At 42.2% G+C, this 115,343-nt stretch carries 96 protein-coding genes, 1 tRNA gene and 1 pseudogene (2 of these 98 only partly in view); 68 read left to right on the forward strand and 30 right to left on the reverse strand.

The annotated features are described in order from the left end of the window. The 14 genes from ruvA to L4D20_RS10510 all read left to right on the forward strand — a co-directional run. Window positions 1-470, forward strand: the 3' portion of a protein-coding gene (gene ruvA, locus L4D20_RS10445) for a Holliday junction branch migration protein RuvA (protein WP_428801510.1). It extends 148 nt beyond the left edge of the window; only the last 470 of its 618 coding nucleotides appear in the window; its start codon lies beyond the left edge, outside the window; the stop codon is at window positions 468-470. A 44-nt stretch (window positions 471-514) separates the two neighbouring features. Continuing rightward, the gene (gene ruvB, locus L4D20_RS10450) at window positions 515-1,522 is read left to right on the forward strand and encodes a Holliday junction branch migration DNA helicase RuvB (RefSeq protein ID WP_428801511.1); all 1,008 of its coding nucleotides are present in this window, start codon (window positions 515-517) and stop codon (window positions 1,520-1,522) included. A gap of 416 nt (window positions 1,523-1,938) precedes the next feature. After that, window positions 1,939-3,531, forward strand: coding sequence for a cytochrome ubiquinol oxidase subunit I (locus L4D20_RS10455; protein ID WP_428801512.1), 1,593 nt, complete (start codon window positions 1,939-1,941; stop codon window positions 3,529-3,531). Window positions 3,532-3,545: 14 nt separating this feature from the next. Beyond that, window positions 3,546-4,682: a cytochrome d ubiquinol oxidase subunit II gene (gene cydB, locus L4D20_RS10460; protein WP_428801513.1), complete on the forward strand. Its 1,137-nt coding sequence runs from the start codon at window positions 3,546-3,548 to the stop codon at window positions 4,680-4,682. An 11-nt stretch (window positions 4,683-4,693) separates the two neighbouring features. Beyond that, window positions 4,694-4,801 (forward strand): cytochrome bd-I oxidase subunit CydX, encoded by a 108-nt coding sequence (gene cydX / locus L4D20_RS10465; protein ID WP_000270284.1) that lies wholly within the window; start codon window positions 4,694-4,696, stop codon window positions 4,799-4,801. A gap of 201 nt (window positions 4,802-5,002) precedes the next feature. Then, window positions 5,003-5,434: a tol-pal system-associated acyl-CoA thioesterase gene (gene ybgC, locus L4D20_RS10470; protein WP_428801514.1), complete on the forward strand. Its 432-nt coding sequence runs from the start codon at window positions 5,003-5,005 to the stop codon at window positions 5,432-5,434. After that, entirely contained in the window at window positions 5,424-6,107 is a 684-nt protein-coding gene (tolQ, locus tag L4D20_RS10475) for a protein TolQ (RefSeq protein ID WP_428801515.1), read from the forward strand. Before ybgC ends, tolQ begins: the two co-directional genes overlap by 11 nt. A gap of 2 nt (window positions 6,108-6,109) precedes the next feature. Next, the gene (locus L4D20_RS10480; RefSeq protein WP_428801516.1) at window positions 6,110-6,553 is read left to right on the forward strand and encodes an ExbD/TolR family protein; all 444 of its coding nucleotides are present in this window, start codon (window positions 6,110-6,112) and stop codon (window positions 6,551-6,553) included. 14 nt (window positions 6,554-6,567) lie between these two features. Beyond that, complete coding sequence (gene tolA, locus L4D20_RS10485; RefSeq protein ID WP_428801517.1) at window positions 6,568-7,614, forward strand: cell envelope integrity protein TolA; 1,047 nt, start codon at window positions 6,568-6,570, stop codon at window positions 7,612-7,614. A gap of 19 nt (window positions 7,615-7,633) precedes the next feature. Further along, window positions 7,634-8,986 (forward strand): Tol-Pal system beta propeller repeat protein TolB, encoded by a 1,353-nt coding sequence (gene tolB, locus L4D20_RS10490; RefSeq protein WP_428801518.1) that lies wholly within the window; start codon window positions 7,634-7,636, stop codon window positions 8,984-8,986. A gap of 34 nt (window positions 8,987-9,020) precedes the next feature. Then, window positions 9,021-9,560, forward strand: coding sequence for a peptidoglycan-associated lipoprotein Pal (gene pal, locus L4D20_RS10495; protein ID WP_428801519.1), 540 nt, complete (start codon window positions 9,021-9,023; stop codon window positions 9,558-9,560). A gap of 32 nt (window positions 9,561-9,592) precedes the next feature. Continuing rightward, on the forward strand, window positions 9,593-10,378 hold the full coding sequence (gene ybgF, locus L4D20_RS10500) for a tol-pal system protein YbgF (protein ID WP_428801520.1): 786 nt from the start codon (window positions 9,593-9,595) through the stop codon (window positions 10,376-10,378). Between the two features lie 164 nt (window positions 10,379-10,542). Next, window positions 10,543-11,604, forward strand: coding sequence for a quinolinate synthase NadA (nadA, locus tag L4D20_RS10505; RefSeq protein ID WP_428801521.1), 1,062 nt, complete (start codon window positions 10,543-10,545; stop codon window positions 11,602-11,604). Window positions 11,605-11,713: 109 nt separating this feature from the next. Then, window positions 11,714-12,751 carry a potassium channel family protein gene (locus L4D20_RS10510; RefSeq protein ID WP_428801739.1) on the forward strand — a complete coding sequence of 346 codons (1,038 nt, stop codon included), beginning with the start codon at window positions 11,714-11,716 and terminating at the stop codon, window positions 12,749-12,751. A gap of 124 nt (window positions 12,752-12,875) precedes the next feature. On the opposite strand, the gene L4D20_RS10515 is transcribed toward L4D20_RS10510, so the two are convergent. Further along, a complete protein-coding gene (locus L4D20_RS10515) occupies window positions 12,876-13,445 on the reverse strand; it encodes a UPF0149 family protein (protein WP_428801522.1) in 570 nt (189 codons plus the stop codon). A 127-nt stretch (window positions 13,446-13,572) separates the two neighbouring features. On the opposite strand from L4D20_RS10515, the gene L4D20_RS10520 reads away from it, so the two are divergent. The 10 genes from L4D20_RS10520 to L4D20_RS10565 all read left to right on the forward strand — a co-directional run bounded on the left by L4D20_RS10520 (window position 13,573) and on the right by L4D20_RS10565 (window position 27,174). Continuing rightward, the gene (locus L4D20_RS10520; RefSeq protein WP_428801523.1) at window positions 13,573-15,996 is read left to right on the forward strand and encodes a hybrid sensor histidine kinase/response regulator; all 2,424 of its coding nucleotides are present in this window, start codon (window positions 13,573-13,575) and stop codon (window positions 15,994-15,996) included. Window positions 15,997-16,232: 236 nt separating this feature from the next. After that, a complete protein-coding gene (locus tag L4D20_RS10525) occupies window positions 16,233-16,682 on the forward strand; it encodes an L-alanine exporter AlaE (protein WP_428801524.1) in 450 nt (149 codons plus the stop codon). Between the two features lie 143 nt (window positions 16,683-16,825). Then, window positions 16,826-16,913: transfer RNA gene (locus tag L4D20_RS10530), tRNA-Ser, on the forward strand. Between the two features lie 338 nt (window positions 16,914-17,251). Next, window positions 17,252-18,478, forward strand: a complete 1,227-nt coding sequence (locus L4D20_RS10535) for a tyrosine-type recombinase/integrase (RefSeq protein WP_428801525.1) — start codon at window positions 17,252-17,254, stop codon at window positions 18,476-18,478. Between the two features lie 149 nt (window positions 18,479-18,627). Then, window positions 18,628-18,816 (forward strand): AlpA family transcriptional regulator, encoded by a 189-nt coding sequence (locus L4D20_RS10540; RefSeq protein ID WP_428801526.1) that lies wholly within the window; start codon window positions 18,628-18,630, stop codon window positions 18,814-18,816. A 94-nt stretch (window positions 18,817-18,910) separates the two neighbouring features. Beyond that, window positions 18,911-19,459 carry a hypothetical protein gene (locus tag L4D20_RS10545; protein ID WP_428801527.1) on the forward strand — a complete coding sequence of 183 codons (549 nt, stop codon included), beginning with the start codon at window positions 18,911-18,913 and terminating at the stop codon, window positions 19,457-19,459. Window positions 19,460-20,257: 798 nt separating this feature from the next. Then, window positions 20,258-20,845, forward strand: a complete 588-nt coding sequence (locus tag L4D20_RS10550) for a hypothetical protein (RefSeq protein ID WP_428801528.1) — start codon at window positions 20,258-20,260, stop codon at window positions 20,843-20,845. Between the two features lie 1,256 nt (window positions 20,846-22,101). Beyond that, complete coding sequence (locus L4D20_RS10555; RefSeq protein WP_428801529.1) at window positions 22,102-23,586, forward strand: glycerophosphodiester phosphodiesterase; 1,485 nt, start codon at window positions 22,102-22,104, stop codon at window positions 23,584-23,586. Then, window positions 23,586-26,000, forward strand: coding sequence for a hypothetical protein (locus L4D20_RS10560; protein ID WP_428801530.1), 2,415 nt, complete (start codon window positions 23,586-23,588; stop codon window positions 25,998-26,000). The genes L4D20_RS10555 and L4D20_RS10560 overlap by 1 nt, the downstream gene beginning before the upstream one ends. Before the next feature lie 328 nt (window positions 26,001-26,328). Further along, window positions 26,329-27,174, forward strand: coding sequence for an HD domain-containing protein (locus L4D20_RS10565; RefSeq protein ID WP_428801531.1), 846 nt, complete (start codon window positions 26,329-26,331; stop codon window positions 27,172-27,174). 89 nt (window positions 27,175-27,263) lie between these two features. On the opposite strand, the gene L4D20_RS10570 is transcribed toward L4D20_RS10565, so the two are convergent. Then, window positions 27,264-28,010 (reverse strand): hypothetical protein, encoded by a 747-nt coding sequence (locus L4D20_RS10570; RefSeq protein ID WP_428801532.1) that lies wholly within the window; start codon window positions 28,008-28,010, stop codon window positions 27,264-27,266. A 2,224-nt stretch (window positions 28,011-30,234) separates the two neighbouring features. Here L4D20_RS10570 and L4D20_RS10575 point away from each other — a divergent pair. Beyond that, window positions 30,235-30,621 (forward strand): hypothetical protein, encoded by a 387-nt coding sequence (locus L4D20_RS10575; protein WP_428801533.1) that lies wholly within the window; start codon window positions 30,235-30,237, stop codon window positions 30,619-30,621. 219 nt (window positions 30,622-30,840) lie between these two features. Here the strand turns inward: L4D20_RS10575 and L4D20_RS10580 are convergent, their stop codons facing one another. The 4 genes from L4D20_RS10580 to L4D20_RS10595 all read right to left on the reverse strand — a co-directional run bounded on the left by L4D20_RS10580 (window position 30,841) and on the right by L4D20_RS10595 (window position 36,087). Beyond that, the gene (locus L4D20_RS10580) at window positions 30,841-32,514 is read right to left on the reverse strand and encodes an ABC transporter permease (protein WP_428801534.1); all 1,674 of its coding nucleotides are present in this window, start codon (window positions 32,512-32,514) and stop codon (window positions 30,841-30,843) included. A 66-nt stretch (window positions 32,515-32,580) separates the two neighbouring features. Further along, window positions 32,581-33,543: an extracellular solute-binding protein gene (locus L4D20_RS10585; RefSeq protein ID WP_428801535.1), complete on the reverse strand. Its 963-nt coding sequence runs from the start codon at window positions 33,541-33,543 to the stop codon at window positions 32,581-32,583. A gap of 4 nt (window positions 33,544-33,547) precedes the next feature. Next, entirely contained in the window at window positions 33,548-34,564 is a 1,017-nt protein-coding gene (locus L4D20_RS10590; protein WP_428801536.1) for an ABC transporter ATP-binding protein, read from the reverse strand. An 869-nt stretch (window positions 34,565-35,433) separates the two neighbouring features. Further along, window positions 35,434-36,087, reverse strand: coding sequence for a glutathione S-transferase family protein (locus tag L4D20_RS10595; protein WP_428801537.1), 654 nt, complete (start codon window positions 36,085-36,087; stop codon window positions 35,434-35,436). 102 nt (window positions 36,088-36,189) lie between these two features. Here L4D20_RS10595 and L4D20_RS10600 point away from each other — a divergent pair, with 102 nt between their 5' ends. Then, window positions 36,190-37,083, forward strand: a complete 894-nt coding sequence (locus tag L4D20_RS10600) for a LysR family transcriptional regulator (protein ID WP_428801538.1) — start codon at window positions 36,190-36,192, stop codon at window positions 37,081-37,083. A gap of 93 nt (window positions 37,084-37,176) precedes the next feature. On the opposite strand, the gene L4D20_RS10605 is transcribed toward L4D20_RS10600, so the two are convergent. Next, the gene (locus L4D20_RS10605; RefSeq protein ID WP_428801539.1) at window positions 37,177-38,061 is read right to left on the reverse strand and encodes a LysR family transcriptional regulator; all 885 of its coding nucleotides are present in this window, start codon (window positions 38,059-38,061) and stop codon (window positions 37,177-37,179) included. A 135-nt stretch (window positions 38,062-38,196) separates the two neighbouring features. Between L4D20_RS10605 and L4D20_RS10610 the strand changes: the two genes are divergently transcribed. The 3 genes from L4D20_RS10610 (at window position 38,197) to L4D20_RS10620 (ending at window position 40,320) form a co-directional block, all read left to right on the forward strand. Further along, the gene (locus L4D20_RS10610; protein ID WP_428801540.1) at window positions 38,197-38,886 is read left to right on the forward strand and encodes an FMN-dependent NADH-azoreductase; all 690 of its coding nucleotides are present in this window, start codon (window positions 38,197-38,199) and stop codon (window positions 38,884-38,886) included. After that, window positions 38,880-39,338 carry a nucleoside deaminase gene (locus tag L4D20_RS10615; protein WP_428801541.1) on the forward strand — a complete coding sequence of 153 codons (459 nt, stop codon included), beginning with the start codon at window positions 38,880-38,882 and terminating at the stop codon, window positions 39,336-39,338. The genes L4D20_RS10610 and L4D20_RS10615 overlap by 7 nt, the downstream gene beginning before the upstream one ends. Before the next feature lie 220 nt (window positions 39,339-39,558). Beyond that, complete coding sequence (locus tag L4D20_RS10620; protein ID WP_428801542.1) at window positions 39,559-40,320, forward strand: carbon-nitrogen hydrolase family protein; 762 nt, start codon at window positions 39,559-39,561, stop codon at window positions 40,318-40,320. A 96-nt stretch (window positions 40,321-40,416) separates the two neighbouring features. Here the strand turns inward: L4D20_RS10620 and L4D20_RS10625 are convergent, their stop codons facing one another. Beyond that, the gene (locus L4D20_RS10625) at window positions 40,417-40,755 is read right to left on the reverse strand and encodes a cytosolic protein (protein ID WP_428801543.1); all 339 of its coding nucleotides are present in this window, start codon (window positions 40,753-40,755) and stop codon (window positions 40,417-40,419) included. A gap of 291 nt (window positions 40,756-41,046) precedes the next feature. After that, the gene (locus L4D20_RS10630; protein ID WP_428801544.1) at window positions 41,047-42,138 is read right to left on the reverse strand and encodes a LacI family DNA-binding transcriptional regulator; all 1,092 of its coding nucleotides are present in this window, start codon (window positions 42,136-42,138) and stop codon (window positions 41,047-41,049) included. A 293-nt stretch (window positions 42,139-42,431) separates the two neighbouring features. Here L4D20_RS10630 and L4D20_RS10635 point away from each other — a divergent pair, with 293 nt between their 5' ends. From L4D20_RS10635 to L4D20_RS10655, 5 genes and pseudogenes are all read left to right on the forward strand, one after another. Then, a complete protein-coding gene (locus L4D20_RS10635; RefSeq protein ID WP_428801545.1) occupies window positions 42,432-43,622 on the forward strand; it encodes a glycoside hydrolase family 88 protein in 1,191 nt (396 codons plus the stop codon). A gap of 30 nt (window positions 43,623-43,652) precedes the next feature. Continuing rightward, window positions 43,653-44,639, forward strand: a complete 987-nt coding sequence (gene dctP, locus L4D20_RS10640) for a TRAP transporter substrate-binding protein DctP (protein ID WP_428801546.1) — start codon at window positions 43,653-43,655, stop codon at window positions 44,637-44,639. Window positions 44,640-44,822: 183 nt separating this feature from the next. Next, a pseudogene (locus L4D20_RS10645) lies at window positions 44,823-45,194 on the forward strand (TRAP transporter small permease); the annotation flags it as partial. Window positions 45,195-45,329: 135 nt separating this feature from the next. Next, window positions 45,330-46,631 carry a TRAP transporter large permease gene (locus tag L4D20_RS10650; RefSeq protein WP_428801740.1) on the forward strand — a complete coding sequence of 434 codons (1,302 nt, stop codon included), beginning with the start codon at window positions 45,330-45,332 and terminating at the stop codon, window positions 46,629-46,631. 18 nt (window positions 46,632-46,649) lie between these two features. Beyond that, window positions 46,650-48,413 carry a DUF2264 domain-containing protein gene (locus L4D20_RS10655; protein ID WP_428801547.1) on the forward strand — a complete coding sequence of 588 codons (1,764 nt, stop codon included), beginning with the start codon at window positions 46,650-46,652 and terminating at the stop codon, window positions 48,411-48,413. A 148-nt stretch (window positions 48,414-48,561) separates the two neighbouring features. On the opposite strand, the gene kdgR is transcribed toward L4D20_RS10655, so the two are convergent. Continuing rightward, complete coding sequence (gene kdgR / locus L4D20_RS10660) at window positions 48,562-49,347, reverse strand: DNA-binding transcriptional regulator KdgR (RefSeq protein ID WP_428801548.1); 786 nt, start codon at window positions 49,345-49,347, stop codon at window positions 48,562-48,564. Between the two features lie 254 nt (window positions 49,348-49,601). On the opposite strand from kdgR, the gene kduD reads away from it, so the two are divergent. The 6 genes from kduD to L4D20_RS10690 all read left to right on the forward strand — a co-directional run bounded on the left by kduD (window position 49,602) and on the right by L4D20_RS10690 (window position 56,798). After that, window positions 49,602-50,363, forward strand: a complete 762-nt coding sequence (gene kduD / locus L4D20_RS10665; RefSeq protein WP_428801549.1) for a 2-dehydro-3-deoxy-D-gluconate 5-dehydrogenase KduD — start codon at window positions 49,602-49,604, stop codon at window positions 50,361-50,363. 160 nt (window positions 50,364-50,523) lie between these two features. Continuing rightward, complete coding sequence (locus L4D20_RS10670) at window positions 50,524-51,159, forward strand: RpiB/LacA/LacB family sugar-phosphate isomerase (protein WP_428801550.1); 636 nt, start codon at window positions 50,524-50,526, stop codon at window positions 51,157-51,159. A 160-nt stretch (window positions 51,160-51,319) separates the two neighbouring features. Beyond that, window positions 51,320-52,255 carry a 2-dehydro-3-deoxygluconokinase gene (gene kdgK / locus L4D20_RS10675; protein ID WP_428801551.1) on the forward strand — a complete coding sequence of 312 codons (936 nt, stop codon included), beginning with the start codon at window positions 51,320-51,322 and terminating at the stop codon, window positions 52,253-52,255. Between the two features lie 30 nt (window positions 52,256-52,285). Beyond that, a complete protein-coding gene (locus L4D20_RS10680; RefSeq protein WP_428801741.1) occupies window positions 52,286-52,918 on the forward strand; it encodes a bifunctional 4-hydroxy-2-oxoglutarate aldolase/2-dehydro-3-deoxy-phosphogluconate aldolase in 633 nt (210 codons plus the stop codon). Between the two features lie 1,368 nt (window positions 52,919-54,286). After that, on the forward strand, window positions 54,287-55,795 hold the full coding sequence (locus L4D20_RS10685; RefSeq protein ID WP_428801552.1) for a DUF3360 domain-containing protein: 1,509 nt from the start codon (window positions 54,287-54,289) through the stop codon (window positions 55,793-55,795). 508 nt (window positions 55,796-56,303) lie between these two features. Further along, window positions 56,304-56,798: a YcxB family protein gene (locus L4D20_RS10690; protein WP_428801742.1), complete on the forward strand. Its 495-nt coding sequence runs from the start codon at window positions 56,304-56,306 to the stop codon at window positions 56,796-56,798. A 168-nt stretch (window positions 56,799-56,966) separates the two neighbouring features. Here the strand turns inward: L4D20_RS10690 and L4D20_RS10695 are convergent, their stop codons facing one another. From L4D20_RS10695 to L4D20_RS10705, 3 genes are read right to left on the reverse strand one after another with little or no spacing between them, the layout of a single operon-like run. Next, a complete protein-coding gene (locus L4D20_RS10695; protein WP_428801553.1) occupies window positions 56,967-57,368 on the reverse strand; it encodes a GtrA family protein in 402 nt (133 codons plus the stop codon). Continuing rightward, a complete protein-coding gene (locus tag L4D20_RS10700) occupies window positions 57,365-58,765 on the reverse strand; it encodes an ArnT family glycosyltransferase (protein ID WP_428801554.1) in 1,401 nt (466 codons plus the stop codon). Before L4D20_RS10700 ends, L4D20_RS10695 begins: the two co-directional genes overlap by 4 nt. Beyond that, window positions 58,762-59,766 (reverse strand): glycosyltransferase family 2 protein, encoded by a 1,005-nt coding sequence (locus tag L4D20_RS10705; RefSeq protein ID WP_428801555.1) that lies wholly within the window; start codon window positions 59,764-59,766, stop codon window positions 58,762-58,764. The genes L4D20_RS10700 and L4D20_RS10705 overlap by 4 nt, the downstream gene beginning before the upstream one ends. Before the next feature lie 226 nt (window positions 59,767-59,992). On the opposite strand from L4D20_RS10705, the gene L4D20_RS10710 reads away from it, so the two are divergent. Both L4D20_RS10710 and L4D20_RS10715 read left to right on the forward strand, forming a co-directional pair. Continuing rightward, window positions 59,993-60,667 (forward strand): response regulator transcription factor, encoded by a 675-nt coding sequence (locus L4D20_RS10710; RefSeq protein ID WP_428801556.1) that lies wholly within the window; start codon window positions 59,993-59,995, stop codon window positions 60,665-60,667. After that, window positions 60,667-61,941 carry a sensor histidine kinase gene (locus tag L4D20_RS10715; protein WP_428801557.1) on the forward strand — a complete coding sequence of 425 codons (1,275 nt, stop codon included), beginning with the start codon at window positions 60,667-60,669 and terminating at the stop codon, window positions 61,939-61,941. The genes L4D20_RS10710 and L4D20_RS10715 overlap by 1 nt, the downstream gene beginning before the upstream one ends. A 38-nt stretch (window positions 61,942-61,979) precedes the next feature. Here the strand turns inward: L4D20_RS10715 and L4D20_RS10720 are convergent, their stop codons facing one another. Further along, entirely contained in the window at window positions 61,980-63,311 is a 1,332-nt protein-coding gene (locus L4D20_RS10720) for an LssY C-terminal domain-containing protein (RefSeq protein WP_428801558.1), read from the reverse strand. A 155-nt stretch (window positions 63,312-63,466) separates the two neighbouring features. Beyond that, complete coding sequence (locus L4D20_RS10725; RefSeq protein ID WP_428801559.1) at window positions 63,467-64,195, reverse strand: glycosyltransferase family 2 protein; 729 nt, start codon at window positions 64,193-64,195, stop codon at window positions 63,467-63,469. A gap of 503 nt (window positions 64,196-64,698) precedes the next feature. Between L4D20_RS10725 and L4D20_RS10730 the strand changes: the two genes are divergently transcribed. Next, window positions 64,699-67,179 (forward strand): bifunctional diguanylate cyclase/phosphodiesterase, encoded by a 2,481-nt coding sequence (locus tag L4D20_RS10730; protein WP_428801560.1) that lies wholly within the window; start codon window positions 64,699-64,701, stop codon window positions 67,177-67,179. A gap of 52 nt (window positions 67,180-67,231) precedes the next feature. Here the strand turns inward: L4D20_RS10730 and cra are convergent, their stop codons facing one another. Continuing rightward, window positions 67,232-68,212, reverse strand: coding sequence for a catabolite repressor/activator (gene cra / locus L4D20_RS10735; protein ID WP_428801561.1), 981 nt, complete (start codon window positions 68,210-68,212; stop codon window positions 67,232-67,234). A 281-nt stretch (window positions 68,213-68,493) separates the two neighbouring features. On the opposite strand from cra, the gene fruB reads away from it, so the two are divergent. The 3 genes from fruB to fruA are packed head-to-tail and all read left to right on the forward strand — an operon-like array spanning window position 68,494 to window position 72,389. Continuing rightward, the gene (gene fruB / locus L4D20_RS10740) at window positions 68,494-69,660 is read left to right on the forward strand and encodes a fused PTS fructose transporter subunit IIA/HPr protein (protein ID WP_428801562.1); all 1,167 of its coding nucleotides are present in this window, start codon (window positions 68,494-68,496) and stop codon (window positions 69,658-69,660) included. A gap of 3 nt (window positions 69,661-69,663) precedes the next feature. Continuing rightward, window positions 69,664-70,614 carry a 1-phosphofructokinase gene (gene pfkB / locus L4D20_RS10745; protein ID WP_428801563.1) on the forward strand — a complete coding sequence of 317 codons (951 nt, stop codon included), beginning with the start codon at window positions 69,664-69,666 and terminating at the stop codon, window positions 70,612-70,614. Between the two features lie 38 nt (window positions 70,615-70,652). Next, the gene (gene fruA, locus L4D20_RS10750) at window positions 70,653-72,389 is read left to right on the forward strand and encodes a PTS fructose transporter subunit IIBC (RefSeq protein WP_428801564.1); all 1,737 of its coding nucleotides are present in this window, start codon (window positions 70,653-70,655) and stop codon (window positions 72,387-72,389) included. 92 nt (window positions 72,390-72,481) lie between these two features. Here fruA and L4D20_RS10755 read toward each other — a convergent pair whose 3' ends face one another. After that, window positions 72,482-72,745, reverse strand: coding sequence for a DUF1496 domain-containing protein (locus tag L4D20_RS10755; protein ID WP_428801565.1), 264 nt, complete (start codon window positions 72,743-72,745; stop codon window positions 72,482-72,484). Between the two features lie 27 nt (window positions 72,746-72,772). After that, window positions 72,773-73,672, reverse strand: a complete 900-nt coding sequence (locus tag L4D20_RS10760) for a 1-aminocyclopropane-1-carboxylate deaminase/D-cysteine desulfhydrase (RefSeq protein WP_428801566.1) — start codon at window positions 73,670-73,672, stop codon at window positions 72,773-72,775. Between the two features lie 442 nt (window positions 73,673-74,114). On the opposite strand from L4D20_RS10760, the gene psrA reads away from it, so the two are divergent. The 3 genes from psrA (at window position 74,115) to fabV (ending at window position 78,530) form a co-directional block, all read left to right on the forward strand. Beyond that, a complete protein-coding gene (gene psrA / locus L4D20_RS10765) occupies window positions 74,115-74,741 on the forward strand; it encodes a TetR family transcriptional repressor PsrA (protein ID WP_428801567.1) in 627 nt (208 codons plus the stop codon). A gap of 90 nt (window positions 74,742-74,831) precedes the next feature. Then, window positions 74,832-77,114 (forward strand): acyl-CoA dehydrogenase, encoded by a 2,283-nt coding sequence (locus tag L4D20_RS10770; RefSeq protein WP_428801568.1) that lies wholly within the window; start codon window positions 74,832-74,834, stop codon window positions 77,112-77,114. Window positions 77,115-77,327: 213 nt separating this feature from the next. Continuing rightward, window positions 77,328-78,530 carry an enoyl-ACP reductase FabV gene (fabV, locus tag L4D20_RS10775; protein WP_428801569.1) on the forward strand — a complete coding sequence of 401 codons (1,203 nt, stop codon included), beginning with the start codon at window positions 77,328-77,330 and terminating at the stop codon, window positions 78,528-78,530. A 90-nt stretch (window positions 78,531-78,620) separates the two neighbouring features. Here the strand turns inward: fabV and L4D20_RS10780 are convergent, their stop codons facing one another. Then, window positions 78,621-80,303: an aspartate:alanine antiporter gene (locus L4D20_RS10780; protein WP_428801570.1), complete on the reverse strand. Its 1,683-nt coding sequence runs from the start codon at window positions 80,301-80,303 to the stop codon at window positions 78,621-78,623. Between the two features lie 169 nt (window positions 80,304-80,472). Beyond that, entirely contained in the window at window positions 80,473-80,736 is a 264-nt protein-coding gene (locus L4D20_RS10785) for a GrxA family glutaredoxin (protein WP_428801571.1), read from the reverse strand. A 335-nt stretch (window positions 80,737-81,071) separates the two neighbouring features. Here L4D20_RS10785 and L4D20_RS10790 point away from each other — a divergent pair, with 335 nt between their 5' ends. Continuing rightward, window positions 81,072-82,304, forward strand: a complete 1,233-nt coding sequence (locus L4D20_RS10790; RefSeq protein WP_428801572.1) for an iron-containing alcohol dehydrogenase — start codon at window positions 81,072-81,074, stop codon at window positions 82,302-82,304. A 56-nt stretch (window positions 82,305-82,360) separates the two neighbouring features. Here the strand turns inward: L4D20_RS10790 and L4D20_RS10795 are convergent, their stop codons facing one another. From L4D20_RS10795 to L4D20_RS10815, 5 genes are all read right to left on the reverse strand, one after another. Next, entirely contained in the window at window positions 82,361-83,218 is an 858-nt protein-coding gene (locus tag L4D20_RS10795; RefSeq protein ID WP_428801573.1) for a MurR/RpiR family transcriptional regulator, read from the reverse strand. Between the two features lie 280 nt (window positions 83,219-83,498). Further along, the gene (panP, locus tag L4D20_RS10800; protein ID WP_428801574.1) at window positions 83,499-85,151 is read right to left on the reverse strand and encodes a pyridoxal-dependent aspartate 1-decarboxylase PanP; all 1,653 of its coding nucleotides are present in this window, start codon (window positions 85,149-85,151) and stop codon (window positions 83,499-83,501) included. Window positions 85,152-85,263: 112 nt separating this feature from the next. After that, window positions 85,264-85,776 carry a hypothetical protein gene (locus L4D20_RS10805; protein ID WP_428801575.1) on the reverse strand — a complete coding sequence of 171 codons (513 nt, stop codon included), beginning with the start codon at window positions 85,774-85,776 and terminating at the stop codon, window positions 85,264-85,266. Window positions 85,777-85,839: 63 nt separating this feature from the next. Beyond that, the gene (locus L4D20_RS10810) at window positions 85,840-86,745 is read right to left on the reverse strand and encodes a LysO family transporter (RefSeq protein WP_428801576.1); all 906 of its coding nucleotides are present in this window, start codon (window positions 86,743-86,745) and stop codon (window positions 85,840-85,842) included. 116 nt (window positions 86,746-86,861) lie between these two features. Continuing rightward, window positions 86,862-87,785, reverse strand: coding sequence for an HDOD domain-containing protein (locus L4D20_RS10815; RefSeq protein ID WP_428801577.1), 924 nt, complete (start codon window positions 87,783-87,785; stop codon window positions 86,862-86,864). 346 nt (window positions 87,786-88,131) lie between these two features. Between L4D20_RS10815 and L4D20_RS10820 the strand changes: the two genes are divergently transcribed. Continuing rightward, window positions 88,132-88,719 carry a TfoX/Sxy family DNA transformation protein gene (locus tag L4D20_RS10820; RefSeq protein WP_428801578.1) on the forward strand — a complete coding sequence of 196 codons (588 nt, stop codon included), beginning with the start codon at window positions 88,132-88,134 and terminating at the stop codon, window positions 88,717-88,719. A 118-nt stretch (window positions 88,720-88,837) separates the two neighbouring features. On the opposite strand, the gene L4D20_RS10825 is transcribed toward L4D20_RS10820, so the two are convergent. The 3 genes from L4D20_RS10825 to L4D20_RS10835 all read right to left on the reverse strand — a co-directional run bounded on the left by L4D20_RS10825 (window position 88,838) and on the right by L4D20_RS10835 (window position 92,013). Continuing rightward, complete coding sequence (locus L4D20_RS10825; protein WP_428801579.1) at window positions 88,838-89,377, reverse strand: hypothetical protein; 540 nt, start codon at window positions 89,375-89,377, stop codon at window positions 88,838-88,840. Window positions 89,378-89,566: 189 nt separating this feature from the next. After that, the gene (locus L4D20_RS10830) at window positions 89,567-90,064 is read right to left on the reverse strand and encodes a response regulator (protein ID WP_428801580.1); all 498 of its coding nucleotides are present in this window, start codon (window positions 90,062-90,064) and stop codon (window positions 89,567-89,569) included. Between the two features lie 29 nt (window positions 90,065-90,093). Then, entirely contained in the window at window positions 90,094-92,013 is a 1,920-nt protein-coding gene (locus L4D20_RS10835; RefSeq protein WP_428801581.1) for an ATP-binding protein, read from the reverse strand. A gap of 172 nt (window positions 92,014-92,185) precedes the next feature. Here L4D20_RS10835 and L4D20_RS10840 point away from each other — a divergent pair, with 172 nt between their 5' ends. From L4D20_RS10840 to L4D20_RS10895, 12 genes are all read left to right on the forward strand, one after another. Next, entirely contained in the window at window positions 92,186-93,448 is a 1,263-nt protein-coding gene (locus L4D20_RS10840) for a DUF945 family protein (protein WP_428801582.1), read from the forward strand. A 149-nt stretch (window positions 93,449-93,597) separates the two neighbouring features. Beyond that, window positions 93,598-94,692, forward strand: coding sequence for a 3-phosphoserine/phosphohydroxythreonine transaminase (serC, locus tag L4D20_RS10845; RefSeq protein WP_428801583.1), 1,095 nt, complete (start codon window positions 93,598-93,600; stop codon window positions 94,690-94,692). A 214-nt stretch (window positions 94,693-94,906) separates the two neighbouring features. After that, a complete protein-coding gene (locus L4D20_RS10850) occupies window positions 94,907-95,488 on the forward strand; it encodes a hypothetical protein (RefSeq protein WP_428801584.1) in 582 nt (193 codons plus the stop codon). Window positions 95,489-95,504: 16 nt separating this feature from the next. Further along, window positions 95,505-95,873 carry a response regulator gene (locus L4D20_RS10855; RefSeq protein WP_428801585.1) on the forward strand — a complete coding sequence of 123 codons (369 nt, stop codon included), beginning with the start codon at window positions 95,505-95,507 and terminating at the stop codon, window positions 95,871-95,873. 8 nt (window positions 95,874-95,881) lie between these two features. Beyond that, on the forward strand, window positions 95,882-96,205 hold the full coding sequence (locus L4D20_RS10860; RefSeq protein WP_428801586.1) for an STAS domain-containing protein: 324 nt from the start codon (window positions 95,882-95,884) through the stop codon (window positions 96,203-96,205). After that, window positions 96,195-98,363, forward strand: coding sequence for a chemotaxis protein CheA (locus L4D20_RS10865; protein WP_428801587.1), 2,169 nt, complete (start codon window positions 96,195-96,197; stop codon window positions 98,361-98,363). The genes L4D20_RS10860 and L4D20_RS10865 overlap by 11 nt, the downstream gene beginning before the upstream one ends. A gap of 63 nt (window positions 98,364-98,426) precedes the next feature. Continuing rightward, a complete protein-coding gene (locus L4D20_RS10870; RefSeq protein ID WP_428801588.1) occupies window positions 98,427-100,424 on the forward strand; it encodes a methyl-accepting chemotaxis protein in 1,998 nt (665 codons plus the stop codon). 9 nt (window positions 100,425-100,433) lie between these two features. Then, window positions 100,434-101,003: a chemotaxis protein CheW gene (locus L4D20_RS10875; RefSeq protein WP_428801589.1), complete on the forward strand. Its 570-nt coding sequence runs from the start codon at window positions 100,434-100,436 to the stop codon at window positions 101,001-101,003. Window positions 101,004-101,005: 2 nt separating this feature from the next. Further along, the gene (locus L4D20_RS10880) at window positions 101,006-101,539 is read left to right on the forward strand and encodes a chemotaxis protein CheW (RefSeq protein ID WP_428801590.1); all 534 of its coding nucleotides are present in this window, start codon (window positions 101,006-101,008) and stop codon (window positions 101,537-101,539) included. 4 nt (window positions 101,540-101,543) lie between these two features. Continuing rightward, window positions 101,544-102,350, forward strand: a complete 807-nt coding sequence (locus tag L4D20_RS10885; protein ID WP_428801591.1) for a CheR family methyltransferase — start codon at window positions 101,544-101,546, stop codon at window positions 102,348-102,350. Further along, the gene (locus tag L4D20_RS10890; RefSeq protein ID WP_428801592.1) at window positions 102,343-103,419 is read left to right on the forward strand and encodes a protein-glutamate methylesterase/protein-glutamine glutaminase; all 1,077 of its coding nucleotides are present in this window, start codon (window positions 102,343-102,345) and stop codon (window positions 103,417-103,419) included. Before L4D20_RS10885 ends, L4D20_RS10890 begins: the two co-directional genes overlap by 8 nt. Beyond that, entirely contained in the window at window positions 103,416-105,038 is a 1,623-nt protein-coding gene (locus tag L4D20_RS10895; RefSeq protein WP_428801593.1) for an EAL domain-containing protein, read from the forward strand. Before L4D20_RS10890 ends, L4D20_RS10895 begins: the two co-directional genes overlap by 4 nt. 135 nt (window positions 105,039-105,173) lie before the next feature. On the opposite strand, the gene L4D20_RS10900 is transcribed toward L4D20_RS10895, so the two are convergent. Further along, on the reverse strand, window positions 105,174-107,534 hold the full coding sequence (locus L4D20_RS10900) for a YgiQ family radical SAM protein (RefSeq protein ID WP_428801594.1): 2,361 nt from the start codon (window positions 107,532-107,534) through the stop codon (window positions 105,174-105,176). Between the two features lie 238 nt (window positions 107,535-107,772). Here L4D20_RS10900 and L4D20_RS10905 point away from each other — a divergent pair, with 238 nt between their 5' ends. From L4D20_RS10905 to L4D20_RS10920, 4 genes are all read left to right on the forward strand, one after another. Further along, window positions 107,773-110,265: a sensor domain-containing phosphodiesterase gene (locus L4D20_RS10905; protein ID WP_428801595.1), complete on the forward strand. Its 2,493-nt coding sequence runs from the start codon at window positions 107,773-107,775 to the stop codon at window positions 110,263-110,265. A gap of 76 nt (window positions 110,266-110,341) precedes the next feature. Beyond that, entirely contained in the window at window positions 110,342-112,810 is a 2,469-nt protein-coding gene (locus L4D20_RS10910; RefSeq protein WP_428801596.1) for an EAL domain-containing protein, read from the forward strand. A gap of 94 nt (window positions 112,811-112,904) precedes the next feature. Next, complete coding sequence (locus L4D20_RS10915; protein WP_428801597.1) at window positions 112,905-113,585, forward strand: hypothetical protein; 681 nt, start codon at window positions 112,905-112,907, stop codon at window positions 113,583-113,585. A gap of 78 nt (window positions 113,586-113,663) precedes the next feature. Then, window positions 113,664-113,864 (forward strand): DUF4250 domain-containing protein, encoded by a 201-nt coding sequence (locus tag L4D20_RS10920; RefSeq protein WP_428801598.1) that lies wholly within the window; start codon window positions 113,664-113,666, stop codon window positions 113,862-113,864. 99 nt (window positions 113,865-113,963) lie between these two features. Here L4D20_RS10920 and metR read toward each other — a convergent pair whose 3' ends face one another. Beyond that, window positions 113,964-114,875, reverse strand: a complete 912-nt coding sequence (gene metR / locus L4D20_RS10925) for an HTH-type transcriptional regulator MetR (protein ID WP_428801599.1) — start codon at window positions 114,873-114,875, stop codon at window positions 113,964-113,966. Between the two features lie 258 nt (window positions 114,876-115,133). On the opposite strand from metR, the gene metE reads away from it, so the two are divergent. Further along, window positions 115,134-115,343: the 5' end (the start) of a 5-methyltetrahydropteroyltriglutamate--homocysteine S-methyltransferase gene (gene metE, locus L4D20_RS10930; protein ID WP_428801600.1), read on the forward strand. Its footprint extends 2,130 nt past the window's final position; the window shows 210 of its 2,340 coding nt (coding positions 1-210); the start codon lies at window positions 115,134-115,136; the stop codon falls past the right edge of the window.

Here is a 115,343-nt window from a genome sequence, read left to right on the forward strand (position 1 = left end):
ATTTTGTCGTGAGAGAAGATGCTCAACTTCTTTACGGATTCAATACCGTTAAAGAGCGTGCTCTGTTTAGAGAAGTGATCAAAGCGAACGGCGTTGGACCAAAACTTGGTTTAGGTATTTTATCTGGCATGTCAGCAAGTCAATTTGTAGCATGTGTTGAGCGAGAAGATATTTCAACGTTAGTAAAACTGCCGGGTGTTGGTAAGAAAACGGCAGAAAGACTGGTTGTAGAAATGAAGGACCGATTAAAAGGGTGGGGCGAAGGTGATCTCTTTACACCCGCTACTGATGCCGCGCCAATGGACTCATCTGCTGCTCATAACCCTAAAAATGCTCAAGATGAAGCAGTAAGTGCTTTGCTTGCGTTAGGCTATAAACCTGTTCAAGCTTCAAAGGTTGTTTCTCAGGTTGCGCGTGATGATATGACCAGTGAGCAGATCATTCGCGACTCTCTCAAGTCTATGGTTTAACGTGTTTAGTAAAATTGAATGGTTAATAGGATCTAATACTTATTATGATTGAAGCCGATCGCTTAATTGCCCCTGAGAACCCCGTATTTAAAGAAGAAGACGTCATTGATCGTGCAATACGTCCGAAAAAGCTCGCCGATTATAGAGGGCAAGACCACGTTAAAGATCAAATGGAGATCTTTATTAAGGCGGCGCAGTTAAGAAATGAAGCCTTAGACCACTTACTTATTTTTGGCCCTCCGGGTCTTGGTAAAACCACATTAGCAAATATCGTTGCCAATGAAATGGAAGTGAATATACGCACAACCTCTGGCCCTGTATTAGAAAAAGCAGGCGACGTGGCCGCGTTACTGACTAACCTTGAAGAGAACGATATTCTATTTATCGATGAAATTCATCGCTTAAGCCCAATGGTTGAAGAAGTCCTTTATCCAGCAATGGAAGATTACCAGTTGGATATTATGATTGGCGAGGGGCCTGCGGCTCGTTCTATAAAAATAGACTTACCTCCGTTTACTCTTATAGGTGCTACGACGCGTGCTGGTTCATTAACGTCTCCACTGCGAGATCGCTTTGGCATCACCCAGCGTCTTGAATATTATAAAGTTGCAGATTTGAAAGATATTGTTCAGCGTAGCGCGAACTGCTTAAATTTATCGATGGAGCCAGAAGGGGCGTTAGAAGTTGCTCGTAGAGCGCGTGGTACACCCCGTATCGCTAACCGTCTATTGCGTCGAGTACGTGATTTCGCTGAAGTCAAAGGTGATGGCCACATCTGTGAAGATGTAGCAGACAAAGCACTGAATATGCTTGATGTTGATGCACAGGGCTTCGATTACATGGATAGGAAGTTACTGTTAGCTATCATGGAAAAATTTGGTGGTGGACCCGTTGGGTTAGATAATATGGCAGCGGCCATTGGTGAAGAGAAAGACACAATTGAAGACGTGTTAGAACCTTATCTCATTCAACAGGGTTATTTGCAGCGAACCCCACGTGGGAGAATTGCAACCGATCGAGCCTATCTTCATTTTGGTATCGATAAGTCATGAACATATAGCCAAGCATTGCTTGGCTTTTTTAGCATCCTTTCTTAGCACTCATATTTTCTTCGATATCTCAAAGCGCGTTTATTTAGCCTCAAAAGAGCATTCTCCTCTTCCGAACATGGGGGGTTACTCGTCCATTGTTCGCATTTCATTCAACTATTTTTTAGTCTTCTACTCAATATCTTAATGATTTACAAAATTTAACCTTTTTAATCGCGATTTAATGGGGTTAATCGCTCAAATTATTTTGATAAGTTTAATTTTCAGGAGTACTATCATGTGGCTCTACATCGTTACGGTGTAACATGGATTTAACAATAAAATAAACTTTACGCAACACCCCGAAGGCGGCCTATTAGTGCGTTGAAGGTTTTAGCGTGCAGAAGAAAGTGCCTTCAGCCGGCACAAAGGAGTTATCAATGTTTGATATCGACGTAGTCGATCTATCGCGATTGCAATTTGCACTAACTGCGATGTATCACTTCTTGTTCGTTCCATTGACTTTAGGTTTGGCGTTTATACTCGCCATCATGGAGTCTCTATATGTAATGACCGATAAACAGATCTATAAGGACATGACTAAGTTCTGGGGTAAATTATTCGCTATTAACTTTGCGTTAGGCGTTGCCACTGGACTAACTATGGAGTTTCAATTTGGTACCAACTGGTCCTACTATTCTCATTACGTAGGCGATATATTCGGTGCCCCCCTCGCTATTGAAGCGCTTGTCGCTTTCTTCCTTGAATCTACGCTTTTCGGCCTTTTCCTATTTGGTTGGGAACGACTATCAAAACGACAACACTTAACGGTTACTTGGTTGATGGCGCTTGGCTCTAGCATGTCTGCATTGTGGATCTTGGTTGCAAACGGCTGGATGCAAAACCCTGTTGGCGCAGAGTTTAACTACGAAACCATGCGTATGGAAATGATCAGCTTCTCGGAAGTTGTACTTAACCCTGTCGCCCAAGTTAAGTTCGTTCATACGGTAGCTTCTGGTTACGTAACTGGAGCAATATTTGTTCTTGCTATCAGCTCTTATTACTTGCTGAAAGGGCGTGATATTGCGTTTGCTCGTCGCTCGTTTGCTATAGCTGCTTCATTTGGTATGGCTTCAATCTTATCGGTGATCATTCTTGGTGATGAATCTGGTTATGAGTTGGGCGATGTTCAACAGGTTAAGCTAGCTGCCATCGAATCTGAATGGCACACAGAGGAAGCCCCCGCAGCATTTACTGTTTTCGGTATCCCAAATCAAGAAACCATGGAAACAGATTTCGCACTTAAGATCCCATACGTGATGGGTATTATTGCAACGCGTTCGCTTGATACGGAAGTAAAGGGCTTACGTGACCTACGTGAAGAACATATTGTACGAATCCGCAACGGTATGGTGGCTTACGAGTTACTGGAAAGAATCCGAGCGGGTGACCGTAGTGAGAAAAACTTAGCAGCGTTTGATGTCATCAAGGTTGACCTTGGTTACGGCCTTCTACTTAAGCGTTATACAGAGAATGTAGTTGACGCAACTGAAGAGCAAATTCAAGCAGCGGCCGATGACTCTATCCCAACGGTATGGCCGCTATTCTGGTCATTCCGTATCATGGTTGCGTGTGGTGTAGTTATGCTGTTTGTTTTTGCGGTGGCATTTGTTCAAACATGTCGTCAAAAAATCGAACAGAAGCGTTGGGTATTAAAAGCAGCGTTGTTTAGCCTGCCTCTACCTTGGATTGCAGTTGAAGCCGGTTGGTTTGTTGCCGAGTATGGTCGTCAGCCGTGGGCTGTTGGTGAAATACTTCCTGTGCATGTTGCTGCGTCTGCGTTAACCGCAGGTCAGATCTGGACCTCGTTGGGCCTCATCATTGCTCTGTATACGGTCTTTTTGATTGCCGAAGTTTATCTGATGCTGAAGTATGCTCGCAAAGGACCTAGCAGCCTTAAAACAGGTCGTTATCACTTTGAGCAAGGTGAGCAATCACTTGAAGATAAAGTTAACCGTCAAGTCGAAGCATAGGTAGGGAATAAGATATGTTTGATTACGAAACGTTACGTCTCATCTGGTGGATACTGATTGGTGTCCTATTTGTTGGGTTTGCAATCACAGATGGCTTCGATATGGGTGTTTGTGCAATGGTTCCTGTTATTGGTAAAACCGATACAGAGCGCCGTGTCATGATTAACTCGATCGCACCACACTGGGATGGAAACCAAGTGTGGCTAATCACTGGTGCTGGTGCTCTATTTGCAGCATGGCCACAGGTTTATGCGACATCGTTCTCTGGGTTTTACTTCGCGATGCTCCTTGCGTTAGCTGCGCTTTGGTTGAGACCTGTAGGCCTTGATTACCGCTCTAAGATTGAAGATCCAAGATGGCGCAAGACATGGGATATTTGTATCTCAATCAGTGGCTTTGTTCCGCCAATCATTTTTGGTGTTGCTTTCGGCAACTTACTGCAAGGTGTGCCATTCCAATTTAATGATTTCTTGATGTCTACGTATCATGGCTCGTTCTTTGGGTTGCTAAACCCGTTTGCGCTACTTTGTGGTGTCATCAGCTTACTGATGTTCTTGTTGCAAGGTTCTGCATGGTTGCAGATGAAAACGACTGACTCAGTGCGTCAACGAGCTCGCGGTATTGCTCAAGTCGCTGGCCTAGTATTAGTTGTGTTATTCATTGTTGGTGGTGTGTGGATTCAATCAATCGAAGGTTATGTTATTACAAGCGTTCTTGATTCAAATGCTCCATCAAACCCGTTGAATAAAGAAGTAATACGCGAAGCGGGTGCTTGGCTGAATAACTTCGAGACTTACCCGCTCATGTGGGCTGCCCCAGCTGTTGGAATTATTGGTGCGTTATGCGCGTCTGTGTTCTCTCGCTTGAATAAACCTGGCTTTGGTTTTGTGTCTTCAAGCCTAGCGAACGCAGGTATCATCTTCACTGCTGGTTTAGCAATGTTCCCGTTTGTTATGCCTTCAGATTTAGTTCCTAGCCATAGTTTAACCATGTGGGACTCTACGTCGAGTGAGCTTACGCTTAGCCTGATGACAGCGGTTGCATTTGTTATGGTGCCTATCATCCTTGGCTACACGTCGTGGAGCTACTACAAGATGTTTGGTCGCATTGATAACAAACATGTTGAAGACAACAAACACTCACTTTATTAAGGAGCTTTACTATGTGGTATTTTGCATGGATTCTAGGCGTATTACTCGCTTGTGCATTTGGCATCATTAACGCTCTTTGGTTAGAGCACTCAGAAATGATGGATAAAGATAGCGAATAATAAATTGATACACGTTATGCATTCACGATAGAGACATAACTCGATACAATTTTTGCTACCAAATGATGAAATAACATCCAACTTAGCGCTGCCTCTTTGAGGCAGCGCTAATTTTTTGTCTGCGAGGCTTCAAAACCATTGATAGCGCTTGTACTAATAGTGACAAGTTGCGTTATAGTACGTCTAATATTGTTTTTGATAATGGGTATTATTTTGCCTCAAGCTGCCATAGCTTTTCACTGGCCTGTCACGGTTTATTACGAAGATACTGATGCTGGTGGGGTGGTGTACCACTCTAATTATCTCAAATACTTTGAGCGAGCTAGAACAGAGATGCTACGTAGTATTGGAGTATCCCAACGCAGTTTGCTAGAGCAAGATATCGCGTTTGTGATTCGCCATGTCGACATGGACTTTCTGCAGGGCGCTCGTCTTGATGAACAACTAAATGTACTTACTACCATTTCCGAACGTAAAAAAGCGTCACTTGTCTTCTGTCAAGAGATCGTAAATCTCGACGGCAAGATATTGTGTAAAGCGTTGGTTAAGGTAGCATGTATCGACACTGTGAAAATGAGGCCAAAAGCAATGCCTCAATCTATAGCTTTGGAGTTAACTGAAAGTGACTGCTGATATTTCGTTTGTAGAATTGATACTAGAAGCCAGTATTCTAGTTCAATTGGTTATGTTGATCTTGTTGGGTATGTCAGTCGCTTCTTGGGCAATGATTATTAAACGCAGCAAAGTTTTGTCTCAAGCATCAAAAGATGCTGAAACGTTTGAAGATAAGTTCTGGTCTGGTACTGATTTAGCGGTACTTTATCAAGATGTAAAAAAGAGAAAGAACGACATCTCTGGAAGTGAAGAGATTTTCTACTCGGGCTTTACCGAATTTGCTCGTCTACGTAAATCGAACGCTGATTCACCTGGTTTTATTATGGAAGGCACTGGCCGTGCAATGCGCGTAGCGGTAGCAAGAGAAGTTGATAGCCTAGAAACTAACCTCCCATTTTTGGCCACCGTTGGTTCAATTAGCCCTTATATAGGTTTGTTTGGTACGGTTTGGGGAATTATGCACGCATTCATCGCCTTAGGTGAAGTGAAGCAAGCAACCCTCTCAATGGTTGCCCCTGGTATTGCTGAAGCACTGATTGCAACAGCAATGGGTCTATTTGCTGCGATTCCTGCAGTAATGGCGTATAACCGATTTAGTAGTAACGTTGGAAAGCTTGAACATAATTACGCAACGTTTTCAGAAGAGTTCCACAGTATTTTACATCGCCAAGCGATGGCGGGTAGGGATTAACCATGGCTGGTTATCAACCAAAAAAACGTAAGATGACTGCTGAAATTAATGTCGTACCCTATATCGATGTTATGTTAGTTCTGCTGATCATTTTTATGGCGACATCGCCATTTGTTACGCAAGGTGTTGATGTCGAACTACCAAAAACCACCAGTGCGAAGGCTGCTTCAGAATTAGCAGGCGATACAGATAGCAGCTTCATCATCGTCGAGATCGACCGAGATGGTAATTTAGGTTTGAGTGTTAATGACGAAGAAGTTCAGCGCGGTATTTCTATTCAGGATGTCGTGATTCGTGTTAAAGCTGAATTGTCAATTAAACCAGACTCACCGGTTGCAGTTGGTGGTGATGCCGCCACTCCTTATGCAGATGTCGTGCTTGTGCTTGATGAATTAAGCCGTGCAGGAATCCCTAAGGTTGGGCTGTTAACGGATATAAGGGATTAAGATCCGCATTACTCATGAAAGAATCTAAACCTAAAAACAGTGATTACTTAAACCCCATTGTTATCTCGATAGCCATGCATGTCGCATTAGTTATCGCGCTGCTTTGGGGGACTGATTTTACAATGTCTGAACCAGAGCCTAGTGGTAACTTGGTGCATGCCGTTGTTATTGATCCTAACTTAGTGAAACAACAAGCTCAGAAAATACGTAGCCAAAGGGAAGCAGCTGCAAAAAAAGAGCAATCTCGACTTGATAAGCTGAAACGCGAAAGTGAGCAGCTTGAGAAAAACCGTAAAGCTGAAGAAGATCGAATTCGTAGATTGAAAGAGCAGCAAGTTAAAGAGGCGAAAGCAACCCGAGAAGCAGAGAAAAAGCGTGTTCAGGTTGAGAAAGAACGTAAAGCAGAAGAAGCTCGTGTTAAAAAAGAGCGCGAAAAAGCCAAAAAGCTAGAAGCTGAACGCAAAGTCAAAGAAGCTGAAATCAAGCGAGCGGAAGAACAGCGCGTAGCGAAACAAGCAGCTGTTGCTAAAGCAGAGAAAGAACGAATCGCTCAAGAGAAAGCTGCCAAAGAGGCAAAAGAGGCGACAGAGCGAGCTGAAAAAGCACGAATTGCAGAAGAAAAAGCAGCGAAAGAGGCAGCCGATAAAGCGCGTCAAGAAAAGGCTCGTTTAGAGCAGCTTGAACGTGAGCGTAAACAACAAGAAGCCGCATTGAACGATATCTTTGCTGGTATGGAATCGGAAAACGAGCGTAACTCCTCTGCTCAATCAAAATTTGCTCAATCAGAAGCCGCTCGTTATGGTGAGATTTATAAGCAAATGATCAAACAAAATTTATTGGTTGAGGAGAGTTTTAAGGGAAAGTCTTGTCGAGTTAATCTTCGCTTGATACCTGCAGGCGATACTGCGCTGTTAGGGAAACTCTCGATAATCAATGGCGATAATCGTTTATGTTCCGCAACAAAACGCGCTGTTGCACAAGTTAACTCATTTCCATTACCTGCAGAACAACCTAGTGTTGTTGAGCAGTTAAAAAGCATTAATCTAACCGTCGAACTGTAACAGTAATAAGGAAAAGCGAGTGTTTAAGCGAATAATTTTAGGATGTTTGTTGTTACTATCGAGCACTGTTCAATTTGCCAATGCGGCACTTGAGCTTGTTATTACTGATGGTATTAATTCTGCAAGACCCATCGCGATTGTGCCTTTTAAATGGCAAGGCGATAAACCACTACCTCACGATGTATCTGCGGTGATCGCTTCAGATTTACAACGTAGCGGGAAGTTTAGCCCAGTGGCGACAAGTAATATGCCGCAAACTCCTTATTCTGAATCTGAGATTAACTTTGATGCTTGGACTGGATTAGGCGTTGACTCTTTACTTACAGGCACGATCTCTAAAGGTGAAGGCGACAACTACATTGTTAATTATCAGTTAGTCGATGTTATCCGTGGCCAGCTAACACAAGGTCAAAGTAAAGCACTAAGCTCAGATGGCCAGCTAGTGTTGTCTAAAGATCATGTCCTGTTTAATAAGAAAGCGACGGTACCTGGCCATCGCTTACGTGAATACGCACATCGCATTTCCGATTTAGTTTACAAAGAATTGACGGGTGAACGTGGTGCATTTTTAACGCGTATCGCTTATGTTGTTGTGCAAGATAAAGACCCGTACCCATATCAACTAAGAGTGGCTGATTACGACGGGTACAATGAGCGTTTAGTGTTACGTTCTAAGCAGCCATTGATGTCACCAGCTTGGTCTCCAGATGCGAAAAAGCTTGCGTATGTAAGCTTTCAAAATGGACAAGCTGAAATCTTTATCATGAATATATATACAGGCGAGCGTGAGAAAGTAACGTCATATCCTCGTCACAATGGTGCGCCAAGATTCTCGCCGGATGGAAGTAAATTAGCCTTGGTATTGTCGAAAACAGGGAGTCTACAAGTTTACACTTTGGACTTGAGATCAAAGAAACTGACTCAAATTACCCGCGGCAGATCAAATAATACAGAACCGTATTGGCATCCGGATGGAAAATCATTAATCTTTACCTCTGATAGAGGTGGTAGACCACAGATTTATAACGTAAATTTGGCAGATGGCGCGACCAACCGTCTGACTTGGCAAGGTAGCCAAAACTTAGGTGGACAAATTACACCGGACGGCCGATTCCTCGTAATGGTGAATCGTAGCAACACAGGGTTTAATTTGGCCAAACAAGATTTAGAAACTGGTGCGATGCAAGTATTAACAAGTACATTGCTTGACGAGTCTCCAAGTATTGCACCTAATGGCGGTATGGTCATTTACAGTTCTATCTACAACGAAACGAATGTACTTTCGATGGTGTCGATAGATGGACGTTTTAAAGCTAGATTACCGGCGACAAATGGGCGTGTAAGAGCTCCCGCTTGGTCTCCGTTTCTATAGCAAAAAATAAGTATTAATTAGTAAGGAAAATATAATGCAGCTTAATAAAGTTCTTAAAGGTCTATTGATTGCTCTTCCAGTATTAGCAGTGACAGCGTGTAGCTCTAGCGACGAAGCAACAAGTGCTTCAGGTACTGAGACTAACCAAACAACTTCTGGTACAGAGAACACTGTAGATACTACAGTTGTAACGCCAGTTGATTCATACGGTGAGCTAACAGAGCAAGAGCTTAAAGAACAAGCTCTACGTGAAACTCAAACAATTTACTTCGCATTCGATAACGCAACTATTGCGGGCGACTACGAAGAAATGCTTGCAGCTCACGCAGCTTACCTAAGCAAAGATACTAGCCTTAACGTTACTATCGAAGGTCACGCAGACGAGCGCGGTACTCCTGAGTACAACATCGCACTTGGCGAGCGTCGTGCACAAGCTGTAGCAAACTACCTACAAGCTCTTGGTGTACAAGCTGAGCAAATCTCTATCGTTAGCTACGGTGAAGAGAAACCTCTTCTACTAGGTCAGTCTGACGAAGTATACGCTAAGAACCGTCGTTCGGTTTTAGTATACTAATTCTGTTATACGTACAGTAGAGGAATAGCCTCATGTTCAGTAACTCAAAGCGAGTATTAACGCTTATGTTACTGGCAAGTGCAGCGAACACATCGTTCGCTGCACCAGCTCCAGTATCGGACTTAAGCAGTACTACTCCAGCGACAACTTCTACATCAGCGTCTTCTACACGCTCAGTGAACTCATCTGAGACTGATATTCAACGTTTAGAGCGATTACTAGAAAATAGAAATCGTGTTCAATTGAATATGCAGCAACAGATTGATGACATGTCGATGGAGATCAGTGAACTTCGCGGACAGCTGGAAAAAAACAGTTATGACATGCAGCAGATGTTGCAACGCCAGCGTGAACTTTTTATCGAATTAGATAAGGTTCGTGGTGAAATCAGAACTGCAGAAACTCCTGTCGTTGATAAAACAGATACCCAGCCATCAGGCACGTTTAGTAGCAATGTTGACGAGCAAACCGCTTATCAGAATGCTGTTGACCTCGTTCTCAAAGAGCGTGATTACGCCGGTGCTATCGTTGCGCTAAAACAATTTCAAGTTGATTACCCAGATTCTTCTTTCTCTTCAAATGCTCACTACTGGTTAGGCCAGCTTTACTTTGCTAAGAAGCAAGATAAAGATGCAGTGAAAAGCTTTGCGGCTGTTGTGAGTTATAAAGACTCAAATAAACGCGCAGATGCATTAGTTAAGCTTGGTGATATTGCAAAACGTAATAATAATGAAGCGGCTGCACAGAAGTATTATCAACAAGTTGTTGATGAATACCCAAATAGTGCTTCAGCAAAACTAGCAGAAAAAAATCTATAAATTACGTGGTTGTCTATCGTGAATCACTTTAAAAGAGGCACATTTGTTGCCTCTTTTTTCATTTGTAATCCAAGTTTTGTTAGGTGAGATTAAACACCTTTGATCCTACCTATCGTTAGGGTGTACAATGCTCGGATTCATGGAAGTTGCATAGAGCATGAGCAATGAGCCACATATTAGATACCGTTGACACAATTTACCCATTTCCCCCAAAACCAGTCCCTTTGAACGATGTTGAAAAGCAAACCTATATTGCTAACATTAAGTCACTGCTGATTGAAAAAGACGCGGTTTTGATCGCGCATTATTATACTGATCCTGAGATCCAAGCCCTTGCCGAAGACACTGGCGGTTTCGTTGGTGATTCACTGGAGATGGCAAAGTTTGGTAATCGCCACCCTGCGAGCACATTGATTATAGCTGGTGTGCGTTTTATGGGGGAGTCTGCCAAGATTCTAACCCCAGAAAAAACCATTTTGATGCCAACACTCGACGCTGAATGTTCGTTAGATTTGGGTTGTCCTGCTGATGAATTCTCAGCTTTCTGTGATGCTCATCCAGATCATACTGTCGTGGTCTATGCTAATACTTCTGCCGCTGTGAAAGCTCGTGCGGACTGGGTAGTGACTTCAAGTATTGCTCTTGAGATTGTTGAGCAGCTCGATAGTGAAGATAAGCCTATCCTTTGGGGCCCAGATCGACACCTAGGCTCTTACATCGCGAATAAAACAGGCGCTGACATGTTGCTTTGGCAAGGTGAATGCGTTGTACATGATGAATTCTCAGCCGATGCATTACGTAAAATGAAATCGTTGTATCCAGATACCGCGATTTTAGTGCACCCTGAGTCTCCAGCCAGCGTTGTAGAGCTAGCTGATGCGGTTGGTTCTACTAGTCAATTGATTAAGGCTGCAAAAGAATTACCGCAGCAAAAATTGATTGTCGCGACTGATAAAGGCATTTTCTTTAAAATGCAGCAGCTTGTGCCAGAGAAAGAGCTTATTGAAGCTCCTACCGCAGGGGCGGGTGCAACTTGTCGTAGTTGTGCTCATTGTCCTTGGATGGCAATGAACGGACTAAAAGCGATCGATCAAGCGTTACGTGAAGGCGGCGAAGAACATGAGATCTTCGTAGAAGAAACTATACGTGTTAAGTCTTTAGTTCCGCTAAATCGTATGCTCGACTTTGCAGAACAATTGAATATAAAAGTGAAGGGCAACGCTTAATTATCAAATAGATAAATTGAGCTCTATCACATTATTGAAGCCAGTCCTTGTGACTGGCTTTTTACTATCTGTTATACCTAGCGTTATCAGATTTAATTTGGGATGAATGATGACCCTTTGGTTACATCTAAAGAAATGGATCAATTCTAGTCTGTTTAAAATCAACAACCGAAACCTACTCGTGTTGTCATTGGTTTATGTCGGTACTTCTTGGCTACTTTTTTTCTTTGCGGGAGAAACCGCACTGACGGAGAGCTTTACTACGTTCGCCTATTACTTAATGGTGACGGCTTCAACTGTCGGCTATGGTGATTTTTCACCTCAAACAGAAGTAGGAAAGTGGGCTGTCGTACTGTTTATAATCCCTGGTGGATTAAGTCTTTTTGCGGCGATGTTGGGCCGCGTAGCAGGTTCAGCTATTGAATACTGGCGAGCTGGTATATTAGGAAAACGGAGAATGCGAGTGGAAAACCATATTTTGTTGCTGGGCTGGAATGGTCAACGAACCATGCACCTAATCAGAATGCTGCAACATGAAGAGCACGGGAAGAGACCGATTATTTTATGCAGTCGCTCTGAGATAGAAAACCCGCTACCTGGCGAGATAGGTTTTGTTAGAGTCACCAGTTACACAGATGGGCAAGAGATGGAAAAAGTGAACCTCGATAAGGCCAGTTGCATCATCGTTGATAATCTAGAAGATGATGTAACGCTATCAGCAGCTCTGTACAGCGCGAATACTAATCCTGATGCTCATTTGCTCGCTTATTTTAAAGACGAGGCTCTGAGTCACTTGTTGAGCCAGCATTGCCCGAATGCTGAGTGCATTCCAGCTGTTGGTGCTGAAATGTTAGCAAAGGCCGCTGTTGACCCTGGATCGAGTGTATTACATCAAGAGTTGCTAGCTTCTACGCGGGGAATGACCCAGTATTCAACTGTTTACCCAAGCGATGCGACTAAGACTGATGTGAACAGGGTATTTACATTTATGAAAGCGGCGCATGACGCTACGCTTATTGCGATGGATACCGGTAACGGTATTGAGTTGAATCCTCAGCTGAGCCGAGATATTCCATCAGGGGCGCAACTTTTTTATATTGCAGATGAACGAATTGATAGCTTTAACTGGAAAGAAATGAACCAGTAGAGAATTCAATCAGTAGCATAGTGAATACTGGCCTAGCTCGTTGCAATTCGTGTTATATGCACAAAGTGAGAAGGCCAGTTTATTTAGAGTTATATTTTATAATCACAACTCTAAATCTAAACGATTACTGTTGTTCGACGAGAGCAACACCGCGCTGGGTTAGTCCACAGAGCATGACTGGAATAGCATTAAAAATTTCTTCAAACTGCTCCATACCTTCAATACCCTGTTCTGATAATGTTGCTATCGACGTTGCTGGGTCATAAAGCATACTAAGCGAAAGCAAAACACCACCAAGTAGGGCATTATCTTCACTCTGCTCTGGCATGATCGTTTCCCAATCATCACGTGCTAGTTGCCAGCCTTGCAACATACCTTCGCAAAAATCGCGAGTTTGTTCAGACACAATGTCTTCATCGTCTAATGTACAAAGCATTGGCCATTCCCAGTTTCCCTCAAGTAGAGCAGGGCGGAATGCGTTCCACATTTGAATAACAAGCTCAATATAGCTTTCTAGTTGTTCTCCATCGCTAAATGGTGCAACTTCCTCACCACCCCATAGAAACGGTAGCCACTCTTCGGGTGGAAGTATATGTGGTGCCGCTGCCATTGAAGCGACAAAGCCTTGTGTTTTAGCTTCATTCAGAAGCTTCCCTTCAAACTCAGGCAAAGAGAGGATATTTTCTAAAGTCAAAGTAGGTACCATTGCTTGGTATTAATGTTATTCCTATAGTAACAACTCACATACTAACGAAAAAGACTTGATGCTAGATAATATTCACTATAATTTTTAATAAACGGAAAATAATTCAAGTAATTATATGGAAATAAGCTCCTCCTTAAAAAGGAAAAGTATTTTAGCCCTTGGGGTCTACCTATGCTTTTTCATCGCAACGATAGGCACTGTGAGTTATCTCGTGGTTGAACCGCCTGTACGCGCAAAGCTTGAACAGAACTTGGATTTAAAAACTCAGTTACTTTCTGCACAACTGGAAGAGCCCCTTAACAGTTCAATCGGTGTTCTCCAAAGTATCGCCAGTCTTGGTGAAGCTAATCACTCCCAACCCGTTCAAGCCAGTATTCTATTGTCTTTATTCAGTAACCTTGATGGTGTTGCTGTTAGTGGGGGAGTATGGCCTGAACCACATACTATCGATCCTAACATCGCGTATATGAGCTTATTTTACAATCGAGCTAGCGATGGAAAAGTAGATAAAATCCAGTCTTGGAATAACCCTAAGGCCGGCGGTTATGATAACGAAGCTTGGTATACCGTGGCGGTAGACCAGCCTCCGGGAAGTGTTTTTTGGTCAGAAGTTTATATTGATGCATACACTCATGTTCAAATGATCACAGCCACATCGCCGTATTACATCGATCAAAAGTTTGCAGGGGTCGCGACGGTTGATTTATCGCTCGTTGATTTGATTGATTTTGTCCAAGAAAATGCAGAGCAGTATGATCTAGGTGTGATTCTTCGAGACAGCTTTAATGAAGTCATTACCGAGTACAATTTTAAAAAATCTAAGACTATCTATATCAGTACACATCAATTCGGTGGTTTTAATTGGACGGTTGATGTTGTGAATGCAAAACGAACGGTCAATGATGACGTGTACGACTTGGTGTCTAAAGTCGAACTAGGCATCATCCCCATTTTGTTGCTCTGTGTTATGGCGGGGTATTACCTTCTTAATCAATACCTAATTAAACCGATCATTCTGATTGCTAAGAAAGTCGACGACTCAAAAGAGGGCGGCATCATAGAGGTCAGTTACAAAAGTAACGATGAAATACGCCGGCTTATTACAACCATTAACCAAAAAACACTTAATATAGAGGCCGAGAAAGTAAAAGCTCAAGCTTCAACGAAAGCGAAGAGTGCCTTTTTAGCTACCTTATCACACGAAATCCGTACGCCAATGAATGGTGTACTCGGTACCGCTCAAATCTTGTTAAAAGACAATCTCACCATAGATCAGCGTAAACATATGAATAGTCTGTACGATTCAGGCGATCACATGATGACGTTGCTTAACGAGATTCTCGATTTCTCTAAAATTGAGCAAGGTCACTTAGAGTTCGATCGAACGGCTTTCCCACTTGAATCCATAATTGGCAGTATTAACAGTGTCTATCACACGTTGTGTACTGAAAAAGGGCTTCAATTTAAAGTCTATTCAGAAATACCTGCAGGGCGCTGGTACATCGCGGACAAAGCAAGGCTCAGACAAATACTATTTAACCTTATTAACAATGCAGTGAAATTCACCTCTCGAGGGTTTGTTGAAGTCTACTTGAAAGAGCAAGTCATCAATGATCAACTTCAACTTATTATTAAGGTAAGAGACACCGGAATAGGGATCTCTAAAGAAGCGCAGACCCGAATCTTTAAACCGTTTGAACAGGCTGAATCGAGTACCACGCGTCGCTTTGGTGGAACCGGACTAGGTTTGGCTATTGTTAGTCAGATTGTAGAATTAAATGGCGGTTATATAGAAGTGACGAGTGAAGTAGGAATAGGCACTAGCTTTGATGTGGGCTTGTCTATTGAATCCACAACGGCCGGTTCGGTAGAGATGCAGGTACACCGAAAACTGAACTATGAGGGTTTGAAAGTCCTAATCGTTGAAGACAATAGAACCAATACAATTATTATCGAAACTTTCATGAAGGCTAAAGGTTTCGAATGTGATTGTGTAGAGAATGGTGAGCAAGCTCTGCAGTCAGTAGCCAGTACCCAGTATGACTTGGTACTGATGGACAATCACATGCCTGTGATGGATGGTGTTGAAGCCTCATCGGGAATTAGATCAATGAGTGGGGCCAGTTCTCAGATACTGATATTTGGCTGTACTGCTGATGTATTTAAAGATACTCGAGAGCGAATGTTAGGTGCAGGCGTTGATTACATTATTTCGAAACCGATTGATGAATCTGAATTAGACGATGCACTTTATCGGTACGCAGGGAAGCTCTATCAATTCCACGCAGAATCAAAAGTTATTACTGATAGGTCGTTATCTGAAGAGATGTTAGTACGGCTTTATATCGATCTCGACAATAACCAGTATTTAAGGGCTAAAGATGCTATTGATAGCATCATTGAAGTGCTTAATGATTGTGAAAATGAGGTACTGATGAATAAGCTCGCTGATATCCGCCATAAGTTAAATTTAGAGCAGTTGCCTGAAACCGCGGATATTGATGTTGTTACTGTCATGCTGGCTGAATATTGTAAGTAACTTTCAGTTTGAAGCCCTATTTTGTTCAAAACATGCGCGATCGCACATTTTATAGTTTGAACCTCTAGTTTTTATCTGAATATTAGTTATTTATTTACCAATATTAAAAATGTTTGAAATGTACCACTACAAAACTTGTGTTTTAATAGTCATATAAACCAGTCATCATAAGTTAACTGGTTTATTTCATTATTAATATGCCAGTTAGGCAGTTTATTGTTTTGTAGAGGAAGGTAATGAAAGCTCGTGCTCCTTTTTGTATTCGCCATGCAGCGGCAGATACATTCGCGATGGTCGTTTTTTGTTTTGTATCGGGTATGATCATTGAGATCTTTATTTCGGGTATGACTTTTGAGCAATCGTTAGCTTCCAGAACACTTTCTATTCCTGTGAACATTGCGATTGCATGGCCTTATGGGATGTTTAGAGATTTTGTATTAAGACAAGGGCGCCGTATTTCAGATACTGGAGTCGCTAAGCATGTTGCTGACCTTTTTGCTTATGTACTCTTTCAATCGCCAGTATACGCTGCAATTTTATTTGTAGTTGGCGCATCAAGCGATCAAATCGTTACGGCCGTGACCAGTAATGCAGTTGTTTCTTGTGGAATGGGTGTTTTGTACGGTTACTTCTTAGATATGTGTCGCAAGTGGTTTAAAGTGCCAGGTTACTGCCAACAAGCTTAACTGTTTGTAGAAAAAATGCGCTTTCGTGTCAATTAGTAAGCACTTGTTCAATGATGGTGGTTTTTTTTATCAATACCGCTTGACCAAGTCGCACAGAATCATTAAATTAGCGCCTCGTTAACGCACAACGTTAACAACAATACGGTGAGTTGTCCGAGTGGCTGAAGGAGCACGCCTGGAAAGCGTGTATACGGCAACGTATCGAGGGTTCGAATCCCTCACTCACCGCCACATTCGAGCCCCTAGACGCGTCTAGGGGCTTTTTCGTTTCATAGGTTGTTGTTTTTAAACCAACTTATAGTCTCAGCACGTATCAGTAGTCTTATACCTTCCCAAACTTTATTGTATGCCAAAGTGTATGCTTCTAATCTCTATTAGAAATAGGCATACATTTGAGGTTTTGAATAAGCATACATTTTACGAGGGAGCAGTATTGTAAAGTTCTTTATCCCGATTCTATCTAATTGAAAAACTAGAAGTTACCCATTTTGCATACCTTAAATTTCAGGGAGCAGGATAGGTGTTTATATGGCATTTAGTTTGGGTAAATATCGATTTGGAGAGCTGACATGGCTAAGTTAACAGCAAAAGAAGTCCAGGGTTCGAAACCACGAGATAAGGCTTATCGCCTTGGTGATGGCGGAAATTTGTATTTGCATGTGAGGAAAAGTGGAGCGAAAGCTTGGGAGTTTCGTTATATCAGGCCCTCAACAGGTAAGCCTACTTTTATTGGCCTTGGTTCATATCCTGATATTTCTCTTGCAGAGGCTAGGCTGAAAGCTACTGAGGCACGAAAAGAAGTATCAAATGGCATCGACCCTCAGTTACTGAAAGTTGAACAAAAAGCAAAATTGGCGTGCGATCAGCTTAATTCTTTTGAAGCTGTTGCCAAGCTATGGATGGACACTAAACAGAACCGAATTAAACAAAAAACTATTGATGGAAATTGGAGGAAGCTTGAGCTCTATGCTTTCCCACAGCTAGGGGCTATTCCTGTTATAAAGTTAACCGCTCCAATGGCGATAGCCGCACTTAAACCAGTTGAGGAAGCTGGGTATCTAGAGACAGTAAAGAGAACAGCTCAGCTAATTAATGAGGTGATGACCTATGCAGTCAATGCTGGTGTTATCCACGCCAATCCATTAAGCGGCATAAGAGAAGTGTTTAGAAAGGCGAAGGTCACTCATATGAAAGCTTTAAAGCCAGAAGAGTTACCTGAGTTAGTGCAGGCAGTCGCTAGGGGGAATATGGCGATTACAACAAAATGTTTGCTAGAGTGGCAGCTGCATACAATGACTCGCCCAATAGAAGCCGCTGGGAGCCGGTGGAGTGAGATAGATTTCGACGAAAAGCTCTGGATACTTCCTACTGAAAGAATGAAAGCCAAAAAAGAACATATCATCCCCTTAAGTGACCAATGCATGGCGATATTAGAAACTATTCGCCCGGTCAGTGGCCATCGAGAGTTTGTTTTCCCATCTATTCGAGACCCTAAGAAGCACACTGATTCAGAGTCAATTAACAAAGCGCTTGGCCGTATTGGATTTAAAGGAAGGACAACTGCACATGGCTTACGCTCACTTGCTTCAACGACTCTTAATGAAAATGGCTTTGATAGTGATGTAATCGAAGCAGCATTATCCCACTCTGATAGAAACGCTATTCGTAAAGCTTACAATCGCACTACTTATGTAGAACGCCGTCGCCCTTTGATGGAATGGTGGAGTCGAGAGATAGAAAAGGCGAGTTATGGTTCAGTTTCTATAACGGGTTTCCGCTCTGGACTTTCTGATTAGTAAATTGGCATATAACAAGGTGTTTTGGGCAAAATAATAGAAATTACAACTTAAGATCGCAAAATAGCGTCCTTATTGACCAAAAGTCCCTAATTATTACGCCATATTAGAACAAACGAATCGAAATACAAAAAGTTAGGAGAATAGTTATGGCTAATGTAGACCGTATCTTAAGGCTAAAAGAGGTTATGTTAATCACGGGCCTATCAAAGAGTTCTATCTATCGCTATGCAGATGGTAAAGCTTTTCCTAAATCCATCCCTTTGGGTGGCCGAAGTGTTGGATGGTCGGAATCAGAAATATCAGGTTGGATGCAAGGATGCATGGAACAACGTTAACGTGTTTACAATATAATTGCTTTAAACTTTACATGGTTAGAAACAAGCATTGATTACGCTATACTATTTTGGTCATTGCTTGGAAAGGGCGATTATGAGTGAAATTGTGAATGCACTTAGCGGTACAGCGAGTGCAACTATAGGTAACCTCATTGCGAGAGTAGGGAGGCTAGCTATTGAAGCTAACGTTAATAGTTCGACTGATGAGTTCTCAAATGTAGAGGTTAAGGATCTTACTGAGTCGATCAATGACAAAGCAGGCTCTCTTAATTCTGTCTATACGACAATTGAAAACTCTCAGTGCCCAATTGAATATTTTGATGACGAGTCGGTTGAAAAACTAAACATTGCGGTAGCACAGCTTCATGCTTTGAAGAAAAGGCTCCAGCTCCAGTACGATTGTCTAACTCGAAGTGTTGAAGTAGATAATGAAATTGCCCAATCTTGGATGGCACTTCGCCGCAGTGCATCTAAGCTTCATTCTAGTGTTACGAATCTCACGTCCCTTCATAAACAACTTCGCACCCCCAAGCACACTGAAGATCAGCCTAAACTGGTAATGAGTGATGACGTTGTAAAAGCACTGAAAAAAGCGACTAGTACTGTAGTTCATGGACATCCGCGAATCGATTCTAAATTCTAATCTCTTAAAGTTTTCGTTGGAAAATCCACGTTTTGATTTCTAGTCATATTGCTCGCTTCTTGAGAGGTGAATAACGCGCCAATTGTGAGGTACTCAGCGTTGACGGCCTCGATTAACGTGGCTTTACCGGCAAGCCAGTCATGGTCACACTAAATGTTTCTTGCTTGAATAAACTTACGAAGCAGCGTGCGTCTTCAATCCATACACATTTTGTAGCGTTCTCGTAGGGAGTCAGTGTAGTGGAAGAGTAAAGTTTGTCATGACTTGGTAGATACCTTAGTGATTTTCACTAGCAGGGGTTATCCAAAGCTTGTTTATTTGTTTGTAACTCAGTTTGCCCCGATTCGAAGTTACAGCTGATTGGCTTCCCAGTTCACCCAAGTTCCGTTCGACTTACTTTTTCTCATACTATTAATGTGTATTTACGATTGGAAACTTAACAGAACACATAAGATCGGCAGCACCCTTAGGGGGTATCATTCATTATATTTAACAGGGGGGGACTCATGAAAATTGTAGAAGCACAGTCATCAGATTTAAAGTTTTTCTATGAGTATTTACGAGTACAGCTTACCTTTTAGTCTGCTAAATTCCATTCCGATACTCTATCTCATTTCGATGATAGGACTGTTGAAAGTAATATCACAAAAACAAATGCAAAATTATGAAATTACAGTCATATGAAACTAAGGCTGTAAAACAACCCTATATTTGGAGGAGTTTGTATTATAGAAACTTAAGTCTAAGTAACTCGCTAAATGACAATAGCACTCCATATGATCAGGAAAAGGGATTTTTATGAATAGTTCGACTATAAGTTGTGAAGGTTTTGATAAAGAGAAGACATTTGAATTTACTTCAAAAACAGGGCGAGTATCAAAAATTAATGGTGCATCAGTTTACATATCGAGTCTAAAAGATGGAAAGGAATCTCTTATAGAATTACCGTCTAGTTTACCTCTTTGTGAAGATCATGTTGTAAGTGTCATCTATGCTCGAGATCCCGAGATAGACGCTTCAGGGATAGTTGGTGTATATAGCCATGATATTAATGATGCCCTGTTTGTAAGCGTTGACAAATTTTCCGGACAATTCGGTAGTAAAATTGCGCGACGTTTTTTGGGGTTTCCTACGGTTATTCAAAGTGATCTGATGATTATTGCACTTTCGTTTTTAGGTCCTTTTTTTATTGGTTTCGCTTTTGCTGGGGGAGGGAGAATGGGTATTTTTATTGGATTTTTGGCGGCATTGTTCCTTGGGATTACGTCGATGACTGTTTTCAGACATTTTATGACCCGTTCTCAAGTTAAAACGGCTAAGACGAGATTTAACTCGATATGCACCAATTCATTAAGTGTAGTAGATGTTGACGGTGTCACTACCTAGTCGTTGGTAAGTTCTGAAGGAAAGGGTTGAGTGGTTTAGATAACTTGACCACTCAATTAGAGATTTGCAATATCTCTGTTTATCGATAAGTAATTTTTGAAGGGTGGAAACAGTGGTTGTAATGGATGACAAAAAGTGGTTACTCGATTGGAGGTTTTGCCATACCTCTGATAATTCGTTTTAAGCTAAATTAGCAAAGTCACTGACACGTTTTTGTCCAGAGACGTGCCTATGGGGCATGAAACACGAAAATGCCCCATTCCTTGTATCTACTGATTCAACACACACTTCACCAAAGTTGCATTTGACTGAGTCAAAGCCCAATAGGGCGGTGCAAAAGGCGCGGGCTTTCTTTCGCTTTGTCTGGAGTAAGGTCGCCACAGCGTCACGGAAGTAGGTAAAATCGCGTGGCGTATTGATAACGAAGTGCTGGTTTGGTTACATTTTAGTTCCCAGTAATTACCTCACCATGCCCCGGCGTACATGTGTTGCGCTGTTAATTAAAATATCGATGTAAGAGTGAAATAGGGTCAATGATTGCTTGCACTTGCCGTTAGGAGTGGGGTGCCGGGAATATGCCATTCTTCACTTTATTGGTGAACTTAAGACTTGGGAATCTCTCAGGAGTGGCCTCGTATTGTCAACTGAGACAGTTTACCTTTCTAAAAAGGGGTACTATGAAGGCGCTGCGCCTTGAGTCACCTAGCATTTAAAGCGGCACCGACTTGGCAATTCACTCACTGAGTCATTAAGGTGGGGAATAAGACGAAGTTACTAATATCTGCTATCAATTCAAACCGCTCGATTCAACCACTGTTGTCGCGGAATCCGGTTAAATTTGCATTGGATGAAGCGTATTTTGTCACCCCATCGTTGACGCTAAAACAGGGGTCTGTTAAGTTTTTTATACTTTTGATACAAATGGTTACGTGTTTTTAGTGCGACAGCATCTTCGATAACGCGATGAAACATTGCGCGTGTTCACAGTCGAAGTTATTTTGTGCACCATAATGAATCTCGAGGGCTAGGTAAGTCATTTTCGTTTGCGCCCGTATTAAGAGTGGTGCTATTGACACAAAACACACGGTAGAAGACTAAGCCAAGGATGCAGGGCACATTCTCGCTCAGTCACAGGTCTATGACGCCCCCAGGTTATTTAATGGGGTGGTTTGTGTGCGCTTAAGCCGTGCTTGTCAGGCTCAAGACGCAACTTGCATTCGTCATTTCCAACATTACTCAACATGGATATGGACATCATGCTACATTCGGTTTTGCGGACCACATCGGCCGTCAAAATGTTCGGGGTCATCACCCTGATCACACTTCAAGGGTGCGCCTCAACAGGCTCAGACACCTCATCGCAACAGACCCAAGTCAATCAGGAATACGGGCTGGGGCTGCCCGCAGACGCAAAGCTTATCGCCAATGACCAAAGCGCTGAGGGAAGAGCGACATTTCGGGATATGCAGCTGGCGCTAAAATCACGTAATTTGTATCAAACCTCAGGCGGTGACATTGCTACCATTCAAGGGCAGTGTCCGATAGATGTGATCGCGCACCGTGGCAGCTCGAATTTCGCTGAGAACTCACGTAATGCGATTCAAATGGCATCCGTGGGTGGCTTTGATGGCGTGGAAATCGACGTCATGCTCACACAAGACAAACATTGGGTTGTGCACCACGACATTGAAACCGGCCGCGCTGCCGCCAGAGGTGATGGCAAGCGCTTTCGCGTTTCACGGATGAACGTGCAGCAGTGGAACTCACTGAGCACCCGTGATCCCGATGGCACGTTAAACGGCTATCGCCCAGCTTACTTCTCTGAAGCGGTGAACGACTGGTACCACTATGCCTCAAAAGACCAAGCCCTCAATATCGAAATCAAAACCTCCGATGGCACCATGACCGATCTGCATAAGCTCAACGAGATGGCCAGGCGCAGCTTGCCCTATCAAAACTACTTTTTCTCCTCTATGGACATGGACGTGTTAAAGAAAATGCGTGAGATCAATCCAAGCGTCCATCTGGGCTATGTCTGGGAAGCCGATGCGGCGTCCGTGGCTCAATTCAAACGAGACGCGAAACGTGGTATGAATTCTGATGACTACTATCAAGACAACAAGAAGAACATCGACCGCGCGTTTGCTATGGAAAGCCGGTACCGAAAAACCAAGCCCAAGCATTCGGCCAGCACCGTTAAGAAGATCCTTGGCCCCAACAGTGGCCTTCACGTAGACATCCGAAGTTACAGTAAGCACGCCACCATTCATAGTCGAACGAAAGCTCAGGGCCTTCGCGTCGTGACTTATACCATCAATGGCACAGACTACCATCAAAGTAAGTTAGCCAAACTCGCACAGCAGGGAAGGGCTCTGCCTGATGAAGCGATCATGGACACCAGCAAGTTGTCCATTTGTCAGCGCCTAGTGCCCAGTTTGGTGACGTCATCAACGGGTTATCAGCCAGCTACGGAGTTGGGACTCGCCATTACACGTCTGCCCAATGACGCCGATTTTCAGCGACTACCTGAACAATTCATTTACTTGGGTGATAACCACTACATCACGCACCAGGGAAAGATCCGCAGCCTAACGAGCCGTCAAGCCGTACCCAAGCCTGTGGCCTCCTCGCCACCGCCACGCCAAGCGGCGACAACGTCTGTCATGATGTTTGACGTGCAAGATGAAGTGCTCGATCTCAGTACTGACGCAATCCTGATCAGCCTGCCAACGGAAGAATAATGACATACGCCATCGAAACCCCTAACGCGACACCACCGACATCTGGGTCCACAGAGTCGGGCACGTCACAGCGCAGTAAGAAGCCAAAATGGCTTGCCGTGATGCTCTTTGTTTGTTCGGTCTTGTACCTGTTCCCGGAAGTGGCGTTTAATGCCAAACTGGTCGAAATTGCTGGGGGCATTGACGTTTCCGATGAGCAGCTGCATAACACCGAATTGTTTGGCCGTACCGTTTCCGGGATCGGCGTCGCTCTGCTGGTGGCTGATCTGGTACTGAAAGGGTGGCTTACCGCCACCAAATGGCGCGCGCTACTCTCATTTGTGGTCATCGTTTTTGTGGTATGGCCAACGGTGTTTTTCGGCCAAAAAGCACTCATTGACGCCTGGCTCATTGAGCCGAGCACCCCTAAGCAGCGGCAAGAAGCGTTTTTTTCATCCGTGTTACGATCAAGCTTGGCGATGAACGCCATAAATATCGAGGGCATTCCTTACAATGCGGACGCCCATAACGACGCGTCTGAAATGACATTTCTCGCCTTAATTGGTGGTTTGGTGTATAGCAATGATCGATTTCTAAGTCATATTGACGATAAGAAAATACCCATCTTAGATCGCTACATTCAAAATCGAGCGAACGCCAATTTTGATGAGCACTATGAGAAGTACAAGTCGCTAAGAGTCGAAGTTCAGAACGCCTGGAAAACCTACCAAGGTCACGTAGGTGAGTACAACCAATCAATTGACTCACGTCATCATCGCGCCAATAAGGCATGGGAAGACGTTGAATCCACCATCGTCAGTGGGTATCGTGACTACCAAAAAGCTGAGCAAGCGTACTTGGCTCGCGCGGAAGCCCGTGCTCAGAAAATAGCGCAGCCCATCTTTGACCTATTTCAAGACCAAAACCGTTGTCACGACCGCTCCGGCAATTCAAGAACGCGGTGCTACAACCGCGTCGATGAACGTTACGAGCGGTTACTGAGCAATAACAGCATTCCTTTTAAACCAATGGATTACTGGCTAGACATTCAACTTCGACGCACCAAAGGTGAGACCTCTTGGGGTGAAGCGCTCGGTACGTTAGGTCTGTCTGCGGTATTAGCGGGATTAGAACAAGTGGCAGGCCAAGCCGGCGAAGCACAAGAAGATCGGATATACACCAACCGCGTGTCCCATTACACCCCTCGGATCCTGGTACTGTGGAAAGACAAATTTCGCAATGAAACGGGCTACCCAATGGGCATTGAATCGATGTCGGTCTTTCGACACCATGCCACCACCGCTGAGAAGGTTCGTCAAAAAATGCGCTCCCAAGGGATCGAGTTAAAGTCTGATTGGCAAGTGGCCCACATCACCCTGTTCAAAAACACCGTGAAAGCCAAAGTGATCAAGGAAACCGACGCTCATTGGAAGGCGCAAGCCAAACAACGCGATTATGACATCAAGCCTAACCTTTCATGGCCACAGTTCCAAAAAATCTCAGCGGTTCAAGAGCAAATCCGGCAACAAATGGGCGAGCGTTATTACATTGAGCCCATGCTGGCGACTTGGAATAACAAACAATTTTATCAGCATGTCATTGTGCCTAACGTCAAAAGGGAAAGAAATTATTGGCTGGCGTACATTGAAGCGGCGAGAACCCAGTTTGCAGACGGTGGCCCATACGCCGAACAAGGAAAAACTGCCCTGCGCTCAATCATAGTGCCCCCTATCTCGATGGGCTTATCGCTGTTTTTAGTCATCTTAACGGTGTTTAAATTACCCGGTAAATGCGTCGCTTTGTACCACTATCATAAACCCACACCAGTACCCACGCTGAAAAGTCGCTCCTTCCAATTGGGCCTGTCCGTAATGGTCTTTATAGTGATATTTGTTATCCCAGTTCACTTTCTTTCATCCAAATACACCCAAAAAGAATCCACTATTGGGTATTTCTTAGATCAGATCAGTGACACTTTAACCCCGTCTGGGGCCTACGCCGTCCGCTGGGTCATTCACACTCAACCTTTGATTCATCCTGTGGGGGCGCGAATCGATCAAAGCATGGGGATCTCTCAAGGATTTTCTTCTAATTTGGAGCACACCATCGCCCAATTAGACAACTCCTTTGAAAACTACAAACTGAATTGGCTTGGATCTTCACAGTCAATCGGATCTACAGACACTGCGCCCCTCAGCACAGAGCAGCCGGATCTAACGTCGAAGTCATTGCCGTTGACGATCCAATCAAACGTTCAGTATCAGCCAGGGTTTCGTGTGCGCATCATGAACATCAAACCCCGCTACCAAGAAGGCATGCTCTTACCCTCGGGCCAATACGATATTGAAGTTAGTGCAAACGGCTACCGGTCCACGCGATTGTGGGTCACGCACACGCTGGCCAGTACCCATCACCGGATTGACCTCGACAAATAATCGCGAGTCAATAGGGTCAGAAGCATCATTGTGGGTTGTTGTCAGGCAGCCCCTAAATATGGGGATAGCACCTTCAGTTATTGGTATAAACTGAACGTTGAAAACGACCTTCAACGTAGAAAATGACTAAGACTCACCATGAATAATTATGTCCAATTCTGAGCTTCGAGTGTTTCCGATTTCCTGTGATCACCAAGCGATTCTGTCGTACCTTAATTATCACTTTTGCCATTTTTACGTACTATTTTTCTAAAAAATTCAAATTTTCTGCAACTTTCCGAACTGAGGTGTATATGACATTTTAACTCACCGAAGAAGGGAACAAACAATGGGCTCTCAATTAGGTTATGTGGTTACCATAAAACCACAGCAAGTTGAAGTTTTCGTACCATCTAAAGATGGCTGCAGTAACACTGTCTACTTGCCAAATAATGTTGTTAATTTTGTGCAGTATAAGCTTGATCAAATAGTGTATGTCCAATGGGCATATGATGATAAGGGGGAAGCATCGATTGAGTATGTAGAGCCCTTGAGAGATTTAATGCCCTCTCGTTTTCTACATGAGCTATCAGTTGTTCATACCGATAACTTCGCTATTAATTACTACGCTTTATGCACGATCTTGTCGTCCATTACTGACGAAAACCTGATTGGTTTTGTCGATACCTTTCGATGTGATCATGAATTCCTAAGCCATTTTCTAACCCTTGGTGCTAGCCGTAATCATCACCATTCTGAAGAGGGAGGGTTATTAGCTCACAGTGTTGAGGTTGTTACCTCTGTCGTTGGCGCTATGAATGCGTTTGAATTTAGCGATAAGTCGTATCAGGTCGCTTTAGTCGCGGCACTGCTACATGATACTGGTAAAGCTTTTGCTAGTTATTTGGGTGGTGAAATAAGGTACATTCCAACTCAACATGAGCCTCTTGTTTTTCAGATGTTTTCGAAAGCACTAGATGTTTTGTGGACAAATAAAAAGAGTTGGTGGGAGCTGCTTAGCATGTCGTGGCTAAAAACTCATGGCTATGACAGCAATCCAATTTCTTTGGCTGTTCAGAATGCAGATCGTTTGTCTGCATCAGTTAGCCGAGCAAATCAACTGTTTGCTCATGCTCCGTCTTATTACTACTTCATTCATAATTGCAACCGTAAGGTTTTCCGTAATCCACAGTGAATGTGGATGGTTGATGTACGGTTAATCGACACTACGTCGAATTGTATATTTGGCTTCCCCAAGGCGCACATCCTTAGGGGTTAGTCGCTCTATTTACATAACTCATTCTCTTGAGGTGTAAATAGGGCTGCGATAGCAGGGTATTGATTACTGATGGCACTAATTAAGGTAGCTTCACCTGCAAGCCAGTATCTATTGCACTCAACCTCTTCGCGTTTAATAAACTCTCGAAGCATACTACGTCGTTGCTCTAAACAGAATTTGTAGCGGCTTCTTAACGCTGAGTATTCAAGTAACAATGGATAGGCGAGTTTATAAAATTTAAGAAACAGTCTGTATTCACTATCTTTCATGTACCTTTTTGCAGGCTCTGGTCTAATCATGACTTTGTGCTCTGACTTTGAGTCATCGCTCATAGGGATTCTGTAACTGGCTTTTCGTTTATACATCGTAGCGATTTCCGATTCGCATTGCATATACTGGTCATAGAGCTTCTTTCTTCCGCTGGGATTTCGTGAGTAATCAAGCAGGTATAGTTCATAAGTTAATGCCCTTGGCCAGTTGGGATTCTTTTTTTGTGCATAGGAGTGGGTTAATAACATATGCCCGGTCTTGTACATCTCTGAACGTTTATGTTTGAAATTAGTTGAGCGAATTACAAGGTTTTGATGATATTGCTCTGAACGATAGTGTTCAGCGGCAAGTGCTTCAAGGTCAATGACAGTATCAGTTGCACGCACTACGATACGAAAAATATCATTATTAATTTTAGTGATAGAGCTTTCAATAATGGAGGTTAATAATTGAATATCACTTTTTGTGCTTTTTATGTTCATAAAAGTGGCCTTTATATTCTGACTTAACAATCATTACTCAAATAAGTAGATGATGTCTGAAATAAGGGCGCTATTTTGCCTGCTTAAAATTTAGTTTTAATGGATTTAGGCTTATTGTCTTTCCATGACAGGGAGAAGACGGGCTTTACAGTGTCATGGCAAGACAGTGTTGAATTCCGTTGTCACGGTTTGAAAGGGCTGTTAACAAGACACATTAAAACTCAAAATCTTGCATCTACGGTATTGGTGATCGATTTAAAAGGTGAGTGACTTCCTTAGGCACAATGAACTTTTCGTTGGTTGAATGTCATACCAAGACTATATCGGATTTAGTGTCGGTAGATTCTCTCGAATATGTTTGCGCTGAAAGTCATGCCTTTACAGTATTGAGCTGTTGAATTGGAAATAGCTCCTTGTTTCCTATGTCGCATCAATTTCTAACTTCCTATAGTCTTTGCAAGACAACATACTAACAGTGAGCTTTACCAAGCCCCCTAGGCCTCCACTCGGGCAGTCTCGCATGAGCATACTGTCTTTGCCTGATGGGTTAGCGCTTTTTATGGCTTTGCTGGTGGAGTCAGACTCATGGCGTGACGGTGTAGTCGTGTGATGAGAGCGTCTTGGATGAACACTCGGGGAGGGCAGTCTGTTGTCTAGGAGAGATATACGGGTAGTTCAGTGTCTAGGATGGACAGTCGGGCAGGGCCAAGCGGTTTCGTCTTGCGATTTACACCAAAAAAAGGGGTGGTCAGGATGTATTCTTTGTTTTAATAATCAAATATTCTATCAAAGAATAAACTCTGTGTTATAGAGAGAAAATGGACGTTTTCGTAGATTTATGGCACTTTTTACCGGCATTTTTGCTGAAATTGCGGGGTTTTTCTTTCTCTGTTATCTAGACTTCGTTCAGGTCGTTAATGTGTTTTTGCGGTATTTTTGAAGGATGTCGTTTCTTTATCGTTTCTCTGTAGTTTCTCTGTAGTTTCTCTGTAGTTTTTCGAAAAACTCACTAAATTCGATGGCTACACAATTTTGAACGGTGTATTTTATATGCTTAAAACATCAGGTAAAGTGATTCTCTGTTATATAGACTTCGGCACTGGTTCTAATATTGTTGGGTCGATTTTTGAAGGATGTAGTTTTTCTGTCGTTTCTCTGTCGTTTTTCTGTAGTCGCCCCGTAGTTTTTCTGTAGTTAGCTACCAAACAGCTCGAATTTTAACGTGATTCCGTTTTGAACGGTGTTTCTTATAATCAAATAAATTGTACTCTGTTATATAGACTTCGCTCAAGACGTTAATATTATTGAGCAATAGTAAGCATTATGAGCTTTCTTTTTACTCACTCCTCTAATCTGTTGTCATGATTTTTTTATCAACAAATCATTAAGCAGCCAAACTATCGTCCTAACCGCCAAACGCAACGCAGCAGCCTTAGCGTTGCAGGGTAGAACAGGAGAAGGAAGTGGCTTAGCAAATAGAGATCAATTCAAACGGGTATGTTGAATTGTGTAACTGATAATTTGGATTGTGAGTAGTGCGCTGAATCGTTAGAGCGTAGATACGGTGAGCAATACCAATCTGTGGTGTTATGTAGGCGTAGGCAGTTCTTATCCTTCGGCCTACATCAACACCGTCGCTTGTTGATTTATGGATGCCCCCGTTTGGGGGTTCTCTAAAATTGGTCAAGTCAATACTGGGAGATTTACTCTCTTTCGGTATAAGTTAACAATATCTAACTTTAATTTACCTCGTTGAACATCACTAATAAATTTTGATGAAAATGGCACGTTTTGGCCGCGATTCGCTATCTTGGTGTTGAATTAGAAGACGCATTGTTACTTTCAGAAGGCACTGATTGTTAGTCGAAAGGAACCCTATTTCTTAGGGTTTCAATTAGCTAAATTTCTGACAAGCTGTTGCCCCATTCCTTGCCAGCGGCGCTTAACCTCAAAAATCATAGTGAGGTGATTTGACCTATTTTTTCTTATATGTGTAATGTCTACTGCATTAGGGTCGTAGTATTGTGGTATGGAGTTCCAGTTAATAACAAAGGCTAGTAAGGATAAATAGTGGGCTGCCATCGAAGACCATCTATATGATACTGGGACCTAAAAATTCCACCCTACAGTCTTTGAGCTGTAATGTAAGAGATTGTTAACTCCGTCCCTGTAATCCGCCCAGAGACTATATAATGTCGCTCAAACAATCTTTCAGTAGTGGAAAATGAGAATTTATAAATCACTTTTACTCGCGTTCATCGTTGTTCTAACAGGATGTGCTTCTGGGTCTTCTATTTTGGTTGGTGAAGCGAGAGAGCCTATTGAGCCAGAGACAGTTCGGCTCTACATCGAGCCGCCAGAATCATATGACACAATAGCGTTGGTTAATGCTTCCAGTGATGCAGGCTTAACAAAGCAAGGATCAATAGACTATGCCATTGAAGAACTGAAAAAACAGGCAGCAAAACTCGGAGCTAATGGGGTTTTACTAGGCGCTACAGGTAGTAATAACTCAGTAATGTTAGGTGGACAGGGTACCGACTATCAGTACTTGATCCCCATCTCTGAACAAACTGTTAGTGGCCAAGCAATTTACGTCGAAAAGCCGTAGTGCAACATACTCATAGCTTCTAAGACAGTGCATTTTGCACTGGCTTATTTTTTGTCCATATATGTTTCAGATAGAAGTAGCTAGCTGTGGCCAAATCCAGATATTTTATCTCTTACTAGAATTTAGCATCACATTTATTTTCGCAAAAACGCCCTCACTTATCTCTGTACGATAGGTGAGGGCATTTTTATAGGGTAAGTCATAGCTATTATGCGTTTGCTAACTTTGGCGCGAACGCTTCGACTCTATTATTTTCAGTAACGCCAAAATCGATACCGTAACGGTGACAACAACCAGCGCCATTGCCATTGCTAAGCTTGTGTTACCTTGATCAAACTCGCTGAAAATGAAGGTAGCGGTGGTTTCAACGCCGGGTGGTTTCACCATTAACGAACCGACTAATTCACGTTGCCCGATAATGAAGCTCATTGTCCATCCAGCAATCACTCCGGGAAGAATTAATGGTAATGTCACCTTGGTAAAGTGATAGGAGGTGGAAGCGCCGCATACCTTGGCAGCGTCTTCTAAGCTGTAGCTTAATTGCTCGGCAGCTGACTTCACGTATTGCACAGTGTAAGGCAAAAACAGCACAACGTAGGTGATGACCAACATGCCTTTTGTGTTGTAAAGCGGGACTGGGTTATTAGGCGAGTTCCAAAACAAAATTAAACCAAAAACCACCACAATCCCTGGGACCGTGTTAGAAAGAAGGCTCGCAAAATCGATGACTCTAGTGAGCTTCGATTGGCCTTTAACGATCAATAGCCCATACCAGATGCCAAGTGCTGCGCAGATTGTTGCTGAAATCAGGCTCAGCTGAATACTGTTTAACAGGGCTTCAAACGCGTAGCCATCGGAATCAAAAACCTGAAGAAAATGTTTAAACGTTAAGTTGTCCCAACTTAAGCCTAAACCTGCCAAATCAATCAGTGCTGTTGCCGTTATGGAAAAATATGGCACGCCAATCGAAAGTCCTAATATGGCTGTTATGGTTGCCCAACACAGCAGTTTCTGCCAGCTGCTGAGGGTAATGATTCGAGACTGATTACCTTTGCCTGAAATCAGCTGATATTGATAGCGATTCGAGATGTAGAGTTGCCCCATCCACATCAGCATGCTGGTGGTTAATAACACCAGCGATAAGACAGAAGCCTTGGCGAAATCTATTGGCCATGTCGAGGTAAAACGGTGGATCTCTGTGGTGAGAACGTAGTAGCCGATCTGCTTCCCGAGCGTGGCTGGTGTACCGAATTCAGAGATGGTTTTGACAAAAACCAGCAGCGCTCCCATTAGGTAGCCCGAAAGCACCAATGGCGCGGTGATCTTCAATAGCATTCTGCGTGACGAAGTGCCGCAGATGATGGCAGCTTCTTCTAGGCTGGCACTCACGCGTAATAGACTGTTTTTAATCACCAAGTACATGAATGGAAACAGTGACAGGCTCATAATAAGCACCATGCCCGCTAGTGAAAAAAAGCCCGATTGAAGTCCAGATAAACTAGGGAAGAGTTGCTCCAAATAGCCCCTTGGCCTCATAAAGGTCATCCACCCCATAGAGTCGATAAAAGGGGGCGTCATGAAAGGAATGAGAATAACGATATCGAGCCATTTGTGGCGACCTAACGTTGTTTTGGCTGTTATCCATGCGAGAGGCGCGGCAAGCAGAGTCGCAACAATCGTCACCAGAAAAGCGAGCCGAATCGAATTCCACAGCACGCCTATGGTATAGCCATCAACCAGTTGCTTGAACAGAGAGATAAAATACCATTCGCCATCTTGGTAAACGCTGTTAGCGAGTATGGTACTCATGGGCATCAAGGTAAGAATGCTGAGGCTAATAAGGGCAAGTGTGAGGTACTTGGTGTTCGATATAGACGCTGGGAGAATGGTCATAAAGAGTCTGTAGTGGGTAGATTAAGTAAAATATGGAGAGGTCATCCTCTCCATACTCAGTAAGGTCTAGCGGAACATGTCACCAAATTTCGTTGTCACGGTTGCTTGGTTTTCGAACATCCAGTTCCAATCATAATCAAGTTGTTTTATGTCAGCGTAGTTAGGGCGAGATGGGTGAGCAGACACGTCGCTTCGACCAGGCAGCAATAGTGCATCGGCAACGATGTTTTGCGCGCGGTCACTGAGTAGATAAGCGACAAAGTCTTCTGCGGTCTCTTTATTTTTGCTCGACTCAAGAACCATTGCAGGTCTTGGTGCAATCACAGTGCCTTCTTCTGGGTAGATAACTTCGATTGGGTTACCTTTTTTCTTTTCGCTGTAACCCATGTAATCCACGCCCGCAATAACAACAGACTTAGAGCCATTCACTACCTGATTGAGAGCAGGGCGGTTTGCACCGTTCACATCGACGTCGTTCTCATGCCAAGCAGAGAAAAGATCCCATGCGGCTTTAGAATCATTGGCAATAAAGCCAGAGACAAAATCAAGTGCAGAACCAGACTCAGATGGATCAGGGATCACAACTTGACCTTTCCAGTCATTCTCTGTGTACGCTTTTAAAGAGGCAGGCGCTTCTTTAACTAATCGCGTGTTGTAAGTGATGGCAAGCGCCGCGCCAGAGTATGCAAACAACTGGTCTTGATTGCTCCACCCTTCGTGTAGCTTATTGGCATTTTCTGGAGTGAAAGAGTGTAGAAGTCCTTCACTCTGTAGCCCCATCGCAGCAGGCCAAGACGCCAAAATCACTGCGTCGGCAACTGGGCGAGCTTCTTCCGCTTTTAGGCGTCCAAGAATACGGCCCGTCGTTGCTTTATAGGTCACCACTTTATTACCAGAAACGGTTTCGTAATCTTTAATCAGCTTATTAGCTAAGCCTTTTGGGCCTGCAGTATAAACAGTAAGATCCGTCGCTGCCAATGGCGCAGAGAGTAGCCCTAGCGAGATGGCGAGAAGAGTGATATTTTTCATGTTGCTATCCTTGTAACTGAATTTGATTTATATGTTCTGGGGCGCAGTAAAGCGAAATGCTTTGACCTGCTTCTAAGCGTTGAGGAGCGCAAAAATACCACTGCTCTCCACCGACATCGGCTTCGACGAGATAATGCTGCCCTTGAAAGCGAACATGTCTGATTGAAGCTTCAAAACGGACATCACTATCGTTAGCGGCTTGCTGAAACTTAAGTGCTTCCATTCGAATAAAGGTTCGACCATCACTGTTTGGTAGGCGATTGTTTTTGCCAATAAAGTTCGCCACAAACTCCGTTGCTGGAGCGTGATAGATCGTCTCAGGTCGGTCAAACTGCTCAACCCTACCTTGATTCAATATCATGACTTTATCTGCCATCGACATGGCTTCTGATTGGTCATGGGTGACATACACTGAGGTCAGCTGATGCTCTTTAAGCAGGCTAACCAATAGCTGTTGAATTTGTTCTTTTAATACAGCGTCGAGCGCAGAGAGAGGCTCGTCTAATAAAATCAACTGAGGCTGCATAACAATGGCGCGCGCGATAGAGATGCGTTGCTGCTGACCACCTGATAACTGATTGGGAAAACGCTGGACAAACTGACCAAGCTGGACTTGATCCAACGCACACGATACTCGCTGGGTTAAATCTTTTGTCTGCTTTCGGGCGCGAAGGCCAAATGCCACATTCTCGAATACGGTTAGGTGAGGCCAGAGCGCGAAATCTTGAAAAACCATGCCGAGATTGCGTTGCTGAGTTGGCAATGACAGTGGCCTGTTTTTGCCTTTACCTGATGGGCTGGTATCTGTCGTGTCGTTTTTAAAAACGATCTGATCATTGATGGTGATTGTTCCTGAACATGGCTGTTCAAGGCCTGCGATACTTCTTAGAAGAGTGGTTTTACCGCAACCAGAAGGACCAACGAGCGCCACCAGTTCGCCTTGTTTGAGTGTTAAATTAACATCAGAAAGGGCAGTTGCGTCCCCAAACTTTTTGTTGATCTGTCGAATTGTCAGGCTCATAGAAGTAACCAAAATCAAGTAATCTAGCTATCATGACTTTCGTTTGTTAAGGTTTTATTGCTCTTGTATTAAGCCTTTGATATGGCTGTAAATAACTATTATATTGAAATGGAAGGATCATTTAGTTGACATGAAAGTATCACTTTATCCAGTCGTTCTGGGGCAGGAATGCCTGATCTGCGCCAGTCAAACTGGACACTTCACTAAGCGACTTTCCGATCCCAAACGTTATCCATTTGAACAGTGTTAGAAAAAATCACTAGCTCATTTATGTCCAGAACCTTCACAGCTAGTACTTCGTAACATTTGTGAGGGACTGTAGTTTTGAGGGCACTTTATTCGCAATAGTGCTTCCCCTTGCTTAAGGGAAGAGAAGGGAGATAGGAAAGTTCCAATAATGTCTCTTTTTACTCTTTAATAATAAGACTCAGGTACTCAACTTTAACTATGATACCCTTTAGAGTATGAGGCTGTTTGTCTAGCAAGTTAGTCCAGTTAACTTCAGCTATACTTGACTTGCTTAGAAAGATAAGAAATTTGGATAAAGAAACTTAGGTGTATGCGTAAAGAAATGCTTTTGTAAGTTTAACTTTGAACAAGCTATGAAAATCAATGCTTTAAGCAGCTAAGTCTGAGGTCTCACTCACCGCCACATTTTAAAGCCTTGCTTTTGCAGGGCTTTTTCACATCTGAGCATTTGGTTCTATCATCAAAATGACCCAAGGGTTGAATACCACAGCAGGGTTACCTTTTTCAGCAACTTCCAATGTCCAACTTAAAGGTCGTTCACTACCCTGTTGCCAAGTCGATATACATAAACTTAGCTGCCATGAGTGTTATTTAAGCTGTCGACTTTAAATGGTTTCTGTCTATAACGTTCTTTCGACCGTATCACTAGTTTGTGCTTCCGCACGTAACCCCACATTCGACAGTTGCATTGGCACAAAACCAGGCAATGCTTCAATTCGTTGAATCCAAGCTTGCAAGGCTGGGTAGTTTGCTAAACTTATACCACCCTCTGGGGCTAGCTTTATGTAACTGTATAGTGCTAAGTCAGCAATACTAGGTTCCTTTCCCACCAACCATTTGCGGTTTTTCTGGTAACCTTGTAACTGCTCAAATAGTTTATTGGCTTCCTTAGTTAACGTGTCACTGTCAAGACTGCGATTAAATAAGTTAGCTGCACGTAGTTTGGCCACTGAGCCAGCTAATCGGAAAGCGGCTAGCGAGAGAAACTGCTCTACATGTGCACGCTCTTTAGGCGTATGAGGAAGCCAATTCTGTTGTTTATCATACATACTGGCTAGGTAAACCAATATTGCATTAGAATCAGAAATCACCGTTTCGCCATCTACCAACACCGGGACCTGCCCGAAGGGATTAAGCGCCAAAAACTCTGGCTGTTGCTGCTCGCCTGCTGGCAAGTCAACCAAAATCAACTCAAAATCCAATTCGAGCATACTCAATAGCATATGTGCGCGGTGGGCGTGTCCTGAGATAGGGTGCCAATATAGCTTGATCATTGTTTTCTCCTAAGTGTTTGTCTTGTTACTATTTAAGAACAACTTGCGAAGAAGAAAAACCCCGTTAACATGGAATGATAATCTTCAATATGTTGACAATTAATGGACACTATCGATGGAATGAGAACAGTTGTCGCGGTGGTTGAAACAGGATCTTTTACTGCTGCCTCCGAGCGTTTAGGCATATCAAAGTCTCTGGCCTCAAAATACGTTAATCAGGTTGAGAAACAGCTCGGAGTGAAACTGTTTAATCGAACCACCCGCAAGTTGTCAGTAGAACAAGCTGGACGGCAATATTACCTGCAAGCACAACAGGTTTTGTTGCAGGTCGACAAACTCTACAATCAACTCCATTCAAGTAATAAAGTTATCTCTGGGCCGCTACGCGTGACGGCTTCACAGGGCTTTGCCGAAGAGTTATTAAGCCCGTTAATTCCAGAGTTTCATACTCGTTATCCAGATATTCAGATCGATATGATAGTCACCAATCAAAAACTCGATTTAGTAGAGCAGGGTATCGACATCGCCTTTCGAGCAAGTGAACTCAATGACTCAAGCTTGAACCAACGTAAGATTATGTCTCTTCAAAGCTCTGTGTATGCTGCTCCTGCTCTAGCGAAACAGTACCTGCAGGGTCTTGAACTTGATTGCGTCCCCTGTCTCATTGATAGCAACTTGCACCCTACGGCACGATGGCCCGTGGCTCGTTCTCTAGACCAGCGGGTGGATAGTGCCAATATCGCGGTACGAGGTGTATTTAAAAGTAATAGCCCAAGGCTGCTCCGACAATTAACGCTATCCGGCGTTGGAGTAAGCTATCAACCAGATATTATCGCCGCACAGTATGTAAAAAATGGCCTTCTGAAAAAGCTCGATGTTGGTTTTGAACCGCTGAGATTTCCCTTAAGTGCTCTATTTCGTGGAGGAGATTATCAACCTGAGAGGGTAAGAGTATTTCTGGATTTTGTTATCGATAAGCTCGGCGCGACGACCTGACTAGGTTTGCTCCATTATGAGTCTCGTCGATTGGGCGAGTGGTCATATTGAGCCCCCCTTTTTTCTAATCAATACAGCCAGGTTTATAGGAGCCTAGCTGGCTATGTCTTTATTACTGGTTATTCCTCCCTTCTTAAGCAACTCTTCTAGCCATTCTATGAACTTAAAGTTATGTCGAGAAAGGCGCTTTTCTTTATTAGCTATGTAGTAACAAAGTTGAGAGTTGATAGTTCGGGTGTCCAATTCAGTTAACACACCAGCCTTTAAATAACCTTGCGTGAGCGTTCTTGAACTGAATACATAAGCGTTTTCTAGTAAAGCTTGCTGTATACCAAATAACTCTTGGTCGAAATATCTAACTTGAATTTGTTTATTCAGTAATCCGTTGAGTTCCAACCATGATTGTAACGGCACCTTGGGCAAGCTGCTGTTTTTCCAATCAGTGGTGTAAATCGTTATTTGTTCAGTCTGGCGAAACTGAGCAGCAGCGTGGGCTGTGCAAAATAGATTGAACTCTTCGAGTTTGAGGATATCCCTGCTTGATTGTTTGGCCGTTTCCCCGAGTCGAATAGGTAAGGTGAAGTTATTAGCATCAATGCTCTCACCACTTGTAATATTCACCTGAATCTCGGGATATTGCGTATAAAACTCTTGAAGAGCGGGGATTAAAACCAAAGCAGCAAATGACGATGTGGTAGTTACATTGATTTGTTTATCTTTTGTCGTGATTTTTTCGATCACCGTTTCAATAGATTGAAATCCATGGCTGGTAGCGGCGGCGAGTTCTTTACCAAGTTCCGTAAGCGTCACTTTTCTCGCGGCACGTGTGAATAAGGTAACGTTGAGTCGCTGCTCAAGCTTATTTATGTGATGAGATACCGCTGTTGGGGAAATGGATAGCTCAGCTGCAGCTGCCTTAAAACTGCCTAGCCTGGCAGCCGACTCAAATGCCTTAAGCGCAGGTAACGACACTTGCATGATTGCTACTCTTTTAATCAATGAATATTAAAATTAGATGACTTTTACTCATCTGTAAATGCATTTTACTCGTTTGTTATTTACCCAATGAAATAGAAAAATGGTAGACAGGTTAAACAAGAAAAGGCAGCTAAGATGAGTATTATTCTACATGTAGACTCTAGTGTTAGAGCAATCGAGAATGCAAACCCACAACACGACTCTATTTCAAAAAATCTAGCAAAAAGGTTTATAACACAGTTTAAAGAGCAAGCTGAGATAGATGAGTACATCTATCGTGACGTCGGAGTAAATCCACCTCAGTTTATTACCCAAGACTGGATAGGCGCGGTGTTTACACCAGAGCTAGAAAAAACAGATCAGCAGCAACAGATCTTGGCGCAGTCAGATGAGCTTATTGCTGAGGTTGAAAAAGCGAATATCATCGTCATTTCGTCGCCAATGTATAATTACGGAATGCCAGCGCAATTAAAGGCTTGGTTTGATCAAATCGTACGTATCAACAAAACCTTTGATTTTGATTTGGCGCGTGGTGATCAGCCCTTATCGCCTCTCTTGTCAGGTAAGATTTTAGTCATAGTTACATCAAGTGGTGAGTTTGGCTTCGAAAAAGGCGGAGTAAACGAAACATCCAGTCATTTGGTGCCGCATTTACGCACTTTGAGTAAATATTTAGGTGCGGCTGAGATTTACGAAATAGCATCCGAGTATCAGGAGTTTTCTGGTAATAGGCATGAAAAATCATTGCAAATGGCAGAATTTAAAGCCGATGAACTTGCGTCTAAGTTAGCCGAAAACGAGATGTGGGGGCTTAAAACATGTTAGATACAATGAAAATCACCTATTTTGCTAAACAGACGGTTGTGCTCGCTCAGCAGCAAGTCGAAAAAGGCGGCCTACCTTTTTCATCAGTCATTGTTAATCAGCAGGGGGACTGTATAGCGGAGGGGGTAAATCAAGTTAATGAGCTAAATGATTGTACGGCTCATGCTGAAATACAAGCGATTAGAGCGGCTAGTGAAAGGTTAGGGCGTACTTCTCTGGCTGGTTCAACCTTGTTCGCTTCTGGTGAACCATGCGGTCTATGCTATATGGCTATACGTCTAGCTGAAATCAGTCAGGTTGTGATTTTGCTAGATAGAAATGAAGTCAAGCAAGTCGGGTTTGATTATTTATGGACCTATGTACCACAACATGAAGTGATACCTAGCTTGAAGATTGAGAATCTACCCAATGAGTTTAAAATAGCTCCATTCATCCAGTACCAAAAAGCGTAGACCGATTGATCTTTGATTAAAGCGTTGGGTTCAAGGAGGACCTCATGTTTCTTGAGCCTATGCGCCCACCATACTAACTAGCCACTTACCTCGTTGTGTGCCAGAGGAGCGGTAATTGAGCTTATTTTAGGCTTGGAATAGGCCCTAGTTTTCTTATGTATGACCTTGTGCGCATGATAGTATGATTCTTTGTTTTTACTGTTTTGGTATAAGTTAAATAATGAGTGATGTAAGGGTGGCTTTAGCTCAATACGGAGCAGTGAGAGGAAATATCTCAGAGAATATTGAAGCGCACAATAAGCTATGTACAAGTGCAGTATGCTTGGGCGCAAAAATAATCATGTTCCCTGAGTTGTCATTGACTGGTTATGAACCAGAACTATTGGCGGAACTAGCTATAAATCAATCCTCACCACTAATCGACTCGCTTTCCAACACAGCGGTTACAAATGGTTTAACGATTATAGCTGGATGCCCTTTAATAAGTGGGCAAGCAAAGCCTTATATAGGCGCAGTTATTTTACATCCTAACGGAGATGTTGATTACTATCAAAAGCAGTATCTTCATCAAGGAGAAAATGAATACTGCGTAGCAGGCAATGAAAATTACTGCTTTAGCATTGATCAAGTAAAGTTCTCACTCGCTGTTTGTGCTGATTTTACAGATCCTCGCCATTACAATGATGCTAAAGCGTCAAATGTAGATGCATATCTTGTAAGTGCCTTGATTTCAAAAAGTGGCTTCTCAAATGATAGTGGTTTGCTATCAAGCATTGCGAATAAGCTTAATGTGCCAGTACTGTTATCAAATTTTGTCGGAGAAACTGGTGGATGGGATGCTGCGGGACAATGTACCGTATGGGATAGTGACGGCGAAATTGTTATTCAAGGCAGTAAAAATCGTGAGGGGATTACGTTTTGCACAATTACCAGCAGTAATATCCACAATGTGAAATTCCAGCCATTGGGTTGCGCTATTTAGCCTAGCTAGCTCAAAGCTGCCCCGTTAATAAGCGCAACGCTTGCGGATGAACGGCTAGGGATGCCAATTCGCCGATTTCAACTTACTGAATGATTTTCAGTCCAATCGGGTAATAAAGGTTTGCTCGTCATCCACAAAAGCCACAAAGCCGCCGTGATAGATAAACACCCGACCGCGCCCCTCAACTAGGCAGGCAAGCTGTGGGTTCAAATCTTCTTCGTTATCTTGGCTTTGAAATGTGCCAGTATCGGTGATTACACCGCTGAGTGCAGGCAAATATCCATAAGCGCGCTTGGCTTGATCAATCAGGCACAATTCGCTAGAGGTAGAGAAGCAACAGGGGATCGTACCGGCGTCTTCGATGAACATAGTTTTCAGTTCTTCAAAAGCTGTAATCACCAGCCAGTCGATGCCGTTAACATGATGGATAAACATAGAGTTTCTCGATAATTCTGATGTGGAGATTCTATCACTATCAGGGACGGAACGTAGTAGGGATTTAGTTTCTAAATACGGTAATTCGGTGCCATTTCCGGACATTCACTAGGCCAACTTGAAACTCATTTTTGCCCCAAAACAAGCTATAGCAGGGTTGAGGCCAATTTTAAGACTCTCAATTTGACTTACTTTTCCTTATGTCTAGAGCTCTGATTCTTTGGCTAAATTTACTGATCCACTACGCTCAATTAAATCTGCATTTTTCCCGTTTACTATTTGTAGAAAATACTAAGTAATGAGGTTATGTATAGATTTTCGCTCTACCAAATTCACTTGAGTATTTAACCTAACACTATAGTCATGTCCGTGGCCTATTTCTGTCACGAGTAAACGTACCGCAGATTTAGCTAAGGTGCTAAAGTTAGTTTTGATAGTGCTTAAAGGTGGCTCTGTTAATGAGGATATTTCCAGATCATCAAACCCAATCACTGATATTTCAGATGGTACTTTAACCCCCTCACTCGTTAGGCTATCAATTAATGAAATCGCGACCATGTCACAGACACAAAAAGCAGCCGTTACATTCTTTAACTCACCGTTGGCAATAGCATGAGGGAGAACTATTGATGCGCCAAAGTCCATTCCCGCTTTACCTGAAGAAATAAGGTCCGCCAACGTGCTGTCGTTCATTTTTTCTCGGGCATAGTCTTCTAGATCTAATACATGTTGACTGGCATCAAATACAATACCGGCACCTTCCAAAGCACGGATAAAGCCAGCTTTTCGTTCAAAAAGTGAGTATCGATAATCGCTCAAAATCAGTTTTATATTTCGATGTCCCGCGTCTAGTAAGCTCTGGGTAGCCATCAGCCCACCAAGGGCATAGTCAGGGGATACAGAAGAAGAGTTAAGGCGTAAATCTGAACCATTTACAATTACCATAGGAGTTTGATGAGCCTGAATTGTACTTATCACTTCTGGGGTATCCAATCCGAGTAATAGAATAGCTTCACGTCCCGCGACCTGCTTCGACACTATTTCTGGATCCGTTATGTTTTTGAGCACAACTAAATCAATCGCCAGCCCGAGTTCTTTTGCTTCTTCTTTAATTTGACTGATAAGACGGGTGTAGAAGCCTGATGCCATGCCAAGATAATCTCCCATTACGAGTGTTATCCGGCTTATCTTCATTCCAATCTGTAGCTTTGGTGCACTCTTTTTATAACCAGTATCTTCAATGGCTTGCAGGACTTTATCTCTTATTTCAGGCTTAACGAACTTACTATTGTTAAGAACTCTTGAAATTGTACTTTTAGAGACGCCTGTTACTGACTCAATAGTGGAAAGGGTGACTTTTTGTGGTTTGTTTTTTAGTGGCATTCAGTGTTACTTCGCCCGTTGGGAAAAGTTTTCCCTTTAAGAAGGTCATATGGTGAAACTTTATGTTATTTGCCACTTCTAATCAATGTTTCATCTTGATGAAAATATTTATTTTAATCAACCTGCAATTTATGCTCCTGTTATCAATGGCTTAACTTGTTTCTTTCTTGTGGGAAAAGTTTCCTAGTTGGGAAACGTCCCATAACGAGAATTTCATCACAGATTGAACCGCCGTTTCATTGATAAGATATTTTCAACCTGAAGAGAACTTAAATAGATATACAGGACATTTTATGAATGCAAATTTTCATCCATTAACCACTTCGATTGCCACTGAAAAAGTACAGAGCAGTACCATCTGTTATGAGCAGGCATTGCAGCAAGTTTGTAACGCGATTATCCGCAATGTAAGAAAGGTTGGAGATCGAAATCCGAAAATCGGTGTACCAGGAACTGTTCAATACCAGTTTTGCCCACCCAGTGATTGGGTGTCTGGATTTTGGTCTGGGCAGCTTTGGCTCGCATACAAAGTTACAGGTGAAACGACGCTAAAAAATAGCGCTTCAATGCGACGCAATTACTTCAAAACGTTAATTGCTCACCCCGATTGGCTTGATCATGATTTAGGCTTTCAATTTAGCTTAAGTAGCGTAGCTGAATATAAGCTAACCGGTGATGAAGAGTGTAAAACGCTAGCATTGCAAGCCGCCGATGCATTGCTTAGTCGCTTTCGTCGGGTAGGAAAATACATTGTTGCGTGGAATGAAACACATGAACTAGGGCTGGAAAAAACTCAAGGGCGCACGATTATTGATTCTTTGCAAAATCTTGCGCTGCTGTTTTGGGCGTCAGATATCACCTCAAATCCAGTGTACCGTAAGGCGGCAATTGAGCATGCTGACACGTTGGAAAAGCATATCATTAGAGAAGATTACAGTACTTATCACTGTTTCTTGTTCGACCCGGCAACACAGCAACCGTTACGTGGTGAAACTTTTCAAGGCTATGCCGATGAGTCCTGCTGGGCGCGTGGCCAATCTTGGGCTATTCATGCATTTGCGCAAATATTTGAGCACACTGGTGACATCAAATACCTAGAAACCGCAAAGAAGCTTGCCGATTACGCAATAGAGCATTTACCTGAAGACGGCATTCCTCTTTGGGATTTTAATTTACCAAAAAGCGAGCCTCAATATAGAGATTCTTCGGCGGCGGCGATTATCGCAGCTGGCCTGTTATTGATCGCCACTCACTGTGAAGACAACACCGAGCAAGCACGTTATAGAAAAGCTGGAACCGATATTCTTGCTGCGCTCATTAAGCAGTGTGATCTATCTTCCGATCCTGAGGCTGAAGGGCTACTAAGTGAAGGCGCTTCTTTTGTTAATGCGGGGCTGTGTGACAACATGCTGCCGTATGGTGATTACTACTTTGTTGAGGCGCTAATGCGTGCCAACGGCTACACGGATTTTTTCTGGAAATAATCTAACCTACTGCTTTGGAAGGAATAAATAATGAAATATGGAAAGCTACTATCTGCACTGTTGATAACGTCTATGGCCTTTAGTGTTCAGGCTCGTGTCTACAAGTTGGCAACCAATACTCCGGCTAATAGTCCGGCAGGTGAAGTACTGCAAGAGTTTGTCGATGCGGTGAAGGAAAAAACAGACAACCGTGTCAATATCCGTGTTTACTGGAGTGGTGCTCTTGGTGGGCAGACTCAATACGTTTCACAGATACAAAGTGGTGTTATCGATTTTGGACTACTTAACAGCGGTATGTTAGAGAATTTACAACCTGAGATTGGAGTTATTAACTTACCATATATATTCCGAAGTTTAGATGATTACCAAAAAGTAATGAGCAGTGATTACATGAATAACGAACTGCTCAGCAAAACATCTCAAAATGGCTTTGAAGTATTGGGTTATCTTAGTAACGGGTTTCGCAGTCTGCATACTTCGACACCAGTCAAATCAATCGATGACATTAAGGGTTTGAAGATCAGGGCTATGGCTACCGATACCTATATTGCTATGTTACAAGAGTTAGGAGCAATACCAGTTCCTTTGGAGTTCACGGAAACTTATACCGCTCTACAACAAGGTATGGTTGATGGCGCTGAAGGTAGCTTAGCGGGTTTGTGGGAAATAAAATTTGGTGAAGTGACTAAATATGGGATCCGAACTGAGCAGACTCGACTGACTGACTTTATTGTTCTTAGTAAAAGAGCATCGAACAAAATAGCTGAAGATGACCTATCTATTATACGAAATGAAATGAAAATTGCCTCTGAGCGTTCAATCGAGGTTGTAGACACCGCTCATGCTGTGTCAGAGCGTTTAGCCGTGGAAAAAATGGGGGTACAGCTCACCGATATCGACAAACAGCCGTGGATAGACGCTATGCGTCCACTCTATAAATCAGCAGCAAAAAATGTAGATAAACGTGAAGTACTGGAACGTATCTTCGAAATTCAAGGTCGCGAATTAAATCTTTAATCTACACCCGGTATGCGTAGTACGACTACGCATACCATTAAATTAGATGGTCATACTATGGTTAGTCATACTCAAAGAATCCCCACAGAAAAACTGCCAACCCACCCCTCAAGCCTATTTATTAAATTAGAACGATTGTTGTCAGCATGTTTGAATGTCTTCATTGTAACGTTGTTGGCTTCAATGAGCGTTGTTATTGTTTACAGCGTTATCACTCGCTATATCTTTCAGTCGCCGAGCAGTTTTTCAGATGAGTTCCTCCGTTACTCCCTGATTTGGCTCGGACTTCTAGGTGCCGCGCTTTGTTTTGTTAGTGATAAACATCTAAGCTTACCTATTTTGTTTGATAAGTGCTCACCAAGTGGCCAGCGTTGGTTGACAATGGTCAACAGTACTTTGGTGATTGCTTTTGGTTTCATTATGACCATTGGCGGCTTTCAGGCGGTGCAGAATAATGCTCTGCTAATTACGCCAATGCTGAAGTTATCAATTGGTACACTCCACCTGTCAGTCATGTTGAGTGGGTTACTGATAGTGATTAATTGTATCTCACGCACTATGCGGGAATTGGGAGTGAATCGAAAGACTCTGATTGAAGCGATAACTTGTTGGGCTGTGCTGATTAGTATTACAACAATTTTTCTTTGGTTTTCTACAACGGAAACTTATGAATGGTTAGTCTACGACCATATTGAAGCCACATCTACGGCCGTTCTATTTGGTTCTTTTTTCTTATTTCTTGCTCTTAATACGCCAATTGCTATTGGTCTAGCATTAGCAGGCCTATTTACGTTAGCTCTTCAGATTGAGCCCATTTTTTTGGTAACGGTAGTCGGCGAGAAAATGTTCACCGGACTTGATAGTTTTGGTTTTCTTGCTCTGCCTTTTTTCATCCTTGCTGGCAACATAATGAACCAGGGAGGCATCGCGCGACGTTTGTTGGATTTAGCTTTACTAGCAGGTAAAAGAATACCGGGTAACCTTTGGCAATCGAATGTTATTGCAAACATGATGTTTGGGTCACTTTCTGGTTCAGCAATAGCCGCATCTACGGCCATCGGTGGGATCGTGTCACCAATGGCAAAAGAAAAAAACTATGATATGGCATTCACAACGGCTGTAAACGCTGCCTCAGCGCCGACGGGGATGTTAATACCCCCAACTGGCGTGTTTATAATGTACTCTTTAATAACGGGTGGTAGCGCCTCAATTGCGGCACTGTTTCTAGCTGGTTATGTTCCAGGGATTATGATGGGTTTAGCCGTTATGTCCGTGGCTTATTTCCATGCAAAGCGCCACAATTATCCGGTTGATAATACGCCGTATACTCTGCGTGAAACATCCCATGTATTCTTGCGAGCTTTGCCTAGTTTATTTCTAATCGTTCTGGTCATCGGCGGTATTATAGGCGGGGTGTTTACGGCTATAGAAGGATCGGGTGTCGCCGTAGTATACAGCTTGTTTTTGGGCTTGATGTATCGAACTTTGGACGTAAAGAAGCTGCTCAAAGTTTTGAATGACTCCGCAATAACCTCGGCCGTCATTCTATTTCTAATCGCGTGTTCTGGCTTAATGAGTTGGTCAATGACCTTCGCCGATATTCCCGATACTATCGGAAGAATACTGGTCAGCATCAGTGACAACAAATATATAATTCTACTGCTAATCAATATTACCCTATTGATAGTGGGCGTGTTTATGGATATGACGCCTGCAATGTTGATATTCACGCCAATTTTCTACCCAGTCGTCACTGCTCTAGGTATGAGCCCAGTACACTTTGGTGTATTAATGACCTACAACCTTGCAATAGGAATTGTAACGCCACCGGTAGGTACCGTTCTGTTTGTTTCTTGTAGTATTACAGGGGAAAAAATAACCCGAGTAATTAAGCCTCTGTTACCTATTTTTCTATTACAAGTTATTGGATTGCTATTAATTACCTATTTTCCTTTCTTAACTCTTTATTTACCAAGCCTGTTTGGTTTGTAACCTCTGGATATATAAATAATGGCAAAATACGCTAAGTTTGAAGGCAATCCACTTAAAACAAAAAATGATTTTCAGCAGGTTGTTATCGACCTTCTCGACCCTTTGATAGCGAAAATGAGGACTCAAGGTGCTGCTTTAGATCTTGATGAGGGTGGGGCTATCTTCGATATGAAGGCGAGTGCATTAGAAGGGGTTGCCAGACCGTTATGGGGAATAATCCCGTTAGAACTCGGTGGTGGCCACTTTCCACATTGGAGTGTTATCCACCGTGCAATCATCGAAGGTGTTGACTCTAACCATCCAAATTACTGGGGAGAAACGAGTGATCGAGACCAACGCAGTGTTGAAATGGCCGCTATTGGGTTTATGTTGGCGTTGCTTCCTGAAAAAGGCTGGGATCCCTTACCGCAGTCGACAAAAACTGAACTTGCTCTATGGTTAGCAAAAATCCAGTGCCATGAGATGGCACAAAATAACTGGTTGTTTTTTACGTTATTGGTTCAGGCTGGCTTGACAAAAGTGGGGCACGGCAATCTAGTTGATCAAGATTTGAGAGTTAATTATCTTAAAAAGATAAAGTCTTGGTATTTAGGAGATGGCTGGTATGGCGATGGAGACGTACAAACCATTGATCATTACGGTGGCTTTGCTATGCATTATTATAGCCTTATTTACACTTTCCTTACCGATAATCCAAATGATGAATATGATGAATTATTTAGCCAGCGTGCAGCTGAGTTTATCGGGCCTTATGCTTATTGGTTTGCTGATTCTGGAGAAGCGCTTCCATTAGGGCGCTCTCTTTGTTATCGATTCGCCTGCGCGGGTTTTTGGGGTGCAGCGGCTATGTTACCTCTTGAAACCGATGAAATGGCTAAGATTAAAGGAATGTGGGCCCGCCATATTCGTTCTTGGCAATCTACGCCTATTTTTAGCGATAACGGTATACTTAGCCGAGGTTATTTGTATCCAAACTTAGTATCAGCTGAGAACTATAACTCGCCGACATCTCCTTATTGGGCAATGAAAGCATTTTTGCCGTTACTCTTACCTGATGATCACAAGTTTTGGCTAGAGGAAGAAAAAGCGTACCCTTATGAGTCGTCGGAAATAGAAATGCCAAGTGCTCAATCTATTGCACAACGAATTAATGGGCATAGCATTGTTCACTTTTCTGGCTATATTGAACCGAAATTTCAATTAGACAAATACAATAAATTTGCCTATTCCACCGCATTTGGACCTGAGATGGACTCTATAGCCCAGGGTCATCGCCTTAATTTTGGTGATAATATACTGGCGTTTAGTTTTGACGGGGGGTGTAATTGGCAAATGAGGCAAAAAAATAATTCGGTCAATGTAACTAATAAACTGATTGGTGTTCAATGGACAACAGGTTCGCTCGATGTTGATACTGAAATTGAGGTGCAAGGTGATGGCAGTTGCATTCGTCGACATACTTTCAAACTTGAAAGCCCTACATGGGTAATAGAAAGTGGTTTTGCGGTACACCATTGGTACTCTGAACCAGCAGTTAACCATAAAAACGATGACGTTTTCGCTTCGATTCATATTGAAGGTGAAAATGGTCAATCCAGTATAACGAGCTTGGATCTATATGAAAAACAGGCGTATCAATGCTCTCGCGTTCATTCTAATCTAATCAGTCCTCGTAGTCAGGTGCCTTTCCTACTTACAAAATTAGAAGCAGGGGTGCATGTTCTAGAAAGTAGGATTACTGCAATACCAACAACTAATTTTAGTACGAATAAAAATATTTGAATATTTATCCCAAGTCATTATATGAAGCGCAGTTAAATCATCGTCTCAATTTAGAGTTAATCAAATAACGTTTGTATGAGGTATCTATTAGTACAAAAGTTATATGTGCCAGTGAACAGTTAAGAAAAGCTGTTTACTGGCGACAGTTTTATATATTTGGGTAGTCGTGATAACCAAGCTGCTGTGAGATGTTTTTTCCTGCAGTGTGTAAGAGGCCTACATAGTATTCCATACGCTTTTCATCAAAACGAATAGTAGGGAAAGAGATAGAGACACCAGCGATGATTATGCCAAAACGGTCATAGACTGGGGCTGCAATGCAGCGTAATCCGGGTTCTTGCTCTTCGTTGTCTTCTGCAAAATGTTTTTGACGAACGGTGAGTAATGTTTTGATCAATTGGTCAGTATTTTCTAATGTTTTATTTGTATGCTTAATGAACGTGACATCGCTAAGTCGCTCTCTGACAAACGCTTCTTCTTTGTCGGACAATAAAACCTTACCAATGGCCGTACTATAAATGGGATTACGTCGACCAATCTTAGACTCCATACGAAGATTGTACCCAGAATCTATTTTATGTACGTAAATAATTGCGTTGTCATCAAGGCAACCGAGGTGCAACGCTTCGTTAGTCTGCTCTGAGATAATACGCATTTCTTTATCCGCAAGCTCAATTAACTCAACGTATTCTAATGATTTTGCTCCCAACTCATAAAGTTTCAGAGTGAGTGAATATTTGTCTGCTTCTCCTTCTTGAGAAACATAACCAAGAGTTTTCATTGTTTGTAGAAAACGATAAGTCGTCGCTTTAGACATCATTAAACGTTGAGAAAGCTCTGAAACACCAATCTCTTTTTGATCGCCTAGTGCTTGTAAGATACTGAAAACTTTTAACACTGAAGATACAGCTTCTGGTTGTGTCGACTTTTCCATATGACGGCCCCTATTTTTTATTTTTTTGCATTATATCGCTCATCACGATCAATACCAGTAATTTTAAAATGCCTTTTCATAATTTTGGAACTGCCAATTCGACCAATATCACAAAGTGAAAGGGTAAATTAATATTTTTAAAACATCATTTTAAAATAAATTGCGTTGATGGGCAAAAAACCTGTTATGTTTACTCCATTGCAGTGAGCATCCAATTAAGTTCACTTTATTAAATACCTTATAGGGAGCTAAACATGACACTCGAATCATTTAATCTGGAAGGCAAAGTTGCTGTTGTGACTGGTTGTAATACTGGTTTGGGTCAAGGCATGGCACTAGGTTTAGCCAAAGCCGGATGTGACATTGTCGGAGTAAATGTTTCTGCTCCTACCGAAACCCAACAACAGATTGAAGAAACAGGCCGCAAATTTGTCGATATTCGTGCCAATCTGATGAAGCTAGATGATATTCCTTCAATCGTTGACCGCGCTGTGACTGAGCTTGGTCGCATTGACATTTTAGTGAACAACGCTGGCATTATTCGCCGCAATGATGCGATTGATTTTTCTGAACAGGATTGGGATGACGTCATGAACATAAACGTAAAGTCTCTGTTTTTTATGTCTCAAGCCGTTGCAAAACAGTTCATCGCTCAAGGTGAGGGCGGTAAAATTATCAATATCGCTTCTATGCTTTCATTCCAAGGTGGTATCCGAGTGCCTTCTTACACGGCATCAAAAAGTGGTGTAATGGGTGTAACTCGTTTAATGGCGAATGAGTGGGCGGCACACGGCATTAACGTAAATGCTATCGCACCTGGCTACATGGCAACTGACAATACAACAGCGCTTCGTGCTGATGAGCAACGTAATAAAGAGATCGTAGACCGTATTCCAGCTGCGCGATGGGGCAAGCCCTCTGATCTTGAAGGGCCATGTGTGTTCTTATCTTCAAGTGCGTCTGATTACATAAACGGTTATACAATAGCAGTCGATGGCGGCTGGTTATCTCGTTAAGTCTATATTACACACTTTTTATAAGGTGACAGTGCAGTGTCTTATGCGAACTCAGAGTGACGTTTTGATGGCTAAGCATGAATATAATTGATAACACCTTATGTATTTAACTCTATTTAAACTTACATAAATTTCGCGATGAAAGTCGCAGGGGAATCCGATGAAAATTGCTTTAATGATGGAAAACAGCCAAGCACCAAAAAACGCAATGGTTGCAGGCGAACTACAAACCGTTGCTGGCAACTTAGGTCACGAAGTATTTAACGTTGGTATGACCGATGAAAATGACCACCACCTTACCTACATTCATCTAGGTATTATGGCGAGTATTTTACTGAATTCAAAAGCGGTTGATTTTGTGGTTACCGGTTGTGGTACAGGTCAGGGTGCAATGATGGCAAGTAATCTGCACCCGGGGGTTTTGTGTGGTTACGCTCTAGAGCCTTCTGATGCTTTTCTATTTAACCAAATCAACAACGGTAACGCGCTGTCGCTAGCGTTCGCAAAAGGGTTTGGTTGGGCAGGTGAACTGAACGTTCGTTACATCTTTGAAAAAGCATTCACAGGCAATCGTGGTGAAGGTTACCCAATCGAGCGTGCGGCTCCACAGCAAGCTAATGCGGCAATTTTAAATGATGTAAAAGCGGCAGTAGCAAAAGATGTGGTTGAAGGTCTACGCTCAATGGACCAAGAGCTTGTAAAAGCGGCAGTCAGCGGTGGACATTTTCAAGAGTGCTTCTTTTCACAATGCCAAGTTTCAGAAATTGCTGAGTATGTAAGATCTCTACTCGACTAATTGAGTTATTACGGATTTATTGGCACTAATTAATCATTAAACTGGCCTTAACGGCTGGTTTTTTTGATGAAGCATCGGTATTTGAATGACGCCGATGCTCTATTTGGTACCTTTTCTGTTTGTACAATATTGACGATCAAAAATATTGAGGAGAACTCCCATGGGTCCTAGTCCTATTACTCGTGTCGCAGTGATTGGCGAATGTATGGTTGAATTAACAAAAAATCAGGGTCAGCTAACGCAAAGTTTTGGTGGTGATACATTAAATACCGCCGTGTATTTATCCAGATTAACTACGCTACACGGAGTGAGCACTTCATACGTGACAGGCCTTGGGAAAGACTCATTCAGTCAAGAGATGTTAACCGCTTGGCAAAAAGAGAAGATCAATACCAATATGGTCACCCTCTCTGAAACTAAATTACCGGGAATGTACGCCATTGAGACAACCAACTGTGGTGAACGTAGCTTCCATTATTGGAGAAACGACTCGGCAGCGAAATACTGGCTTCGTGAATTAGATCATTTTGATGTATTAGATGAGCTCTGCGAACATCAATTGATTTATTTGAGTGGTATAAGTCTAGCGATTTTGCCTGACGATTGCAGAAAATCGCTGATGATTCTTTTAAACCAGTGTCGCGCTAAAGGTGTCAAAATCGCCTTTGATAATAATTTCCGACCTGCGCTATGGCCAGACCTTGAACTAGCTCGTACTTGTTATCGAGATATTCTCACGCTCTCCGATATTGCGTTCCTAACGTTTGACGATGAAGCCTTGCTTTGGGGGGATGATATTGAGCAGCAAGCAATAGATCGCACTCTAGCGTTTGGTGTTGAAGAGATCATCGTTAAGCGTGGTAGCGATAACTGTTTTATTGTGACGAAAGGCAGTTTTGAATCTGTCGCGGCGAATCCGATTGATAGCATTGTAGATACAACAGCAGCTGGAGATTCATTCAGTGCAGGTTACCTTGCTAAACGTATTCTTGGTGGTGATATGACAGAATCAGCATGCTCAGGCCATTTGGTTGCAGGGACGGTGATTCAGCACAGTGGTGCGATTATTCCAACTGAAGTTATGCCTACGATTTAAGGGAATAAAATGAAGGTTAAAAAAAATAAAATGAAAACGCTTAGCGAAAGGTTATCTGAAATTAAAGTTGTCCCAGTTATTGCCATTAAAGACGCCTCGAAAGCAGCAAAACTCGCTGAAGTTCTGGTTGAAAATGGGTTACCTTGCGCAGAGGTTACTTTTCGTACCGAACAAGCTTTTGATGCGATTAAAGTGATGCGTGAAGCATTCCCTGACATGCTGATAGGTTCGGGCACCGTATTAACGAGTGAACAGGTGGATCAATCCATTGAAGCGGGTGTAGATTTTGTTGTAAGTCCTGGATTTAATCCAACAACCGTTAAATACTGCCAACAGCGCAATATCACTATCGTACCAGGTGTCAATACGCCAAGTCTTGTTGAGCAAGCGATGGAAATGGGTTTACGTACACTAAAATTTTTCCCAGCAGAACCTTCTGGTGGTGTTGGCATGTTGAAAGCACTAACGGCGGTTTACCCTGTGAAATTTATGCCAACGGGTGGTGTTAACCCAAGTAACATCAATGATTATTTGGCAATTCCAAGTGTGCTGGCGTGTGGCGGGACGTGGATGGTACCTAACGATCTGATTGACAATGAAAAGTGGGATGAGCTAGCCAAGCTTGTTAGCGAAGTTTCTGGCGTAATTAATAAGACATCATAATAAGAGTGATCGTAAAGTGAATTGGTGAAAGTAACTAATGTATATGGGGTAAATAAAGTTATGCGAAAGAATGCACTCTCAAATACTTGGTAACTCGGAAATGTCCAGAGGTGTTCTGATGGGGCATGAAACACGAAAATGCCCAATCTATGGTAGGGTAAATGCTCATTCCCATACTATTAATGTATGTTTCTCCAAACAAAACTTATCTAAATTCAATGCAATTTAGCAATGCTTACTAAACACAATCTTAAGAGCGGAGGTTATACTTCTGGGCGTTACGATATAAATTTAAGAAGAACTGAGATGGTCTTTTTATGGCAGAAAAAAAGCCACTAAATGTAAAAAGTGGCTTTTCTATTTTTCTATAATGTACATACTATTTCTTTCTTTTACAGTGTTACGGTTTACGTTGAAACTTGTTCATTTAACCACTGATGATGTTCTATCAGTTCTTAAAGCGTAGTCTAATTGCTGGTATTGTCAATAAGCGGCGTGAATCTCGTGATGCGCACAAAAATCAAGCCTTCTAGCTAGCGCTAGTTTTCCACAAATCACTGAGCAATACCTGTGTTTATTGATAGCTCTCTAAATTAGCAAAAGTGCTGGCAAACTTTTGTCCACATTCGAGTTAGTCGACATAGCTAGCTCAAATGTGCCCGGCACTTGTTCTGAGTATAAAACCACCTCTTGATTCACTTAGTCGAGCTTATTAATTTTACCTAATCTATTTAGTTATTATGGCTCTAGGGCCTACTTAGCCCATTTTCAACAGTTGGCTTCTTGTTCTACGCCTTTTTTATTAGAGTCGCACTGATTATCTGAAATCGGAACTATCATGGCTATTATTGCTTAATTGCACACAAATATAGTGTGCTGGCTAGGCTGGATATACATATCGTTTATTCCCTTGGTGAGTCGGAGGATGGTTGTAGTCGCCTATCCATTAGCCTAGTTAATTTTTAAATCCTTCATGCAAGCGTGCAGTCTTTTTAGAACGTTACTTTATTATTTTTGAAATGAATAGTTGTTAATAAATTGATAAGTATCACCTGCAGTTTCTCATACTAGTCTCCAGCCTGTACGACTAATGTCTAATTATTAACAGCTGTTTGTTTTTTAAAGGTTGGTATAGAGTATTAGTGATTGAATTTTAATAATTATTTTTAATGCTAGGTTGATGACTTATTTTTACATAATAGTAGCTATTAAGGTTATTAATAGTAATTTAACTTATAAATAATATAGGATCATCTCGTTCTTTGCAGTAGAGAATATATAAATAACGACTCCGCTAAACCTTCGTGTCGTAAGTAAATAATGTTTGTTGGAATAACACACCTTAGAGTGTGAACGAAAGGAATCAAAATGAGTAGTACTTTAGAGTCCGCAGATATACGAACAGAAAATTCTCAAGTCAATGAGGATGAACTCACGTATGAACAACAACATAAACCAAGGTCGGAATTTGGTTCCCGAGAACAATATTTAGAGAACGAATTACAAATCATGGCGCCTAAACGCTGGCGTCCCAATTTACCGTTTAAAGATTATCGATTTGAGCTAGAAGATACCATTCCCGCTATGGCGGCTACCATTGGTAAGGTTGTTATGGTGGGAGCCATTGCAGCAACCTTTGCCGGGGCTCTAGGGCTAAATGAAGGCTTCATTTTAGAAAATGTGCGTTATGAATTACTCATAGCCTCTATTTTCATCATTCTTTTCTCTGGATTTTTATTGCCGACCGCCAACCTAGCAGGCACACACGGCCCACTCATCCCTTTAATTCCGATTGTCGTTGCAGCAGGCGGCCATCCTATGGCATTTGGGTTACTGATCGGTGCTTTTGGCCTGATATTAGCCATCAGTAAGGGGGGAAGTATGTTGGCAAACCTCACTAGTAAAGGTGTGTGTGGCGGTTTATTGCTCTACCTTGGCTTTGTTGGAACGGCTTCTCAAGTTAAAAATCTATTCGCTTGGGCTGAGGGAATAGGTATGAGTCATATTGCTTTTGTCGTGATCTTTTGCACTATTATTTTATATGCCTTACTGGAACATTTTGGTAAGCGTTGGTTAGCAGTACCTCTTAGTTGCTTGCTGGGTGGTACTTTGGCTTTTGCTATGGGTGCCCCGTTTTCTTTTCAAACCGAGCCCGGCTTGCCAAATATGAATCCAATGTATTGGTGGGGGGAAGATACAGGCTGGATGATAGGCTTACCTACGATTGAACATTTCATGGTGGTATTGCCCTTTGCTATTCTCGCTGTGGCTATGTGGTCGCCAGATTTTTTAGGGCATAAAGTGTTTCAAAAAATCAGCTATCCAGAACGTACAGAAAAAGTACATATGAACATTGACGATACCATGACCACGGCATCAATTCGTCAAACGTTCGGTTCTCTGCTCGGTGGTGCGAATTTTACTTCTTCATGGGGTACTTATATCGTACCGGCGGCTATTGCTAAACGTCCTATTCCTGCAGGCGCTCTGCTGACGGCTCTGTTCTGTATTATAGCTGCGGTTTGGGGATACCCAATGGATTTAGCGATATGGCAACCTGTACTTTGTGTCGCTTTGGTTGTTGGTGTCTTTATCCCACTGCTAGAAGCTGGAATGGAGATGACGCGTGAAGGGAAAACTACACAATCGGCAGCGATTGTTGTATTTTCGTCTGCGCTAGTTAACCCTGCATTTGGCTGGTCTCTTACCATGCTGTTAGATAACTTAGGCTTAGTAGGCTGTAAAGAACGTAGCGGTGAACTTAGTAAAATGAGCCGCTGGGTGTTGCCTGGTATTATGTTTATTGTACTAAGTGGTGTGATGGCGTTGGTTGGTCTTCTACCAGGGATACCGGCGATTATCCCAAGTTTTCGTTGACCTTTAAATAAAGTTATTGAACGTTTGGCCTTTACCCTTATTGAGTTTAATTACATGGTGAGTTGACGTTTTATTAAATTATCTTTAGTAAAAGTTTTTTCACACGCTTTAATTGAGTGAAAACTGTATTTATTATTTTAGATAGCGTTAATAGTTGCTTATTTTTTTTGGCTATGTTTAATGGCTGGAGACTATGTTCTTAATAGGGGCCGTGATGTTATTATTAGCTTTAATGAATAAAAATTAAAAAATAATAGTGGTCGGGGATTTGGAGTTATATCGATAAGGAAACCTGAACCCAATTTCTAAGTACGATATCCTCTAATATCGAAGGTATCCATCCGTATTTGAGAGCCCTGTTTTAGTGGTTATGTGTAAACCTTGTCGGTATCATTGATTTACAAAAGAAGAGAAAAACAGCTAAAGAAATGCACCGAGAAGCTATACAATGATCAATTTGCGATACCGCAACATGGATCATTTACCGAAAACGTTAAAGCAGCCACCTATGTCTAAAGATTTCGAATTCACCACAGAGTACACCCTCGACAAGACCTTTTTTGCAGAGTGTTATGATCAAACTAGCCTTCCTGTTACCTTTCCAAAAGCCTATTTAAAAGGAGTGATTTTTTTCCTTTTTGGTTCGGTTTTAATACTATTGGAGCTATTACCCAATAGTTATGTTGGTTGGTTCTTTATCGTTTTGAGTGTTATTGAGGCACTCAGTCTTTATTACAAAAGAGCCTGGTGGCTATGGCGACAAAAATTCAGTAGGAGAGCAGGCAGCAAAGTGATATTTCAGCTTGGATTTGACGGTGTGAGTTATAAAAGCGGTAAAAATGCACGTAGTATCGCCTGGAGTGAGATTGACCAACTTCAACAAACCGATTTAGGGTTTATCCTTCATATGGGTAAACAGCGCCAATATGTTAGTAAATCTTGCTTAAATGACGAATCAATCGCGTTCATTATTGATCAACCCGCCATATCTAAAATGAACTAAAGCCCATTAGTGCACAATAGAGCTAATAAAACTGATACGGTTAGGTCTTTCATTTGTTTAGATAAAATTGGCTTAGCTTTTAGCTATGGCGAATGAATGACTAAATTTTCCTCTGCCTTTGAACTATCGAGTCAGCCAGTTCTGCGCTGACTCAGTTTTAGCGTGCTACTACAACGGTTTTGTTTTAAATACCCACCGTTCACTCAACATAAAGTTGCTCAGCATCCCAACAAGCACGCCCATAACTAACGCGATGTAAACTGTAATTGGACCTTCACCTAATACATTAAGAACACTTCTAAACGTAATGAAATTGGGAATAGCTGACATTGACGCAGAGCCTATAAACTTGGCCCATTGCAGAAATTTAGGCTGCTTATTCGAATGGACGAATGTATAACAACGATTCCCAAACCACGTAACGCAAGCAGCGCCGAAAAAGGCGATAACGCGAGATAAATAGACATCGAGTTCGCACAAGTAAAGCGCCATTGAAAAGAGTACAGCATCGGCAATAAAGCCGATGCTGCCTATCAGTGCAAATTTGAACAATGCTTTGTGCTGGTTCATTTTGCTTTGCACGTGTACAAGGTTCGTTCGCTTTGCGCGGTATAATTGACGACGCAGGTAAGTTGCCTCTCCTCGACAAGATCTTCAATAGCGGACTTCTCTCCAACTAATTGAAATGGAACGTCAGTTTTGAGCTCGTGACCATCTTTCAGATGCTTTGCTTGGCCTTGGCTGTAAAATTGCCCAGAAAAAGGACGCTTGCCCAAGTAGAATGTGGGTAGCGTGTGATTGGCGTGACTGAAAATACCTTTGTCGCTGCGTTTATCGGCAACAAACAGATGGATGTAAGCAACGGCAGCAATCAATATCAATGGCATAGCCGCGGCAGAGAGTTGAAACCATTTTTTGTGATGGTCAGTGCCTTTCGCCAATATGGTGATTAATAAACCCAACGCGGGAATGCCTGGCAGAACATACGCGGGTAGTATGTTTCCCGATAACGTGAAAAGTAGTAACGGGGATAACATCCATAGAGTGAGAAAACTCAGCAGCCCATGGCTTTCCGTCGAAAGGGATTTGATTTGATGCCTTTTGTTCCACACAAGAATAGGTAAAACGATTGACCACGGAAGCGCGGCATAGAGGAAAAATAGCCAAATCATGCCTCTTGGTTCATCGTGAGCGCTGCCGTACAGATCGCCTTCCCAGCCACTGACAACAAAACGATTAAAGTGCTCGCCAACAAGAAAATAGTTTAAGAAACCGGGTGTCGCTTGCTCTGCTAACAGATACCAAGGAGCAGAGATAACGAGCATCAGTAGTGAGCCGGTAATGATGGGAAAGCGAGACCAAAGCTCTTTAAAAGCGCCCAAAAAGCCATGCTGAAACATGAGCCAAGGCGCAACCGCTAGGCCGACTAGCACGATGATCAAAGGCCCTTTAGCGAGCAAGCCAATAGCTAAACCGACAAAGCCGACATAACCCCATACTTTGTTACCACGCCAGCAGAAGTAGACACCAAGCATCGCAATGGTCATACCCAACGTCAGTGCCATATCGGTCATTACTGCGCCAGCAGAAACGGCAAATACAGCGCATGTTGAAATGACTAAAGCTGTGACAAGTGCACTGTATCCAGATTTTCTAGCGAGAAAAGCCATTAAACTAACCACTACGAGACCCGCGAGCCAATGTGGAGCACGAACTGCGAATTCATTTAAACCAAACAGCTCAATACCCGTAGCGCTCATCCAAGTAAATAGGGGAGGCTTGCCCCAAAAGGGAACACCGTAATCAAACTGTGGGGTAAGCCAATTGCCTGTTTCGACCATTAATCTTGCCATTTCTCCGTAACGCGCTTCCGTAGTATCCATTAATGGGTAGGCACCGAGGGAGAGTAAGCGAATTAGAAGAACCGAGATTAATATGACCCATAGGTAGACGTGATTAAGCCTCATGCTCTTTTCTCCATCGAACGGGTCTTGTTTTGTCCAGATCGTTCGACCACGGATTGAATGAGATAAAGTGGGCGGTTTTTAACTTCAATGAATATTCGACCAATGTATTCTCCCAACACGCCAATACTTAATAGTTGAATCCCCCCCAATGCCAATTGAACGACCATCATGGATGGGTAGCCGGAAACCAGCTCACCAAACAGCAAAGTTTTTGAAATGATGATTAAACCGAATACAAAGGCAACGAATGCAATCAGCCCTCCTATGATGGTCGCTAAGCGAAGGGGGCGAATAGAGAAGGACGTTATACCGTCGACGGCTAAACCAAGCAGCTTGAGGTAGTTCCACTTTGTTTCACCGCAATAGCGTGCATCTCGATCAAACGGTAGCGTTGTTTGACGAAACCCCGGCCATGCGAAGATGCCTTTCATATAACGATTGGATTCGCTCAGGCTACAAATATGATCGACGACTTCACGACTTAACAGGCGAAAGTCGCCAACGTTTTCGGGTATGTCACTTTTAACTAACAAGTTTAGAACGCGATAAAATGTCGATGCTGAGAATTGTTTAAACCAACTTTCACCGTGTCGATTCCTACGCTGCATGTTGACAACATCGAACCCCTTACGCCACTCTTGTAGCATGCTTGGAATCAATTCTGGTGGGTCTTGCAAGTCTGCATCAAGCAAGATAACCGCAAGGCCTTTACTGTGCTCGAGCCCCGCTGTTACTGCGTACTCCTTGCCAAAGTTTCGGCTTAAACAGATGTTCACTACGTTGCTCGAAGTTATTGGCAGTGTATCAACGAGGCGATTACTATCATCGGTACTGCCATCGTCGATATAAACGATTTCGCAAGATTCTTCTATAGAATCTAAGACCTTATTTAGACGAGCGTGGAATTCACCTAATACTTCTCGCTCATTATAATAAGGTACAATGATAGACACGGTAACGGGTGGTTTCGGCTGGTGAGTAACGAGTGATATCGGGCTCATACGATTTGCCTTGTTTGGGTTAAGGGAGCCAGGAGCGTCAATCAAATCGGCTCTGGCAATGTATGAGTGTTATATCAATAGACATGTGAAAACTATGTCATCCACATTTTTTTCACATCCGATCTGGATGCTTATCCGTTATATAGAGAGTACTGCTTCAAAACGTATTCAAACTCAAGGTAATTTGGGTATTCATAGTGACGACAAACGATAGGGCAAAATAACCATGAAAAAAATTCTACTGGTGGAGGATAACCGCGAGGTGGCGGGTATTTTGTTTGATTATTTTGAGTATCTTGGAATGGAACTTGATTATGCAGACAACGGTGAGCTTGGATTGCAATTGGCTCTGGAAGGTCGCTTTGACGTGATATTACTTGATCTAATGCTACCAAGAATGGATGGATTAACGGTTTGTAATAAGCTGAGAGAAGCGGGTAATAATACGCCGGTGTTAATGCTAACCGCATTAGATAATAGAGAAGATATGCTGAATGGCTTTCAGCATGGTGCAGATGACTACCTGACTAAGCCATTTGATCTTGAAATTCTAGAAGCAAGAATGAAGGCGTTAGTGAGGCGTTATAAGGGAGAAGTCGCCAGTGCTAGCGTACAATTCGGCCAAATTAGAATTGATCAAAAGAAGAGGCAAGCGTACCGACAAGATAAGCCACTAGCACTAAACCCCACGACTTATACCATTCTGGAATTATTGTGTAATAAGGCACCCGACGTGGTAAGCCGCGAAGAGATAGCTGAGAAACTATGGCAAGAAAATGAGCCAAATAACGATGTATTGAGAAGCCATATTTACCAATTACGTAACCAGCTTGATAAGCCTTTTCCAACGCCAATGCTCATTACTGTACCCAAAATAGGCTTTCGCCTAGAGGAGCAGTAATGGTCGACCGATTTTTTACCAATACCAAGTCACTGACGAGCCGATTAGCGCTTTTTTTTACCTTTGTTTCCATCGTTGTGGGTGTTGTTACTTTCCTCGTATTTATCGCTGCGCTTCAGTGGTCTGAAGATAGAGTCGGTGAACGACGTATTTTGATTGACCGTGATGAAGCTGTTCAACGCTACATTGCAGGGGAGAGTGGTGAACTACGCATTGACTCGCTTACTACAGCATATAACGACTTAAGTTTGCTCCCTGAGCCTTACCGAGAGTTCGCTACAGGAAAAGAGAGTTTTGTCGGGGAAATTGGCGACACGTTAGACCCTCTATCACAGATGCTTTTTGTTGGGCATTACTGGTTTGAAGGTCAAAAAATACCAATTGTGCTGTTAACCCAGATCGACAGAGTAGAGTTTGGGCTTGATGAGCTGATTTATTCAACCAGTCTTGTTATTGGTTTCGTTGCTGCGCTTATGTTTATGTTTGGTGCGTTACTGTATCGTCTTTCTCAACGTTTGATAGAGCCAGTGAATAGCCTTGCTAATCAATTAGGTGAGCTGTCTGGTGATGCTCAGCAACCGTTTGAAATTGGTGGAAATGCAGCCATTGAATTCCAAACATTGACGAATAGACTTAACAAGTACCGTACCGATATTCATTCTTTGATTAAACGAGAACAAGCCTTTTCACGCTATGCAAGCCACGAGCTGAGAACGCCTTTAACGATTATTAGAGGCGCTAATGGGCTGCTAACAAAAAGCCAACCAAGTGATTTTCAACATAAGCAGGTTGAACGAATAGGTAATGCCAGCTACCAGATGGGGACAATGATTGACGCCCTTTTAAGTTTAGTTCGGTATGAAAAGGAACAGGATGAGGCCGACGTACGAGCTTTAACCGAGCGAGAACTTAAAACGGTCATAGAGCAAAATTCAGTTCAAGCGTCGAGTAAAGATTTGAATCTTAAGTTAGTTGTTGAATCAGAGCCGATGATAAAAGCCTCTAGCGCCGTGGTTAATATGATTTTGGGTAACTTAGTTCGTAATGCCATTGCAGCGACGAATAACGGTTCGGTCACCGTCACTCTCTCTGATTCAATATTGTTGGTGGAGGATGAAGGAGAGGGGATGATAGAAACCCCTAACCGTGATGGACACGGGCTAGGTTTACTCATCGTGGACGATTTCTGTCAGCGTTACGGTTGGCAATTTAATCTAGCCAATAGAGAACAACGTGGATGCAGAGCAGAAATACGCTTTGAACCTCTTACCTAACAAACGTTAGATTGATAATCCTAACCAGACTTTACTTATTAAGTAGGGTTAGTCTGATAAGTATCGGCATTTAAGTCTCGTTCGATGACAAGTATATTACCATCTGTGAAGTAATCATGCTCCTCATCATGCTTTATTGGTGAGGTGGCTAGCTTAAAACGAATTGAATGGTCTGGCAGTTGTTGTATTTGTTGAGCGAGGAGATCGCGCTCGTAATCAACGTTGGGTTCAATGCTATGTAAAACAGTGACAATCCCAGAGTACGGAGTTAGCTGGAGGCCATTGTCATAACTCAGTGCACCGACCCATACCTTCTTTCCAGCTGATGGGGCATTTCCGTCACCTTGCCACGTACCGACACTCCACCACCTAATATGGCTGCGTTTCATCAAATCGCCGGGTAGCTGAAAGGCCATATTCTGTGGCTTCCCATTCCAAAAAAGGTCCGATACCGGTGGTGTTTTACTGCTTAATAGATTCAGATAATCGTTCCATTCAATGTTATTTCTTGAAAAGGTTTTATTTTCTATCCAACCTAAACCTAGCATGGCGGGACGAGGCGTTTCGCCAATGTATATAACGTTGATCGCCTGAGCATCATAAACGGCTGAACGACCGGGAAACGCTTTGAGTGAAAGACCCTTTACCGAAGAAATTACGGTTTGAGGCGAGGTAAGATCAAGTTCAGCAACAAGATCATCAGCACGTAAGAAAAAATGACTGTAGTTTGCGGCCAGTGCAGCAATGGTAAAGAGAAGACCGGCTTTTAAACCTAGCCAACGCCACTTTTTATAAAGGCCGATAAAGACAAATATAAGCGTTGAAGCAACGATTAATAGACTATATAAGTGCTCGTGAGCAAACAGGAGAATGTCACTAATAAAAGGGATGGATTCAACACCGTAACTCAGTAAGTATCCCCAAATAATAAACTGCCCAACGCCGAGAATAAGCCCAATGCTCGATAGAATAGTAAAGCGACGATAAGGTATTCGGTTTACTCCTGCCAAAAACGGTACAACCCAAGCGACAGGCCCAAGAAGGCGAGAAAATATTAAGACGGAACGCTCTTTTTTAAGCATGAATAATCGAGCTCTAGCAAAGGGTTTCCTATATTTTGGTTGCCACCGAGTAAGCTTCCGTTGAGCATCTTTTCCGATGGTTCTTCCTATCCAATAGCTGGCCTGATCACCTATCCAAGCTCCAGATAATACGAGGACGACACCGAGCCATGTTCCTTGGTGTAATTGATAGCCTGCAGCAATCAAAAATGGCTCACCAGGAACGAAAAGGTTTGGACCAATCAGTGCATCCAACATAGCGCCCATAAATAGGCTTATCGCGCCTAAGCTCGATGCATCAAAAGTCATCTAAATTAATTCCTATATATTCGCTTTTATAAATAACTTTTCACAGAAATAGTCTTTTACTTGATTGCTATTTGACCGTATTAAATAAAAACAATGATGTGTTAATAGCAGGCGTTACTATTGTTCGTAAGTAATATTAATGTTCGTTATCTCTATTACTGTTCGTTATAGTGGCCAAATTTGTATTCCATCTCATTCTTTTTCATTTCTCCTAGGAAGAAACGGCGAAGGTTGGCTTTTAAATAGGTGAGACCTGTTGTCACAATGCCATCTTGATCTAATCGTCTTGGATCAAAACCAAAGGTCGAATTTAGGAAACGAAAACGCCACGTTTTACTTGCTCTTTTAACGTAGTCACAGTCTTCACACAGCACAATTTCTTCATCAAAACCATTCAGATCTTTGTGAGCACGCTGGGTGGAAAAAATGCAGGCGCCAACAGCGGTAGGGTAAAAAAACTGTGTGGTGAATAGGCCGATGTTAAACAGCGTATAGCCCAACTTATGGACCAAGGAAAGTGCTTGTGAACCCATATATACACCAGCAACTTCTAGCTTTTTATTTTCTAATTGGGTCAAAGTGTCACTTAGAAAATTCGCACTTAGTCTGACATCGGCATCTAAGAATAATAGGCGTTGATTATTTGCCAGTGAGGCCCCTTGATTACGGCCTAAGCTAACCCCTCGATTCTTCATTTTGTGAATGATCAAGTTCGGTAGTCTCGATTCAAACGTTTGAGCTACGTCGCAGGTGGCATCGTCACTGTTTGAATCGACGAGAATAACTTCGAAATCACGGAAGTATTGGCGGCTTAGGTCGTCCATCAAGCGAGCAATACGTTTTTCTTCATTTAGGGTGATAACAACAATACTTAATTTGCTCATAACGTGCTCCAAAGTTATATCTATAATTGTGTTAGGGATATCTTGTTCTCCCTTGGGGATAGGGGACGTAGAAACTTTATCTGATGAGCTGTGGAAAAAATGTATAAACGAAGGGCGGTTCGATTCAACGAGTAAGGGGTTAGTAAAATAGCGTTCTGCACTAGCAAAACTGAATATTTCGCTAAGCAACATATTATCTTTCAAAGTTAACAGGGCTTTGGCACCAGAGATCACAATGCCTTTTATTCGGCTATATGTTAATTCTCGATAATCTTTCGTCCAATCAAGGCCCTTGTCGAAAATTAGAGGCAATTGGAATCTTAATCTCAACGCTTTGATTAGCTTGGATTAATCATTGTTGGCTGTTATATGGATATTTGTGATGTAGCTAAAGTATTTCCAATTTGTTTACAGTATTAACATCAATCAATTGCTAACCTTCTAATAGAAGAGTTTTCACTGATCAAAACCTGTGATCTTACAGGTATAGGCTTGGTTATATAATGGATGTAGTTACGAACAGTAGGCTGGTAAAAGTCGTACGCTATTTTCCTTTTGCATTAGTGTGTGTATTTATCAGTATCTTAGTTGTAATGCTTGTCCATGGGAACCAAAAAGAAACTAAACGACTTGTTGGTAGCTTAGAGTCAGAATATATTGAAAATCAAAAGAATACCGTTCAACAACGAGTCGATGCCGCGGTTAAAAAGTTAGACTATGAGCGTAATCTGACGGTTGATGTGCTTAAAAATAGCATTCACACTCGAATACTGGAAGCTCATCAAATCGCAACCAATATCTACGCCAAAAACACTAATAAAGCTCCCTCTGTAGTTCAAAAAAACATTTATGATGCGCTTTCAGCTATTCGATTTAATGAGGATCGAGGCTATTTTTTTATGTTCACAATGGAAGGCATTAATGTACTTCACCCCTTACTTCCTCAAATAGAAGGCCAATCAAAAATTGGCCTTAAAGATGTAAAAGGGAAGTTCATTTTAAAAGAACATATCGATCTCATTGCTCAGGCCGAATCGGGAGAAGCTTTTTATCGCTGGTGGTTTAAAAAGCCGGGTCACGGTGATGAAGAGTTTGAGAAAATCGGCTTTGGTAAATACTTTGCGCCCTATGATTGGTTCATTGGAACTGGCGAATATGTTGCAGATGTTGAGTCTGATATTCAAAAAGGACTGCTTGAGTGGTTTTCAGGTTATCGCTTTGAAAACGACAGTTATGTCGCGGTGATTGATTCCGAAGGCCTAGTTCTTTCTCATCGAGAGACAAAGAAAATTGGTAAGACTTGGCGTTATTGGCAAACAATGAAAGTAAGAGAAGCTAATGCTAGTCGTCTGGGCTTTTTCTTTAACAGTGATGATGAGAAAGGTAATCAAGATAGGCTGTTTTACATCAATCAATATGAACGTTGGGGTTGGACATTAGTGTCTGAAGTTCCTCTAGCTCTGTTAGATCCATTGTTAGCGGTTAAAGAGAAAGAACTGCTTAGTAAAGGGAAGATTGCGTTATACCAACTACTTATTACCTGTTTTATTTTCGCACTGCTCCTTGGTGGGCTTTCACTTTGGGCTGGCAATTATGTTAATCGACGTTTTTTTGAATTTCAAAATAGAATTCAGGATAGTTTTTTAAAGCTGAAAGAGAGTCAGCAGGAGCTCCAATATCTCGCCCATCACGATTCGCTCACAGGCTTAGCGAATAGAATAAAACTGAGTCAGGAGATAGACAATTCAATCGCTCGATGTCATAGAGAGCATACGATGCTTGCCGTTATGTTTGTCGATCTCGATGATTTCAAAAAGGTCAACGACCAGTATGGTCATAAGATTGGCGATCTTCTACTCATTGTCATTAGCGAGAAAATACAAGCGATTCTGGGTAAGAATGACATCGCGGCAAGGTTTGGTGGTGACGAGTTCATAGTGTGTTTTAGTGGGTTAACAACCAGAGAAGAAATCGAAGCAAAGTCGAGAGAAGTTCAAGCACTATTTGACAGTGCCACTATCTTGAATGGTGTGAAGCTCAAAGTCTCTAGTAGTGTAGGGGTTGCTATCTATCCTTTAGATGGCGATAACGAAACCGATCTAATTAGTAAAGCAGACTTAGTTCTGTATCGTACTAAAGAGGTCAATAAAGGAGCTGTGCTGTTTTATAGCGAAGATATAAATGAGCAAATCCAATATCAGTTCTCTATTGAAGATGAGCTTGTTTATGCCCTTTCAAATAGTGAGATTGATGTTGTCTATCAGCCACAGATAGACGCGAAAACGGAAGAGATAAAATCTGTTGAAGCGTTATGTCGATGGAATAACGCTAAACTCGGCAATATTCCCCCAGATCAGTTTATTCCAATTGCTGAATTGAAAGGGTTGATAGAGCCAATTGGTGAATATGTTTTTGTAAAAGCGTGCACTGATATCTTAAGGTTGAATAGGGGATTAATTAAGCCAGTTGGTCTATCGGTGAACATCTCACCAGTTCAGCTGTTAGCTTCTGACTTTGCGTTATATTTAAAGCGGTTAACTGAAAAAGTCGGTATTGACAGTCATTTTATCACGCTAGAGATTACTGAAAATATACTCATAGAAGATGTAGAATTAATAAAGATGATATTGGAGCAGTTAAAGCAGTTTGGTTTTGGTATCTCTTTGGATGATTTTGGAACCGGCTACTGTTCTATGAACTACCTAAGCCAATTGCCGATTACAGAGATAAAAATTGATCGTACCTTTGTTGATCTTCTTGGTAAGGATGACCAAGTTGATAACGTTGTTCATTCAATACTCGCAGTTGCAGAGGTGTCTGAGCTTATTGTTGTTGCAGAAGGGGTAGAAACTGACTCCCAAAGAGAGTGGTTAACGAAAAGCGGTTGCCAACTACTCCAAGGTTACTATTACAGTAAGCCAATAGCCCTTGATGATTTAATACGAAAATACTCAAACAAGAGCCAACCAATGAATGGCACTTAATAGTGTGGACTATTCGCTCCTCACTTCTGCTCACAAATACTACGAACGATTCTTACGCACGAACCACTATTTTCCTCGCAACCAATTCCACCCCTGGGTTATAACGCTTTTGTGAAGCATTGAGAGCAAGCTCTAAGGCGCTGTCACAGATCAAATCGAACTGTTGAGGCAGTGAGTTTATTTTGAACGGTAAGAAGTCGAGCAGGCGATTATCACCAAAGGTAGCCAGTTTTACCTGTTCCATTAATTCTGGTCGTTCAGAGAACATATCTAACACGCCTTCAAGCAATGTATATGACGTAGTCACTATCGCATCTGGTAGAGTATCGGACTCAACCCAGTGGGCTATCTGTGCGTAACCATCTTGTCGATTAAAGTGATCGCCATAACCGATTATGGTTTTAACACTCTTATCATTAGCTGCACTATCAAAACCCAGTTGACGCTCTTTGGAAATATTAAGCTCAGGTAGCGCGCCGATAAGCCCAATGGTTTTAGTAGTCGAATCAATAACGGACTGAGTTAATTCAAAAGCGGCGCTGTAGTCCTCGCTGACAATACAAGCAAAATGTTCGTCATCTAGTGGTCTATCTATGGCGATAACAGGCGTACCTGCTTGCTGAATAGGAAGATAAAACTCGTTGGCATCAGGTAAGGCACTAGCAACAAAAAGAGCATCGATACGCCTTGAAACAAGCGCTTCAGTTACTTTCTTTTCTGTTTCAGGATCGTCGTCAGAACAACCGATTAGAATCTGATAGCCTGCTTTACGAGAATTCTGCTCTAAGATTTTAGCAATACGAGCGTAACTAGTGTTTTCTAAATCAGGAATGATTAGCCCAAAAGATCGGCTGCTACCCGCCCGTAAAGATGAGGCTGCATGATCTGGGCGATAGTTATGTTCCTGAACAACGGCCATTACTTTTTGCTGGGTTTTTTGTGAAATGCGGTACTTTTGTGCTTTGCCATTAATGACATAGCTCGCTGTGGTCTTAGATACTCCAGCGAGCTTTGCAACTTCATCTAATGTCATTTCTGATCCTTTTTGTGTCATTGATCATATAAATAAAAACCGACGATCATCATGGCTTGCATTATACGCTGAATCGATTCAGTATAAAAGCTGAAAGGATTCAGCAAGGTTCACAAATTTTTATATTTGTTTAAGTCCTTACTTAATCCTCATGGCATCGAGAGTGTGGTATGTACGATGTCGGTTTTTTTTAACTGATTGCTGAATCGATTCAGCAATCAGCGAAATACAAATAAGCAGCGTGCGAATTACGAAATCGCATCACATTGAGGCAAGCAGTTATGCTCACATTGACAACAAATGACATTATTTTAAATCAGTCTTTCAGCGACAAGATTGAGGCCATTACATCCATTGCTTCTGATTTATCGAGTAAAGGTTACGTTAAAGGTGGCTATGTAGAGGGCATGCTCGATCGTGAGTCTCAAAACTCAACCTACCTAGGCAATGGTATTGCTATTCCTCACGGTACAACTCAAACGCGAGGTTTGGTTAGTCAAACTGGTGTGGTACTTCATCATTTCCCTAAAGGTATTAATTGGGGTGATGGAAATATCGTCTATGTCGCGATTGGTATTGCTGCTCAGTCAGACGAGCATCTAGGAATTCTAAAGCAGTTAACCAATGTCTTGTCTGGTGATGATGTCGAATCGCAATTAAAACAAGCAAAAACAAAGCAGCAACTCATTGCTATTTTAAATGGCGATGTCCAGCAGTCGATTCAATTCTCTCCATCGTTAATTCAGCTTCAATTTCCTGCAACAGACATGATTCAAATAAGTGCTGTTGCCAGTGGTTTACTACGAAATCAAGGCTGTGTTGACGCTGAGTTTGTTTCTGATGTTATCACTAAAGAGCCAACGCATTTAGGTGATGGATTGTGGTTAGTAAGTGGCCAACATGCAGCTAAGAAAACGGCAATGGCTTTTGTATCGGTAGCTCAAGATATAGATGTCAATGATAAGCCAGTTAAGGCGTTAATCGTGATTTCGGCGAGCAATCAAGTTCATCAACCAGTGTTGGACAAGTTAACTGATCTTGTGTTCAACAAGCAGCAATCTTCTTTGTTTTCAATGTCAGAATCTGAATTGGTGTCATTGTTCTCGGGCGATGAGAATGCGAATGCGAAATCATCACCGGCTCATTCAACACAAGACGCTGAAAGTGACAATATACACAGCGCAGAGTTCAAAATTAAGAATGCACATGGTCTGCATGCTAGGCCGGGTGCAATGCTAGTCGCAGAAGCTAAGAAGTTTGAATCCACCATTAAAGTGGCCAACCTTGATGGTGACAGTGTGCAAGTGAATGCAAAGAGTTTAATGAAAGTAATCTCCCTAGGCGTGAAACACGGTTATACCCTGAAGTTCACCGCCGATGGTCATGACGCTAAACAGGCAATTGCATCGATTGGAAAAGCGATTGAATCCGGCTTAGGTGAGGGTTAATCGATGAGTAATCAAACGAGAAAGGTCGTCACCATTACGCTTAATCCAGCACTCGATTTAACTGGGCATCTTCCTTGTATCAACAGTGGAAGCGTTAGCCTTGTTGATAAAGGATCGCTTCACGCAGCAGGCAAGGGTGTCAATGTTGCAAAAGTGCTCTCAGAACTGGGTGCGAAAGTGACTGTGACGGGCTTTCTAGGTACTGATAACCAAGAGCTTTTTTGTCAGCTTTTTGAGCAGATTGGTGCAACAGACCATTTTGTTAGAGTCGCAGGTTCAACTCGCATCAACGTCAAATTGGTAGAAGAGTCCGGCAGCGTAAGTGATATCAACTTTCCTGGTGTAGAGGTGACTGCGGAAGCGATTGTCGAATTTGAAGAGAGGCTACTCACTCTCGCTGAAGACCATGATTATTTTGTTATCGCTGGTAGCCTCCCGCCGGGTATCTCTCCAGAGCAGTGTGCAATTTGGATTGAAAAACTGCGTTCACTGAATAAAAAAGTCATTTTTGATAGCAGCCGTAGCGCCTTAGCGGTTGGTATTGAATCAGAACCTTGGTTGATTAAGCCAAATGAAGAAGAACTTTCGCAACTTATGGAAGCCTCTTTATCAACACTAGCCGAATGTAAGCAAGCAGCCGAAGCTCTTGCGAACAAGAATATTGAAAATGTTGTTGTTTCAATGGGCGCTGATGGTGTGATGTGGCTAAACCAAGGTCAATGGCTACAAGCAAAGCCGCCAAGAATGAAAGTCGTTAGTACGGTAGGGGCAGGGGATACCTTGGTCGCGGGCTTGTGCTGGGGACATATGCAAGAGATGAATCAAACCGATTTACTTCAATTCGCAACGGCACTTTCTGCATTAGCAGTCACGCAAGTTGGAGTTGGGATACCAACACTAGAACAATTAAACACTCTACAAACACAAACTCAGATAGACATTATAAGCCAGTAGCGTTAGCTACAAGGCCAACAAGGAAAAGGGTCAACATTATGAAAATTGCCATCATTACCGCTTGCCCAAGCGGTGTTGCCAACAGTGTTATTGCCGCTGGTTTACTGAAGAAAGCAGCAGAAACATTAGAACATGACGCACACATTGAATGTCATTCAAGCGTTGTCGATAATCAAGCTTTAACCACGCAACAGATCGCCGATGCTGACGTTGTGGTTATGGCAGCGAATACGCCTGTTGATACCACGCGCTTCATTGGTAAACGCGTACATCAAGCAACGATTTCTGATTGCACAACCGATGCTATTGCGTTCCTAGAATCAGCGGTGACACACGCGGAAGTACTTGAATCGAACCAAGCTGTGACTTTGCATGTAGAAGCGGGTACGCAAGCAACGACGAAGATTGTTGCTATTACCGCTTGTCCTACTGGTGTTGCGCATACCTTTATGGCGGCTGAAGCGTTAGAAAAAGAGAGTGCTCGATTAGGCCATAGTATTAAGGTCGAGACTCGTGGTTCTGTTGGTGCGAAGAATCAACTAACCGATCAGGATATCGAGCAAGCCGATCTTGTGATCATAGCTGCGGACATTGAAGTGCCTCTTGATCGTTTCAATGGTAAAAAGCTGTACCGAACTAGTACTAGCCTAGCGCTGAAAAAAACCGAGCAGGAGATCAATAAAGCATTTGTTGATGCTACGCCATATCAACATAGCGGTAGTGCAACTCAGTCTGGTGCAAATGAAGAGAAGAAAGGTGCGTACAAACACTTAATGACTGGTGTATCTCACATGCTTCCAGTGGTTGTTGCGGGTGGTTTGATTATCGCGATTTCATTTATCTTTGGTATCGAAGCGTTCCAAGAAGAGGGCACATTAGCCGCAGCATTGATGACAATTGGTGGAGGTTCTGCCTTCGCTCTAATGATTCCAGTATTAGCCGGTTTTATTGCTTTCTCTATTGCTGACCGTCCGGGTCTTGCCCCTGGTTTAATTGGTGGCATGTTAGCAAGCTCGACAGGTGCCGGTTTCCTTGGTGGTATTGCCGCAGGTTTTATCGCAGGTTACTCAGCGAAACTGATTGCGGATAAAGTGTCATTGCCACAATCGATGGAAGCCCTTAAACCCATTTTAATCATCCCTTTTGTCGCGAGCTTGTTTACTGGCCTTGTCATGATTTACATCGTTGGTGGACCGGTCTCTGGCATCATGTCTGCGATGACCGATTTCTTGAACAACATGGGTTCAGCGAATGCAGTACTGCTAGGTGTGATTCTTGGTGCAATGATGTGTTTCGACTTAGGTGGACCAATTAACAAAGCGGCCTATACATTTGGTGTTGGTTTATTAGCATCACAGACTTATGCTCCAATGGCGGCAATCATGGCTGCGGGCATGGTTCCAGCATTAGGTATGGGTCTTGCGACTTGGCTTGCGAAAGATAAATTTGAAGCGAGTGAGCGTGAAGCGGGTAAAGCATCATTTGTGCTTGGTTTATGTTTTATCTCTGAAGGTGCGATTCCATTTGCAGCGAAAGATCCTATGCGCGTTATCCCGGCGTGTATGGCGGGTGGTGCATTAACTGGTGCTCTTTCAATGCTGTTCGGTGCGCAACTTATGGCGCCTCACGGCGGCCTATTTGTATTGCTTATTCCTGGCGCGATTTCACCAATCCTAATGTATTTAGTTGCGATAGCAGCAGGAACAGCTGTAACTGGCTTTGGTTATGCGTTCTTGAAACAAAGAGAGCAAGCAAAAGACGTTGCTACAGCATAGGCTTTTAGTGAGGCTTGTTTAGAAATGTTATCTTCATTTGGATGCAGCCCCCTATAGAAATGCATCACAGCGCTACTTTGGTAGCGCTTTTTTTATTTCGTTTGAGTCGATGTTTCTAGAGGAACCCACTTCAAAGCGCCATTAGTTTCAAAATCATTCGCTTCTTTACAAATCATATAATGCTCACCGACTTGGAGAATTGAACCCAGAGAATAGGCTTGATCTTGGTAGTAGCAGACTCGCTTACCAATGTCCGCGGCGTTAACACCAATAATAGCTTTCCCTGGGGTGGATATGATTTTAGCATTCAAAGGGTTAGCAAAGACTGCTATCAATAACATGAGCTTATATTTCATCGTACCTTCCTACTGTAATATTGCGCTTCAATCCCATCGACGTTGATACCTAGGTAGCATACTTTCATTGCCCAAGATTCCACCTTGATGGATATAAATCAGCGTCTTATTTTTTAAGTATTGCTTATGTTCGAGCAAACAGCGCCACATCATTGGGTCATAGAGCAAATCAAACTCCACATAGGTATGCTCTAACAATTGTTGCCAAATAAGATAATCCTCTTGGTATAGCCTACCAAAATGATGTTTGTCTTCTAAGGTTAGTATTTCAGGATGAGAGTCTGCTTCTAACTCTGAAAATTGCTCCGTGAGATAGTCAGCACCACCGACACATGGACATGTAACGACATTGATTCCGTGCGGCTTAAGGTACTTGTTCAAATACAGTGAGGTTGTACCCGTACCGGAAGGAAGCGCAACAACATAATTTCGGTCCGAATCATATTTGGTCCATAGCAAAATCTCTTCTGCCAGTTCCTTAACGCCAAACTCAGCGATTGGAGAGCGGCCACCTTCTGGAATGAAAATGCAGTCATTACTAGGCTTACGAATCGTCTCAATGAACTGTTTGGGATGAATAGACTCTTGAGATTGCTCACTCACAGCAATGACCTTAGCACCTAGATCAAGTGCACCACGATAGTTACCTGTTGGTTTTTGCTTTAACCAACTTGGTATACGATCAACATAAAACTCCAGTTGCCACCCTTTAATACAAGCCAATGCGGCAAGAGAATACAGAGAGTTTGCTTGAGCGGAACCGTAGCCAATGATGGTTGTGATGGCTGGGTCTTCTATGTTGAGCAGCTGTTTGAATTTTCGGGCTTTGTTACCACTGAACTGACTGTGGAGCTTATCGTCTCGCTTGAGAAAAAACTCTATATCTTGAAAGCGGTGCTGAGTGACGGGGGAGCTATTTAGGATCATTGCAAAGGTCAGGTGTTTTAGTTGCGGTAATTATATCAACTCTGGCATACCTTTGACCATCATATCCGTATATTGCACAGCTTCAAATTAGCGAGCGAAAAATAAAAAAAGCCCAGAACAATCAGGTTCTGGGCAGATACAAACATAGGAGTTAATATGAAAAAGCAGCTTAAACGGCAGTAGCAGTATAAAATCAAGTTTGACGGCCAGAAAAACTCTTTAAAACTCTGCTAACTACACATATTCAGACCGAGCTTTATCCAATCAGTTCCATGTTTCTACAATAAAAATATAACTATTTTTCATTCCTATAATTTTCAATAACTTAAACAAATCCTAAGTCATCTGGTCGGACCAACTTCGATAAGTGTGATGTTAATCGCTTGTTAATTGCTTGTGTCAAACGTATATTTCAAACAGGTGTTTAATACGAGTGATTGAAATGGCAGCCAAGAACGATACAAAAAATAAGATTCTCGATGTGGCTGAAGTGCTTTTTTCAGAGCAAGGATTTAACGACACTTCATTAAGAACGATTACCAGTAAAGCGGGCGTCAATCTAGCATCGGTTAATTATCATTTTGGTGATAAAAAAACGTTAGTTAGAGCCGTACTGGATCGTTATCTCGAAGCGTTTATGCCTGCGTTGAAACAGTCTTTAGAATCATTAAATACACAAGAACACTTTGAAGTTTCAGATGTTTTTGAGTCATTACGTCAGCCATTACGTTCACTAAATAGTGTCAGGCCCGATGGAACAAGCCGATTTATGCTGTTGATTGGGCGCGGTTATACCGACGTACAAGGGCATCTGCGTTGGTTCATTACTACGCGGTATCAAGATGTTTTGTCGCTGTTTACTCAATCGATATTGAAAGCAAACCCTAAACTAACTCAGGAAACACTGTTCTGGCGTCTTCATTTTACGTTAGGAACATGTGTATTCACCTTGGCATCAAGTCAAGCGTTAGCGGAAATTGCTGAGAATGATTTCGGTAGGAAAGTAGATACCAAAGCGGTTGTTGACCTGCTTATCCCATATTTGTCAGCCGGTGTCGCAGCTGACTAACCAAGATGCCGGCCGACTGACTAAACTAAAGCTAAACGAAAAATAATAAATATAAAAACCACACCAACACGTGAACAAAAGGATCTGAATATGTGCTCTCTAAGAAGAAAATGGGTAAGTGACCCGGCTTTTAAATTTTTTAAGAAAGTTTTGCCACCACTGTCTGATACTGAAAAAGAAGCGATGGAAGCCGGAAGTGTCTGGTGGGATGGAGAGCTGTTTTCAGGTAAACCCGATTTCACTAAGCTTCATAATTACCCTGCACCGAGTTTGACAGCTGATGAGCAAGCGTTCATGGATAATGAGCTAGAGACGCTCCTATCGATGTTAGACGATTACCAAATCACTAAAAAAGATCGTGATTTGCCAAAAGATGTGTGGGATTACCTGCGCAAAGAACGTTTCTTCTCGCTTATCATTTCTAAGCAATATGGTGGACGTGAGTTTTCTGCATTAGCGAACTCCACGATTGTAACCAAAATTGCGACTCGAAGTATTAGTGCTGCCGTAACCGTAATGGTTCCCAACTCATTGGGTCCTGGCGAGTTAATCTCACACTACGGTACGCAAGATCAAAAAGATTACTGGCTACCTCGATTAGCAGATGGCACTGATATTCCTTGTTTTGCATTAACGGGCCCTGAAGCGGGTTCAGATGCAGGCGGTATTCCTGATCTAGGAACAGTTTGCTACGGTACTCATGAAGGTAAAGAAGTGCTGGGTATTCGCCTTAACTGGAACAAGCGTTACATTACTTTAGCACCTGTCTCTACTGTGCTTGGTTTAGCATTCAAACTGAATGATCCTGACGGATTACTTGGCGATAAAAAAGAGCTAGGCATCAGCTGTGCGCTTATACCAACGTCTCATGAAGGAGTCGAGGTGGGTGAGCGTCACGATCCGATTGGTCTTGCTTTCATGAATGGTCCAACACGTGGTAACGACGTATTCATTCCTATCGAATGGTTAATTGGCGGTCAAGATTACGCGGGTAAAGGTTGGAGAATGTTGGTGGAGTGTCTATCAGCCGGTCGTGGTATTTCACTACCAGCGTTAGGTACGGCAATTGGGCACTTAACCTCTCGTACAACAGGCGCTTATGCTTATGTTCGTAAGCAGTTTGGTATGTCGATTGGTAAATTTGAAGGGGTTGCAGAAGCATTAGGTCGAATCGGTGGTATGACTTACCTGCTTGAAGCAACACGAACATTGACAACTACGTCATTGGATATGAAAGAGAAGCCGGGCATTGTTACCGCGATTGCTAAATATCACATGACAGAAATTGCTCGTACGATACTTAATGATTCTATGGATATTCACTCTGGTCGCGCTATTCAAGAAGGACCAATGAACTATCTAACGTCTGCATACCTTGGTGTACCGGTAGCGATTACCGTAGAAGGTGCCAACATTCTAACGCGTAACTTAATGATCTTTGGTCAAGGTGCAACACGTTGTCACCCATACGTGCTTAAAGAGATGGAAGCGGCGGCGAATCCTGATGAAAAAGAGGGCGCAAAACAGTTTGATAAGCTACTGTTCAAACACATTGCTCACGCTACCGGAAATACATTTGGCGCGTTAGGTGCTGCATTGACGGGCTCTCGCTTTGTCAAAGCGGATATGAGTGGACCAACACAAGTTTACTATAAAGATCTCACTCGCCTAAGCCGCGCTCTTGCAGTAAGTGCCGACTTTGCCATGTTGACCCTTGGCGGAGACTTAAAGCGGAAAGAGATGATCTCAGCGCGTTTGGGTGATGGTCTTAGTTATCTATATATGGCATCAGCGGTATTGAAAAAATACGAAGATGAAGGCCGCCAGCAGCAAGATCTTGATTATGTGCATTATGCGGTTCAGCACTGTTTCCATGAAGGCGCTAAATCGCTACAAGAAACCTACCGTAACTTCCCGCAAAAAATGGTGGGTCGCTTCATTAAACTGCTTGTGTTCCCACTGGGTAACCACTTTGAGAAACCAAGCGATGAGCTAGCGGTGAAACTTGCTGAAAGCGTGATGACTCCAGGAGCTTGTCGAGACCGTCTGACTCATTTATGTTACGTCGGTGACAGTGAAGATGACAGTGTTGGCTTGATGGAAAAAGCTTTCCTAGCGATGTACGACATTAAGAGCCTAGAAAGAAAGATGAACAAAGCGGTGAAAGCTGGCACAGTTGTTCGTAAAGGGCCACTAAATGAAAGACTTGCTCAAGCTCTTGCCGCCGATGTTCTAACTCAAGAAGAGGTAGATACCATTGTTGCGGCTGATAGACTCCGCTATAAAGCGATTCAAGTCGATGACTTCAGCCACGATTTTAGTGAAGTAAGAACATCGAAAAATAATCAGCCTAAACTCAATAGCGTTGCATAATTAACGTCAAGAAATGAAAATTGTCAAAGGCCTCTCAAAAGAGGCCTTTTTTATTGGGTAAAATGTCAGAAACCGTTTGTAAGCCAATAATTTGAATCAGCGTCACTGTTGAGTGCTCCAACCACTTGTCTATTTTCGCTAAATTTGCAGAAATTAGATGCGATTTAGTCGTGAACCTTTTATTCTAGCGGTGATTTTTTAAGGAAGTTGAATATGATCATCAAACCTCGAATTCGTGGATTTATCTGTACCACAACACACCCTGTGGGCTGTGAAGCAAATGTAAAAGAACAAATTGCCTACACTAAAGCGCAAGGTCCAATTCAAAATGCACCAAAACGTGTATTGGTGGTTGGTTCTTCTAGTGGCTACGGTCTATCTTCTCGCGTTGCTGCTGCATTTGGTGGCGGTGCGTCTACAATCGGTGTTTTCTTTGAAAAAGAAGGTACTGAAAGAAAAACAGGTACAGCCGGTTTTTACAACGCTGCGGCGTTTGACAAGCTAGCTCGTGAAGAAGGCTTGTACTCAAAAAGCCTGAATGGCGATGCATTCTCTAATGAAGCTAAACAGAAAACGGTTGACCTGATCAAAGAAGATCTTGGCCAAATCGATATGGTTGTTTACTCGTTAGCATCACCAGTACGTAAATTGCCTGAGACAGGCGAGCTAATTCGTTCAGCACTGAAACCGATTGGCGAAACGTACACAGCGACTGCTGTAGATACCAACAAAGACCTAATCATTGAAGCTTCAGTTGAACCAGCAACAGAAGAAGAGATCAAAGACACAGTTACCGTCATGGGCGGAGAAGACTGGGAACTTTGGATGAGTGCTCTTTCTGAAGCAGGCGTTCTAGCTGATGGCTGTAAAACGGTTGCTTACAGCTACATTGGTACAGAGCTAACTTGGCCTATCTACTGGGAAGGCGCACTAGGTAAAGCAAAAATGGACCTAGATCGTGCAGCTGCTGAGCTAAACGAGAAGCTGTCTGTTACTGGCGGTAGTGCAAACGTTGCTGTTCTTAAGTCTGTTGTGACTCAAGCAAGTTCTGCAATCCCAGTTATGCCTCTTTACATCGCAATGGTCTTCAAGAAAATGCGTCAAGAAGGCGTACATGAAGGTTGTATGGAGCAAATCTATCGTATGTTTAGCCAACGTCTTTATAAAGAAGATGGTAGCGCAGCAGAAGTCGATGATAAGAACCGTCTACGCCTAGATGATTGGGAACTTCGTGAAGATATTCAAAAGCACTGTCGTGAATTATGGCCTCAGGTTACTTCTGAGAACCTAAAAGATCTAACAGACTATGTTGAATACAAAGAAGAGTTCTTAAAGCTGTTTGGCTTTGGTGTTGAAGGCGTTGATTACGATGCTGACGTTAACCCAGCGGTTGAATCAGACATTATTGCTATCTAAGTCATCGTGATTTGGATACTAAAAAGGCGCTCATTGAGCGCCTTTTTTATGTTTGCTGAATAGCGAATATTTAAGCTGAGATAAACAACGTTAGCTAAGGATAATCAATATCGTACCAGCAAGGGTCATCAGAATATTGGCGATCGCATAGGTACCAGCATACCCTAACGCTGGAATGGTTGATTTCGCGTAGTCGTTAACGATATCCATTGCAGGGGCACAAGTTCGTGCGCCGATGATGGCACCAAATAGCAAAGCACGATTCATCTTAAGAATGTACGCCCCTACTAGGTAGGCAATAACAACAGGAACAACACTGACAACAAAGGCCAAGCCTATGATCTGTGGACCAACTTGCGTTAGGTGCTCGAAAATCTTTCCACCTGCACTTAAACCGATACCCACCATAAAGATCATCAGACCAAGATCTTTGACCATGTTAAGCGCGCCTTGAGGAACATAACCAAAAGTAGGGTGGTTCGCTCTTAAGAAGCCTAACGTGATACCCGATAGCAATAATCCGACTGCGTTACCAAGTCCAAATGAGACTTGACCAAATGTCATGGTAATTAAGCCAAACATTAAACCTAGAATAAAGAAGCTACAGAAGGCGAGAAGATCGGCGATTTGACTGTGAATTGAGATAAAGCCAATCTTTTCAGCAAGACCGAGTACTCGGCTTTTTTCGCCACTCACTTGAAGAACATCACCTTTAGCGAGCACGATGTCTAAATCCATCGGCATTTCAATTTGAGCTCGTACCACGCGGTTTAGGAAACAGCCAAATTCCGACAAGTTAAGCTCAGAGAGTCTTTTTCCAACCATGCTATCGCTTTTCACAACGATCTCTTCTTGAACGATACGTAAATCAAGTAAGTCACGGTCGAATACTTCTTTGCCATTTCTAAAGCTAGGATCGAGGCGAGCATGGCTATCAGGGAAACCAACCAGTGCAATCTCATCACCGACTTGCAAAATAGCGTCACCATCAGGGTGAGCAAGAATACCATTTCGACGAATTCTCTCAATGTAACACCCTGTTTGTCGGTAAATACCCAACTCACGCAGATTCTTACCGCCAGTCCAATCGATAAGCTCAGGACCAACTCGATAGGCACGAATGATCGGTAAATAGACTTTACGTTGCCCTGATGTTCCTAGGCCACGCTCTTTGGCAATTTGCTGCGCTGAGTCTGACAGGTTTTGCTTTTGCAATTTTGGCAATAACTTAGCAAATGAGATCATGCTGATTAGACCTACTAGATACGCCATAGCGTAGCCGACAGAGAGATTCTCCATCACGAGTGTTAGGTCCATATTTCGTGGAATTGTTGCAAGGCCAGTATTAATCGCATCCTGCGCGCCCACTAGAACAGGTGTTGCAGTTAAAGCGCCAGCCATCATTCCGGCAGACAGACCATAATCTAGGCCGAAGTAATGAGATGCAAAGTAAGTAATTGAGAGTGCAGACGAGAGAACCACTAAGCTTAATATGAAGTAGTGTTTTCCATCTCGGAAGAAGATACCGAAAAAGTTTGGTCCAGCCTCGATACCTACGCAGTAGATAAATAGCATAAAACCAATGGTGAGTGCTTCAGGGTTAAACGAGAAACCCATGTGACCCATTATTAATGAGGTGATGAGTACACCAATGGAGCTTCCAAGCTGAAAACTGCCAAATCGAATTTTTCCGAAGGCTAAACCTGTTGCCAATGCAACGAAGATTAAAAGGATTGGGTTTTGCTCAAGCAATTGTATAACGTCTATATTCACGAGTGGCTCTTGTTGCCAGAAAGGAAAAGGATCAAGTGAGCGAATTGTAGCGGATTAAACTAAAAAAATAAGTGAGTTTTTTTATAATTTGCAATTACTTCACATAAGGCAAATAAAACAAAACCTGCCACATGGGCAGGTTAAGTTTTTGAAAATTTGGACCGTTTATTTAAGCAAACAAGCCAAGGTTTTCTTTTGCGTATGCTTCGAAATCATCGCAGCCGCCAATATGGTCTTGGTCTACAAAGATTTGTGGAACCGTTTCAACTGGCTTACCCACTGTTTTCTCAAGATCTGCTTTGCTGATGCCTTCAGCGTGAATATCAACATAGCGATAATTAAAATCGTCACGCTGTGCTTTCAATGTTTCTGCGTGTTCTTTAGCACGAACACAAAATGGGCATGCTGGGCGACCAAAAATAACTACGAACATAATCAAATACTCCAAATTAAAATTTTTCTATGTAAAGGAGGAATAAAAATGTATGTCCTAGGACATAAGCCTCTCCCTTAATCTGATGAAGCAACTATGCCCCAATCTTTTACGGAAATAAAGAAGCAATTACCTCTTAGTTCGATAGGTATTTCCTATCAGAATTTAAAAGAGACAATTTTGGTGGCTCTTACTGTTTAAAACAGCGTGATATGCCGCAAAAAACACTTAGTTTATACAAGACCATTTGAAGCAAGTTGCACTGGGTCAAACAATTATTTAAACGATAAGGGCAAGCTAAAACAAGACAAATTTAAACTACAGAGGGATGCAGTATGTTTCAGTTCATGACATCGACTCGAATTATATTCGGAGAAGGAGCTTTACAATCATCACTATCAATTCTTAATCAATATGGCTACAGCGTGCTATTAGTTACGGGCAAAGACCAGTCAAGATCTGCTCCAATTATCTCATACCTTAAAACGCAAAAAATGCGCTATCAGCATGTCAGTATCTCAGGCGAACCCAATATTACAATGATCGAAGAAACAGCGATTGTTGGTCGAAAGTTTAAACCTGATATGGTGGTGAGCCTAGGTGGAGGCAGTGTTATAGATATGGGTAAGGCGCTTGCTGCCATTATTCCTAACCAAGGCGATGTGTATGACTATGTTGAAGTAGTTGGAAGAGACGTCCCATTGAAAACCAAACCCATTCCTTTTATTGCGATACCAACAACAGCGAGCACCGGTTCTGAGGTGACACGTAATGCGGTGTTACGTTCTGGCCAAGATCAAGTAAAAGTGAGCCTGCGCAGTCCTGAAATGCTTGCAGATGTTGCGATTGTCGACCCAACCTTAACGTATGGTACGGATGCTTACACGTCGGGTAGAGGCGCGATGGATGTGTTCACCCATCTAATGGAAGCGTATGTGTGTGGAGAACCTAATCCGCTAACCGATATGATATGTGAAGAGGGGCTCCGTAAACTATCTAGCTCAGTGATTGCAGCGTGTCGTCATGATGATTATTCGGCTAGATCCGACCTTTCGTTTGCAGCAACGCTTGGAGGAATGGCCACGAACAATGCAAAATTAGGTGCTGCTCATGGGCTAGCTTCGGCACTTGGGGGGAAGCTTAATGCGCCTCACAGCGTGATTGCAGGGCAATTGGCCCCTCATGTGATGAAAGAGAATATTACTGTTGCCAAAGAATCTGGCCGAACTGATGTTCTTGAGCGCTACATGCGATTAGCGCAAATAGTGACGGGTAGAACTAATGTGCATGTCGAAGATGGCGTGTTATGGGTTCAAATGATGCTCAACAAACTAGAACTACCGGAATTGAGTGAGTTTGGTGTTTGTGCAACATCGTTTGATAAGGTTGCTGAAGATGCGCTTATGTCTGTGGCTATTAAGGGGAATCCTTTGCCATTAACCAAGGTCCGTTTGATTCATATATTAAATCAAGTGTGTAGCTGTACAGGGAGTTGTAGCGAAGAGCGAAATGAGAGGCTGAGTAGCGTCGAAATATTGTCTGACTCTATTGAAGAAAACCTCATATAACCACGAGGCTAACTATTTGACCAGAAACAAAAAACGGAGCGCAATGCTCCGTTTTCTTATTGGTATTGACTCATCTTATCGAATCTAGAGTCTTTCAGTGCGTCTTTCACGCGTCTTAAATTCTCTCTGAAACCGGTGCCACGGCGTAATGTAAAGCCCGTTGCGAGTACGTCAATAACCGTCATCTGTACAACACGGCTTGCCATTGGCATGTATACATCAGTGTCTTCTGGGACATCGAGTGTAATCGACAGAGAGCTCGCTTTATCCAGTGGCGAATCTTTAGCCGTGATTGAAATAACTGTTGCGCCATTTTCACGGGCCAAATGAGCGATCTCGACCTGACTCTTAGTACGTCCGGTGTGAGAAATTAGAACGATAACGTCATTGTCTGAGCTATTGATACAACTCATTCGCTGCATAACAACATCTTCAAAACAGGTGATCGGAATGTTAAAGCGAATGAACTTATTTTGAGCATCTTTAGCAACTGCAGATGAAGCGCCTAAACCGAAAAATGATATACGTTTCGCCTGCGTCAATAGATCAACGGCACGGTTAACTTGCATCGAATCAAGGCTATTTTTCGCGACATCAAGACAAGCCATCGTCGACTCAAAAATTTTGTGCGTATAAGCGTCAGGGCCGTCATCTTCTTCGACATTTCGATTCACATAAGGTGTTCCATTAGCAAGGCTTTGAGCTAAGTGAAGCTTAAAGTCTGGAAAACCTTTCGTGTCTAATCGACGACAAAAGCGGTTAACGGTTGGTTCACTAACGTCCGCCATTTTTGCAAGCGTAGCAATACTAGAGTGAATCGCAGTTTGTGGGGAAGCCATAATAACTTCGGCCACTTTGCGCTCAGATTTGCTGAAATTTTCTAGATTTTTTTGTATTTTTTCTAATGTGTTCATAGTGTTCACGAGGGCTAGAGAACATCCAGCTGATCATATTCCCGTCTAAGGGTGTAATCTTACGATCACAATCAAAAATAATAGTTCAGCGCCATAAATTTAGTATAAACCTAAGCAAAAGGTTTACTTGCTTACAATTGGTGAGAATATGACAAACCTCAAACTAAATTTCAATTTTTGAATAAAATTTAAAGTAAATTTGAGTGTTTGGGCTAAATAACCGTCAATTCTGACAAAATAGCGACAATAAATAGAAATAAATTTTCATTTTGGAAACAAGCTAAGAATTAGTTTGACATATTTTCTCTGTCAATAAATTGATTTGATTCATCAATTTAGGTGCTTGCTTCGCTATTTCTCTTTGCTCGCAAAGAACGGCCTCTAGGATGTCATAAGTTGTTAGTGGATTAGCGAGCACGACACGGAATACAATGGTATTGAGATCGTGCATCTCTTTGGGGTTTAAACGAGTACGTGACACAAAAGATTTACCCGTTTCGCGTTGCCGTTTTTGGATGAACTTTGTAAGCTCATTGAGCAACTCGTTGAGCTTCATCGCTTGCTCTTTAGATGCAGCTCTAAATGCAGCATCTACCTTTGATGGCATATAGCGATAGGTCAGAAGACATAACTCCGGCTTAGACACGAGTTGGAAGTCGTCTTGCTCATCGATGAGGTTTGCAAAGTACTTTGCTTTTTCAATACTTTGATCAATGAGAAGCTCATAACCTGGGCGGCTAATAATGTGCATGCTCGCATACACCAACATAGCCATTCCTGAACGGGAGCCTTCAAGAGTATGCGTGCCTAAATCTTTGGATCCTTTACGTAGAATATATTGAGCGTGATGCTCAATTGAGCTCATTGCATCAGGCTTTTTGAATAACACCATACCAGCGCCCATAGGGATATAGAGCTGCTTGTGGGCATCAATAGTCACTGAGTCAGCCAATTCGATACCATCAAGTTTCGGGCGATGATTATTCGACATGAGAGTCGCGCCGCCCCAAGCTGCATCGACGTGGAAATGGCATTTCTCTTCAATACAAATTTCAGCGATGGCTTTTAGAGGGTCAATACTGCCTGTTTCTGTTGTACCTGCGACACCAATGACTGCAAATACTTTAATATTCTGCTGTTTAAGCTGAGCGAACTTCGCTTTTAAATCAGCGGGGCATAGGCGATTGTTTTCATCACTTTTAATGGAAATTAGACTTTCTTGTCCGATCCCCAGTGTATCTGCCGCTTTTTTAAGTGAGTAATGACCACGGTCTGAAACCAATATCGCTAGCCCTTCGTAGCCATAGTGCTTCATGGCTTTAAACAGCCCTTCTTTTTCAACGCCTTTAAATTCACCTTGTGCTTTTAGTGCATTGTTACGGGCAACCCAAAGTGCAGTGATATTCGCGATCGTTCCGCCAGAGCAGAATGCGCCAAGCGAGTGGCCAGCACTGTGCATCCAGCGAGAATAGAAGGCTTCATCTTGGCTATAAATAAGGCGGTGAAGCATGCCTAAAACTTGACGTTCTAGTGGCGTGAAAGCTTTAGATGTTTCAATTTTGACTAGGTTTTGATTAAGCGCAATCATGATTTTTGACAGCGGCATCAAAAAGTAGGGTAGTGCAGAAGTCATGTGCCCAATGAAGCTAGGTGCGGACGTATGGACAGACTGCGCAACTAAAGTGTCGAGCAAGTGCTGAGTATGATCCGAGACGAATTCTGGTTGTTCCGGAATCACGGGGTTAGAGAAGTCTTTTTCAATATCTCTAAGAGGTTTCTCTTCGGCAACGATATGTTTACGCAAAAATTGATTCAGGTTTCTTGAGAGACCATCCTCGATTTTAGTTAACGTTGAATCTGGCCCTTCTGGTACCGTAAATATGCGAAGTAAACTATCGAAGTTTACATCAACTGTTTTTTGTTCTGATCCCATACCGCTACGTTATTTTTCTAATTTCCATTGCGAACGGCACAATTTAAACGAAAACGGAACTAATGTCCCGTCTTAATTTAGTGTGCATATTTTTCAATTAACACGAGCTGAATTACTCGCAATCCATCTCTTCTAGAGTACTTATGGATTGATTGTATTTTTGCAAAACGCTATCGATTTGTTTTGGGTGACTGAGTAAATCAGCAAAGGCCGAGCGAAGCTCGTAGTTCTTTTCATGAGGTGTGCTTTGACGATCACTAAAGGTGAGCTTTGCTGCTTTCCCTAATTCATCATCACGCTCTGAAAGCTCTTTTACATCGTGTTGTTCTAGCTGTAACCAAGCTTCAACGGACTGTCCTGACGCGATTTTTGAAGTGTCATTTTCTAGATAGTAATGAACAGCCGCTCGGTTTAATTCAAAATGATTTTTACGACCATCTAAGAACCATTGGCTTACTTCTTTTAGTTCTGGATAACGTTCTGACGTTAGGTCAGTAAGATCTTGGTACCAAGTTAGTGATGCATCAATATAAGCGTCGTACTTGTCTGTAAGACACTGAGAGCTAGCAGCAAAGACTGAGCCCGAAGATAATGTTAGTAATGCAGCAATCACAATGCGTTTCATGATAAGTCCTTTAATCGCACTTTTTCGTGCTTATAGTTTTGGCTGTTAATCTTCAGTTTACTGCTACGCAGCTAAAGAAACGAAGAACAGCATAAGTATTGGAACAAGTAGGCTGAGAATAAAGCCACTAACTATGGCAATTGGCACACACCTTACACCACCTGTTGACTGAATAACAGGTAAGGTAAAGTCCATAGCGGTTGCACCAGCATAGCCGATGGAGGTACAGGGTTTTGAACGAATTAACAGTGGAATCATAATCAGAGCTACAAGTTCTCTTAGTAGCTCTAGCATGAAAGAGGCACCACCATAGACAGGGCCAAAGGCATCACCCATCAAAATACCAGATAACGAGTACCAACCGAATCCTGATGCCATAGCAAGCGCTCTAAAGAGATCAATATCCAGTATGTAGGAAGAAATCACTCCACCTATTAATGACGTAATAATAATAACCAGGGCGATGATCATTCCCTGCTTATTGATAAGAATTTGTCGTAATGTCAATCCACTATTTCTTAGTTGGATACCGATGAAAAATAGCAAAAGGAATAAAATCCATTCACTGGCAGTATCTACCCAGTGAAGGCTCATTAATCCCAAAAGGCCGACAATGAGCCCGCCACCGACCACTAAAATGAGTTTTGCTGACTCTAGTGCCATGCTAGCCAAAGGTAATTTGGACGTTTTGTTATTGGTATGAATTGGAAATAATCGGTCTACCAATGGTAATACTGCCAGATTACATAAGCTGATACAGATAAAGAAGGTTGCAGTGAACTTTATAATTAACTGCAGGTTTTGCCCTAAGTTATCTAGTGCTGCGAGGCTTAGCCCCATCAAAAACAAAATGACGTAAATAAGATATGACGTCATTTTATTAATAACATTGAGAGTATTAGTTTTCGATATGGAAATTAAATACCCCACAAAAAGTGGGGCAAATATAAAGATCATCCCTGAGAACATTAAAAATCCTATTGTTGTTCTTAGTATTTTTTAAGTGAGCTATTTCTGCGTAAGAGTCTATTTTACGCAGAAATTGTGTTACATGAAAATGGTATTAGTTCATAAATAGTTGGATGTTATAAGCCACTTGCATTGATTACTTCACTTATTTGTATATTAAAGTCGAATTCACTCAAATTCGTTAATTTATACAAAACATCTGCACCAGTGGTGTCGAATTCAACGAAATGGTCTTCAATAGCTTCATCTTGGCGTCTAAACAACAGGATATGATTAGCGATTCTAGCAATATCTAGATAACTCAAAGGTATCTCAACGTCTTGGGTATGCTTTTCGTTAGTTGCAACGCTGATAAAATCAAGGTCAAATCCCCAACTAGTTAGCACCAGTCGACTAGACGCGGAGCACTGTGAGTCAAAAATCTGCAGCGCAATCTGAAGGTCAAGGTAGTTCCCATTTTCTAAATACTGATGGTATTCGTTGACCATGCAAAATAGGCCGATATCGGCGATCAATCCCGATAATAGCGCTTTTTCGATTTCCAGATATTTATACGTTTTCGGTTGTTCCTCTTTAAAGGCTTTAGCCACCATAACCATAGTAGCGGCAAGCTCTCTAGAGGTTGCTGCGCTTTTTATAAGAACGCGATTGCACTCTTTGCTCAGACTTACAGTATGTTTCAATTGTTCAATAGCTTGTGCAGTCACAATGTCACGAACGCGTAGGATACCTAAACGGGAGACTGCAGTGAAAAGATCAGTGCATGTAATATTGCGCCTGTTAAAAATAACAGAGTTTGCTACTCGGATAACAATAGCAGCAAGTCCAGGGTCTTCAAGAAGGCAGTCAGCAATGTCGATAATTTCTGTCGTTTCTTTCGTGCAAAGAGATTGAATGCGTAAAACGACTTCTGAAATAGGTGGCAAGGTTATTTTGCCAGTACTCACCGAATGAGCAATAAGTTCGGAAAATTCGCTCTCAATACTTTGAAGGAGCGCCTCCTTATTGTCAGGGAGCCAATAGAAAGATAAATGATTCATAGCCGGTCACCAAAGGAATACTGCTTACAGTGTAACTAATAGCTCTGTAGATTAGCAACAACTTACATACTTAGAGTGTCCGTATATCAGTATTGATATAATTGTTATAGTTTTCCGTAGCAATAACAAAGTCTATTTGTGATTCTGGTCTCATAAATATTGTTTTCTTGATTAATTGATGTGAAGTTTGAACAGACTTATTTTTCGTCGTTAACTATCATTTGTTTACTAACTGAGACGAACTCAATATCAACTATAATACACGTCTCGGAGTTTTATATTTTTCGCTAAAACAGCTGCTATCTGGTGATCACAAATAATCGGGGTAACATGATTAGAAGGATCAATGGATATGACAGAACAACTATTTATGGACTATGTGGGTGCCTTTGGAACTTTTCAGAAGCGTTCAATGTTTGGTGGTATAGGCTTATTTAAAAAAGAGGCAATGTTTGCTCTACTCAGCGGTGAGAAGATCTTTATCCGCGGTGGAGAACAATTGGATTCAAGATTAAATGAATTGGGTTGTGAAAAATATCGTCACGTGAAAAAACAAACCACAGCAACAGTTAATTATTACGATATAACTCATATATTTAGGCAGCAAGATACCGCTCTATACGAGATCGTAAGAGACTCTATTAAGCTGTCTGTGGATCAGCGCCAATTTCAAAAGTCTTCCGCGAGTAAACGCTTGCGCGACCTACCCAATATGCAGTTAACTCTTGAGCGTATGGTCAAAAAAGCGGGCATAGACGATGTCGATACTTTTATGCAGTTGGGCGCACCAGCCGTTTACTCAAAGGTTCGCAATGCTTACGGAACGGATGTGGACGTTAAATTATTATGGAAGTTTGCAGGTGCAGTCGAAGGCATTCACTGGAAACTGATACAAGAACCACGTAAACGCCAGTTATTGGCTAGTTGTCACTAGTTAATTCGCATCAGACTCAAAGAAAAGCCGCTCAATATGTGAGCGGCTTTCTTGTGCGAACTGTCCCGCTTTAAACTGTCTAATCAGATGTTAAATAGGGTAGTAGACAAAACTCTGGCTAGAATTTAAATCTTGCAGTCATCATCGCTTGTTCACCGTACGTATCATTGATACGTAGTTCTGCACCAACAGAGAATAGTTCTGTAGAGTGGAAACGAATGTGCGCAGAGCCGATCCAATCTTCTTTTTTATCAATTGAAACGTAACCACCTTTAGCGCCGACTTCCAACTGTGGACCAAGCCATTGACGAATACCTAGATTAACTTCGATGCCAGTTTCAGTGCTTCCTAGATCTTGAATACGAAACAGCATCTCACCGGTGAAATCAGCCCAATTATTAACTGGTGCGTGAAAGCCAAAACCAGTTGCAGCGTCGTAGTCACCTTCAAACTCTGAATCGATGCGTCCGATAAAGTGTGCGTTAGGGTGGATAGTCTTGCTGATCGCACCACCAAATGTCACTGGGCTTGCACCAATACGAGCCTCGAAGTAGTCGTAACTGAAGTTACTCATAACTGATGGGCTATTTGGGTCAGTCTCTGCAAATGCCTGACCCGACGCGAGCAATAAAGCTGTAGCAATGATTGTTTTACGCATAGTAACGATGAACCTATTCCTAGTTATTTCCGTTGTCCTAAGCAGTGGAACCGCTATGACTCTGATTTATCACGACATGATAATGCATCCGTGCTTGTTGGCACCAATAAAAATGTCATTCTTTTGTCGTATTTGCAAAAAATACGCAATTTTAGTGCCTAAATATGTCTAGGGTAAGATAAAACAGCATTAGTCTCCAAAGTTGATTCTGTTTTTTGCGATCGCGTTGAAGATTTTTTCTGTGTCTAACACTGTTGCCCAGGGCATAAGATCTTTTTCATTCTCGATCATGAATTGTGTTAATTGTTCAACTATTGCGGTTCTTAGATCATCACCTTTCCAAGGTTTCGCAATAAAATAGTCAAGACTTGCATGATTTACCGCTTCTACGGTGTCATTAAGGCCGGCTTGTCCGGTCAGTAGTAACTTTTTGCTTGCGCTAGTCTCCTTATCTTGGCTTAACTCGATAAGGAAGCTGATACCCGTTTGTTCGGGCATAATATGATCACATAAGATGAGAGCCAGCTTAATATGATCATTGGCACTGTCTGAGATAATACCTTTAGCTTCAGCAACCGATTCAGCCGCTTCCACAATGAAATGCTCTTCAAAGCAGTCTAGATCTTGAATTACACCCTCGAGAACGTCACGCTCATCATCAACACATAAGATAAGATATTTGTTCATAATTACTCCTTGCCGTTAAATTGAGATGATTAAATAGGCAGCCAGATATTCATTCTTGTGAATTCGTTAGTGGCTGATTCGACTTCGATCTTTCCGCTATGCTGGTGGATGATCTGTTGGCAAACAGACAGACCAATACCGAGACCAAAATTGCCTTCTTTCTTGGTCGTAAAATTAAGGGTGAAGATTTGTTCTTTTAGCGTGGGGGAGATGCCACTGCCGTTGTCTTCAAAACAGAGTAATACGCCGGGTTTGTTACCCATCGTCTTTAATGTCGTTTGAATTTTTAGTTGCCCACGAGCGGGTAGCGCATCAATTGCATTGGATATTAGGTTTGTCCAAACTTGTTGTAGCGCAATAGGTTGGCATCTAATCTTTGGTAACTCACAATACTCTTTAATGACAGTGTGGTGCTTTAGCCTATTTTCAAATATGACTAAGGTATCTTCTATACCTTCATAGACATTGGCTTGATGGAAAACTTCGTCATCAGGGCGTGCATATCCCTTTAAACTCTTGACCATATCTGCGATTCGTTGGGCGCAAACATTAATAGATCGTAGGGTACTGCCTGTTGAATGATAGACATCGTACTCATTAACCAGTTGAAGTGCTTTTTCTGGGTCTTGCTTGGCAATTTGTTTGAGTTGTTCATCACTTTCTAAACGAAGCTTGACCAGTTTTTTAGCCAGCAATCGGTGCTTTATTTCCGCTTCTACCAACTTAGACTTTGCTCTTTCCTCTGAGGTAGAGGCAGGAGAAGAGAGAAGGGCATGTTCAAGAATGGCTTGACCAGTCGTATTACTTTGGTTTGTTGCTTCTAGTTCAATCAGTGTTTTTAATTTATCAGTGAGGGTTTCAGTCCCCCGAAGTATCGCAGCTACTGGATTATTTAACTCGTGAGCAACCCCTGCAACGAGCTGACCTAACATTGCCATTTTCTCTTTTTCAATCAGTTGTTGATGGGCTGACTCGAGCGACTCTAACGTCTTTTGTAGCTTAAGTTTGGTATTGATACTACGCTGTAATCGGCGATTGAAATGGCGAAGCAGTAGATTAGTAAAGAGCGGTAGTAATTGAGTATTGGAGTGCATGACTTTGGTAAAGATATCCCTGTCGAGCTTAATCACCTTTGTTTGAGTTAACGTGAGAGCGGTAGAAAATGAAAACTCACCCGTAACAAATGACATACCACCAATGATATTCCCTTTTTCATGACGAACCACTTCACGCTGTTGCCCAAGCTCATCCTTTTTATACAGTGCTACTTTTCCCTCAGTAATAAACCATAGAAAGCGGTTTTCCTCACCTTCTTTGGTTAATAGGTGATCGGCCGAGTAAGTTCGGCAAGCCAGGGTCTCGTCCTCTTGGGCAAAAAACTGGTTTAAAGCCGAGATCACTTGTTCCGCGAGCTCGGTATCAGAAAGACTATGGTGCTCGGAAATAAAGCCTTCCTGGTAGCTTTTCATCTTGGCATCAATGTGTGCTCTAAGCAGATGTTGCTGATCCAAGATGAGGCTGTATGAAAGTAAGTTGTCTCTATCTTGTTCTATTACAAACGTAGTCAGTTCTTTTTTTACGGTTTTATAGACAAGATTATCTTGCACAGGTTTTGTTAAGCAGTGATCGAGGCGTCCTTCATTTACCGCGGATAAGATGGCCTGAATATCTTGTCCGCAACTAAGCAATATTTTCCTAGCTGTTTTTGTATGTGCAGATTTATCTAATTGAATTAAAAATTCTGCTCCGTTAAAGTGCGAATGATGACTGGCAATAACAAGGGCGACGGTTTGTCCTTGTTGTTTACAAAAATCTAAAGTGCAATGTGCTTCTTCTATGCTTTCAGCAGTATGGATATCAAAGCGTGTAGAAAAGTGGCTTAGCTCAGTTCGTAACTGCTCTACGCTTATTGGATTGTTATCAAGGTACAGTAGAGCAAATGTGTTCACTAATTTCTCTCGGACAAACGGATCTGAGAAAACTGTATCAATTATCAATAAAGCGTAATGGGAGCTAGGTTTTAGAAATTTGCTCTTATTAAAAATAAAAGCAATACTCTGATTTAACTCAAACTTTTTTCTGTATGGAATTGGTCAAAATAATAGTGGAATACCAAACATTATGATGCAACTGAAAAAGATAGGCGCTATTGGTGGTGCTGTATTACTTACATTGTGCTGGCCTTTAGCGGTTGGTCAGATAGGACAAAATGTCATTACTGACGGGGTTACTCATTTAGGTAGTGATTTAGTTAGCGCAGAAATTGTTGAATATGATCGTGGTTATTTAAGCTCAAGCATAAAAACGCGATACGTTTTACAGGATCCTGATCTGATTGCTCAATTTCAAGCGGATGATTTGCCGACAGAGTTTGTCATTTCTAGTGCCGTTACTCATGGCTTGTTTAGCTTGAGCGCACACTCTTCTTTAGATAATAGTGAATTTCCACTGACCATTGACACAATCACGCAACTTAATGGCAATACGGATTACTCTGTTAACTTAGCGAGTTGGTATTACCAAACTCAAACGGGTGAAGAACTCGCTATCTCTATTTCTCCTTCCAGCATCAAAGGGGATATTTCTGTTCTTGGTCAACTGACTTACCAATTGGATATGCCATCGATAGAGTTAGATTTCTCTACTGGAGAAAAGATCGTATTTTCGGGTATTGAAGGCGAAGGTGAAGGTAAGCAAGAAAATGGCTTTTGGCTAGGTGAGCAGTCGGTGTCAATTGAGCGTTTTACCATTTCAGACCTACAAGCATCTCAAACTGCCTTTGAAATTGAGAAAGGCCAATATCAGTTTAGCTCTGGGATTAATACCGAGCAAAGCCGATTAAACAGCAACCATAAAGTGAGCATGGATTCTATGTTTACCCCAGACGGCTCTATAGAAGAGTTCAGTATGGACTTTTCGATGGGTGACATTGATAGCATGGCCTTTGAAAGCTTAATGTCGATGTATCAAAATAACCCAATCATGACAGAGGCGGAAATAGCACAAGCAATTCCTTATGTAGAGTCGCTATTCTCGAAAGGTTTTTACTTGGCGATGAATAAGATGTCGCTGAAAGTCGGTCAAGGTGAATTTGAGTCGAAATGGAAGCTAAGTGTTCCAGAAGGTACTGATGATGTTTCGCAAGATCCGACCAAAATATTGCCTGCGTTAACCGGTGAGCTGAATACTTACTTCTCTAACCAATTGGTCACTGATTTTCCGTTTATTAAGCAGGGAATCGATGAAGCAATCGTGATGGAGATTATTGAGCAAACAGAACAAGGCTATGAAATTAAAGCCGAGTTAAAAAATGCGAATATTATCTTTTCAAGTGGGCAAGAAATTCCGCTCATGGCCTTGCTGTTACCGATGCTCATGCAATAAAGAATTAAATCGGTATTAAACTAGCCAAAAATAGCATTTCAAAAACAAAAGAGCTCCTAGGGGCTCTTTTGTTGCTTTTTATCCTCAAAAAAACGTGCTATTAATCACAGTCAGAAGATGAAATTATTTTATTAGGAGCAAGGAAACGCATGCAGCCCACGACGGATAATGTATTTAATTTTAGTGCTGGCCCAGCTGGCCTACCTAAAGCCGTGATGGAACAGGCTCAAGCCGAATTTATCAATTGGAATAACCTAGGTACGTCAGTGATGGAGATTAGCCATCGCAGTAAATCTTTTATTAAAGTCGCAGAAGACGCTGAACAGGATCTTAGAGACCTACTGAACATTCCTTCGAACTATAAAGTTCTGTTTTGCCAGGGTGGTGCTCGAGCACAATTTGCAGCTGTTCCAATGAATTTATTAGGCTCAAAAACCAAGGCAACCTATATCGATGCAGGTTACTGGGCTGAAAGCGCGATTGTTGAAGCGGGTCGCTATTGTGAGACCGATGTCTTTAACGCTAAAACGACACTTGATAATAAAGCTGCTGTCATTGCGGCAAAAGAGTGGGCGATCGATGAAGCGTCTGCCTATGTGCACTTTTGTCCAAATGAGACAATCGATGGTGTTGAGATAAACGATCTTCCAGATACGGATCTGCCTATAGTCGCTGATATGTCATCAACCATTCTTTCACGTGAGATTGATGTTTCCAAATATGGCGTTATCTATGCGGGTGCCCAGAAAAATATCGGTCCTGCAGGTATCTGTATTGCTATCGTTCGGGATGATTTGTTGGAGTTAGCGACCGATGTACTGCCAAGCATATTGAATTACAAAGTGTTAGCTGAAAAAGAATCGATGTTCAATACACCTCCGACATTTGCATGGTACCTATCTGGCTTGGTGTTTAAGTGGTTAAAAGCACAAGGTGGTGTCAAAGCGATTGAGCAAGTAAATAAAGAAAAAGCAGCGCTACTTTATGATGCCATCGATCAATCTAGTTTCTATAACAATAACGTTCATCCAAACAATCGTTCGTTGATGAATGTTCCCTTTCAATTGAGTAAGCCTGAATTAGATGGTGAGTTTCTAAAGCAAGCTGAGGCTCGTGGTTTGGCTGCTTTGAAAGGACACCGGGCTGTTGGTGGAATGAGAGCATCTATTTATAATGCGATGCCAATTGAAGGTGTCAAAGCACTGGTTCAACTCATGAAAGAGTTCGAAGAGCAATATAGCTAAACGGCGTGTATCAAGTCAGTGATTAGTCACTATTGTGGCCAAGCTAGGCGCAAATCGAAATGTAAAATCCAAGTCTCAATCACAATTCGTGATTGAGGCTTTTTTGTCTCTGTTCTCTCAAATTCACCGCATCTTGCCAAATATGAACTAGGCTATTTACTAGATTGTAAATAAAGGGAAAATGCGAGTGGGCAGCATTTGTCGAACAATTCAAATGAGTGCTAGCGTACTAATTATATTATTAGTGCTGTTTGGTTTTGCCTGGAATACCTTGTTTGCCACTCTGATGATCGTTGCTCTGACGATCTGGTTTCATCAACGCTACTCTATAGAGAATGCCAGCCGTTCTCATCAAATGGCATTGCGATCCATTCAGCGTGTATTTCTTCCTAAGTTAAATAAACAGCTCGAAATTTCTTATCAAGATTCAAATCAATCCATTACTCAAATCACCACACTGTTTGCTCAGTTAAGTCACCTTGTCAAACAGAGAGATACGATGACGTCTGAAAATCAAAGTGAAGAGAAACAGCGATTAGAAAAACAGATGAACCAAGCTTACAACGAACTGATCGAGGTACTTCAGCATGGTGATAGAAACTTGCAGAGGCAGGCTGGGGTAAAGGAAGGGCTTGAATTGATCATTGAACAGCTACGCTTATTAGAGCAAGAGGAAAAGAGTTGGGATGAGAGTTGGCTTGTAAGTGAACTTAGCCGAATTACCAGTCGAACAGAGTTAGCTGTAGCAGAAAAGAGCACCCAAAATCCATCTAATGAAGGCATAACCTATTTCTAGTGGGAGAAATTAAGCGATGAAGAAAACAATACTAATTGTTGATGATTCCGAGTCACTACGTCAGGTCGTGAATATTGCCTTAAGTGGAGGAGGTTTTGATGTATTAGAAGCTAAAGATGGAGTGGATGGATTAAGTAAATTAGATGGGTCTCGTGTTCACCTTATTATTAGCGACGTCAATATGCCTAACATGAATGGCATAGATTTCGTCAAAGAGGTCAAAAAATTAGATAAATATAAGTTTACGCCCATCATTATGCTCACCACCGAAAACCAAGAATATTTGAAAGAAGAGAGCAGAAAAGCAGGGGCAAAGGCTTGGATGATTAAGCCGTTTAAACCAGACCAAATGCTGCAAGCGGTATCGAAGTTACTTTCATCGTAGGGGATTTTATGGGGCCAAAAGTGTACGTATTGCCACAAGAGTTAACGATATATGAGGTCAGTGACATTCATAGAGAACTGTTTGAACTATTTGAATCAGAGCAGCCCGTTCAACTCGATGCTTCTGAAGTTGAAGAGCTCGATACAGCGGGTTTTCAGCTTTTAGTGTGGTTTGCTAAGCTTTCTAATCACTATCATGTTACTCCACCACTGAGTGCGCTAAGCAGTGTGGTATCAAATTATATTAAATTACTCAATTTAGAAGAGCATTTACTGTGTTGCTCGCAGAAAGTCGATGATCCACACAAACTAAGTGATGAGCATGAGTGCTGATATTAATGAGGCGCTCACTACTTTCATTTTAGAGGCGGAGGAGCTTCTTAATGAAACAGAACAACTGCTGTTGGATAATGAGAATAACAGTCGCCAAGAGCGTATGGGTTGGCTGCATGAGGTATTCCGAGCGATACATACGATTAAGGGGAGTGCAGGGCTTTTTGGATTAGACGAACTGGTTAGTTTTAGCCATATATTGGAATCGTTGCTTGAACGGCTTCGAGGGAAAGAACTCAACATTGATATGCAGATCATGTCATTGATGATTGAGTCTACCGATTTATTAAAACTGCATATTTCAGGTATTGGTTCAGAATATTCAGACCTTTTAGAATCCAAAACGAGTGCGCTTTCAGAACAAATACTTAATTACCTTCCTGACTTAAAACATGAAAATAACCCCACAGAGAATACCGTTGAGAATGAGTCTAATACCAAGTCCTACTCTAGTGGCACATGGCATATATCATTTCGTCCTAATGCCAATGTACTCCAAGATGGTTTGGACCCTATTTCCTTTATTCGCTATTTATCAAAACTCGGTGAATTAGAATCCGTTCATGTTATTGATGAACGATTAAGCCAAATGGAAACGTTTGAGCCCGAAAAGTGCTATTTAGGCTTTGAAATCCGTCTATTGGCAGCGGTGAACCGACAAGATATTCTCGACGTTTTTGAGTTTATTCTTAATGACGCAACCTTAATTATCATTCCACCAGATAGTCAAATCAGTGCCTATATAGAACTCATCCATCACCTTCCAGAGTCAAAACAAAAATTAGGTGAGATATTAGTACAGGTCGGTGCTTTAAGTCGGGATGAATTAAATCAGGGTCTTAGCATGCAAGAGCTACTGGGTAGTTCACACCCTCCAGCTCCCTTGCTTGGCAGTGTTCTGACCGATAGCCAGCAAATACCATCAGATCTAATTAAAGCGGCAGTAAGCAAACAACACCCAAGTGCAGCAGTCACTAAAACCCTACGAGTAGAGGCTGAAAAGCTTGATCTATTGATCGATCTAGTTGGAGAAATGGTCATCACTGGTGCGAGAACAAACTTACTGGCTCATGAAACCGGTAATGAAATGCTCATTGAGGCGATGGCTCAATTAGAGCGTCTGGTTGAAAGTATTAGAGATAGCTCCTTACAACTTAGAATGGTTCAAATAGGCGATACCTTTAAAAAGTACAAACGTGTGGTTCGAGACATTGCCTCTGAACTGGGTAAAGACGTTGATCTTGTCATTACTGGAGCAGAAACCGAGTTAGACAAAACGTTTGTTGAGAAGCTGAGCGATCCGTTAACTCATCTTATGCGAAACGCCATGGACCATGGTATTGAAAGCAGAGAAGAGAGAATACAAGCTGGCAAATCACCCAAAGGAATGATCCGCCTTAATGCTTACCATGACTCTGGTTCAATCGTCATTGAAGTATCAGATGATGGTCGTGGGCTTAATGAAAGTCACATCATCTCAACGGCCAAAGACAAAGGGTTAATCAACACCTCTAGTGACCTTGCGTCGCGAGATGTGCAAAGACTCATTTTTGAACCGGGATTTTCAACCAAACAAAAAGTCAGCGATCTTTCTGGTCGTGGTGTGGGCATGGATGTCGTCAAGAGAAACATCGAGCTGTTGCGGGGTACTATCGAAATGGATAGCCAAGTCGGTATTGGTTCCCGATTCATCATTCGTCTGCCTTTAACGCTATCTATTATTGATGGGTTTATGTTCCAAGTTGCAGGAAGTAATTATGTGATCCCGTTAGACAATGTCGTGGAATGTTTAGAGCTTCGAGAAATCACTTCAATAGAAGCCATTACCAACAAGCAGTTTATTAATTTACGGGATGAAATCTTGCCGTTTATTCGTTTAAGTGAGTGGTTTGGCATTGAATCAGAAACAAAGTTCGAGCAGGAAGCATTGGTGGTTGTACAGTTCGGTTCATTTAGGGCAGGCCTGATAGTGGATGCATTAAGCGGTGAATATCAAACAGTGGTTAAGCCTCTTGGACCGATATTCGAAGGCCTAAGAGGTGTAAGCGGTGCAACCATATTAGGCAGTGGTGAAGTCGCAATTATTTTGGACATATTCGCATTGATTCAAATTATCTTGAGTCGCAGTGAAACAGATATATCAGAACGCTTTGTTTAGCACCTTTTATTAGTGCCCTTGTACTAACAGTTAGGTTTACTAAACAAAGCCGAGGAGAAAGACATGATTGGAAAACTGTCGATACGCAATAAAATCATTATCGCCATGTGCACCATGGGGCTGTTGCTGTTGATTATTGCCATCTCGGTACAGATAAAAAACCGTACCATTGAATCCTATGCGGTGAGTGTTGGTCAGGATGATATTCCTGCGGCAATTTTGTCGTTGAGTATGCTTGATGAACTTGGTGACATGAATTCAAATGTACTGGAATTCATTACGGGAGAGGCGGAAGAGAAAGAAGATTTTGTCGCCAACTACACTGAATTTGTGACTTTCTTCGAGCAGTTAAAGCAACTCAACTCGGTTGATCCGGTATTAATGCGACAGTTAGACGATTTGTCCAAACGATATTATGGCGACATGGAAACGTTAGTCTTTCATCAGTTTGACCCGAGTTTAGAAATTCATGCTGTAGCACAATATAACCGACTAATCACTGAGTCCTCAGAGCCACTCGAGCGATTGCTAGATGCGTTAAAGGAAGAAGAAGTAGCTGATGCAGGGAGAACGGGAGATTTCCAAGAGGTACTGAATGATGACCTACCTGGGGTTCGATATTATCTCGAGTTGATAGATGAGCAGGGCGATATGATGTCGGCGCTCAACGACTATATGCGAGGTGAAATCGGTGCGGTAGATGCATTTGAAAAAGAGGCTCGCACTTTTGCCGGTTTCCTTTCTCAAATCAAACCTCTCGAGAGAAAACCGAATGAAATACAAAGCTTAAGCCAGGTAGAACGGATGTATATGGAAATCTACAATGGTGGTAAGGATATTTTTGCGACATACCGACCAAGAGACAAGCTTGAAGCTGCCACTCAAATCGACAAACTTGAACACGAAGTCTTTCGAAAACTAGAGACGATTCTTGATCAAATTAGCTCAACAGCAAACGATCGAAGTGCGGAGTCTTTAAGTCACCTAATCGATGCGGCAAGAGAAAGTATATCGCTAATCTGGAGCCTACTAGGGTTAGCGGTAGTCCTAGCATTTGTCATTGCACTGTTTTTGATTAAAGGTATCGTCATACCGATTAAAGCGCTTGCTGAAGCGGCGGAAGATTTACGCTCAGGTGAAGGGGATTTGACGAGAAGGATCCCCGACTTTGGTTCAGATGAAGTGGGCGAAACAGCTCAAAGTTTTAATGGGTTTATCGACAAGCTTCAGAATATTCTACTTGATATCCAAAATTCGGTAGAGTCAATTGCTCATAGCACCAATGAAGTCACTACTACTTCTCAAATGCTCAGCACCACGTCTAGTCAGCTCGCCGCGAGTGTAGAAGAAACCAGTGCATCACTTGACCAAATGAGTTCCTCCATCTCAATGAATACCGATAACTCTAAAGTAACAAATGGTATTGCTACGCAATCTAGCTCTGAAGCCAATGAAGGGGGGCAAGCGGTAAATGATACCGTTGATGCAATGACAGCTATCGCTGAGAAGATTGGCATTATTGAAGATATTGCCTATAAAACGAATTTGTTGGCACTTAACGCTGCAATAGAAGCCGCACGTGCTGGCGAGCATGGCAAAGGCTTTGCTGTGGTCGCTGATGAGGTACGAAAACTGGCAGAACGAAGCCAAATTGCCGCGCAAGAAATCAGTACATTGGCGGATAACAGTGTGAAAGTGGCGCAGCATGCCGGTGACATGCTCAATCGAATGGTGCCAAATATTCAAAAAACAGCCGATTTGGTACAAGAAATTACGGCGGCTTCTACAGAACAAAGCACCAGTGTTGCAGAGATAAATCGAACCGTTTCTAAGCTTGACGAAATTGCACAACAAAATGCGTCTGCTTCAGAAGAGCTAGCGTCAACAGCGGTAATGGTTCAGGAACAAACCAGTGAAATTAGAAAAACAGTCAGCTTTTTCAAACTCACCTCAGAAGGGGACCGTTCGTACCGGCAAGGGGAGAGACAAAGTTCAGTAAGATCAGAGAAGCACGGAAAAAGAGCTAAACCTGAATCTGGTTATATTCCTTTTAAAGATTAGGAGAGCGTCGTGAGTGAATGCGAAATCAAAACACATCGTCACGATAAGTACTTAGAATTTAAAGTAGGTTCGAGCCTCTTTGCCTATCCGATCGCCAAAATTAAGGAGATCATGGAATACCCACAAGTTGAGCCTATAACGGGGGCGCCGAACTACATCAAAGGGGCGATGAACTTACGTGGCGAACTTCTACCTATTTTTGAACTCTCTTTGTGTTTAGGTAAAGAGACCTTACAAGTTGGCCCAAAAACCTGTGTCGTAGTGACAGAGCTAGAGCATCACGGTGAACGTTTTTATATTGGAAATAAAGTCGATTTGGTTACACAAGTTATTGACATAAATGATGATCAACTCGAGCCAGTTCCAGATCTAGCAGGTAACTTAGCTAACCCTCTGCTTAAAGGTTTAGCGAAACTTGATTCACGGCTATTAACTATTATCGATGTTGACCAGTTGTTACACAGTGCTCAATGGGATTGGTTGTCACAACACCAAAACGGGCCGAAAGAAAAGCCAAACATCGAGCCGCTGCAATCAAGTGAGCCATCATTGCCAGATACTTTAGGCACAGGAGATTAATTGTGACGGAACTACTCGACTACGAGATCACCGAACAAGATGGTATGGGGCTTCTGTTTGTCGATATAGGATATGAGGTCTTTGCTATTCCAATCCACTCAGTAAAAGAGGTCATAGAGCTATGCCAAATAACAACCGTACCGATGTGCTCTGATGTGATTAATGGCGTGATCAATGTTCGAGGGAGTGTCGTTCCAGTTATTAATGCTGCAATTCGATTAGAGCTGGATCAAAGTCAAAAATACGATAAATTCAGCTGTATAGTGCTGTATGAATACACTGATCAAACAACTCAAGAATTGGTTGTAATTGGGCTCATCGTCAATCGAGTACGTTCTATCGAGATGGTTAACAGCAGCATGAATACAAATAAGCCGGCGTTTGGTTCTCATATTCCTGAGCAATTTGTTATGCGGATGATTCGAGTTCATGGGCAAGTATTTCCGATTCTCGATATGCCGGTTTTGCTTAATAGCCAAGTCATCAATCAAGAGATGTTAAGCCATCAGCAATCACTCCTGCGCTTTAGAGAGTAGCGGAATGGCAAAAGTAATGAGTGACGAGCAGTTTGTACAAATTCAAAAATTGGTTGAGGCGTATACTGGTATTCACTTGGCTAGCCATAAACGGAGCATGGTCGAAAACCGTCTTCAGGCTCGTCTTGCTACTAATCAATGTGACAGTTTCAATCAATATTTGTCGTCTCTAGCTGATCACAGTGAAGAGGGGGAGTTTTGGCAGTTTATCGACAAAATGACCACTCATGAGACCTCATTTTTCCGTGAAGAGTACCAGTTTGAAGCGCTATGTAGGCTTTTGCCTAGTCTATGTGAAACCAGACAAATTAAAGTTTGGAGCGCGGCATGCTCCACGGGGGAAGAGGCGTATACGCTAGCTATGGTATTGCAAAATGTGGTGGGTTCAGGTCGGTGGTCGCTATTAGGGACTGATATTTCAGAGCTTGCCATTGAACAAGCGAAGCGGTGTCAATATGACTTATCGCTGGCAGAGAAGATACCATCTCATTACCGACGGGCTTATTGTTTAAAAGGCGTAGGCTCGTTTTCTGACCACTTCACGTTAATTAAAGCGTTACGAAATTTCTGTCATTTTCAGTCTCACAATTTATTGCAATCAAAAGGTCATAATCTTTACGATATTATTTTCTTAAGAAATATTTTGATCTACTTTCCGACCGAAACTCAACTACTGATAGTGAACAATATTCTTTCGGCCTTGAAGGTTAGTGGGTTTCTATTTTTAGGACATAGTGAAAATGTTTTACGAGATAACCCAAACGTAGAGTTAATCGACAATTGTATCTACCGAAAGGTGGCCCATGAATAAAGAACCATTCAAAGTCTTTATCGTTGATGACTCGGCGGTAATGAGGCAAGTGCTTGGAGAGGTTGTTGATGCTGACAAAGATCTCACTCTGATTGGTGTTGCACCTGATCCTTTGTTGGCAATGAGAAAAATGGATAAGCAGTGGCCAGACGTTATTTTACTCGACATAGCCATGCCTAAAATGGATGGAATTACATTTTTGAAGCAGATCATGTCAACACATCCAACGCCTACTGTTATTTGTTCCTCTAAAACAGAGGAAAAGCCTAACTTAAGCCTTGAAGCTCTCTCTTCTGGTGCCATTGAAGTGATAAATAAGCCACAGAGCTGCCTTTCTGATTACCTTCACTCGCAAGAGGTTTCTTGTATTTTAAAAGCTTTAAAACACGCTGCAACGGTAAAGGTAAAAGCGTTAACCTACCTAGGGGAAGAGGCGTATAGAGAGAAGCACACTGCGGATGTAGTGCTGCAAGTTACCCATAAAAAAGTGACGTCTGTCGACCGTATTATTGTTCTTGGGGCTTCCACTGGTGGAACTGACGCTGTATCTCGATTTTTGGCTAAAACTCCAATGGGTAGTCCGCCAATTGTCATTGTTCAGCACATGCCTGCAAAATTTACCAAAGCATTTGCAGAGCGACTCAATCACGAAAATGCTCATCAAGTGATTGAAGCAGAGGATAAAATGGCCCTTCAATCAGGGTTTGTATATATAGCGCCAGGAGGGGTACATCTTATGATCGGCTGTTACTCTGGCCATTATTACCTAGAATTAAAGGATGGGCCGTTGGTTTCAAGGCATAAGCCATCGGTAGATGTTTTATTCCGCTCTGCCGCTCAAGTAGCCGGAGAAAATGCTATAGGCGTGATTTTAACCGGAATGGGTAATGATGGAGCACAAGGAATGATGGAATTGCGTCAAGCCGGTGCAATGACCTTGGCTCAAGATGAAGAAAGTAGCTTAGTGTTTGGCATGCCAAAAGAGGCAATAGCAAAGGGTGGCGTAAAAGGCGTATTTTCCCTTCACGCGTTACCTTATCAAGTTCAAAAGGCGTTGGTGGATAAATGAATTCGTTGAGTGAGCAGTTGTTAGCGTTAAAAATAGCTTACATAGAAATTGATAATGACTTAATGGTTCAGTCCTTATCAGCAGAAGCTAAGTTACTATTTCGAACACAAATTAGCGCTAGTTTGTTTGCTGCTGATATTGGGTTTGTGGACGATCAATACCAACGTGTCGATTTACCTCAATTACTTCGTGAAACGATTACCCTACAGAAGACAAGTGACATTGAAGTGGGCATTAGCTACCCAGATAAAAATGTCGAATGGATCAAACTATCGGTAATGTACCACGGTAATTTATGTATGTTACACGCTGTTGAACAAGGGGAACTCATCACGACGCGTCGACTGAATCGCCAACTTTCGATGCTCGATCCCCATACCGGCCTTTTATATCGCGAAGCGTTCTTAGCGAAGATTTCGAATGAGTACCATCATGGCTTAGTGTGCTGTGTCCGTATTTGTAATTACCAACGAATAAATGAGATCTGGGGAACCGCGGTTGCAAATCTCGTTTTTATGGAAATATTAGCTCGAGTCACGACTGAAGTAGAAAGCGCAATATGCAGTAAACACTCAACGGACAGCTTTAATATATTTATCCCCCCGGAAGTCCAGTTTGATGTTGAAAGTTTTTACAGCGTGCTTAATGCACCTTTCCATTTCAATAACCGACATTTCTTCAGTAATGTTGCTTTGGGTTACTACCTTGAAAAAGACGGAGATTCCCATGCTCAAAGTTTAAATAAGGCTGAGATGGCGATATTGGATGTGCTGTCTGAGCGAGTTCGTTTAGCGGAGTTTCAAGAAGATTTAGCCAAACAAATAGAGCATCAAAATAATCTTGAAACTGAGTTTCGAGCAGCGGTGAGTCAAGATAACCTTGATGATTCATTTTACGTTTTGTTTCAACCAGTTCACGATACTGTCAGTGAAAAAGTAACCGGTGCTGAGTGTTTAATTCGCTGGACGTTAAATGGAAAAATGGTATCACCTGTCGAGTTTATTCCTATAGCAGAGAAAATTGGAGATATAGGAATTTTGACTCAGTTTAATATTCGCAAACTGCAAGAACTCATTACCAAGCTAGAAACAAAAGGTGTTGATACAGATACACTTCTGTTTGCCCTTAACATTAGTGTGGTAGAGATATTAGATGTGGATTTTGTCGATAAATTATTGCTCGCCATAGAGCAGGCTAAACTTACCCCTAAAAATATCAAATTAGAGTTAACCGAGTCGGCGTTAATCGACAATTTTAATTATGTAAATCAAGTGTTAGAGCAACTTCAAACCTTTGGATTTAAAGTGTCGATTGATGACTTTGGTACAGGGTTTTCGAGCCTGAGCTACTTATGTCGATTGAGCTTTGACGAGATCAAAATTGATAGAGCCTTTGTTACTCATGTGGTTGATGATGCAAAATTACAAACAGTGTTTAATTCAATCGCGTCACTGGCTACAAACTTAGATAAACCTGTTGTTGCTGAAGGGGTAGAAACAATGGAGCAGTTAATTTACGCCAAAGAGAAAAATATTCAATTTATTCAAGGTTACTACTTTAGTAAACCTCTAGAAGGAAAGGCGTTCATTGATTACGTTGTGGACAAAAGTAGCGATTGAGAACGTTAGGCAATAAAAACCTAGCATTAAAAGAGAACATAACCCTAGTCTCTTCTTTCCATTTCGCCTGTTTCAAATACAACATTGGCCAGCACTAGCTAGCCATTGTTATTAGGGTCTAAAACACGACTAAGTTTAACGTCTTTTAGGCGGTCTATTCCCACCATTATTTCGGTTATCACCTTGAGAACCTTGACCTGATTTTCCACCTTGGCTTGGTCGACCGCTACTACTTGGCTTCCCATTTTGACTAGGTTTACCACCGCGGTTTGGCTTTTGCCCCTGCCCAGAACCTTGCTTACCTGAGCCTGCTTTTCCTGCGCCTTGGTTATTGGAATTACGGCCTTTATTGCCATTACCTTCATCCGGTGTTGAGCGGTTAGGGCCAAATCCAGGTTGGTTTTTGGTATGTTTAGTCGCGAATCGGTTTGCACCATGACGCCCTGATTTTCTACGTTGGGCTGGAGTCCGTGCATCCAAATCTTCTTCTGGAACTAAGCAGTTTGGCTTATCACCAATTAGGTGTTTTTTACCCATATTGATTAGCGCTTCACGAATGATCTTCCAATTGTCTGGATCGTGGTAACGAAGCAATGCTTTGTGCAGACGACGCTGGCGATCACCCTTAGGAACGGGTACATCTTCACGTTTTTTGTATTTAACGCGTTTGAGAGGGTTAGTCTCTGAGTAATACATAGATGTAGCATTACACATTGGAGATGGATAGAAGTTCTGAACTTGGTCGCACTCGTAATTGTGTTTTTTCAGCCACATTGCAAGGTTAAGCATATCCTCATCTTCTGTTCCCGGGTGAGCGGAGATAAAGTAAGGGATCAAGTATTGCTTTTTACCTGCTTCAGCACTGTACTTCTCGAACATCTCTTTAAAACGGTCGTAAGTACCCATGCCTGGCTTCATCATAAGGTCCAGAGGGCCTTTTTCAGTATGCTCAGGAGCTATCTTTAGATAACCACCTACGTGGTGGGTTACAAGCTCCCGTACATATTCAGGAGATTCGATAGCTAAGTCGTAACGAACACCAGATGCGATCATGATCTTCTTCACACCCGGAACCTTTCTCGCTTCGCGATAGAGATCGATAGTGTGCTGGTGGTCAGTATTAAGCTTCTCACAGATCTTAGGGAAAACACATGAAGGACGACGACAATTAATTTCCGCTTTAGGGTCTGAACAACCTAAGCGGTACATGTTCGCCGTGGGGCCGCCTAAGTCAGAAATAGTACCTGTGAAACCGGGTACTTTATCTTTAATGTCTTCGATCTCTTCCAAAATCGACTCTTTAGAACGGTTTTGGATGATACGACCTTCGTGTTCTGTGATTGAGCAGAATGAACAACCTCCAAAACAACCACGCATGATATTCACTGAAGTTTTGATCATGTCATAAGCTGGGATTTTTGCTTTTCCATACATAGGGTGCGGGACACGCTTGTATGAAAGCCCAAATACGTAATCCATCTCTTCTGTCGCAAGAGGAATAGGGGCTTGGTTAACCCACAATTCACGATCGCCGTGGCGCTGAATTAATGCGCGGCCTGAGTATGGGTTTGTTTCTAGGTGAAGAATACGGCTAGCATGTGCGTACAAAATACGATCGTTATTTAGCTTTTCAAAAGCAGGAATGCGAACCGCTGTTGTTTTAGAATCATGACGCGAAGGGCGAACGGTGATTGGTTGCGCTTTTGGTTCTTCATCTTTCTTGGTATCACATTGCGTTTCAATTGCGTATGGGTTAACCGGAACATAAGCTTTGTTCGGTTTTTCAATACGTGAAGAGTCGATGATTTTAAAATGCTCAGGAGCGGCTGGCAAGCTAACCGCTGTTCCACGAACGTTCGTTAAATCTGAAATCTCTTCGCCATCGGCAAGGCGGTGGGCAACTTCGACTAAGGCACGCTCCGCGTTACCAAATAATAGGATGTCTGCTTTTGCATCGAATAATACAGAGCGACGAACTTTGTCTGACCAATAATCATAATGCGCAACACGACGTAGGCTGGCTTCAATACCACCAAGAACAATCGGTGTGCCTTTGTAGGCTTCGCGACAACGTTGAGAATAAACTAATGTTGCGCGATCTGGTCGTTTTCCACCTTCATTATTTGGCGTATAAGCGTCATCGTGTCGTAGTTTGCGATCAGATGTGTAGCGGTTGATCATCGAGTCCATGTTGCCCGCTGTTATGCCAAAGAATAAGTTTGGCTTACCCAGTTCCATGAAGGCGTCTTTGTTGTTCCACTCAGGCTGGGCAATGATGCCAACGCGGAAACCTTGAGCTTCAAGTAAACGGCCAATGATCGCCATACCAAAGCTTGGGTGGTCGACATACGCATCTCCGGTAACGATGATGATGTCACAGCTATCCCAACCAAGTTCATCCATCTCTTTTCTACTCGTCGGTAGAAAAGGAGCGGTTCCAAAACACTCTGCCCAGTATTTTTTATGTTCAAAGATTGGTGTGATTTTGCTGTGCATATTTTAACCTCTAGAAATGCGAGGGCAGATTATAGCGACTTGTTGAGCGAGTAGCTAGTTTAGTCGAAATCAAGCGAATATATTAAGCACAATTGGTCAGAATCTTTTCAATTTAACCTCAGTATAATTACGGTTTTCAACTATATTCATATGTAGAGAGAAAATAACGCTGAATAGAAAATATAGGTCAATACTATATCGATAAGGCTAGACGTTAACGGCTATGGAGAGGCTAATTATGGAAACTGAGAATACTGCGTTAGACAGTAAATCGCTTGAGGTTGGTGTACATGGTAGCGATATTATATTCAACTCCTCGGTCGCTTATGAGTGGCATTTAAATTTAGATAAACGCGAGTTTGATTTTGATAGAGAGATGATTGAAGGTTTGCTTCAATGTTCTGGCTTGATTCATTCGATGGATGACATCTTAGATTACATGCCTGCTCCCCAACAGAATGAAATGAAAAGTGCTCTTGTAAGAGTGCTGCAAACTGGGAAAAGTGAATACCTTAATTGCACTTTAATGCCTAAAGGGGGCGGGTTGGTTCAGGTTGAAGTGTATATGGAGAAGCCAGAGCATAATGCCATTAGCGGAACCTTTCGCCCTTTAATTGGTTTGTCGTCAATGAGTGATCTGTGTGAGATATTTCAGGTACTGTTTGAGAATAAACATCATGGCATCATTGTGACAGACAGTGATACTCGCATATTAACGTGCAACAGCTATTTCGAACAGTTAAAAGGTTTTGATAGAAATGAAATGCTTGGATTGAGAACGAACATTTTCAATGCAGGTAAACACTCTGATGAGTTCTATCAAGAAATGTGGCGTAAGATCGGTGAGGAAGGGCATTGGACAGGGAATATATTGAGTCGCCATGCCTCAGGCTCGATCAATCCTCAAGAGTTGACGATTCAGAAAATAAATCTAAGTAATGGCAAAGTTTATTATCTTGGTATGGCGGTCGACCTGTCTAATCAGCTATTTCGTATCGCTGATAAAGGGCTAGGGGGCGTTGAGCTCTTAACTCAGTTGCCAACTAAAGAAAAATTTACCGAGTTACTGGAAGAACTTTGCTGTTCAAATACCGTCGAGAGTAAAAAAATAGTCATTGCGCTACAACCTGACTTCTCTGAAATGAGCCTATTAGAATATCGCCAAGCTTTCTCTGATACCTTATCTCGAAGTCGTTACAGCAGCTTAGCGGGCTATCTCTCTAGTGGCGTATTTATTGTGTGTGTTGAAAGTGTCTCTCAAAATAAAATTAGTACTCAACGGGCATTGATGAAGTCTATTCGCCTGTTTTTTCAAGAAGTGAAATCAGAAGCAGGGAAACAGATACATAATAGTGTAGTCAATGGGCGTATCGGAGTGTCTATCATTGGTTACGACACTGATATTCCAAAGCGCTCTATTGCACACTCTATGCAAGCGATGATGGAGAGCCAGAAAAATGGGCAAACCAGTATCAGCTTCTATCACAGTAAAACACACCAAGAATTGGAACGAAAAAAACAGCTTGAAGTTATCGTCAGAGAGGCGATAGAAAACCAGCACCTTAGCGTTCACTATCAACCAATTATTAATGTTGCCACATGGCAAATTTCAAAATTTGAAGCACTTTGTCGATTTACTCCCGTTGATACCATTGATTTTACCACTCAAGAAATGGTTAATCTGGCGGAAGACTTGGAGCTGATCCCTCAGCTCGATACCGCCGTTGGTATCATCGCATTAGGCGATTTGGCCAGCATCAGAGCGATATGTGGGGAAGGGATTGGACTAACGATAAATCGTTCTTTGAATACTCCTTTGGGAACCGAACACGTGCTTCAGGAAACGTCAGACATGTTAGAGCAGTACGCTGACAGTTTTGAGTCGATCACTATTGAGTTAACTGAAAGTGCATATTTTGAAAGCAGTGCGAAACAAGGTGAAGCGTTGCAACGCATACGAGATAAAGGGGTAGGCATCGCTATTGATGATTTTGGTACCGGCTATTCATCATTTAGTTATCTACGTGACCGACATTTCGACACATTGAAAATTGACCGAGATTTCGTTCAAAATATTAAAAAAGGTTCTCACCAGTACCATATCGTTAAAATGATCACCGACCTTTCACATACGTTAGGCATTAAAGTGATCGCAGAAGGGGTCGAAACAATCAATGAGCTTAATGTACTCAAAGCTATTGGGATTGATTTTATGCAGGGATACCTATTTTCAAAACCCGTAGGAATTGAAAATATAGCGAAAACATTAGATTACAGAATGACGTTAGCAAAAGAGCTGGAAGAGTTTAAAAAAATGAAGGAGGCGAATACCCTTGTCGTCCTAGCATCGCAGTCTCTTGCCATGCTGGAGCCTAATATGCCACTGTCATCAGTCAATGACATCATTGGGACGAACTCAACTTTAACGTTCCCGATTGTTATCAATAAAAAATGTGTGGGTGTCGTCTCTAGATCGGAAGTTAACCTCCACATGACTCCACAGATGGGCACCGACTTGGAAAGCAATAAAGAAGCGGCGATTTGGCGACGGCCCGTTAATCAATTAATGCGGACTGAATTTTCCAAATTGGATTACTGTTTATCATTAACAGAGTTGGATCGACTGTTGGAAGAAAAAACACCTTTTCCTTGGGTTTTAGTCGATGAGCTAGGTGGCTATAAAGGGATTGTTGAAGCCGAAGCAGTCATGAACTATTTATTACAAATATAGTTAACTAATATAACTGTCAGTTACTGATTTTTGTCCTACGGTTAATAGTATCCATATCCCAAATATAGGTGCTAATGTGGCGCAATCACTGGTTGATGATCTTTCTTCATTGATAACCCATAGCCAATTACCGCATGTTGATTGGCTATGGCATATTAATGAACAAACGTTTGAAGTCGACCGAGAGCAGTGTGAAAAAGTGTTCGCTTCTCGTTTGCCACCATTGACTCGAAATGGCTTGCTGTCGTGCTTAAGCTTTGAAGATCAAGAGAACCTATTTAAAAAAATCTCCCGTAGTTGTCGTCACCATTCGTCACAAAAATACGCTTGCAGCTTCTCATTAGACAAAGGGAAAGTTTGCTATGCGGAGTTTCAAATATTTCCAAGCAGTGGAAAAACCGTAGAAGGAAAGCTGTATCCATTGCTTTCAATCCCTTCAACAGGGCAAACGTTCGCCTCACTATTTAAACAGATCTTAGATAATCCACACCATGGCATTGTGATTACTGACAGTGAGCGTAGCGTCTTATTGGTTAATGAGTATTTTGAACAACACACAGGGTATTCAAATCTTCACTTAGTAGGAAAATCAATAAACAGCATTAACTCTGCCAAACACAGTGAGAAGTTTTACCACTTTTTGTGGAAAGAGGTCACTGAAAAAGGGTACTGGAGTGGGGTGATACTCATTCAAACGGCAGAAGGTCAAATTATCCCCCAAGAGTTAACAATTCAAAAGATTGTGATTCGTGAACGTGTGTTTTATTTGGAGTGGTTCGTAGATCTATCAACCCATTTGTATCGAGTTGCTGATATAGAACATGGTGGTGTTGAGCTGCTAACACAACTTCCAACTGAATCTCAGTTTATCAAACGTGTTGCGAATCATTGGATGGATTGTGGTGAAGAAAAAATAGTGATGGCATTAGCGTTCGTGCCAAACTTTGCGAGTGGTGACGAGTTTGAAATGAAGTCTCGTTTGTCTGAGGAACTAGACAAAAACCGCCAAAGTTTCTTAGTCGGGTATTTGGGTAACAACCATTTCGTTGCGGCTTTGGAGTGTGAAAAGGTAGCAGGGCCTAGTCAGGTGCGTTTGATTCATCAGACGATACGACAGTTCTTTAGTTCATTAAATCAAAGTGCAGGTAAAGATATTCATGAGGCGATCGTTCAAGGGAAAGTCGGCGTCTCTGTTTTAGGCCATGATACGTATAATCCTAAGCTACTTGTGCCACATGCCATTCAAGCCATGTTAGAGCGAAGTTCACAAGCGAAAGGGATGATCACCTTCTATCACGGAGCTATCCATCGGGAAGTGCTACGTAGAAAAGAGCGGGAAGATCTCTTAATCAGTTCAATTAAACAAAAACGTATTGAAGTGTTCTATCAACCGATTGTTGATACCCATACTTGGGACGTCGTTAAATTTGAAGCGTTATGCCGCTTCCGAGATGAAAAAGGGCAATTAGAGAATACACAAGATATGGTTGCTATAGCTGAAGATATGGGGCTTGTCTCGGATTTAGATTGGTGTGTTGGCACACGGGCTCTGCAAGATTTAGTTGATATCCAACAACGATTTGGCCCAAATATTGGCTTAACCATCAATCGCTCACTCAATACACAACTTGGCGCTGAAGCTGTTTTAAAAAGCGCTGAAGTAATGATTGAAGACTACGCGAAAACACCAAATCTTATTACCATTGAATTAACAGAAAGTGCTTATTTCGATAGTGAATCTAGCCAATCGTCTTTAATTAAAAATATTCGTCAGCACGGTGTGAGCGTTGCCATTGATGATTTTGGAACGGGATACTCTTCATTTACTTACTTAAGTGATTGTAACTTTGATCTGCTCAAGATTGATAGAGAGTTTGTAATAGATATAAAAGTGGGGTCTCACAAATATCATATCGTTAAAATGATCACAGAGCTTTCCCATACGCTCGACGTAAAAGTGGTCGCGGAAGGAGTAGAAACAAGACAAGAGCTAGAAGTATTGTGTGGCATCGGCATTGACTATATACAAGGCTATTTCTTTTCAAAACCACTCCCGCTCAATGAGCTTCATGAAGCGTGGAGTTATCAAAGTCAATTGGAAGACTTCCTTAGCCGAAAATCGAGCGTGCGTGGTGTTGGAATATTAAGTTTATCTCAACTGCATGTACCGACGTTACAGCCCCAAGATACGATCAAAAAGGCCAAAGAGTTCTTTGACTCTCATCGCTTGAATCTAGACGTTTTACCTATTGTGGACGGTGAAACTTGTATTGGCTTGGTTGATAGAGAAAATCTGAATTATTATCTATCGCCAACGTTGGGTACAAAAATAGAAACTACCAAAGACTTAGCTATTTGGAATAAACCTTTAAACCAAGTTATGCGAACAGATATAATCCGGGTTCCCTATGCGACAAAAGTGTCTGACATAGCCTTACTATTAGCACAAGGTGCGCAACCACCATGGGTGATCACTGGTGAGATGGGGGCATATCTTGGCGTTATAACACATCAAGACCTTCTCAAATATTTTGCTGCAATGTAACGTCACTTAGCGTTGTTAAAGTAGAGTTAATTAAAGCAAGTCTGCTATTATCTCCACCATACATATATGTTGTTCAATTTTAATAGCGGATATTATGGTACATCATCTACTTTCTCTCTTTCCTGCCATGCTCTTGGGCGCGCAGTTAGTATTAACCATCATTTTAGTTAAAGCTGATATTTGCCCCGGGCAGCGTGGCCGTATCCATAAAACATTACCTGTAATTGGCGTACTATGGTTAGCCGTTGCTTCACTGCAAATTGAAGTATTTATGGTGGTATTTGCGATTTTCTATTTTTACTCGCAAGTTCAAACAGGGAAAACACGTAATGCAGGTCCTATTTGGTTGTTGTATCTCGCCAACGGTTTGGCTCTCTCATTTGTTGGGATTCAAGTTAGCCAACAAGCAGAACTTTCACAGTCTATTGCTTATTTCGTGTTGATTTTTTTGTTAGGTGCAAGTTTTTCTCATCTATTGCTTACGGTTGCGCGCACGCGTTTACAAGCTTTTCATAAAGTATTACCTGTGGCTGGAGTTATAGCGGCTATGGCATTCGTTGTTTGTTCATTGGTTACAATTTATGGGCTAGATGAATCTCAACTTACAATGATACTGAGCCCCCTCGTGGCTCTATTTGTACTGTTGCTTTTTGGTGTCGCCGTATCATGTTGGCACCTATTGACGGATAAAGAGGTGAATAAAGCGCAGTTAACTGTGAGTCTTTTACTGCTCTTAAGTGCGAGTACAGTTTCGTCAGGATTAGTGACAGTTTAGAGCTTAATCACGTCATATTTGGAAAATAGCAGCTACGCTTTTAGAGTCTGTTGAGTTTAGAACTAGAGGAGCGTAGTGATGGATCTTAGCAATGTATCCCGTTTTGATAGCGTCATTCTTCTTAGTATCGTTAATGAAAAATTACGCATAGAGTGCGATAGCTTTGAAGAGCTAGTGAGCATGTATGAAATGGATGTAGAAAACTTGGTTGGGAAGTTGGATGTGTTGGGCTATCAATACGATCCATTAACTAACCAGTTTAAAGCGTACGAACGTTAAATTGGTCCATAACGAATTCATACGCTTTTGATCGGCTCATGTAGTAGTAGGCAATAAATACTAGCCTAACTATTGTTATTGTTTTTCGGTTAATAACGATTAAGCCATCTTGATTCCGTCAAGGTGGCTTTTACATTGTAGTCTGGCCGTTGAAAAGAACGCTTGTAGATAGCGTTTATCTTTTTCAGAATTTCGGGTAGCAGCAAACAATCTGCGCCAAAGGCCTTCACCTAATGGCTTGCTACTAATTAGCCCTTGTCGAGAAAACTCACTGATTGCCCAGTTTGGGAGTGCAGCAACGCCTAAACCAGCCGAGACCATTTGTACAAGCATTAACGTATTATCTGCCTGTTTCCACTTTTGAGGCTCAATATTAGCGGGTTGTAGGAAATGCTTTACGATATCAAGCCGTTGCTTTTGTACGGGATAAGAGAGCATGGTTTGATCACTAATATCTTGTGGTTCGATGAAATCTTTGTTTGCAAGAGGGTGAGTCGTGGACGTAATGAGGCGCATTTCAAAGTCAAACAGTGGTTCATAATGAACTTCAGACCTAGGTTGGATATCAGAGGTGATTACTAGATCTAACTCTCCGGCCATCAGCGCAGGTAGAGGTTCAAAGCCAAAACCAGATGAAAAATCAAGGGTGACACTAGGCCACGCAATTTGATACTCCTTTAAGGCAGGCATTAACCATTGAAAGCAAGAGTGGCATTCAATGGCCATATGTAATCGACCATTCACATCCTCTTTTAAACTAGCAAGCTCATTTTCAGCTCGTGCGAGCTGAGGCAACACCTCATTTGCTACTTTCAGCAATATTTCACCTTCTGAAGTGAATTTAACAGGACGTGTTTTTCGTAAAAACAGTTGTCCTCCAATCCGAGATTCCAAATCCTTTATCTGATGAGACAACGCAGACTGAGTTAAATGCAGTGCAGTCGCCGTTGCGGTTAACGATCCTGTTTCTCTTAGCGAGGTGAGTGTACGCAAATGTTTTAGCTCAATCATGAGGTCCTCTCATCTTCCTTGAATAGTCATTAGTAACTCTAATCTACCTTTAATCAATAGCAGTGTAAACATCTAGATGGCTATATTGGTTTGGATACATGAGAATTATTAATAAACAAGTTGAATAATTGGAGATTGTTCATGTTTGTGAAAAACGAGATAGTTTGGCCATCCAGAGCTCTTCTAGGTTTCAATTCTAGAGAGACTAAAGGCTAAATCGAATTGCTTAGCAAAATAATAACCAAAAGGAATATGGACATGACAACAACGACTCACATACTAGGTTACCCACGTATTGGCGAAAAACGAGAGCTTAAATTTGCATTAGAGCAGTACTGGCGTGGAGAGATCGACCAAAAAGCACTGAAAGAAGTTGGCTCGTCACTTCGCCAGAATAATTGGCAGCTCCAAAAGAACGCAAAGTTAAGCTTTGCCACAGCAGGGGATTTTGCATGGTATGACCATGTG

The organism is Vibrio kyushuensis (genome assembly GCF_050337325.1).
GTDB lineage: Bacteria > Pseudomonadota > Gammaproteobacteria > Enterobacterales > Vibrionaceae > Vibrio > Vibrio kyushuensis.

Excerpts from the sequence above, each read along its gene's own strand:
- L4D20_RS10700 (WP_428801554.1), bottom strand. The coding sequence starts at position 58,765 with ATGAGGCTTAATCACGTCTACCTATGGGTCATATTAATCTCGGTTCTT.
- fruB (WP_428801562.1), top strand. The coding sequence starts at position 68,494 with ATGCTCACATTGACAACAAATGACATTATTTTAAATCAGTCTTTCAGC.
- L4D20_RS10585 (WP_428801535.1), bottom strand. The coding sequence starts at position 33,543 with ATGAAAAATATCACTCTTCTCGCCATCTCGCTAGGGCTACTCTCTGCG.
- panP (WP_428801574.1), bottom strand. The coding sequence starts at position 85,151 with ATGGGATCAGAACAAAAAACAGTTGATGTAAACTTCGATAGTTTACTT.
- L4D20_RS10865 (WP_428801587.1), top strand. The coding sequence starts at position 96,195 with ATGAGTGCTGATATTAATGAGGCGCTCACTACTTTCATTTTAGAGGCG.
- L4D20_RS10605 (WP_428801539.1), bottom strand. The coding sequence starts at position 38,061 with ATGCAAGTGTCGTTACCTGCGCTTAAGGCATTTGAGTCGGCTGCCAGG.
- L4D20_RS10810 (WP_428801576.1), bottom strand. The coding sequence starts at position 86,745 with ATGTTCTCAGGGATGATCTTTATATTTGCCCCACTTTTTGTGGGGTAT.
- tolA (WP_428801517.1), top strand. The coding sequence starts at position 6,568 with ATGAAAGAATCTAAACCTAAAAACAGTGATTACTTAAACCCCATTGTT.
- L4D20_RS10565 (WP_428801531.1), top strand. The coding sequence starts at position 26,329 with ATGGGCTCTCAATTAGGTTATGTGGTTACCATAAAACCACAGCAAGTT.
- L4D20_RS10595 (WP_428801537.1), bottom strand. The coding sequence starts at position 36,087 with ATGATCAAGCTATATTGGCACCCTATCTCAGGACACGCCCACCGCGCA.
- L4D20_RS10520 (WP_428801523.1), top strand. The coding sequence starts at position 13,573 with ATGGAAATAAGCTCCTCCTTAAAAAGGAAAAGTATTTTAGCCCTTGGG.
- fabV (WP_428801569.1), top strand. The coding sequence starts at position 77,328 with ATGATCATCAAACCTCGAATTCGTGGATTTATCTGTACCACAACACAC.
- L4D20_RS10630 (WP_428801544.1), bottom strand. The coding sequence starts at position 42,138 with ATGCCACTAAAAAACAAACCACAAAAAGTCACCCTTTCCACTATTGAG.
- ruvB (WP_428801511.1), top strand. The coding sequence starts at position 515 with ATGATTGAAGCCGATCGCTTAATTGCCCCTGAGAACCCCGTATTTAAA.
- L4D20_RS10535 (WP_428801525.1), top strand. The coding sequence starts at position 17,252 with ATGGCTAAGTTAACAGCAAAAGAAGTCCAGGGTTCGAAACCACGAGAT.
- L4D20_RS10455 (WP_428801512.1), top strand. The coding sequence starts at position 1,939 with ATGTTTGATATCGACGTAGTCGATCTATCGCGATTGCAATTTGCACTA.
- cydB (WP_428801513.1), top strand. The coding sequence starts at position 3,546 with ATGTTTGATTACGAAACGTTACGTCTCATCTGGTGGATACTGATTGGT.
- L4D20_RS10725 (WP_428801559.1), bottom strand. The coding sequence starts at position 64,195 with ATGAGCAAATTAAGTATTGTTGTTATCACCCTAAATGAAGAAAAACGT.
- L4D20_RS10730 (WP_428801560.1), top strand. The coding sequence starts at position 64,699 with ATGGATGTAGTTACGAACAGTAGGCTGGTAAAAGTCGTACGCTATTTT.
- L4D20_RS10900 (WP_428801594.1), bottom strand. The coding sequence starts at position 107,534 with ATGCACAGCAAAATCACACCAATCTTTGAACATAAAAAATACTGGGCA.
- nadA (WP_428801521.1), top strand. The coding sequence starts at position 10,543 with ATGAGCCACATATTAGATACCGTTGACACAATTTACCCATTTCCCCCA.
- L4D20_RS10555 (WP_428801529.1), top strand. The coding sequence starts at position 22,102 with ATGCTACATTCGGTTTTGCGGACCACATCGGCCGTCAAAATGTTCGGG.
- L4D20_RS10710 (WP_428801556.1), top strand. The coding sequence starts at position 59,993 with ATGAAAAAAATTCTACTGGTGGAGGATAACCGCGAGGTGGCGGGTATT.
- L4D20_RS10715 (WP_428801557.1), top strand. The coding sequence starts at position 60,667 with ATGGTCGACCGATTTTTTACCAATACCAAGTCACTGACGAGCCGATTA.
- L4D20_RS10575 (WP_428801533.1), top strand. The coding sequence starts at position 30,235 with ATGAGAATTTATAAATCACTTTTACTCGCGTTCATCGTTGTTCTAACA.
- dctP (WP_428801546.1), top strand. The coding sequence starts at position 43,653 with ATGAAATATGGAAAGCTACTATCTGCACTGTTGATAACGTCTATGGCC.
- psrA (WP_428801567.1), top strand. The coding sequence starts at position 74,115 with ATGGCAGCCAAGAACGATACAAAAAATAAGATTCTCGATGTGGCTGAA.
- fruA (WP_428801564.1), top strand. The coding sequence starts at position 70,653 with ATGAAAATTGCCATCATTACCGCTTGCCCAAGCGGTGTTGCCAACAGT.
- L4D20_RS10820 (WP_428801578.1), top strand. The coding sequence starts at position 88,132 with ATGGATATGACAGAACAACTATTTATGGACTATGTGGGTGCCTTTGGA.
- L4D20_RS10550 (WP_428801528.1), top strand. The coding sequence starts at position 20,258 with ATGAATAGTTCGACTATAAGTTGTGAAGGTTTTGATAAAGAGAAGACA.
- L4D20_RS10620 (WP_428801542.1), top strand. The coding sequence starts at position 39,559 with ATGAGTGATGTAAGGGTGGCTTTAGCTCAATACGGAGCAGTGAGAGGA.
- L4D20_RS10785 (WP_428801571.1), bottom strand. The coding sequence starts at position 80,736 with ATGTTCGTAGTTATTTTTGGTCGCCCAGCATGCCCATTTTGTGTTCGT.
- L4D20_RS10635 (WP_428801545.1), top strand. The coding sequence starts at position 42,432 with ATGAATGCAAATTTTCATCCATTAACCACTTCGATTGCCACTGAAAAA.
- L4D20_RS10695 (WP_428801553.1), bottom strand. The coding sequence starts at position 57,368 with ATGAACCAGCACAAAGCATTGTTCAAATTTGCACTGATAGGCAGCATC.
- L4D20_RS10770 (WP_428801568.1), top strand. The coding sequence starts at position 74,832 with ATGTGCTCTCTAAGAAGAAAATGGGTAAGTGACCCGGCTTTTAAATTT.
- L4D20_RS10895 (WP_428801593.1), top strand. The coding sequence starts at position 103,416 with ATGAATTCGTTGAGTGAGCAGTTGTTAGCGTTAAAAATAGCTTACATA.
- L4D20_RS10870 (WP_428801588.1), top strand. The coding sequence starts at position 98,427 with ATGATTGGAAAACTGTCGATACGCAATAAAATCATTATCGCCATGTGC.
- L4D20_RS10580 (WP_428801534.1), bottom strand. The coding sequence starts at position 32,514 with ATGACCATTCTCCCAGCGTCTATATCGAACACCAAGTACCTCACACTT.
- L4D20_RS10790 (WP_428801572.1), top strand. The coding sequence starts at position 81,072 with ATGTTTCAGTTCATGACATCGACTCGAATTATATTCGGAGAAGGAGCT.
- L4D20_RS10905 (WP_428801595.1), top strand. The coding sequence starts at position 107,773 with ATGGAAACTGAGAATACTGCGTTAGACAGTAAATCGCTTGAGGTTGGT.
- L4D20_RS10540 (WP_428801526.1), top strand. The coding sequence starts at position 18,628 with ATGGCTAATGTAGACCGTATCTTAAGGCTAAAAGAGGTTATGTTAATC.
- ybgF (WP_428801520.1), top strand. The coding sequence starts at position 9,593 with ATGTTCAGTAACTCAAAGCGAGTATTAACGCTTATGTTACTGGCAAGT.
- L4D20_RS10690 (WP_428801742.1), top strand. The coding sequence starts at position 56,304 with ATGTCTAAAGATTTCGAATTCACCACAGAGTACACCCTCGACAAGACC.
- ybgC (WP_428801514.1), top strand. The coding sequence starts at position 5,003 with ATGGGTATTATTTTGCCTCAAGCTGCCATAGCTTTTCACTGGCCTGTC.
- L4D20_RS10915 (WP_428801597.1), top strand. The coding sequence starts at position 112,905 with ATGGTACATCATCTACTTTCTCTCTTTCCTGCCATGCTCTTGGGCGCG.
- L4D20_RS10860 (WP_428801586.1), top strand. The coding sequence starts at position 95,882 with ATGGGGCCAAAAGTGTACGTATTGCCACAAGAGTTAACGATATATGAG.
- L4D20_RS10815 (WP_428801577.1), bottom strand. The coding sequence starts at position 87,785 with ATGAATCATTTATCTTTCTATTGGCTCCCTGACAATAAGGAGGCGCTC.
- serC (WP_428801583.1), top strand. The coding sequence starts at position 93,598 with ATGCAGCCCACGACGGATAATGTATTTAATTTTAGTGCTGGCCCAGCT.
- L4D20_RS10885 (WP_428801591.1), top strand. The coding sequence starts at position 101,544 with ATGGCAAAAGTAATGAGTGACGAGCAGTTTGTACAAATTCAAAAATTG.
- L4D20_RS10570 (WP_428801532.1), bottom strand. The coding sequence starts at position 28,010 with ATGAACATAAAAAGCACAAAAAGTGATATTCAATTATTAACCTCCATT.
- cydX (WP_000270284.1), top strand. The coding sequence starts at position 4,694 with ATGTGGTATTTTGCATGGATTCTAGGCGTATTACTCGCTTGTGCATTT.
- kdgR (WP_428801548.1), bottom strand. The coding sequence starts at position 49,347 with ATGGAAAAGTCGACACAACCAGAAGCTGTATCTTCAGTGTTAAAAGTT.
- metR (WP_428801599.1), bottom strand. The coding sequence starts at position 114,875 with ATGATTGAGCTAAAACATTTGCGTACACTCACCTCGCTAAGAGAAACA.
- L4D20_RS10655 (WP_428801547.1), top strand. The coding sequence starts at position 46,650 with ATGGCAAAATACGCTAAGTTTGAAGGCAATCCACTTAAAACAAAAAAT.
- L4D20_RS10480 (WP_428801516.1), top strand. The coding sequence starts at position 6,110 with ATGGCTGGTTATCAACCAAAAAAACGTAAGATGACTGCTGAAATTAAT.
- L4D20_RS10625 (WP_428801543.1), bottom strand. The coding sequence starts at position 40,755 with ATGTTTATCCATCATGTTAACGGCATCGACTGGCTGGTGATTACAGCT.
- L4D20_RS10830 (WP_428801580.1), bottom strand. The coding sequence starts at position 90,064 with ATGAACAAATATCTTATCTTATGTGTTGATGATGAGCGTGACGTTCTC.
- L4D20_RS10840 (WP_428801582.1), top strand. The coding sequence starts at position 92,186 with ATGATGCAACTGAAAAAGATAGGCGCTATTGGTGGTGCTGTATTACTT.
- L4D20_RS10670 (WP_428801550.1), top strand. The coding sequence starts at position 50,524 with ATGAAAATTGCTTTAATGATGGAAAACAGCCAAGCACCAAAAAACGCA.
- L4D20_RS10525 (WP_428801524.1), top strand. The coding sequence starts at position 16,233 with ATGAAAGCTCGTGCTCCTTTTTGTATTCGCCATGCAGCGGCAGATACA.
- L4D20_RS10825 (WP_428801579.1), bottom strand. The coding sequence starts at position 89,377 with ATGCGTAAAACAATCATTGCTACAGCTTTATTGCTCGCGTCGGGTCAG.
- L4D20_RS10600 (WP_428801538.1), top strand. The coding sequence starts at position 36,190 with ATGGACACTATCGATGGAATGAGAACAGTTGTCGCGGTGGTTGAAACA.
- L4D20_RS10685 (WP_428801552.1), top strand. The coding sequence starts at position 54,287 with ATGAGTAGTACTTTAGAGTCCGCAGATATACGAACAGAAAATTCTCAA.
- pfkB (WP_428801563.1), top strand. The coding sequence starts at position 69,664 with ATGAGTAATCAAACGAGAAAGGTCGTCACCATTACGCTTAATCCAGCA.
- cra (WP_428801561.1), bottom strand. The coding sequence starts at position 68,212 with ATGACATTAGATGAAGTTGCAAAGCTCGCTGGAGTATCTAAGACCACA.
- L4D20_RS10680 (WP_428801741.1), top strand. The coding sequence starts at position 52,286 with ATGAAAACGCTTAGCGAAAGGTTATCTGAAATTAAAGTTGTCCCAGTT.
- kdgK (WP_428801551.1), top strand. The coding sequence starts at position 51,320 with ATGGGTCCTAGTCCTATTACTCGTGTCGCAGTGATTGGCGAATGTATG.
- L4D20_RS10560 (WP_428801530.1), top strand. The coding sequence starts at position 23,586 with ATGACATACGCCATCGAAACCCCTAACGCGACACCACCGACATCTGGG.
- L4D20_RS10760 (WP_428801566.1), bottom strand. The coding sequence starts at position 73,672 with ATGATCCTAAATAGCTCCCCCGTCACTCAGCACCGCTTTCAAGATATA.
- L4D20_RS10720 (WP_428801558.1), bottom strand. The coding sequence starts at position 63,311 with ATGACTTTTGATGCATCGAGCTTAGGCGCGATAAGCCTATTTATGGGC.
- L4D20_RS10795 (WP_428801573.1), bottom strand. The coding sequence starts at position 83,218 with ATGAACACATTAGAAAAAATACAAAAAAATCTAGAAAATTTCAGCAAA.
- L4D20_RS10805 (WP_428801575.1), bottom strand. The coding sequence starts at position 85,776 with ATGAAACGCATTGTGATTGCTGCATTACTAACATTATCTTCGGGCTCA.
- L4D20_RS10855 (WP_428801585.1), top strand. The coding sequence starts at position 95,505 with ATGAAGAAAACAATACTAATTGTTGATGATTCCGAGTCACTACGTCAG.
- L4D20_RS10615 (WP_428801541.1), top strand. The coding sequence starts at position 38,880 with ATGTTAGATACAATGAAAATCACCTATTTTGCTAAACAGACGGTTGTG.
- L4D20_RS10545 (WP_428801527.1), top strand. The coding sequence starts at position 18,911 with ATGAGTGAAATTGTGAATGCACTTAGCGGTACAGCGAGTGCAACTATA.
- pal (WP_428801519.1), top strand. The coding sequence starts at position 9,021 with ATGCAGCTTAATAAAGTTCTTAAAGGTCTATTGATTGCTCTTCCAGTA.
- L4D20_RS10705 (WP_428801555.1), bottom strand. The coding sequence starts at position 59,766 with ATGAGCCCGATATCACTCGTTACTCACCAGCCGAAACCACCCGTTACC.
- kduD (WP_428801549.1), top strand. The coding sequence starts at position 49,602 with ATGACACTCGAATCATTTAATCTGGAAGGCAAAGTTGCTGTTGTGACT.
- L4D20_RS10850 (WP_428801584.1), top strand. The coding sequence starts at position 94,907 with ATGAGTGCTAGCGTACTAATTATATTATTAGTGCTGTTTGGTTTTGCC.
- L4D20_RS10610 (WP_428801540.1), top strand. The coding sequence starts at position 38,197 with ATGAGTATTATTCTACATGTAGACTCTAGTGTTAGAGCAATCGAGAAT.
- L4D20_RS10890 (WP_428801592.1), top strand. The coding sequence starts at position 102,343 with ATGAATAAAGAACCATTCAAAGTCTTTATCGTTGATGACTCGGCGGTA.
- L4D20_RS10590 (WP_428801536.1), bottom strand. The coding sequence starts at position 34,564 with ATGAGCCTGACAATTCGACAGATCAACAAAAAGTTTGGGGACGCAACT.
- L4D20_RS10510 (WP_428801739.1), top strand. The coding sequence starts at position 11,714 with ATGACCCTTTGGTTACATCTAAAGAAATGGATCAATTCTAGTCTGTTT.
- L4D20_RS10755 (WP_428801565.1), bottom strand. The coding sequence starts at position 72,745 with ATGAAATATAAGCTCATGTTATTGATAGCAGTCTTTGCTAACCCTTTG.
- L4D20_RS10920 (WP_428801598.1), top strand. The coding sequence starts at position 113,664 with ATGGATCTTAGCAATGTATCCCGTTTTGATAGCGTCATTCTTCTTAGT.